The organism is Scytonema sp. UIC 10036, assembly GCF_009725235.1.
In genome coordinates, this window is the sequence record NZ_WJFC01000013.1 from 1 (window position 1) to 114,406 (window position 114,406).

The 114,406-nt window shown below is 41.0% G+C and carries 88 protein-coding genes and 3 pseudogenes; 37 read left to right on the forward strand and 54 right to left on the reverse strand.

The window, feature by feature from the left end; genetic code table 11:
* Positions 1-304: 304 nt before the first annotated feature.
* Together F7734_RS08290 and F7734_RS08295 are read left to right on the forward strand one after the other, a co-directional pair.
* Positions 305-652, forward strand: coding sequence for a hypothetical protein (locus F7734_RS08290; RefSeq protein WP_155744223.1), 348 nt, complete (start codon positions 305-307; stop codon positions 650-652).
* A gap of 308 nt (positions 653-960) precedes the next feature.
* Positions 961-1,599 carry a Uma2 family endonuclease gene (locus F7734_RS08295; RefSeq protein ID WP_155744224.1) on the forward strand — a complete coding sequence of 213 codons (639 nt, stop codon included), beginning with the start codon at positions 961-963 and terminating at the stop codon, positions 1,597-1,599.
* A 301-nt stretch (positions 1,600-1,900) separates the two neighbouring features.
* Here F7734_RS08295 and F7734_RS08300 read toward each other — a convergent pair whose 3' ends face one another.
* The 17 genes from F7734_RS08300 to F7734_RS08380 all read right to left on the reverse strand — a co-directional run bounded on the left by F7734_RS08300 (position 1,901) and on the right by F7734_RS08380 (position 25,756).
* Complete coding sequence (locus tag F7734_RS08300; protein ID WP_155744225.1) at positions 1,901-4,096, reverse strand: polysaccharide biosynthesis tyrosine autokinase; 2,196 nt, start codon at positions 4,094-4,096, stop codon at positions 1,901-1,903.
* Between the two features lie 106 nt (positions 4,097-4,202).
* Complete coding sequence (locus tag F7734_RS08305) at positions 4,203-5,369, reverse strand: DegT/DnrJ/EryC1/StrS family aminotransferase (protein ID WP_155744226.1); 1,167 nt, start codon at positions 5,367-5,369, stop codon at positions 4,203-4,205.
* 79 nt (positions 5,370-5,448) lie between these two features.
* Positions 5,449-6,120 (reverse strand): HAD family hydrolase, encoded by a 672-nt coding sequence (locus F7734_RS08310; RefSeq protein ID WP_155744227.1) that lies wholly within the window; start codon positions 6,118-6,120, stop codon positions 5,449-5,451.
* A gap of 11 nt (positions 6,121-6,131) precedes the next feature.
* Positions 6,132-7,211: a GNAT family N-acetyltransferase gene (locus tag F7734_RS08315; protein WP_155744228.1), complete on the reverse strand. Its 1,080-nt coding sequence runs from the start codon at positions 7,209-7,211 to the stop codon at positions 6,132-6,134.
* 71 nt (positions 7,212-7,282) lie between these two features.
* Positions 7,283-8,320 (reverse strand): ATP-grasp domain-containing protein, encoded by a 1,038-nt coding sequence (locus tag F7734_RS08320; protein ID WP_155744229.1) that lies wholly within the window; start codon positions 8,318-8,320, stop codon positions 7,283-7,285.
* Positions 8,321-8,373: 53 nt separating this feature from the next.
* On the reverse strand, positions 8,374-9,030 hold the full coding sequence (locus tag F7734_RS08325) for a sugar transferase (protein WP_155744230.1): 657 nt from the start codon (positions 9,028-9,030) through the stop codon (positions 8,374-8,376).
* Positions 9,031-9,053: 23 nt separating this feature from the next.
* A complete protein-coding gene (locus F7734_RS08330; protein WP_207714049.1) occupies positions 9,054-10,343 on the reverse strand; it encodes a glycosyl hydrolase family 28-related protein in 1,290 nt (429 codons plus the stop codon).
* A gap of 466 nt (positions 10,344-10,809) precedes the next feature.
* Positions 10,810-12,006, reverse strand: a complete 1,197-nt coding sequence (locus F7734_RS08335) for a glycosyltransferase family 4 protein (RefSeq protein ID WP_155744231.1) — start codon at positions 12,004-12,006, stop codon at positions 10,810-10,812.
* A gap of 33 nt (positions 12,007-12,039) precedes the next feature.
* Positions 12,040-13,050, reverse strand: a complete 1,011-nt coding sequence (locus tag F7734_RS08340; RefSeq protein WP_155744232.1) for an NAD-dependent epimerase — start codon at positions 13,048-13,050, stop codon at positions 12,040-12,042.
* Positions 13,051-13,061: 11 nt separating this feature from the next.
* A complete protein-coding gene (locus F7734_RS08345) occupies positions 13,062-14,339 on the reverse strand; it encodes a nucleotide sugar dehydrogenase (protein WP_207714050.1) in 1,278 nt (425 codons plus the stop codon).
* 35 nt (positions 14,340-14,374) lie between these two features.
* Positions 14,375-16,324 carry an asparagine synthase (glutamine-hydrolyzing) gene (gene asnB, locus F7734_RS08350; RefSeq protein ID WP_155744233.1) on the reverse strand — a complete coding sequence of 650 codons (1,950 nt, stop codon included), beginning with the start codon at positions 16,322-16,324 and terminating at the stop codon, positions 14,375-14,377.
* A 62-nt stretch (positions 16,325-16,386) separates the two neighbouring features.
* Complete coding sequence (locus tag F7734_RS08355) at positions 16,387-17,616, reverse strand: O-antigen ligase family protein (RefSeq protein WP_155744234.1); 1,230 nt, start codon at positions 17,614-17,616, stop codon at positions 16,387-16,389.
* A 358-nt stretch (positions 17,617-17,974) separates the two neighbouring features.
* Positions 17,975-18,832: a glycosyltransferase family 2 protein gene (locus F7734_RS08360; protein WP_155744235.1), complete on the reverse strand. Its 858-nt coding sequence runs from the start codon at positions 18,830-18,832 to the stop codon at positions 17,975-17,977.
* 163 nt (positions 18,833-18,995) lie between these two features.
* Positions 18,996-20,183: a glycosyltransferase family 1 protein gene (locus F7734_RS08365; protein WP_155744236.1), complete on the reverse strand. Its 1,188-nt coding sequence runs from the start codon at positions 20,181-20,183 to the stop codon at positions 18,996-18,998.
* Positions 20,184-20,197: 14 nt separating this feature from the next.
* The gene (locus F7734_RS08370; RefSeq protein WP_155744237.1) at positions 20,198-21,508 is read right to left on the reverse strand and encodes an oligosaccharide flippase family protein; all 1,311 of its coding nucleotides are present in this window, start codon (positions 21,506-21,508) and stop codon (positions 20,198-20,200) included.
* A gap of 79 nt (positions 21,509-21,587) precedes the next feature.
* Positions 21,588-23,600: a nucleoside-diphosphate sugar epimerase/dehydratase gene (locus tag F7734_RS08375; protein WP_243146761.1), complete on the reverse strand. Its 2,013-nt coding sequence runs from the start codon at positions 23,598-23,600 to the stop codon at positions 21,588-21,590.
* Between the two features lie 134 nt (positions 23,601-23,734).
* A complete protein-coding gene (locus F7734_RS08380; RefSeq protein WP_155744239.1) occupies positions 23,735-25,756 on the reverse strand; it encodes a nucleoside-diphosphate sugar epimerase/dehydratase in 2,022 nt (673 codons plus the stop codon).
* 1,046 nt (positions 25,757-26,802) lie between these two features.
* Here F7734_RS08380 and F7734_RS08385 point away from each other — a divergent pair.
* A complete protein-coding gene (locus F7734_RS08385; protein ID WP_166481802.1) occupies positions 26,803-26,979 on the forward strand; it encodes a hypothetical protein in 177 nt (58 codons plus the stop codon).
* Between the two features lie 17 nt (positions 26,980-26,996).
* On the opposite strand, the gene F7734_RS08390 is transcribed toward F7734_RS08385, so the two are convergent.
* The 5 genes from F7734_RS08390 to F7734_RS08410 all read right to left on the reverse strand — a co-directional run bounded on the left by F7734_RS08390 (position 26,997) and on the right by F7734_RS08410 (position 35,367).
* Positions 26,997-27,398, reverse strand: coding sequence for a fasciclin domain-containing protein (locus F7734_RS08390; protein ID WP_155744240.1), 402 nt, complete (start codon positions 27,396-27,398; stop codon positions 26,997-26,999).
* Positions 27,399-27,538: 140 nt separating this feature from the next.
* Complete coding sequence (locus tag F7734_RS08395) at positions 27,539-29,740, reverse strand: alpha-amylase family glycosyl hydrolase (protein ID WP_155744241.1); 2,202 nt, start codon at positions 29,738-29,740, stop codon at positions 27,539-27,541.
* A 111-nt stretch (positions 29,741-29,851) separates the two neighbouring features.
* The gene (gene ppsA, locus F7734_RS08400; protein ID WP_155744242.1) at positions 29,852-32,293 is read right to left on the reverse strand and encodes a phosphoenolpyruvate synthase; all 2,442 of its coding nucleotides are present in this window, start codon (positions 32,291-32,293) and stop codon (positions 29,852-29,854) included.
* Between the two features lie 824 nt (positions 32,294-33,117).
* Complete coding sequence (locus tag F7734_RS08405) at positions 33,118-33,738, reverse strand: hypothetical protein (protein WP_155744243.1); 621 nt, start codon at positions 33,736-33,738, stop codon at positions 33,118-33,120.
* Between the two features lie 123 nt (positions 33,739-33,861).
* Positions 33,862-35,367: a UbiD family decarboxylase gene (locus tag F7734_RS08410; RefSeq protein ID WP_155744244.1), complete on the reverse strand. Its 1,506-nt coding sequence runs from the start codon at positions 35,365-35,367 to the stop codon at positions 33,862-33,864.
* A 208-nt stretch (positions 35,368-35,575) separates the two neighbouring features.
* Here F7734_RS08410 and F7734_RS08415 point away from each other — a divergent pair, with 208 nt between their 5' ends.
* The 6 genes and pseudogenes from F7734_RS08415 to F7734_RS08440 all read left to right on the forward strand — a co-directional run.
* Positions 35,576-36,262 (forward strand): MotA/TolQ/ExbB proton channel family protein, encoded by a 687-nt coding sequence (locus tag F7734_RS08415; RefSeq protein ID WP_166481795.1) that lies wholly within the window; start codon positions 35,576-35,578, stop codon positions 36,260-36,262.
* Between the two features lie 179 nt (positions 36,263-36,441).
* Positions 36,442-37,482, forward strand: a complete 1,041-nt coding sequence (gene pstS / locus F7734_RS08420; RefSeq protein WP_155744245.1) for a phosphate ABC transporter substrate-binding protein PstS — start codon at positions 36,442-36,444, stop codon at positions 37,480-37,482.
* 149 nt (positions 37,483-37,631) lie between these two features.
* Positions 37,632-38,624: a phosphate ABC transporter permease subunit PstC gene (gene pstC / locus F7734_RS08425; protein WP_155744246.1), complete on the forward strand. Its 993-nt coding sequence runs from the start codon at positions 37,632-37,634 to the stop codon at positions 38,622-38,624.
* A 229-nt stretch (positions 38,625-38,853) separates the two neighbouring features.
* Positions 38,854-39,732, forward strand: coding sequence for a phosphate ABC transporter permease PstA (pstA, locus tag F7734_RS08430; RefSeq protein ID WP_155744247.1), 879 nt, complete (start codon positions 38,854-38,856; stop codon positions 39,730-39,732).
* Between the two features lie 50 nt (positions 39,733-39,782).
* Positions 39,783-40,562: a phosphate ABC transporter ATP-binding protein PstB gene (pstB, locus tag F7734_RS08435; RefSeq protein WP_155744248.1), complete on the forward strand. Its 780-nt coding sequence runs from the start codon at positions 39,783-39,785 to the stop codon at positions 40,560-40,562.
* Positions 40,563-40,885: 323 nt separating this feature from the next.
* Positions 40,886-41,290, forward strand: a pseudogene (locus F7734_RS08440) (NUDIX hydrolase); the annotation flags it as partial.
* 171 nt (positions 41,291-41,461) lie between these two features.
* Here F7734_RS08440 and F7734_RS08445 read toward each other — a convergent pair.
* The 5 genes from F7734_RS08445 to F7734_RS08465 form a co-directional block, all read right to left on the reverse strand.
* Positions 41,462-41,710: a hypothetical protein gene (locus F7734_RS08445; protein ID WP_243146754.1), complete on the reverse strand. Its 249-nt coding sequence runs from the start codon at positions 41,708-41,710 to the stop codon at positions 41,462-41,464.
* 37 nt (positions 41,711-41,747) lie between these two features.
* Positions 41,748-42,554, reverse strand: a complete 807-nt coding sequence (gene pstB / locus F7734_RS08450) for a phosphate ABC transporter ATP-binding protein PstB (RefSeq protein WP_155744249.1) — start codon at positions 42,552-42,554, stop codon at positions 41,748-41,750.
* 68 nt (positions 42,555-42,622) lie between these two features.
* The gene (gene pstA, locus F7734_RS08455; protein ID WP_155744250.1) at positions 42,623-43,513 is read right to left on the reverse strand and encodes a phosphate ABC transporter permease PstA; all 891 of its coding nucleotides are present in this window, start codon (positions 43,511-43,513) and stop codon (positions 42,623-42,625) included.
* A gap of 19 nt (positions 43,514-43,532) precedes the next feature.
* On the reverse strand, positions 43,533-44,483 hold the full coding sequence (gene pstC / locus F7734_RS08460; protein WP_155744251.1) for a phosphate ABC transporter permease subunit PstC: 951 nt from the start codon (positions 44,481-44,483) through the stop codon (positions 43,533-43,535).
* Positions 44,484-44,765: 282 nt separating this feature from the next.
* The gene (locus F7734_RS08465) at positions 44,766-45,065 is read right to left on the reverse strand and encodes a hypothetical protein (RefSeq protein ID WP_155744252.1); all 300 of its coding nucleotides are present in this window, start codon (positions 45,063-45,065) and stop codon (positions 44,766-44,768) included.
* A gap of 1,703 nt (positions 45,066-46,768) precedes the next feature.
* On the opposite strand from F7734_RS08465, the gene F7734_RS08470 reads away from it, so the two are divergent.
* The 3 genes from F7734_RS08470 (at position 46,769) to F7734_RS08480 (ending at position 54,775) form a co-directional block, all read left to right on the forward strand.
* Positions 46,769-50,203, forward strand: a complete 3,435-nt coding sequence (locus F7734_RS08470) for a glycerophosphodiester phosphodiesterase family protein (protein ID WP_347566151.1) — start codon at positions 46,769-46,771, stop codon at positions 50,201-50,203.
* A gap of 268 nt (positions 50,204-50,471) precedes the next feature.
* Positions 50,472-51,290, forward strand: a complete 819-nt coding sequence (locus tag F7734_RS08475) for a peptidylprolyl isomerase (RefSeq protein ID WP_155744254.1) — start codon at positions 50,472-50,474, stop codon at positions 51,288-51,290.
* Positions 51,291-51,898: 608 nt separating this feature from the next.
* Complete coding sequence (locus F7734_RS08480; protein WP_155744255.1) at positions 51,899-54,775, forward strand: choice-of-anchor I family protein; 2,877 nt, start codon at positions 51,899-51,901, stop codon at positions 54,773-54,775.
* A gap of 228 nt (positions 54,776-55,003) precedes the next feature.
* Here the strand turns inward: F7734_RS08480 and F7734_RS08485 are convergent, their stop codons facing one another.
* From F7734_RS08485 to F7734_RS08495, 3 genes are read right to left on the reverse strand one after another with little or no spacing between them, the layout of a single operon-like run.
* Positions 55,004-55,456 carry a nucleic acid-binding protein gene (locus F7734_RS08485; RefSeq protein ID WP_155744256.1) on the reverse strand — a complete coding sequence of 151 codons (453 nt, stop codon included), beginning with the start codon at positions 55,454-55,456 and terminating at the stop codon, positions 55,004-55,006.
* A gap of 7 nt (positions 55,457-55,463) precedes the next feature.
* Positions 55,464-55,796 carry a hypothetical protein gene (locus tag F7734_RS08490; RefSeq protein ID WP_155744257.1) on the reverse strand — a complete coding sequence of 111 codons (333 nt, stop codon included), beginning with the start codon at positions 55,794-55,796 and terminating at the stop codon, positions 55,464-55,466.
* 32 nt (positions 55,797-55,828) lie between these two features.
* On the reverse strand, positions 55,829-56,299 hold the full coding sequence (locus tag F7734_RS08495; RefSeq protein ID WP_207714052.1) for an SDR family oxidoreductase: 471 nt from the start codon (positions 56,297-56,299) through the stop codon (positions 55,829-55,831).
* Between the two features lie 357 nt (positions 56,300-56,656).
* Here F7734_RS08495 and F7734_RS08505 point away from each other — a divergent pair, with 357 nt between their 5' ends.
* A complete protein-coding gene (locus F7734_RS08505) occupies positions 56,657-57,220 on the forward strand; it encodes a Uma2 family endonuclease (RefSeq protein ID WP_166481796.1) in 564 nt (187 codons plus the stop codon).
* Between the two features lie 56 nt (positions 57,221-57,276).
* Here F7734_RS08505 and F7734_RS08510 read toward each other — a convergent pair whose 3' ends face one another.
* From F7734_RS08510 to acnB, 6 genes are all read right to left on the reverse strand, one after another.
* Entirely contained in the window at positions 57,277-57,534 is a 258-nt protein-coding gene (locus F7734_RS08510; RefSeq protein ID WP_155744260.1) for a type II toxin-antitoxin system HicB family antitoxin, read from the reverse strand.
* Between the two features lie 29 nt (positions 57,535-57,563).
* Entirely contained in the window at positions 57,564-57,803 is a 240-nt protein-coding gene (locus F7734_RS08515; RefSeq protein WP_155744261.1) for a type II toxin-antitoxin system HicA family toxin, read from the reverse strand.
* Positions 57,796-58,062 carry a type II toxin-antitoxin system HicB family antitoxin gene (locus tag F7734_RS08520; RefSeq protein WP_155744262.1) on the reverse strand — a complete coding sequence of 89 codons (267 nt, stop codon included), beginning with the start codon at positions 58,060-58,062 and terminating at the stop codon, positions 57,796-57,798. The genes F7734_RS08515 and F7734_RS08520 overlap by 8 nt, the downstream gene beginning before the upstream one ends.
* Positions 58,063-58,171: 109 nt before the next feature.
* The gene (locus F7734_RS08525; protein WP_155744263.1) at positions 58,172-59,878 is read right to left on the reverse strand and encodes a DUF262 domain-containing protein; all 1,707 of its coding nucleotides are present in this window, start codon (positions 59,876-59,878) and stop codon (positions 58,172-58,174) included.
* A gap of 256 nt (positions 59,879-60,134) precedes the next feature.
* Positions 60,135-60,338, reverse strand: a complete 204-nt coding sequence (locus F7734_RS08530) for a hypothetical protein (protein WP_155744264.1) — start codon at positions 60,336-60,338, stop codon at positions 60,135-60,137.
* A gap of 233 nt (positions 60,339-60,571) precedes the next feature.
* Positions 60,572-63,235, reverse strand: a complete 2,664-nt coding sequence (gene acnB, locus F7734_RS08535) for a bifunctional aconitate hydratase 2/2-methylisocitrate dehydratase (protein WP_155744265.1) — start codon at positions 63,233-63,235, stop codon at positions 60,572-60,574.
* A 246-nt stretch (positions 63,236-63,481) separates the two neighbouring features.
* On the opposite strand from acnB, the gene F7734_RS08540 reads away from it, so the two are divergent.
* The 4 genes from F7734_RS08540 (at position 63,482) to F7734_RS08550 (ending at position 65,950) form a co-directional block, all read left to right on the forward strand.
* Positions 63,482-63,796 carry a 2Fe-2S iron-sulfur cluster-binding protein gene (locus tag F7734_RS08540; protein ID WP_155744266.1) on the forward strand — a complete coding sequence of 105 codons (315 nt, stop codon included), beginning with the start codon at positions 63,482-63,484 and terminating at the stop codon, positions 63,794-63,796.
* A gap of 79 nt (positions 63,797-63,875) precedes the next feature.
* A complete protein-coding gene (locus tag F7734_RS60575) occupies positions 63,876-64,049 on the forward strand; it encodes a hypothetical protein (protein WP_166481797.1) in 174 nt (57 codons plus the stop codon).
* Between the two features lie 108 nt (positions 64,050-64,157).
* A complete protein-coding gene (locus tag F7734_RS08545) occupies positions 64,158-65,276 on the forward strand; it encodes a DUF3326 domain-containing protein (RefSeq protein WP_166481798.1) in 1,119 nt (372 codons plus the stop codon).
* 80 nt (positions 65,277-65,356) lie between these two features.
* A complete protein-coding gene (locus F7734_RS08550; RefSeq protein WP_166481799.1) occupies positions 65,357-65,950 on the forward strand; it encodes a CPBP family intramembrane glutamic endopeptidase in 594 nt (197 codons plus the stop codon).
* Between the two features lie 89 nt (positions 65,951-66,039).
* Here the strand turns inward: F7734_RS08550 and purN are convergent, their stop codons facing one another.
* Both purN and F7734_RS61770 read right to left on the reverse strand, forming a co-directional pair.
* Complete coding sequence (purN, locus tag F7734_RS08555) at positions 66,040-66,690, reverse strand: phosphoribosylglycinamide formyltransferase (RefSeq protein ID WP_155744267.1); 651 nt, start codon at positions 66,688-66,690, stop codon at positions 66,040-66,042.
* Positions 66,691-67,116: 426 nt separating this feature from the next.
* On the reverse strand, positions 67,117-68,568 hold the full coding sequence (locus F7734_RS61770) for a GUN4 domain-containing protein (protein ID WP_155744268.1): 1,452 nt from the start codon (positions 68,566-68,568) through the stop codon (positions 67,117-67,119).
* Positions 68,569-69,050: 482 nt separating this feature from the next.
* Between F7734_RS61770 and F7734_RS63205 the strand changes: the two are divergent.
* Both F7734_RS63205 and F7734_RS08570 read left to right on the forward strand, forming a co-directional pair.
* A pseudogene (locus F7734_RS63205) lies at positions 69,051-69,194 on the forward strand (DUF981 family protein); the annotation flags it as partial.
* Positions 69,155-69,445 (forward strand): DUF4058 family protein, encoded by a 291-nt coding sequence (locus tag F7734_RS08570; protein ID WP_243146755.1) that lies wholly within the window; start codon positions 69,155-69,157, stop codon positions 69,443-69,445. The pseudogene F7734_RS63205 and the gene F7734_RS08570, both read left to right, overlap by 40 nt.
* Here the strand turns inward: F7734_RS08570 and F7734_RS08575 are convergent.
* Positions 69,419-71,167, reverse strand: coding sequence for a CHASE3 domain-containing protein (locus tag F7734_RS08575; RefSeq protein ID WP_155744271.1), 1,749 nt, complete (start codon positions 71,165-71,167; stop codon positions 69,419-69,421). The two genes, F7734_RS08570 and F7734_RS08575, sit on opposite strands and share 27 nt — an antisense overlap.
* 97 nt (positions 71,168-71,264) lie before the next feature.
* Between F7734_RS08575 and F7734_RS08580 the strand changes: the two genes are divergently transcribed.
* Positions 71,265-71,942, forward strand: a complete 678-nt coding sequence (locus tag F7734_RS08580; protein WP_155744272.1) for a response regulator transcription factor — start codon at positions 71,265-71,267, stop codon at positions 71,940-71,942.
* A 396-nt stretch (positions 71,943-72,338) separates the two neighbouring features.
* A complete protein-coding gene (locus F7734_RS08585) occupies positions 72,339-72,992 on the forward strand; it encodes a pentapeptide repeat-containing protein (protein ID WP_155744273.1) in 654 nt (217 codons plus the stop codon).
* 135 nt (positions 72,993-73,127) lie between these two features.
* Here the strand turns inward: F7734_RS08585 and F7734_RS08590 are convergent, their stop codons facing one another.
* The 3 genes from F7734_RS08590 to fraC all read right to left on the reverse strand — a co-directional run bounded on the left by F7734_RS08590 (position 73,128) and on the right by fraC (position 75,729).
* Positions 73,128-73,907, reverse strand: a complete 780-nt coding sequence (locus F7734_RS08590; protein ID WP_155744274.1) for an ABC transporter permease — start codon at positions 73,905-73,907, stop codon at positions 73,128-73,130.
* Between the two features lie 224 nt (positions 73,908-74,131).
* Entirely contained in the window at positions 74,132-75,160 is a 1,029-nt protein-coding gene (fraD, locus tag F7734_RS08595) for a septal junction protein FraD (protein ID WP_155744275.1), read from the reverse strand.
* 23 nt (positions 75,161-75,183) lie between these two features.
* Positions 75,184-75,729 (reverse strand): filament integrity protein FraC, encoded by a 546-nt coding sequence (fraC, locus tag F7734_RS08600; RefSeq protein ID WP_155744276.1) that lies wholly within the window; start codon positions 75,727-75,729, stop codon positions 75,184-75,186.
* Positions 75,730-75,950: 221 nt separating this feature from the next.
* Between fraC and F7734_RS08605 the strand changes: the two genes are divergently transcribed.
* On the forward strand, positions 75,951-77,087 hold the full coding sequence (locus tag F7734_RS08605) for a cob(I)yrinic acid a,c-diamide adenosyltransferase (protein WP_155744303.1): 1,137 nt from the start codon (positions 75,951-75,953) through the stop codon (positions 77,085-77,087).
* Between the two features lie 408 nt (positions 77,088-77,495).
* Here the strand turns inward: F7734_RS08605 and F7734_RS08610 are convergent, their stop codons facing one another.
* Together F7734_RS08610 and F7734_RS08615 are read right to left on the reverse strand one after the other, a co-directional pair.
* Positions 77,496-77,702 carry a hypothetical protein gene (locus F7734_RS08610; RefSeq protein ID WP_155744277.1) on the reverse strand — a complete coding sequence of 69 codons (207 nt, stop codon included), beginning with the start codon at positions 77,700-77,702 and terminating at the stop codon, positions 77,496-77,498.
* 98 nt (positions 77,703-77,800) lie between these two features.
* Positions 77,801-78,106: a helix-turn-helix domain-containing protein gene (locus F7734_RS08615; RefSeq protein ID WP_155744278.1), complete on the reverse strand. Its 306-nt coding sequence runs from the start codon at positions 78,104-78,106 to the stop codon at positions 77,801-77,803.
* A 294-nt stretch (positions 78,107-78,400) separates the two neighbouring features.
* Between F7734_RS08615 and F7734_RS08620 the strand changes: the two genes are divergently transcribed.
* The 3 genes from F7734_RS08620 (at position 78,401) to F7734_RS08630 (ending at position 82,635) form a co-directional block, all read left to right on the forward strand.
* Positions 78,401-78,919, forward strand: coding sequence for a ribbon-helix-helix protein, CopG family (locus F7734_RS08620; protein ID WP_347566148.1), 519 nt, complete (start codon positions 78,401-78,403; stop codon positions 78,917-78,919).
* 451 nt (positions 78,920-79,370) lie between these two features.
* Complete coding sequence (locus F7734_RS08625) at positions 79,371-81,437, forward strand: serine/threonine-protein kinase (protein WP_347566152.1); 2,067 nt, start codon at positions 79,371-79,373, stop codon at positions 81,435-81,437.
* Between the two features lie 154 nt (positions 81,438-81,591).
* Entirely contained in the window at positions 81,592-82,635 is a 1,044-nt protein-coding gene (locus F7734_RS08630; RefSeq protein WP_155744279.1) for a WD40 repeat domain-containing protein, read from the forward strand.
* 128 nt (positions 82,636-82,763) lie between these two features.
* Here F7734_RS08630 and F7734_RS08635 read toward each other — a convergent pair whose 3' ends face one another.
* Positions 82,764-84,068: a PPC domain-containing protein gene (locus F7734_RS08635; RefSeq protein WP_155744280.1), complete on the reverse strand. Its 1,305-nt coding sequence runs from the start codon at positions 84,066-84,068 to the stop codon at positions 82,764-82,766.
* Positions 84,069-84,452: 384 nt separating this feature from the next.
* Between F7734_RS08635 and F7734_RS08640 the strand changes: the two genes are divergently transcribed.
* From F7734_RS08640 to F7734_RS08655, 4 genes are all read left to right on the forward strand, one after another.
* Positions 84,453-86,543 carry a serine/threonine-protein kinase gene (locus tag F7734_RS08640; RefSeq protein ID WP_155744281.1) on the forward strand — a complete coding sequence of 697 codons (2,091 nt, stop codon included), beginning with the start codon at positions 84,453-84,455 and terminating at the stop codon, positions 86,541-86,543.
* 301 nt (positions 86,544-86,844) lie between these two features.
* The gene (locus tag F7734_RS08645; RefSeq protein ID WP_155744282.1) at positions 86,845-88,587 is read left to right on the forward strand and encodes an IS200/IS605 family accessory protein TnpB-related protein; all 1,743 of its coding nucleotides are present in this window, start codon (positions 86,845-86,847) and stop codon (positions 88,585-88,587) included.
* Positions 88,588-88,821: 234 nt separating this feature from the next.
* Entirely contained in the window at positions 88,822-91,728 is a 2,907-nt protein-coding gene (locus F7734_RS08650; RefSeq protein WP_155744283.1) for a filamentous hemagglutinin N-terminal domain-containing protein, read from the forward strand.
* A gap of 313 nt (positions 91,729-92,041) precedes the next feature.
* The gene (locus tag F7734_RS08655; RefSeq protein ID WP_155744284.1) at positions 92,042-93,058 is read left to right on the forward strand and encodes a tetratricopeptide repeat protein; all 1,017 of its coding nucleotides are present in this window, start codon (positions 92,042-92,044) and stop codon (positions 93,056-93,058) included.
* A 129-nt stretch (positions 93,059-93,187) separates the two neighbouring features.
* Here F7734_RS08655 and F7734_RS08660 read toward each other — a convergent pair whose 3' ends face one another.
* Positions 93,188-94,150 carry a PPC domain-containing protein gene (locus F7734_RS08660; protein WP_155744285.1) on the reverse strand — a complete coding sequence of 321 codons (963 nt, stop codon included), beginning with the start codon at positions 94,148-94,150 and terminating at the stop codon, positions 93,188-93,190.
* A 3-nt stretch (positions 94,151-94,153) separates the two neighbouring features.
* On the opposite strand from F7734_RS08660, the gene F7734_RS08665 reads away from it, so the two are divergent.
* Together F7734_RS08665 and F7734_RS66000 are read left to right on the forward strand one after the other, a co-directional pair.
* On the forward strand, positions 94,154-94,312 hold the full coding sequence (locus F7734_RS08665) for a hypothetical protein (protein ID WP_155744286.1): 159 nt from the start codon (positions 94,154-94,156) through the stop codon (positions 94,310-94,312).
* A gap of 994 nt (positions 94,313-95,306) precedes the next feature.
* Entirely contained in the window at positions 95,307-95,582 is a 276-nt protein-coding gene (locus tag F7734_RS66000; RefSeq protein ID WP_347566149.1) for a 4-Cys prefix domain-containing protein, read from the forward strand.
* On the opposite strand, the gene F7734_RS08670 is transcribed toward F7734_RS66000, so the two are convergent.
* Positions 95,523-97,121, reverse strand: coding sequence for a transposase (locus F7734_RS08670; protein WP_347566150.1), 1,599 nt, complete (start codon positions 97,119-97,121; stop codon positions 95,523-95,525). The genes F7734_RS66000 and F7734_RS08670 overlap by 60 nt on opposite strands.
* A 78-nt stretch (positions 97,122-97,199) precedes the next feature.
* Here F7734_RS08670 and tnpA point away from each other — a divergent pair.
* Positions 97,200-97,596, forward strand: a pseudogene (tnpA, locus tag F7734_RS08675) (IS200/IS605 family transposase).
* Between the two features lie 33 nt (positions 97,597-97,629).
* Complete coding sequence (locus tag F7734_RS08680; RefSeq protein WP_155744288.1) at positions 97,630-98,613, forward strand: WD40 repeat domain-containing protein; 984 nt, start codon at positions 97,630-97,632, stop codon at positions 98,611-98,613.
* Here F7734_RS08680 and F7734_RS08685 read toward each other — a convergent pair.
* Complete coding sequence (locus F7734_RS08685) at positions 98,588-98,908, reverse strand: Uma2 family endonuclease (RefSeq protein ID WP_243146757.1); 321 nt, start codon at positions 98,906-98,908, stop codon at positions 98,588-98,590. The genes F7734_RS08680 and F7734_RS08685 overlap by 26 nt on opposite strands.
* Positions 98,909-99,090: 182 nt before the next feature.
* On the opposite strand from F7734_RS08685, the gene F7734_RS08690 reads away from it, so the two are divergent.
* Positions 99,091-101,088 carry a serine/threonine-protein kinase gene (locus F7734_RS08690; RefSeq protein ID WP_155744290.1) on the forward strand — a complete coding sequence of 666 codons (1,998 nt, stop codon included), beginning with the start codon at positions 99,091-99,093 and terminating at the stop codon, positions 101,086-101,088.
* A 78-nt stretch (positions 101,089-101,166) separates the two neighbouring features.
* Here the strand turns inward: F7734_RS08690 and F7734_RS08695 are convergent, their stop codons facing one another.
* Together F7734_RS08695 and F7734_RS08700 are read right to left on the reverse strand one after the other, a co-directional pair.
* A complete protein-coding gene (locus tag F7734_RS08695) occupies positions 101,167-104,445 on the reverse strand; it encodes a serine protease (protein ID WP_243146758.1) in 3,279 nt (1,092 codons plus the stop codon).
* A gap of 86 nt (positions 104,446-104,531) precedes the next feature.
* Complete coding sequence (locus F7734_RS08700; protein ID WP_155744291.1) at positions 104,532-105,053, reverse strand: COP23 domain-containing protein; 522 nt, start codon at positions 105,051-105,053, stop codon at positions 104,532-104,534.
* 714 nt (positions 105,054-105,767) lie between these two features.
* On the opposite strand from F7734_RS08700, the gene F7734_RS08705 reads away from it, so the two are divergent.
* The gene (locus F7734_RS08705) at positions 105,768-106,034 is read left to right on the forward strand and encodes a hypothetical protein (RefSeq protein WP_155744292.1); all 267 of its coding nucleotides are present in this window, start codon (positions 105,768-105,770) and stop codon (positions 106,032-106,034) included.
* Between the two features lie 32 nt (positions 106,035-106,066).
* On the opposite strand, the gene F7734_RS08710 is transcribed toward F7734_RS08705, so the two are convergent.
* Entirely contained in the window at positions 106,067-108,727 is a 2,661-nt protein-coding gene (locus F7734_RS08710; protein ID WP_155744293.1) for a chloride channel protein, read from the reverse strand.
* Positions 108,728-109,194: 467 nt separating this feature from the next.
* Here F7734_RS08710 and F7734_RS08715 point away from each other — a divergent pair, with 467 nt between their 5' ends.
* A complete protein-coding gene (locus F7734_RS08715) occupies positions 109,195-109,638 on the forward strand; it encodes an MFS transporter (RefSeq protein ID WP_243146759.1) in 444 nt (147 codons plus the stop codon).
* On the opposite strand, the gene iscB is transcribed toward F7734_RS08715, so the two are convergent.
* The gene (iscB, locus tag F7734_RS08720) at positions 109,615-110,988 is read right to left on the reverse strand and encodes an RNA-guided endonuclease IscB (protein WP_155744294.1); all 1,374 of its coding nucleotides are present in this window, start codon (positions 110,986-110,988) and stop codon (positions 109,615-109,617) included. The two genes, F7734_RS08715 and iscB, sit on opposite strands and share 24 nt — an antisense overlap.
* 269 nt (positions 110,989-111,257) lie before the next feature.
* Here iscB and F7734_RS08725 point away from each other — a divergent pair, with 269 nt between their 5' ends.
* A complete protein-coding gene (locus tag F7734_RS08725; RefSeq protein WP_155744295.1) occupies positions 111,258-112,067 on the forward strand; it encodes an MFS transporter in 810 nt (269 codons plus the stop codon).
* 4 nt (positions 112,068-112,071) lie between these two features.
* Here the strand turns inward: F7734_RS08725 and F7734_RS08730 are convergent, their stop codons facing one another.
* Together F7734_RS08730 and F7734_RS08735 are read right to left on the reverse strand one after the other, a co-directional pair.
* Positions 112,072-113,385: a TldD/PmbA family protein gene (locus tag F7734_RS08730; protein ID WP_155744296.1), complete on the reverse strand. Its 1,314-nt coding sequence runs from the start codon at positions 113,383-113,385 to the stop codon at positions 112,072-112,074.
* 123 nt (positions 113,386-113,508) lie between these two features.
* Complete coding sequence (locus tag F7734_RS08735) at positions 113,509-114,372, reverse strand: Tab2/Atab2 family RNA-binding protein (protein WP_155744297.1); 864 nt, start codon at positions 114,370-114,372, stop codon at positions 113,509-113,511.
* Between the last annotated feature and the right edge of the window lie 34 nt (positions 114,373-114,406).

Sequence of the window (114,406 nt, forward strand, 5' to 3'; positions counted from 1 at the left end):
TCATGAGGTACACCCCCCTTTCATCCCCCCTTGGTAAGGGGGGACAGAGGGGGGTAATTTTTGTACCTCACCAGGTTGAAATTTGCTGTAGTAATAATCAACGAAAGTTATATGAATACCATGACTATTCTCATTTTTATCAGAAAAATGGGTTTAAAACCCCGCACTTTAGGTCGGTGAGTGTCAAAAAGCCTTGTTGCGGGAAGCATCCCAATGAGTGCAAGTTGCCCTCAGAATAGAATTCTGGGGCTATACAAACGCTTGTCCGCAAGGCAAGGACTTTATATTCAGTCCACGTAGGTGGATGCCTAAGCCAGGAAGTCACCCTCCTGGCTTAGGCATCCAGTTAGTACTGTCGTTGATTGCCTACCTACTAGAGCATTGGGTTTACTTATCATTTGACGATCCCGATCTTCCCGACTGGGGAGAAGCGGCTCAAGCTGCACTTGAATTTATCTTTCCACAAATACTTGTGTCTCTACTTTTACTTGATATCAAACGTTTAGCTCCCCTTGCACGTAGTCATGGTTTTGACATCCATCTTTCCAGGTGCAATAGGAATGAAGCTAATAACAGTCAAAATTACCATTCCTACCAAAAATTGACCGATGGGAGTGCGAACTCGAAGCAAACTGTTCTTCCCAAGAAGTAAACCCAATACTGCGTAGGTTTTGCATAAAAACACGCAATTACGTAGGTTGGGGAGCCAGCCCTGAAGGAGGGTTTCCCTCCGTAGGGGACTGGCGTTTGAGGAACGAAACCCAACATTTATCGGCATTTGTTGGGTTTCGCTTGTGCTCAACCCAACCTACAATTCTCTCAGCCCTTGCAGTATTGGGGCTTCTCCGACGAGCGGAGGTTTTTAGGTGAATTTTGTGCCTATAATGTGCCTAATACTGTAAAATCCTGGTCAGCTTTTTATTAAGGTAGCAATATTGAATTTTTCAATGGAGATTAAACATGGTAGTAATGTCAGCCCCCCCAGAAACTAGAACTGTACTTGAAAATATTAGCTGGCGGACATTTAAGGCTATGCTAGCTGAAATGAGCAACCAACGCAATACTAAGCTCGCTTACGACAATGGGGTGTTAGAAATCATGTCGCCAATGATGCCACACGAGAATTCCAACCGCTTAATTGATGGGTTCATTCTCGTGCTGTGCGAAGAATTCGGCAAAGAAGTTAAAAGTGCTGGATCTTTGACGTTAACGCGAGATGACCTAGAACGAGGTGGTGAGCCGGATAGTAGCTACTACATTCAGAATGAATCTTTGGTTCGGGACAAAGAGAATATAGACTTGGCGACAGATCCACCGCCAGATTTAGTACTAGAAGTTGAGTATTCTAGACCTCAAGTAGACAAGCTAAGGCTTTATGCTTCGATGGGGATTCCAGAATTCTGGCGATTTAATGGAAAAGTGCTAAAAATATACGTACTCACATCTGGGAAATACTCAGAAGTACAAACGAGTCCAACTTTCGCCCCTGTATCAGTAAAAGAAATCCCTCGGTTCATCCAGGAAAGTCGGAAAAATGGGCAGATAGCAACAACTCGTGCTTTTCGCAATTGGGTTAGGCAGCAAATTGAACACTATTGAATTTTCAAAAGGGAGGATAGAGGACCAACCACAATATTGTTAAATTTTACATTGCGAAATTTTGATTTACCCCCACATCATTTTTGGGCAAGTTTGTAAATCAATAAAGTTAACAAAGCAATGAAAGTTTACAACGTGTCCCAAAATAGAGCATTGACCTATCTCGGCAGATACCTTTTTGGAAACAGGCAAACTCTCACCCGTTAAAGGGGAAATGATGGTGCGATTCGTTGCCGCGTCTCGGTCTGGACGAAAGCCGAGTAAACGTAGTATATCTACTCATACCCAGCTTTTCCTAGATTTAAATTAACGGTGACCGCACACTGGAGGTATGTGGAGTCCTCACTGGAGTATCAGAGGTGTATCCCTCAGTAAAGTAGTAATTATAGCGTTTATTGTTGGAGCTTACTGCATTCACCACATATCCCAGAACCTTCTGACCGGATTTTTCCAAAAGCTCTTGAGCAAAGATGGCACTAGCAGAATCAACTATCCCCGGTCGAACAACAAACAAGACACCATCAGCCATGTGACCTAAAGTAGCCGCATCAGCCGCAACAGTTAATGCCGGAGCATCAATAATGACAAAATCATAGGTAGCAGCAAAACTTTCAATCAACCCAGCCATTCGTTTAGAGTCAAGGAGAGCTCCTGGAGAAGGAGGTACAACTCCAGATGTGAGAACATCTAAATTATTCCAAACTTTTTTGATAGCTGTTCTGGTTTCAGCTTGTCCCACAATTGTATTGCTTAAACCTTCACTATTACACAGTTCCCAAATTTGATGTTGAACTGGGCGGTGTAAATCTGCATCTATCAGTAAGACTTTGCTCTCCATCTGAGCCATTGCAGTCGCTAAATTGGCAGCTATTGTTGATTTCCCCTCTCTAGGCACAGAACTTGTAACAACTATCACTCTTACTTCTTTGTCAGCGCTGATAAACCTCAAATTAGCCCTGAGCATTCGATAAGCTTCACTAAGGGCAGAACGTGGAGTATCTCTAACCACAAGTTGATAGAGAGAGAATTCAGAGTTGCGATCGCTGCAAATGGATTTTTTGGGCTTATCAACGGAGGGAATAATCCCTAATAAAGTCACTCCCAATAATTCTTTAACTTCATCAACAGTCTTAATTGATTTATCTTGTGCTTCCAAAATATATATACTCGCCAAAGCCGCTAAATTAGCAATTAAGCCTGCACTTAGGTACAAAAGCATAGGAGAAGAAGTTGGCTCTTCTGGAACTTGGGCAGCAGATATAATGCGGGCGTTACCTATGTTCTGATTCTCGGCAATGCGAATTTCTTGGAACTTTTGTAATAATAGTGAATAGGTAGATTGGGCGGCTTCTAGTTGACGTTCTAACTCCCGTTGTTGTTGTTCTAATCTTGGCAATACCTCTAACCTCTTTCTATAGTCATATTGTAACCTGGTTAGAGCTGAGATTTGATTAGTTAAACCCAAACGAGTGGAATCTAATTCAACGAGTCTAGCAGTAAGTGTTTGTTGCAGTTCTCCAAGTTGCAGGTTGTTACTCAATTTTAATTGTGAAGTACCTGCAACATTTTGAACACGCCTTTTTAGTATTTCTCTAAACGCTGCTAGATTACTTTTTAAATTAATGATTGTGGGATGAGTATCAAGCAAAGTAGCTCTTTTAGTAGCAAGTTCAGTTTCTAGCCGTTGAATTTCTTTGAGAATATCTTGTACACCAGGAGACTGAGTGAGGGAAGTCTCAGCAACTGCCTGTTGGGAGTTCATCTTCAATTGGTTGCGGAGCGCTTGAGATTGAGCAGTGAGATCGGCAATTCTAGATTGAGAGTCACCAATTTGCTTTTGTAAATCAGCCATCCTTGCCACTGCACTAGTCGCTTCCTCTGGCAAGACAACAATCTGGTTTTTTTCTTTAAACTTGCGTAATTCAGCTTCTGCTTGCCGCACAACTAATTCGGCTTTTGGTAAATGTTTCTCGATAAATTTGCGAGCAGATCCTACTTCCATTCTATGAAAAAAGATGTTTTGGTCTAAATAGACTTGCATCAGGGTATTAACAACATCTGCACATATTTTAGGATTAGTATCTTTATAAGAAATTTGTAGAACATCGCTTCCCTTAACTTCTTTAATCACCAAACGTTTAACAAAATCCTTCGGTTTTAGGGGTTGCTCTTCATTGTCTTTGAGGTTGAGTAGGTTAATAGTCTTTTGTACAACAGGAACAGAACTTATAATTTCTGCTTCTGTATTTAGAAGATGACTTCTATCACCTGCCAATGGTTCTAACTTACCTATTTCAGTTCCTACCCCCGTTAGGGAAGAGATCGTGTTGTTTTGTAACGACAGTTTTCCTTCTGCTTCATAAGAGGGCTTTCTCAGCGAGAATGCCAGCAATGATATTAAGAAAACAAAAACAAAAAATCCCAAAGCAGGCAATCCATGACGCTTAAGCAATTGCCAATATTTATCAAGATTTACAACAGTTACTTGTGTGTCCATAATCAATTTTAAATGTAAATTTTGTCATCATTGATGGAAAGATACAATTGATGTTTTTATTTGTTATTTGTCATTTGTTCGTCAGCGATCTACCAATAAGCAATGACTAACGATCGACGATCGAAAAAGTGCGGTTTTTACTCTTGCTGTCATAAACTGTAGAAATGGCATCGCTCGCTCGTTCTAAGTCTTGGATTGTGAGATTAGAACCAGAAGGCAAGCAAAGACCACGTGTGAATAAATCTTCAGCAACTGCACCCCCAATAGATTCATAACCTGCAAATACTGGCTGCAAGTGTAGCGGTTTCCATACAGGACGAGTTTCAATTTGCTGTTCGGTAAGCGCTACACGGATTTGCTCTCGATCTGTACCAAATAATTCAGGATTAATTGTTAAACAAGTCAACCACCGGGTAGCATATCCAAAACTAGCTTCTGGCATAAACTCTAATCCTGGTAAGTTTTTTAAAGTCTGCTGATAGATCTCAAAATTGCGTCGTCTAGCTGCAACTCGCTCACTCAAAACTCTCAACTGACCGCGACCAATACCAGCTAAAATATTGCTAAGGCGATAGTTATAGCCAATTTCAGAGTGTTGGTAATGAGGAGCAGGATCGCGTGCTTGTGCTGCTAAAAAACGGGCTTTGTTCACCAGTTTTTCATCGTTAGAAACTAACATCCCGCCACCAGAGGTAGTGATGATTTTATTCCCGTTAAAAGAGTAAATACCAATACGCCCGAATGTACCAACCATTCGCCCTTTATAAGTAGCGCCTAAAGCTTCAGCTGCATCTTCAATTAAAGGAATCTCATACTCATTACAAATTTTTAAAATTGCTTCGATATCCGCACTTTGACCGTACAAATGCACCAGTACAACAGCTTTAGGTAATTTGCCTTTTCGTGCGCGGTCAGTTAGGGATTCACAAAGCAAGTCTGGATTCATGTTCCATGAAACGCGATCGCTATCAATAAAAACTGGTTTTGCTCCTAAATAAACAATCGGGTTAGCAGTTGCACTAAATGTTAAAGTAGAACAAAAAACATCATCCCCATACTTAACGCCAACTAATTGCAAAGCTAAGTGAATAGCTGCTGTACCAGAATTGAGAGCTGCTGCGTGATTGGCACCAGTCACTTGACAAAATTCTTGCTCGAAAGCGTCTATATGAGGACCAACAGGGGCGATCCAGTTAGTGTCAAAAGCTTCTTTGACAAATTCTAGTTCGCGATCGCTCATGTGAGGTGTTGAGAGGAGAATCGGTTTATTCATGATTATGTTTGACCTCTCTGAACTAAACCAAGATTAGTACTTCTACTGTTAGCAAATTATCCATTGATTTTCTTTGATTTCAACAAAAGTCTTTCAATTCATATAAAGACCTTATTTTGAAGTGAGCATCATGATTTTCTTCTGCAATTATATTTCCATATTCACCATCTTTACGGCAAATACGCAACGTGAGCCAGCCTAGGTTTTTTGCAGCTACAAAATCTTTGTAAGGATGATCTCCAATATACATATACTCAACTCCTTCACATCCTGTAAATTCCATCATTTTTTTGTAAGGCACTGGGCTGGGCTTCCAATTCTTATAACCATAGACATCACAGTAAACAATTTCATTGAAACTCGATTCAATTCTCAATGCTTTCACTTTATTCTGTTGAGTTTTTAGAAAACCATTGGTAATGAGACCAAGCTGTTTCTCAACTTTGAAGTAATCAATCGCCCACTGTGCATCTTGATATAGACAAATTGTAGGTTTGTGTCCCCGATAAACTTGAACAAGCTCTTGAATCAGAGAAGGTTCATACTTAATCTCTAGAGCATCAAGAGTTAAATCAAAAATCTTATCTCGTCTACCCTCTTCAAACAATTTCCAAGCAACATCAAAGAAATTAAAAATCGCATATTTAGATTGTACCCAATCATTGACAGCTTGAAACCCACTCAAGACAAATTCATGTTCGGGAAAAAGAGTATCATCCAAGTCAAACACTAACACTTTAGTATTATTCATAACCCGAATCTTTATACTGAAAGTGAACGATAGACAGGAAAAAATTCTGTTTTCAGGAGTTGGTTTACCTGTAGATTCAACAGTTTTGCTCGTAAATTGACGAGATACATATATGTCTTCTCATCCGTAATTAAGCGAATGAGAGGAAAGTTATATCGTTGTCGAGAGAATCCAGCCTTGAAATGATGAAGACTGTCTTTTGCTCCTCCAACTCCACCGCCAAGATGAAAAATTTCATTACCTCGTTCTTTTGCCCAGTATCGAACATGGTCAAACATAAGAGTACTAGGAGAGAATTTCAAAAACTCGCTTCTTGTTCCTCCAAGGTGATACTGGACAATCCCACAGCATTCAGTAAACAAACCTGCACAAACCACTTGACTATCGAGTTCAACAGTACACAGATGAAGATGCTGTTTTAATGCTTCTACAAAATCTAAAAAATATTCACGACTAAAATAGTAAGCTGGCGATGCTCCAACACGAGCCATTGTTTCTACATAGATATCTATAAAGTCAAGGAGATATTGATTTAAAGGAGCAATCTTTGCTACAAAACCATAGCGTTTAGATTTGTTAATTTTAGTACGGTGCTCTGGTCTAGTTTGATGCCAAATTTCAGATTCAGTCAATTTCAGATCGATTGCAATGGTTTCAGAGTGAATTTTGTAAGCTGGTAAACGATAAATTTCATCAAAGCGATTGTTTAATATTGGGTGCAATCGTAAGAATGCTGAACAAATCCTCCTATCCTTAAATTTTTGTGTTACCTGAAGCATTGCATAATGGATAAACTCGAAATTTTCGACCCCTGCTTCATTCAATAAAATTCCAGGATAGCCATAGGGCGACAAAACATCAAAAATTTCTGAAGCCTTTAAATCTTCAGGAAAGGCATCATCACATTGACGTAACAAATAAGGGAAAAAGAAAATTTTTTCATCATCTTGAATGAGCATTGCCTCTGCAACAGCCTTCATTCGTTTAGCTTCTAAAGCTAGATATTCGGGTAAATGATAAAAATCGTGGCGTAAATTCTGAAGAATCTTTGACCACAAGGGATCGAATACATCAAGAACTTGTATATTCATACTTTTGTTAATAGTTAGTGGTTAGCGGTTCCAAATTTACTGCTGATGAATTGTTTTGTCTAACTAACTTATTAAAACTGGCTCAAAATTTGACCTCGGCACTGGTATTCTCCTTGCTGAGCAGCATTCTTAACCTCTATAGGAAAATACATTTCCTCCCAAAACCGCAAGCAAATGCCCTCTTTGACCTCGGGCGGGCATATCTCTTCTCCTAAAATAAAGTGACGAATTGTGAGTTCGGGTTCGTTTAATCCAAAATGAGCTCGCACACAAGTTGCACTACTAAATCTTGGATTAATCTCAAAAACCTTAAACCCAGTCGAAGTAAGCCGCATTTGAACATTGACTGCACCAATTAAACCCATAGCTTTAGCAGCCTGTATTGCAATGTCACACGCATCAGTATTCCTATCACTTTCCATGCGATAGCTAAGTCCACCAGAAAGACTACGCTTGAGTGCTAAAGCTCCACCCGGTTTTCCATCACTTTGGATAAATACTCCGACCGTGTATTCTCGATCGTCTGGTAACAAGTGTTCCTGTACAACAAGATCGGATATGTAATGGCTAAAAAAAGCAAGCTCTGCTTCTGTATGAACGAGCACCAAACCCTTTCCACCTGAACTTCGTCTTGGTTTAACGATATAAGGGTAATTGTGATTAGAACAAAAATCTTTTAACTGAGCTCGACTTGTAGGAAGCACAGTATCAGGTACGGGTACACCAAAGACCTTCAGAACCTCAATTGTTAACCATTTATCTAGAGCTTTTAAAGTTGTATTCGGGATGAGGGGTAAAGTCGTGTGTGTACGTTCTTCAAATTCAGCCTTGCGTTCAGCCAGCATGGCTAATTCCCCTTCCCATCCAGAAAATAGAATATCTGCTCCTTCTATTTTGCTGATTTTTACTAAAGCTTCAAAGTAAGCATCTGGATTCTGGCGAGCAGAGGGCATTAAGTGTGCTCGATCGACACGAAATAATCCTTGAGCAAGTGGCTCAGAATCAACTCCAATAATCCTTATTGGCAAATTACAAACTCGCAAAGATTTAATAATGCTAACACCAACAGGTGCTCCTACTCCTGTCACAACTACAGTAATTGGCTTCATCCCAAAATAACTCCTTATCAATCAAAATTTATACTCGTACCATTAGGTGAGGATCATTGCTTTGCTTCCTTAATCGCTGCAATTTGCTGCTTTGACGCTTCAGGACATTCTGATGATCCTATATTTTCTTGCTTAAGAACTTTCAAGAATGTCATCACTAAAATTTTCAAATCTAGCCAAAGGGAATGATGATCGACGTACCAGATATCTAAAGTACATTTATCTAACCAAGAAAGCTGGTTACGACCATTCACCTGAGCCCAACCCGTAATGCCCGGTTTAACTGCATGGCGACGAGCTTGTTGTGGCGTGTAGTAATCTAAATATTCTACAAGGAGTGGGCGGGGACCTACAAAGCTCATATCGCCTTTAAGGACATTTAAAAGTTGAGGAAGTTCATCTAAGCTGGTGCGTCGGAGAAATTTACCCAAAGGCATTAATCGTTGTTCATCAGGTAATAAGTTGCCATCACAATCTCTCTCATTGGTCATTGTGCGAAATTTATAGAAGGTAAAAATACGACCATCTTTACCTGGACGGGGTTGGCAAAAGAAAATAGGACGCCCCATATTTTTATAGATGGCGGTCGCAGCAATCAGCATCACAGGAAAGAAAATTATTAAGACTATTACTGCTGCCACTCTATCTAATGTAGATTTAATCACCGTGTTATATTTTTTGGATTGAACACCCCGGAAATGTTGAGCCATAACAATTTTTCCTCTTTTTCTAATTATTCCTTAACGATTTGAGATTTAAACTCTTTAGCAATAGCTCCTCCCTTAATCACTAGATTATTATTTGTCAATGGAAAATCTCTGCGGACATAAACTGCATAAGTTATATCATTTCTTTTTATATTGCTATCTAATTTGAAAAAACAATCTTTAAAAACCAATGATTGATTTCTTTGAATTCCTTGACTGGGATGTTGCCACCAAACATCAGCAGCGCTAAAAAATTGATATGGTTGTTTAGTTTCTTTTCTAGTTACATAAAATTCGCAATCTTCAAATGTTACATCATGAGGAAACAAAATTCTGTTGATATAACTATCAGATGCTCCTACTTTAAACTTAGAATTTGTAAATTTCATCTTTGACTTTAAACTATAAATTACAAAGGGTGCATCATGAGAAATGATATTATTACCTATCACTCTTGAACCATCTGCAACTCCAATATCAAATCTTCCATTGAGTAAATTAAGGTTTTCAAGTTTAACATCTACTTTCAACGTATTTCCATAACCTCGTCCATCAACTTCTATATCAATTCCAGAAACATCAAATTTTCCTCTTGTAGTAAAATTACTAATTTCAACAAATGAATTCCCACCTGTTAGAACAAAACCTCCACGAAATATATCTGTTGCTTCACATTTATTAACTTTTAGAGATACGTTAGTGTAAACAGAGAGACCATCAGCAACTCCGTTTTTAAAAAAACAGTTTTCAATAAAAGCTCGTAGTTTGCCAGGATACTTTGGGTCAGCCGTTAAAAAAACTAATGCGGCTTGCTCTAACTCATAGTTTTTGTAATTTCCTTGATTTTTACTATTTCCATCAAAAATAAATCCTTTAATAATTAATGGTTTTGAATCTGTTTGACCTGCATATTCAGCTATAAAAGTTCTTGTCCATTTTCCCTGATGCTTGGGTCGCTTAATAGTTGCTCCATATCCCTCATATGCAATATTCTCTTTAAGTTTTACAGAAGTAACAATATATACGCCAGGAGGAAACACAATAGTGCCTCCTCCTCGGGCATATACTGTATCTATCGCTGTTTGTATCGCCTTAGTATCATTAGTAATTCCATTACCTTTAGCACCAAAATTTTTAACAGAAAACCTGTCGCTTCTGTCAACTTTGATGCTCATGCTGACTGGCTTGGTATCAAATTGTAAATCTTGTTGAGATGCAACTTTCTGTTCGTTAGCGATACTACATTGAATTGCTCCCATAGCTAGCAAACACAATGCAATCAAAAGTTTTATTTTTAGAAGATTGGTTTTATCCATTTTTTTTACTCAGGATCGTCATTTGTCATTGGTCATTGGTCATTGGTCATTTATCATTGGTCATTTATCATTGGTCATTTATCATTGGTCATTGGTCATTTGTAAGGGTTTTAGCGTATTTACATATCTTTATATAGTTCGGTTTTTTCCCACCTACTTACCTACCAGATTAAACTCAAGTTTTGTAATACGTATGACATCTCGCACCTTCTCAATAAATGGGCGTGGGCAGTGTCCACTTGGCCCTGTCAAGGTGATGTTTGAAAAACAAGTATTCCCTTGATTCCCTTCGCGTCTATGCCTCCTTCGTCGGCATAGAGCACGAAGATAAAATACCAAGAATTGGGTAGAATCTACCTAATTTTTAAGCCATCTTGACAGGGCTAGCAGTGTCCACTCTAGGTTATTTTTGAGATAAATCTCTTCACTTTTTAAAGGGAGTACATTTAACTTTCCCTGTTTCCTATTAAACATTTAAGACAGGTTCAGAAGCAAATAGCCCTTTAGCTTCTAAAATTTGTAAATACTCTTGATTTAAAGCATTCCAAATGGCTTCTTGACGGAAATCCTGTAAAACACGCCTGCGCCCTGAAACCCCATGTTGATAGCGTAATTCTGAATCAAGCAGATATTTGCGGATTGCTGTTGCCAATGCCCAAGTATCACGGGGTGGCACTAAGGTCCCTGTGACTTCGTTTTGAACTGCATCTATACAACCGGGAATAGACGTTGCTACTACTGGTAGTGTCATTGCTGCTGCTTCTAAAGCAACATTTGGGAATCCTTCGCGGTAAGTCGGCAAGGTTAATATATCCATAGCTGCATAAAGTGGTGGTGTATCATCAATCATTCCAGTCATGTGGATACGTGGGTCGTTGGTGAGTACTTCTTGTATATGTGCAGCTACTGGATCTTGAGGTTCAAAACAGCCAACAATCAGTAGATGGGCGTTGGAAAATTCTTGCTGTAAAATCTGCCATGCTTTTGCCAATTCTTCTATACCTTTATCCCGGACAATCCGACCTACAAATCCAACAACAATAGCATCGTTTGGGATGCCGTACTTTTCACGCGTTTGTTGACGGGTGCAGGGTTCTAAATTGGCAGGGTTAAATTTATTAGATGCATCGACACCATTGCTACTACCTCCTAAAAGGACTTTAATTTTCTCTGGCGGACACAGACCTTCCTTAATAGCAACTTCACGAAGTGAGTGACTGACACAAAAGACTTGGTGGGCAAATAGGCAAGAAAGCTTTTCACTCCATGTTAATAGTAAGCGTTTGTAACCTGTTGCAGTCATCATAGGTAACCCACGGATATGATAAATACGAACAGGAATTCCTGCTAATCTTGCACTAATCATACCTAGAAGTCCTCCTTTAGGAGTGTGAGCATGAACAATTTGGGGACGAATAGCCTGCAAATATTCCCAAATTTGCAATATAGCAGAAATGTCTTGTAACGGCGTAATACGTCGTTGCATATGTACTCCGTAAACAGGAATTTGTTGGCGCTCGCCAAATTGAATTAACAATTTTCCAGGAGAAGATAAGGCATGAACTTCATATCCTTGAGCTTTTATGTAACCAATCTGCCCTTTAAAAAAGTTGAATGTTTCTGGAACAGTTGTAATATGTAATAGTTTGATTTTTGATTGCATTGCTGTTTGCCTTTCCTAGGTACGTAGATTTTTTTAGCATCGGTAATAAGACAGATACCATTTAACAAAATGCTCTATTCCTACCTCAATTGGGGTACTGGGTTTAAAACCTATATCTTGAACTAAATCATCGACATCTGCATAAGTGACTGGCACATCACCAAGTTGTAATGGCAGCAATTTTTTTTCTGCTTTTTTACCCAAACAATTTTCCAGGGCTTCGATAAAAGCCATTAACTCAACTGGATGATTGTTACCAATATTATAAATTTTGTAGGGAGCATAACTTGTACTGGGATCTGGTGCATTGCCTGTCCACAAGGGATTTGGTTCGGGAATTCGATCTACAACTCGAACGACACTCTCTATAATGTCATTAATATAGGTAAAATCCCGCTTCATCTTGCCATAGTTAAAAACATCAATGGCTCGATCTTCTAAAATTGCTTTTGTAAATATAAATAGTGCCATATCTGGGCGGCCCCAAGGACCATAAACTGTAAAAAAACGCAGCCCAGTTGTTGGCAAGCTATACAAACTGCTGTACGTATGTGCTATAAGTTCATTTGCTTTCTTAGTAGCAGCGTATAGACTAATTGGATGGTCTACATTGTCACGAGCAGAAAATGGAATTTTAGTATTTGCACCATAAACAGAGCTTGAAGAAGCAAAAACTAAATGTTGAACATTAGTATGATGGCAACCCTCCAAAATATTAATGAAACCAACAATGTTACTATCCGCATAAATATGGGGATTTGTTAAAGAATAGCGCACTCCAGCTTGTGCCGCTAAATTTACGACTTTATCAAAGTTGTGTTTAGCAAACAGCTTGGTTATACCTTCACGGTCTGCTATATCCATCTGATAAAACTCAAAGTTTGATTTTTCTTGGAGTTGGACTAACCTGTCTTTTTTGAGATTAACATTGTAGTAATCGTTGAGATTATCGAGTCCAATAACTTCATCTCCTCTCTCTAGTAAGCGTTGACTGAGGTGAAAACCTATAAATCCAGCAGCACCTGTAACTAGTATTTTTGTCATAAATTTGCCTCTTATAAACTCCAGTAGTTTAAGTAAGACGGTACAGTAGTGTAATCGAAAACAGATTTTACATCCATCAAAACTCCACCAGGGCGAATACGAGAAAACAACTCTTCAGGAGGTATATCTAGGTAAGCTTTATGGCTAACAGCAAGTACCATTGCGTCTAAGTTGTTGATTTCGTCCCAATCTGTGATGTCAAGATTGTATTCATGCTGTGCTTGCGCTTTATCCGCTAAGGGATCGTGTACAAGAGGTTTTATACCGAATTGTTGTAACTCTGTAATAATATCTGGTACACGACTATTACGCAGGTCTCGTACATTTTCTTTAAATGTCAGTCCCAAAATTCCTATTTTTGCGGTTTTTATATTGATACTGGCTTGCACCAAGAGTTTTACTAGGCGTTCTCCCAAGTATTTACCCATGCTATCGTTGATTCGTCGCCCAGCTAAAATCACTTGAGGGTAATATCCTACCTGTTGTGCTTTTGCAGTCAAATAGTATGGATCGACTCCGATGCAGTGACCACCTACAAGACCAGGTGTGAAAGCTAAAAAATTCCATTTGGTACCAGCAGCTGCTAAAACATCACAGGTGCGGATACTTAAGCGATCGCAAATAAGTGCAAGCTCATTCATTAATGCAACATTAAGATCGCGCTGAGTATTTTCAAGAACTTTAGCTGTTTCAGCAACTTTAATCGAAGGAGCTCGATAAACACCAGCCTCAACAATTGCTGAGTAAACATGAGCAACTTTTTCTAAAGTTTCTGAATCTTCTCCAGAAACAACTTTAACGATTTTTTCTAGGGTATGAGTTTTATCGCCGGGATTAATTCGTTCTGGTGAATAACCTAACTTAAAATCCACTCCTTGTCGCAAATCGGATACCCGTGATAGTACTGATCCACAGATCTCTTCCGTAACTCCTGGATAGACTGTTGATTCATAGACCACTATATCTCCTGGTTTCAAAACTTTACCTACAGTCTCAGAAGCTTTCGTTATGGCGGTTAAATCTGGAAAACAGTTATTATCTATTGGAGTTGGGACAGCAATAATAAAAAAGTTGCTATCTACTAAATCAAAAATTTCTGAAGTTATTTTCAAAGTAGTATTGTTTAATTCTTCAACAGATACCTCACCCGTGGTATCAATTCCTTGCTTTAATGCCGCAACTTTTTTGCTATCAATGTCGAAACCAACTGTATTGGGAAATTTTTTGGCAATTGCTAATGCAACAGGTAACCCAACGTAACCTAAACCGACAACTGTAATATTCATCATTGTATTTTCTCAATCCTTTTTTTAATTAACTTTTTTTATACCGACTTACTGAACCAAGCTTGAAACATCAATATTGTCCACAAATGGTGTTGCCAGTTGCGGCTACCTGCTGTATGCTCCGCCCACTTCTGACGAATTGGAGAGGGATAGAAAAATCCTTGCTGGCGTAAACGACTCTCATCTAATAAATCTTCTGCCCAATCGCGTAATGGACCGCGCAACCATATATCTATGGGCATAGAAAAGCCCATTTTGGGACGCTCAATCAATTCTTGAGGAACGTATTTATACAAAATTTGACGTAATAACCACTTTCCCTGACCGTTACGAATTTTCATTAATAGCGGTAAGCGCCAAGCAAATTCTACAACACGGCGATCTAACAGTGGTATGCGACTTTCTAGACTTACACCCATGCACGCGCGATCGACTTTAACCAAGATATCATCTGGTAAATAAGTTATTGTATCTAAGAACATCATGCGTTGAGTGTAGTCTAATAACTCTGCCCAAGACTGGCGATTACTCAAAGTCGTCACAGGTTCTGAACTATTGATAACCACCGCCAGAGGATCTTGCCATTGAGAAACTAAACCAGTAAACATTGCGTCTGGATTGGGAACTGCCAAAACTCTGGCTAGTTTGTGTATGTATTCGCCAGCATTGGAGTATTTGAGCTTGTTTGGTAAAAGGAAACTGAAGTTTGTAAAAACATCATTCCAGTTATTAGGTGATAAACTTGTCAAACCATTTGCAGCAATCCGGCGCAGGGTTTTGGGCATCCAGCCTATTGTCTGCCAAATGCTACGACCCCAAAAATAGCGGTTGTATCCTCCAAAGATTTCATCTCCACCATCCCCAGAAAGACTAACAGTGACATACTGTCTGCTTAATTGAGCAACTAAAAAGGTAGGAATTTGAGAGGAGTCAGAAAAAGGCTCATCGTATAGAGTTGGTAGTCGAGGAATAACATCAAGAGCATCTTGTGGAGTCAGGTAAAGTTCTGTGTGGTTTGTACCTAAATGCTTTGCTACTACTTTAGCATATTCTGCTTCATTGTATGTCTTTTCATAAAAACCGATAGTGAAGGTTTTAACTGGTTGATTGCTTTGAGCTTGCATCAAGGCTACAACTGTAGAAGAATCAATTCCGCCTGAAAGGAAAGCACCTAAAGGAACATCAGCAATCATCTGAGATCTAACAGCTTCCAGCAAAAGGCTTTCCATTTGTTCGATGGCTTCTTGTTCTGAGCCTGTAAAGGGTTCAGCAACACCTAACTCTGCTACTTCTTTAAGAGACCAATACGGTACTGGTTTGGGATGAGCCTCTAAACCATCCCATGTGAGGGTACATCCAGGAGGTAACTTATAAATATTTTGGTAAATGGAATAGGGTGTAGGAACGTAGCTATAGCGCAGAAATAATGCCAAAGCATCACGATTGATTTCGGGATGAAAATCAGGATATGCTTGAAGGGCTTTTAGCTCGGAAGCAAAGAGAAAAGTATTATTAATCCAACCATAGTATAGTGGTTTTTCACCCACGCGATCGCGACCCAAGTGCAACAGTTGCTCTTTACAATCCCATAAGGCAAATGCAAACATACCAATGAAGCGCCTAATTGCCCCATCTACTCCCCACTGGCTAAAGCTTGCCAACATAATTTCGGTATCAGAATGACCTCGAAAACAGTGACCTAATTTTTCTAGAGTATACCTTAATTCTATAAAGTTATAAATTTCGCCATTAAACACAATGACATAGCGACCATCCGCAGACACCATAGGCTGGTGTCCTTCCGAAGATATGTCAATAATAGCAAGTCGTCGATGTCCAAGAGCTAAACCTTTTGTAGCATTTACCCACGTACCACTGCTATCTGGTCCTCGATGATAGAGAGCATGGGACATATTTTGCACTGTAGCTTCCATCTCTTCTTTGGACATTTGTTGGGTAGTATTAAAAATACCTACAATTCCACACATATGATAATCCTCTCACTTTTTTTGTAATTTTTTCACGAGCCAAAATTGCCTAGTTACTTTTCTTATAAATGAGGATTGAAACTTGTCATCAAAATAGGATGAAAAGTCTTTGATGATTTTTGACTCAAAGTCATTATGACTTGTAAATAAAACCAGAAAACTGGATGTCGCAACACATAGTGAAATGTACTAAATCCAGCTAACGAAATCACAGCGACGAACAAGAATATGTATTTTTGCTGCCATGCATTCCAAGCTATCCAAGTTAATAAGCTTATGTAAGCTATAAGCCCAATGATTCCAGTACTTGCTCCCCAATCTATAAAAGTATTGTGAGCTTCAAAGTTTAAAAATGGACCGACTTCACCTGAATGAGCACCAGGTCCAAGACCAAATAATGGAGAGTGTAGTATTGCAGCTATTCCATGTTTCCATAGTATTACGCGCTCACTTGCTTGAGGATCTTTATCGTACAAATTAGCTGAAGATGAAGCATTTACTAGGTAAATAATGTTTATAATTATAAGAGATGTTGTTACAAAAAAGATTCCGGAAATCTTTTGATAAATATTTTTTTTGAAAGTTTTTAGATTTCTATTAAATAAATAAATAAATAATTTAAGTATTGCTAAATAAATTAAAGTCCCAAAGCCTGCTATCCATGCTACTAAAAGAGCATCAGAACCTGTTGCTATTCCCAAAACAAAACAAATAGTAATTAATAATAAATACCATATTCTTAAAATATTATTTTCTTGACTTAATAAATGTAAAATTAAAAAAGGAACTAGGCTTAATAATAAAGCTAATTGATTTGGATTTTCCGCCCAGCCAGTAAATCTAACACCACCATACCAAAGGGTTATAGGTAGTTTTAAAGGAAATAAAAAGACTATAAATAAAAAAGATAGCGAAAAGGAAAGGAAATAAAGAATTATTTTCTCTGTTTCGGCATAAAAATGTTTTGATAATGAAAGACCAATAGATATAAGAAGCATCAAGAAAAATGCTAAAAAATCGCGCTCTACCCCTGATGCTTTTAATCCCGTAAATTCAGCTATTAACAAACCTAAGCTTAAAGAAGTAAATGCAAACAACCAAAACCAAAAGTTTATTCTCACAATACTTGTCATAAAGTGATACTTAGAAATTAATATTCTCCTTAATAAAAATATTAGCCACATCAATATCATAACTTCACCAACTCCAATTGGCAAACCTGTTAGCCTTGCTTGAGTGGCATTTGTCAATGCGATCGCAATTCCAATCCAGATACTCTCTAGTGTTTTCATTTTCCTGAAATTCTACAATTTAATATCAAATTTCTAAAAATCCAAAATAACTGATAATGAGATCTTCGGTAGTTGTTATGCTCAACCATTAATTAATCAGGGAACAGGGAACAGGAGAAACGCCTAAAAACTCCGTAAACCTTATATAGTAAAGATTTTAAGGCACGATTCATCACGCTTCAATAAGAACTCAAATCTTTGTAAGCGCAAGCATTATAAAAAAATGTGCTTCCAATCAATGCTAAAATCATGTTCTCTTCCCTTCTTCCCAACTCCTGTGCCTACACTGTTAAGAGTTCCCCGTTCCCTGTTCTCTCTTCAGTACTTGTTAGGTTAGTATAACAAGTACTGAAAGAACCTAATAATGTTCCTGAATAGTTAACTTTAATTGTAATAACTTACCTAATGAAGCGTGTAAATTTCGTGCTGTACAAATTAAGACTCGCCTGTAATATTTTGCTAAAGCCCATAAAGAAATAATTCGCCATTCTAAATATGTAATCCTTCTAGATTGAAATAAAATTTGATGAATTTTTTGTTCGGCTGCTTTTCCATTTAAAAGATCTTGTGTCTGTCCTCCCTGACCAAAGAAAGCCTTAAAGTAATAAGTTATAGGAAAACTAAGAACGCAAGCTCGACCTCCTGCTAGTATAATATCCAACCATAATAAATAATCTTGAGAGTATTTAAAAGAAGGATTCAAACGCTGCTCAATATCCCGCTTTATCATCACAGAAGAACCACTAAAACGATTAGAAAATAAAATTTCATTTCTACCTATATTATTAATTTTGATACTAGATGGTATTGGAGCATAGTTTAATTGAGCTTTTGATTGATGAACAATAGCACGATGTCCAGATAAGACAATTTCACGGTTGTTAACCATCCAAGAATATTGAATGGCAATCTTTTCTGGATGCCATGCATCATCAGCATCAAGGAAAGCAATGTAGTCATGGGATGCCAAATCCCAACCTGTATTACGAGCAACAGCAACACCAGAGTTCTCTTTTAATCCAACAATCTTAATCCATTCCTTACCAAAATCATGTTGTAGCTGCTGTAAAGTTTGTAGAGTATCATCGCCACTACCATCATCAACAAGAATGACTTCAGCAGGAAGAAGAGTTTGTTTAGCCACAGAATCCACCGCTCTATAAATGGTCTTGCAACATTGGTAACATGGAATAATTACGCTCACAGAAGCAGTCATAAATTCCTCTTAAATAAATACTAAATTTTTCAAAATTAACAGAGTTTACTTTTTCCAATCTCCTTATAAAAATGTAGTTAACCGATGACTATGCATGAAAAAATCATGGGTTAAGGGGATGGAATACGTGCGGATAAAAAGTAAAGAAAACCGCTATTCACAGTTATTTACATAAATCTTGAGACAAAACATTTTGGAGTTCATAAAACGTCTTATTTTTAGAAAATTCAGTCCGATAAATTTGTTCTAACCGCTTCACTGAAGCTTCAATATTGAAAGGGCTAACTTCTACAATTTTTAAAGCTTCATTTTGTTGGATTTTAGGTATTTGATTCTGCCAAGATAAAACTGCATCTACCCAGTTTGAAATTGGTTGTGATAGAGATAGTCTCTTCAAAAGAGGCTTGACCACATCTGCCTCTTCTGGAATCACATTGGAAAAGATACAAGGTAGTCCTGCGGCTTGGGCTTCGATTAATACCAAGCCCAATCCTTCACAGAGGGAGGGAAAGAGAAATACATCCATAGCACCTCGCATCAATCTGGGGACATCAGATCGGCTCCCAGCAAATATCACTCGGTTAGCAATACCCAAAGCGATCGCTTGCTGTTTAATTTTGGGTTGAAGAACACCTTCACCTAGTAACAACAGGTATGCCTGAGGTACAAGTCTTACAACGTCTGCAAAAATTTTTAGTAGAAACTCATGGTTCTTTTGTATATCAAAGCGCCCGACATGACCGACAACAAAGGCATCTGCTGGTAAGTTGAGTTCAGAACGAACCTGCATTGGATCGACAGGTTTCTCGAAAGGAATCAGATTAATGCCATAGTAAAGATGCTGCCATCGGGGATCGGTTTTCCAGTTAACACCAAATAAATCTGCACCTGCAATTTTGCTGCATGCTATACCAATGGTAGCACAACGGGCAATCAAAAATTTCATTACCGATCGATATAAATATCGAGACCAGTATCTGTTAGCTTCCAGTGCTGAGCTATCTAAATGGCTGTGGGCAATACGTATAGGTACACCTGCCTGCTTTGCTAAATACAGAACGTAGCCGTTGAAGTGATGAACATGACTGTGGATAATATCATAAGGACCATATTCACGCAAAATCCGCTGAAAATTGAGAGCATACAACCAAGGTTGTGATGGTGCAAGGCAGGGAATAATTTGACCGCCCAGAGAGAGAATTTCTTCATCGTAAGCACAAGCTTCGCTGCTGTGTGTCAGGAAATCCATTTGAAATTGCTGGCGGTCAATATGGCATAGAATGTGCATCAACCAGGTTTCGACACCAGCCCGATTCATTCCACCAACAACATGAAGAATACGTATTGTCATGACTTTAACTCACTTTATGATTTGGTATATTGATGTTTTTTGAGTTTGTATAACGCATAAGTAATGACCCCCGCACTCATGACAACTTGGACAATTGCCGCAAGCAAGAGCGCGATCGCTGCTCCTAAAAGTCCCATAGTCGGGATCAACCAGAAACAAGCCATAGCTGAGATAGTTGTCACTAAAGTAAATATCGGAATTTGAATGCGAAAGTATTTAGCTGCCGTCATTCCATAACCGAGGAGCGAGGATACATAACTGATTGCTGTAGCAAGCATTAACCAAACAAACAAATCTGTATATTTGGCATATTCAGGTTGATAGAGAAGGGCAAGAATTTGTCTACCAACGACCAGAGATATTAGAACGCCCGTTCCACCTAATAATGCACCTATTAAGAGTAGCTTGAAAATCAGAGACCGAAAAGCGGCGCTATCTCCGGCTGCATAATATTTAGCCAATCTTGGATTAGCTGACTCTCCCAGAGCATTAACCACTATACTCCCTGCTACCATTAAGTAGGCTATGGCAGCAAAAAAGCCTAGTTCCCTCTCTCCCAAGTAGCGCTCAACAAAATAACGAGGAATGTTGCTGTTTAGTGAAATCACCATCATTACAACACCTAGAGGCAAGGAGAGCCATATAAGTTCCTCCTGGGTTTTTAAATTCCAACGAGGTCTTAGTACCACTGGCAAATAACGAGATCCAGATATCTCACCTTGCAGTATTGTTGGTGACCCGTTAAGCATCAATGCGCCACTGCGGATATCGTAGGTAATTAGGACTATCGCCCAAGCAACAACCAAACCAAATATTCCCCATAAAAGATTACCAGTTGTGTAAATTCCAAGACTCAGGAGTAACAATGATAAAGTTCCTTTAATTATCATTGACATAGCAATGCGATCCATGCGTTCGTGCTGCTGGATTAAACCATAAAATATGTCACTAATAGACTCAAAGGCTTTTGCCAAACCTATTAACAGGATAATGAATAATGTCTTCCAACGATATCCTACTGCAAAAGTTATTAACACAATTAATAAAAGCGCGAATCCTGTAGATATGAGCCTCAAAGCCAAGTAATCCCCAAAGAGATATTGACGTTTAGCATCTGTTGCCTGTAGGGATCGCAGTTGGAGATTTGTTAACGCGATCGTAGGTGCAGTAATTGCCAATCCTAAAGTAAACTGTCCTACCATCTCTGCGCTACCAAGTTTAGCCATCACTACCAACAACCCCCACTGGCAAGCTGCATAGACAACATTACCAATGAAAGTCCAAGAAAAGTTGCGACGTAGTGTGAGTGGCTTAGTCTGTTCCATTACCTTGTCACCTCCTAATTTTAACAAGCTCCTTGTTCGCGTTTCATCGACTCTTTACAATTTATTATATTCATGTTTCTTACACATTTTTTGATTGTATTTTTTTCAGCTTATTAACAGTATCTAGTGGATTAAAACTTTCATGTTTTAACAGATACTCTGCTCCTTTTTTTAGTAAATATTCGTCTTTGTATCCGGGTACTATCTGCTCTAACAAAAATAAAATAGTATTTACCTCATTTTTAGCTGCTGCTTTAAATAACGCTTCTACAACGAGTTCTAAATGTTCTGGAATCATGCAACTTGCATTTTTTACCAATAAAAGTTTTTCGTGTTCGGTTAATTCATACTCCTCTCCAGGAATCAACAACTCCTCAAATAGCTTTTCTCCTGGTCGCAACCCTGTAAATACAATGTCAATGTCTTTATTGACTTCATATACCGAAAGGCGAATCAGTTCTTTTGCTAAATCAACAATTTTTACAGGTTCACCCATATTCAACATTAACACTTCCCCACTGTGGGCAATAATTGTAGCTTGTAAAACCAGTTGAACCGCCTCAGGAATGGTCATAAAATAACGACAGATATCGGGATGGGTAACAGTAACAGGACCTCCTGCAGCAATTTGTTTTTTGAAAGTAGGAACTACACTACCCCGACTGCCTAAAACATTACCAAAACGTACAGCAACATAAGGTTTTCCACTCTCTCTTGCAGCTTTTAGCACTAACATTTCTGCAACTCTTTTACTCGCCCCCATGACATTGGTTGGATTAACTGCTTTGTCTGTGGAAATCATCACAAAATTTTTCACATCATATTGCTGTGCTAAGTCCAATAAATTTTTCGTACCAATCACATTGTTAGTAATTGCTTCTGTTGGATTTAATTCCATCAAAGGAACGTGTTTATGAGCTGCAGCATGAAAAATGACGTCTGGACGGTATTTTTCAAAAGCATATTTGAGCCTTTTATAAGAGCGGATATCACTAATGAACTCAAAAATACAAGGTATAGAATTCTGTACTTTACCATCATTTTTCTTGACTTGCACAAGTTGTTGCAATTCTTGTTGAATGTTAAATACAGAATTTTCTCCGTGTCCTAAAAGTATCATTTTTGCTGGGCAGCAATGAAAAATTTGACGGCATAATTCGCTACCAATCGATCCACCTGCGCCTGCAATCAGTACTTTCTTTCCTTTCAGAAAATTAGAAACTTTTTCAATCTCTATTTGTATGGGTTCGCGTCTGAGTAAATCCTCAATCCTGATATCTCGAATACTGTCTAGCCTGACGCGACCATTAAGAATTTCATGTATGCCTGGTAAAGTGCTTGTTTGAATTCCAGTTACTTTGCAAATATCAACTATTTCCCGAATCACTCGTCCTGCAACTGTCGGCATTGCAATAATAACTTTCTGGATTTGCAGAGATTTCACAACATCAGGGATTTGGTTGCGATCGGCAACTACAGGTATCCCACGAATACGGGTATGTAATTTTTGAGGATCGTCGTCAATGAAAGCCACTGGATAAAAACCTAGTTGGGGATTTCTTTGCATTTCTTGTACTAGGGAAAGCCCTGCATTACCAGCACCAACCACTAACACCCGTTCTTGGGAGTTAAATAATGCATATTCCTGTTGCATTCTTTCCACAACCCTCACACTAAAACGTAGTGCTCCGATGAAAATACATGAAAGCAAACCATCAATATACGGAAGTGAAGGTGGTAATTTGTCTACAGGAATATAAGGCACATATTGAATAAGGTTAAATAACAAGGTTTCAATAACCACAGTAGCTGTCATTAGCGTAACTATATATATCACTTCCTCAACACTGGCATACCGCCAGTAATGTTTATAAAAACCAAAGCTCCAAAGTACACCTAATTTAATTATCAAAAACAGTATCGTGTCTTTTACTAAATCGGGTATATATTGTGCCAAGACAAGATGACCATCTAAACGCAAGAACAGAGCTAACAATGGTGTTATCAAAAACATTATCACATCAAAAATCAAAAAATGGCAGTTTCTTAGCTTCAGTAATTGACACAAAAAAATGTTAATCATTTTTTGCATTAACTGGCGAGAAAGTTTTAAAAAAATATTCTTTTGTTTCAGAAGTTTATACATTACTTTTTTCAACCAATCTGTAAAATTTAAGTTTTGACTAAGAACGAAACTGCTACAATAATCTACTAGTTTTATGAAAACTATGCTCTTTTTAACTTGAAAACTAAATCATTTACACTTTGCGTTGCTGTTGAACTAGAGTTTAAATCGCTTGTTTTTCCAGAACCTGACATGGTTTCTGGTGTGTATCCTGCAACTATTTGTTGTAGTAACAATTTGATAGCAGAGGCATCATTTTCATCTGCGGCTTTACACAAAGCTTCCACAGTAGCAGTCAAATTTTTAGGAATAATGCGACTGGCATTTTTGACAACAAATAATTTCTCATGTTGAGTTGGTTCATACTCTTCTCCAGGAATAAACAGCTCCTCAATTAACTTTTCTCCTGGTCTCAATCCCGTAAATAGAATTTCAATATCCCTGTTGACCTCATATCCTGACAAGCGAATTAATTCCTTTGCCAGATCCACAATTTTCATAGGTTCACCCATATTCATCATTAACACTTCTCCACCACGACCAAGTACACTAGCTTGCAAAACCAGTTGAACAGCCTCTGGAATAGTCATAAAGTAACGACGCATTTCAGGATGAGTAACAGTGACCGGACCACCTGCTGCAATTTGTTTCTTAAATGTAGGAATAACACTACCACGACTGCCCAAGACATTACCAAAACGCACGGCGACATAGGGTTTGCCACTTTCTTTTGCCGTTTGCAGCACAAGCATCTCAGCAACCCTTTTACTCGCCCCCATAATATTGGTGGGATTCACTACTTTATCTGTAGAAACCATGACAAAATGTTTAACGTTGTATTCCAAAGCTAGGTCTAGTAAATTTTTGGTTCCCAGTACATTGTTAGTGATTGCTTCTGGTGAATTTAATTCCATAAGTGGTACATGCTTGTGAGCAGCAGCATGAAAAATCACATCAGGTGGTAATTGCTCAAAAACCTGTTTTAACCTCTCCCAACAGCGAATATCAATGATATAAGTAGTAAGATAAGGAATTTCTCTTTGTTCTACACCATTTTTCTTTAGAAGTTGGACAAATTGTTCGAGTTCTTGTTGGATATTGAACACAGAATTTTCACCATGTCCTATCAGTATCATTTGAGCAGGTCTAGATCTAAAAATTTGACGGCATAATTCACTACCAATTGACCCACCTGCACCCGTAATCACTACTTTCTTGCCTTTCAGAAATTCCGAGACTTGCAAAATATCTGTCTCAATAGGTTCGCGTCTGAGCAAATCCTCAATTCTCACATCCCGAATACTGTCTACGCGCACGCGACCATTGAGAATTTCATGTATCCCAGGCAAAGTGCTAAATTGGATTCCTGCAGTTTTGCAGATATGAACCAGCTCGCGAATTGTTTGTCCTGCAGCAGTTGGCATAGCAACGATCGCTTTCTGGATGTTCAGAGATTTCACAATATTGGGAATTTTGTGGCGATCGCCTACAACAGGAATACCGCGAATACGCGCATACAATTTCTGCGGATTATCGTCAATAAAGGCTATAGGATAAAAACCTAATTGAGGATTTCTTTGCATTTCTTGTACCAAAGAAACTCCTGCACTACCAGCACCAATAATTAAGACCCTCTGTTGTGGGCTAAATGTATTCTCTGGTTGAACCCTTTTCAAAACTCTGACACTAAAACGCAATGCTCCTATAAATATGTATGAAAGCAATCCATCTATAAATGGTAGTGAACGTGGCAAATTGTTAACACCAAAATTAGATATATGGTGAATACTATAAAAGAGTATCGATTGAACAATAATAACCACTACCATCATCACGGAGAGAAAACAGAGTTCTTCAATGCTTGCGTAGCGCCAATAGCGTTTGTAAACACCAAAAAGCCAAAAGAGACTCAGTTTAACTGTTAAAAACAGTATCGTTATCCTGACTAAATCTAAAACATACGGTGCAATAACAAGATGACCATCAAAACGCAGGAGCAGTGCTAGTAAAGGAGTGATGGAGAAAATAACAAGATCGCAAATGAATAAATGATGGTTTCTCAGATTGAGCAAGCTGCTTAGTAAAGATTTTAATGATTGCCAAACACGCCATTGAGAAGACATAAAAAGTATTAGTGAGTTTTTTTGAGGATGTGATAAGTAAATGAAAAATTACAGACAAGGTAGAATTTTTAAATCACTTTTTTCTGCAAAATTCAATTTAAGGGGGAGCAGCCCAATTTGGAAAAATACGCCAGCGATGGAAATCGCGTCTATACAAGCGCTCGTCCCCAAGACAAGGACTTCTTAATTAAGTCCGCATGGACTTTGTTTGCATAGCCCCAGAATTCTATTCTGAGGGCAATCGGCAAATTCGAGATGCTCCTATTTAAGGAAACAAGAACAGAGATTTTTATTTGAGGAATAAACTTGTATTTTATTGGTTAAGAGTAGTTTTTCATGTCTATAAATCACTAGTTCTTGTGATAAAATTATCCGCATCCATATTCTAACCGCAACCGTGCTCTCTGGAGTTTACGGTCGATGGCTTTCATCCCACAAATGTGGTCTATGAAACTCAAAATTCAGGAACTCAAAAAAGAGTCTTTTGGTCTTAGTTTTAAATACTGACTCAGTATTTTATTCCTAGACTTTTAGCTTCAAGCTCTGGGTGCAAAATGTAAAAATGTCATGGCATAAAGCACCTCTAATTCGACTACTGCTCGTTAATAGGAGTATGAAAACATACTCGCACGGCTGTGAACTGTTAGTTACAGCTATATCTTCAAAATGTTATTTAGACTGAACGACTAGAATGACTTTAATTTCTACAGTACGGGCAAAAGTTGAGATCCTTGTGAGGAAAAGATAAAAAAATATTAAGGCGATTTGCAAGGAGGGACAAACAATCCTATAAAAATTACTATGAGCTTTAAATTGAATGGCGCTAAGAAAACGCCATAACCCTGTCCCATGGTTGTGGTGTTTTCTTATCACTATTCAGGGATCAAAATCACGACAAACCACTTTTGCAAACTTAATTAGCGCTCTTTTATAACTCTCAAGAGAGCATAAAAGAGCGCTAACCAATCGTGGGTTCAATAGACTACCCCTATCAAGGTGAGCGTTTGTACTAACAGTCCTAGCAAAGCGTACAGGTGTAGAGTGCGATCGCTTTTAGCCCTGATGGAAAGTATCTAGTTTCTGCGAGCAGTGATAATACAGTTCGCCTTTGGACTGTGAAAACTGAAGAATTGGCTAAAAGACTGAGGGAGAAACTTTTTTGTGATTTGACCGATTTAACAGAGAAAGAACGGCAACAGTTTCTACCGTTCTTCCATCACTGATTTAACTGAATTCGCACTTATTGAGGAATCAGCACTGTATCAATCACATGGATAATGCCGTTATCAGCAGTAATATCTGGTGTTATAACTGTTGAATCATTGACTTTCACACCATTTGATGCATCAATTTTTAAAGTCGAACCTTCAACTGTGGGGGCCGAGTCCAGGTTGACCACGTCAGCAGCTGTGACCGTTCCAGCAACAACATGATACGTCAGGATCTTCGTTAGTTGGGGAATGTCCTGAAGTAATGATTCAACTGTACCCGAAGGCAGCTTAGCAAATGCATCATCTGTTGGCGCAAAGACGGTGAAAGGGCCAGGTCCTTTAAGGGTGTCTACTAAACCTGCAGCTTGAACAGCAGCCACCAAGGTGTTGAAAGAACCCGCACTTATTGCAGTATCCACTATGTCTGCCATATCTGAACCAAACTCCATAGGTAACGTCATTAAGTAGTGTAAACGAAATTGGTTGTTATTTGAGCCGGAAATTTTGGGAGAAAAAACAGCCCATGAATCCACTGCGACAGGGAGACGTATTGCTCATCCGGTAAAGGAGTTCAGTTCTTTTGAAATACCAGCCCTTGCAACACCATCAGCGATCGCTCCGTCACCATCACAGACTGACTGCCTTGGTAAACAAGACTTTCCTCAACAAAGTAAGGTTCTGTCGTATCAATAACAACCTTCCATTCTCTATCCTTTAGCCCTATGGGTAGGGAAAACTCTATATTTTCCTTTTCTGCATTGAAGAACATAAGAAAGCTGTCATGACAAACATCAGATGTGATTCCTTCACCGTTCAAGAACATACTTATGGCACAAACACCGTCTTGCCACTGTTCTTCACTAATTTCACTCCCATCTGGATTCAACCAATCAATGTTACCCTCCTCGGAACCTTGTTTTAACCAATTGTGCTGCCGAAACACCACATGTTGCCAGCGAAACTGAAGTAACTGGCGCGTAAATTGCAACCATTCTTTTTGTTTTTCAGTTAACTTCCAATCGTACCACGAAAATTTTACATTATCTTGATTGTATGCATTGTTATTTCCCAGTTGGGTTCGCCCCATTTCGTCTCCTCCTAACAGCATAGGAACGCCTTGAGACAGCATTAAAGTCGTCAGAAAATTGCGTTTTTGCCTCTCTCGTAGTTGTAGGACTTCTGGATCGTCCGTTTCTCCTTCAACCCCACAATTCCAAGAATGATTGTTATTGCTTCCATCTTTATCGCCTTCCCCGTTCGCTTCGTTGTGTTTCTCGTTGTAACTAACTAAATCATTGAGTGTAAACCCATCGTGGCAGGTGATATAGTTAATACTGGCATCAGAAAGTTTTCCTTGATGTTTGTATAAGTCAGGGCTCCCCATAAAGCGATCGCTCAACTCTTGTTTATTTTTCTGTTCGCCACGCCAGAAGTCCCGCATTGTATCGCGATACTTACTATTCCACTCTGACCATAAAATAGGAAAGTTTCCGATTTGGTCGCCACCCTCTCCTGCATCGCAAGCTTCAGCAGTCAATTTCACTTGCGAAAGGACGGGATCTTGATGGATGATGTCAAAAAAAGCAGCCCCCCTATCGTATTGGATTTTAGTGATTTTCTCACAAAAGCTTTCAGATTGGCTTTGGTTGTTATCTTGAGACATGGTTAACTGGATTTGATACTCTGAGAGGAAGCACTCTCGCGCAAGCGTTGGAGCCTCATCAAAGCGAAAACCATCTACGTGCATCTCTGTAACCCAATAACGCAAGCTATCTAAAATCATCTTAAGGACTTGAGGATGGCTGACATTCAGAGAATTTCCACAGCCCGTAAAATCTAAATATTCACTCTTGTTATTTTCGTTCAAGCGGTAGTAAACTGCATTATCAATACCGCGCCAAGATAAAGTCGGTTCTGACGGGTTTCCTTCTCCCGTGTGATTATAAACCACATCTAAAATGACTTCGATGCCAGCAGCATGAAGGCTTTTCACCATTTCTTTAAACTCAATGACTTGTTGCCCTAAGATTCCACTAGCACTGTAACCGGAATAGGGAGCAAAATAACCAAGCGTTCTGTAGCCCCAGTAGTCGCGGAGTCCTTGTTCGGCTAAAAACTGGGGATAAGGAAAAATGTGATGAACGGGTAGAAGTTCCACAGCTGTAATGCCGAGGGATTTGAGATGAGCGATCGCAACGGGATGAGCCAGCCCTGCATAAGTTCCTCGTAAGTGTTCGGGAATATCTGGATGAAGCTTGGTGAAACCCTTGACATGAGTTTCATAAATAATGGTTTCAGACCAAGGAATTTGCAGGAGCCTGTCTCCTTCCCAATCAAATGTATCATCAATAACAATTGCCTTGGGAATTAAATGAGCATCATCTAAGCCCAGATAGTACAATGACGGAGATGGATCTTTTGTTGAATCTTTTAGGGAATAGTTAAAAATTTCTTGTCCGTAGATAACATCACCAGCGATCGCCTTTGCATAAGGATCGAGCAACAGTTTAGCCGGATTAAAGCGGTGTCCTTTTTCAGGTTCATAAGGTCCCCAGACTCGGAATCCATATTTCTGTCCTGGTTCGACTCCTGGTACGTAGCCTTGCCAGATATGGTTTTGCACCTTAATTAAAGGCAAACGAGTTTCCTGCTCCTGTTCATTAAACAAACAAAGCTCAACATCTGTGGCATTTTCCGAAAACAAAGCAAAATTTGTCCCTTGACCATCCCAGCTAGCACCGAGAGGGTAGGGTTTTCCAGTCCAGATTGTCATACTACTAATAGTATTGATATATGGCAAAGTTAAACTGAAGGATATCATACCCTCAGTTATGAGTTATTCATCTCGAATGATGAATAACCTATAATTCGGATCGCACAACAACTAACCTTGTTGTTCAGCAGCAGCAATTTCTAAGAGAGTCTTAAGTACCGAATCAGGGTTGAGACTGATAGAATCTATACCCTGTTCGACTAGGAAGCGGGCAAATTCTGGATAGTCACTTGGTGCTTGACCGCAAATCCCAATCTTGCGTCCGTGTTGTTTGACTGTGTAAATTGCCTTTGCGATCGTTCGCTTGACTGCTTCGTCACGTTCATCAAATAAATGCGCCACTAACTCCGAATCCCGATCCAAGCCCAGCGTCAACTGAGTCAGGTCGTTTGAGCCAATAGAAAATCCATCAAAGACTTCACTAAACTCATCTGCTAGTTGTACGTTACTAGGCAATTCACACATCACGTAGACTTGTAATCCGTTTTCTCCTTGCACCAAACCATTTTTTGCCATTTCTGCAATGACACGGCGACCTTCTTGAGGAGTACGGCAGAAAGGAACCATCAAAATGACGTTGGTTAAGCCCATTTCATCGCGGACTCGCTTCATCGCCAGACATTCCAGGGCAAAGCCTTCGCGGTAACGCTCATCATAGTAGCGAGAAGCACCACGCCAACCAATCATCGGGTTTTCTTCTTTTGGTTCAAATTGTTTGCCACCTAACAGATTAGCGTACTCGTTACTCTTGAAATCACTGAGACGGACAATCGCGGGTTTGGGATAAAAAGCTGCTGCAATAGTTGCTATTCCCTGTGCCAGTTTATCAATGAAGAATTGGGTTTTGTCTTCATATTGAGTTGTTAGCTCAGCGATTTTGTATTTGGCAAGTTCATCTTCTAATTCATGAAAATGGATCAATGCTAACGGATGTGCTTTAATATGGTTGGCAATAATAAACTCCATGCGCGCTAACCCGACTCCATCATTAGGTATAGCAGTTAAGCCAAATGCCTCTTCAGGATTGCCCACATTCATCATGATTTTAGTGCGGGTATGGGGTAAAGTTTTCAAGGGGATTTTTTGCACTTCATAGCGCAACAAACCTTGGTAAACTCTTCCAGTTTCACCTTCAGCACAAGAAACGGTAATTTCTTGCCCAGTTTTGAGGACAGTCGTGGCATTTCCACAACCCACAATTGCTGGAATTCCCATTTCTCTGGCAATAATTGCAGCGTGACACGTGCGTCCACCAGAGTTGGTGACAATTGCACTTGCTTTCTTCATAATTGGTTCCCAATCTGGATCTGTACGGTTGGTCACCAAGACTTCTCCAAGCTGAAACTCGTTGATGTGATGCACATCTAGAATGACTCTGGCTTTACCTTGCCCAATCATCTCACCTACACTCCGCCCCGCAATCAGCACTTCACCTTTTTCTTGAAGGCGATAGCTGTGCAAAATATTTTTTTCTTTCTGGGATTGCACTGTTTCTGGACGTGCTTGCACGATAAACAATTCACTGGTGATGCCATCTTTTGCCCATTCAATATCCATTGGTGTGTAAACACCACGCACTTGTGAGTAGTGTTCTTCAATGAGGCAAGCCCAGTATGCTAGTTGTAAAATTTCGTTATCTTGGAGGGCAAATGAAGAGCGATCGCTGGCTGCTACCGGAATATTTTTAGTTAATTTTGAGCCACCCAAGTCATAAACCATTTTGATTTCTTTTGTGCCCAAGCGCTTGTCCAGAATCGGTCGATACCCTTGTATGAGAGTGGGTTTAAAGACTAAGTATTCGTCGGGATTGACAGCCCCTTGGACAACGTTTTCACCTAATCCGTAAGCCGCAGTCATCAGTACAGCATCTTTAAAACCTGTTTCCGTATCGATAGAGAACATCACCCCAGATGCTGCCAAGTCAGAACGCACCATTTTTTGCACACCGACCGAAAGAGCAATGTTGAAGTGGTCGAAGCCCTTGATTTGACGATAAGAAATAGCACGGTCTGTAAAAATTGATGCAAAGCATTTGTGACAGGCGTCAAGAACAGCTTGCAGTCCATGGACATTAAGATAAGTTTCTTGCTGTCCGGCAAAGCTAGCATCTGGTAAATCTTCAGCAGTAGCACTGGAGCGAACTGCGACATCAGTGTCAGTCCCGTACTGTTGACAGAGATTCTCGTAAGCTTGGGCGATCGCCTGTTCTAATTCTTGAGGAAACGGGGTTCTTAGCATTAAGGATCTTGCCTGTTTACCTCGTTCGTGCAGATTATTCACATCCTCAACATCTAAAGAAGCAAAAATCTGTCTGAGTTGCGCTTCTAGACCCGCAGCTTCAATAAAGTAGCGATATGCGTAAGCGGTTGTAGCAAATCCTGTCGGAACTTTCACGCCTTTAGGTCTTAGTTGTTGTATCATTTCTCCCAAAGAAGCGTTTTTACCTCCTACCAGAGAAATATCTGCAATTCCTACTTTTTCCAAAGGCAGTACGAGAGCTTGGTCTAGTTTACCAAAGCGTTCGGTGTTTCGATTGACCACTGTGTCTTGCATAGTAAGCTACCTTAATGAAGTGGGACAATTTACAACCTGTTTGCACTCAATGAGCTTGTGTTTATTTGACACCTTATTATTCAGGCTTTAGCTCTACCTTAAACTTATGGAAAGACTTTGAGGAAATTGTGAAGATGACAGTTGTTAAGGATAGTTAACACTCATCAGCCTCTCTTCCTAGAAACTAGTACATGAAGGCAGAAGTACGCTCGCTACTAGGGTAGAAGGCGCAAAAGTCTTGAACGTAAGCTTTTTGTTTGTTATTAATGGTTGCCTTATTTATGCTGTGCTGTACTAGCGCATTTTCAAGAATTTACAATAAAGTAACATACAGAAATAAGAAAAGGACGTAATAGCATTTACTACGCCCTAGGAAATCACACAACTGTAAAAACATGAAAAACCCGTAGGATGGTAATTACAGGCATTATTATTTATGAGAAATATTGCTTGAGATACAGCGCTTTGCATCTGAATGAGGTACACCCCCCTTTCATCCCCCCTTTCATCCCCCCTTGCTAAGGGGGGACAGAGGGGGGTAATTTTTGTACCTCACCAAGTTGAAATCTGCTGTATGAAACAAAATTGGTTACAAGAAGTTTATATAATAAACCTATAAATTTGCAGCACTTGCACATTTAGGTCAAAAAGTACCGAGTACGGAAATCTCTTACATTCAACACTTAAGTTTTGTCAGCATAGTAGGTTGAGCAAACTCTTGGAGAAACTCAACAAATATCGTAAATGTTGGGTTTCGTTCCTCAACCCAACCTACCAACCTATGTGTTTTCGTATTTTTAAGCTTAACCGACAAGCTTTTGAATCTAATTATTTAGTTTATCGATCTGTTGCTGTAGCTTTTGCACAAAGTCAGATGATGAGTTGGGCAGTAATTGTACAATACTTTGACCAAGGAATTGCACTGAATCTCTTTCAACTAAACAGAGTAAGTCTCGTTGTTGCCAATATCCAATTTCATCAAAAACATTATCTAAAATTCCTAGACATTGAGATCGCTCTAACATTTCAACAACTAAAGTATGAGCCAGAACAAAATTAGCGATCCCTCCATATTCTGGTAGAGATGCAAATTGTGTTTTGCAATGTCCTGTTGCCATCCAGTTTTTATAATGAGAATAGTATCCTAGAAAAATAACTAAACCTTCGCATCCTGGTCTAGGAAGTGTCTCAAATCCAATTATATGAGTAGGGGATATAGATTCACCTGTAGCAAAATTATGGTGAATGGCTTGAAGAGTAAGGAGTGAAGATTTTCCATTTTCAGAACTGAAAACACAGTCTTTTCCTTCTAGCTCAATGACATTATCATCTACCCATGTAAAGGGAAGCAGTTGTGCATGGTGATGTAATGAATCTAAAATAGAGCGGATTTCATTAATAGGTCGATTACCTGCGTTAAATTGGTAGTGAATACTGTATCCCATAACTTCAATCCAACCACAATACAGCAAACTGCGCCTAGCAAATACTTACTACACGAGGCTCTGCCTCGTAGACTGCATTCCCAGCCTCAGGCTGGGAAGGAGAGAATTACCAGTCACTGATTACTAAATATCATAGCCGAATAAATTTGGATCGACTTCGCCTAACTGTAGATCGGCTAAACCATACTCAGCCCATCGCCTATCGACCATTGCTGCGGTTTCTGGATCTGATTCGAGGGAATCACCCCACTCATGTTCCGTTTCTGGAGGAATTTTTGTGGTTGCATCAATTCCCATCCTTCCACCCAAACCAATTTTCTCACTGGCAAAATCCAATGTATCAAAAGGCGTGTTAGGCAAAATAAAGACATCTCGCCCGGGATCGACTTTGGAACTAATTGCCCATACTACTTGACGCGGATCTCTAATATTGATTGTCTTATCTACTACAATCACAAACTTGGTATATGTAAACTGTGGTAAAGCACTCCAAAATGCCAAAGCTGCACGTCTTGCTTGTCCCGGATATGCTTTATCAATGGATATAATTGCTGCTTTGTAACTCAATGCTTCCATGGGTAGGAAGAAGTCCACAATTTCTGAGACTTGCTGCCGCAAAATGGGTGTATAAATGCGATTGAGAGCGATCGCCATCATAGCTTCTTCTTTTGGTGGACGTCCGCTAAATGTGGTTAAGTAAACTGGTTCAATGCGGTGAGTTATGCAGTGGAAGCGAATCAGTGGTGAATCTTCCACGCCCCCGTAATAACCCATGTGATCCCCAAAGGGACCGTCTGGCAAAACTTCCCCTGGTGTAATTGTCCCTTCCAAAACAAATTCTGAATCGGCGGGGACTTCCAAATCTACTGTCTTACACTTTGCCAACTGCACGCCGGAACCACCATAAAGCCCCGCAAACAACCATTCTGATAAATCCACGGGTATTGGTGTCGCAGCTGCCATAATAATTAGGGGGTCTACACCTAATGCGATCGCAATTTCTAATTTTTTCCCACGTTCTGCTGCCTTGCGTAAATGCCTTGCTCCGCCTCGCACTGACAACCAGTGAACGGTCATCGTATTTTTAGATTGTAGCTGCAAGCGATACACACCGACATTCGGTGTTCCGGTTTCACAATCTCTTGTTATCACAAGTCCCAGAGTAATAATTTTACCTGCATCTCCGGGATAAGGGCGTATCAAAGGTAACTTATTTAAATCTAACTCATCCCCTTGAATAACTACTTGCTGACAGGCAGGGAAAAAGTCGCGTCCTGGTTTTGCTTTCAACACATCAAACAGAACCTTGCCAAACTCCACAGCTTGAGCAATCTTTTTAGGTGGTTTGGGTTGCTGTAGCATTGCCAATTTCTTCCCCAGTGCCTCCAACTCCAGAGGATGCTGCATATTCATTGCCCAGCATATCCGTTCCACTGTTCCCAACAAGTTGACTGCTACAGGGAACGAAGCTCCTTTAACGTTTTCAAACAGAAGCCCCGGTCCCCCTTTTTGCAGCATTCGGTTAGCAATTTCGGCTATTTCCAAGTCTGGATCGACTGGGGCTGAAATTCGCTTTAATTGCCCTTTTTCTTCCAAAAGTTTGATGAATCCCCGTAAGTCTCGTGCCATTGTTTAAGAAGTATGAAGCGTTTCTTATATTATCAGCCCTCCTTCCCTTGTTCGTCGTAGGTTGCCCCCATGAGAGCAAAAGCTCCTGATATCTTAACTAAAAATTAATTTTTTCTTTAACATTTCTTTACTAGAAACCTAAAAAATTTCATGTATCTTAGGTAAGAATATGCATATTTTTTACCAGTAGGCACTTCCAGAATTGAGTATGACCGGAATATACGATACTTTCCTGGCAGGAGGTATGGTCATGTGGCCTCTTCTGTTTTTATCTATCGTGACTTTAGCTTGTGCGCTGGAAAGGACGTGGTTTTGGTGTAAGTTGACGCTTCGGGAGCGTCGATTGGTAATGGAAGTGCTGGCAGCAGCCGAGATAAGCTTAGAAGAAGCAGAAGCGATCGCACGAAAAGCAAAGGATTTACCAATTGCTCGCTTTTTAGTGGAGCCATTAAAACTGAGGAATCCGACACCCGAAACTTTTCACTTAGCGATAAAAGCCGCTTGCGATAAAGAATGCTCGGAAATGCGTAGAGGTAATCGGCTGCTAGAAAGTACCATCGCGATCGCGCCTCTACTAGGTATTTTAGGTACGGCAAGTGGTCTGATGGCTGCTTTTGGATACATCAAGACAGGAAAAAATACAAATGATTTCTCTGCTGTAACAGCTGGTATAGCAGAGGCACTTATAACCTCTACAACTGGAATTGCCCTAGCAATCGTTGCTTTTGTAATTTTCCGAATTTTTGTAATTTTGCAATTGCAGCAAATAGACTTTTTTTCTAAAGTGGGTCATGAATTAGAACTCATTTACTTACAACGTTGGAACAATGTCCAGTTAACAATTCACAACGAACAGTTAACAGTGAATAGCGATCGCTCAGTAGATGATAACTGAATGGTCATTCGTCAATTGTCATTGGTTATTGGTCATTGGTCAAGGGCTGCTGATTTTAAACAGAAATTTAAAAATATTTAATTTATAGTTAAAAATTTCTTATACTTTTCTTAACCATTATCATTGTAGCTTATTTGCTGTGTTGTCCAAAAACAAATAATCATTAATAACCTGGCAATATGAAATTATCGGCTACCGTTATGAATCGTGTAGTTGCTGCTTCAGCTGTCACGGCTGTTGTTGCTGTCGGCTCTTCTTTTACAGCAACTGCCCAAGCACAAACTATCAATGGTGCAGGCGCAACTTTTCCGGCTCCTTTATACGAACGTTATGCTCGTGAAATTAAGAAAAAGTATCCAAAGCTAAGTGTTAACTATCAAGGTGTTGGTAGTGGTGCGGGTATTCGTCAATTCATTGCTGGAACTGTTGACTTTGGTGCTAGTGATGCGGCAATGACAGACGCAGAGATAGGTAAGGTCAGCAGAGGAGCTATCCTAGTACCTACTGCAGGTGGTGCTGTTGCAGTTGTTTACAATCTTCCTGGTGTCAACAATCTAAAATTGTCCCGCAAGACTTTACCAAGTATTTTCTCCGGTCAAATCACTAACTGGAATGACCCTCAAATTAAAGCGGATAATCCTGGTGTAACTCTTCCAAATCAGCCAATCAGACCTGTTGTTCGTGCTGATAGTAGCGGTACTACCTTTATCTTCACCAATCATTTAAGTACAATCAGTCCTTATTTTAAGGGCAGAGTGAGTGCTGGAACTGCTCCAAAATGGACAATCAGCAATGTTCTTAAAGGCAAAGGAAACCCAGGTGTTGCTAACCTCGTTTCACGCACTCCAGGAGCCATTGGTTATGTTGAGTACGCTTTTGCTACAGCAAACAAACTGAACTCAGCACAAGTACAGAATAAAGCAGGACAATATGTAGCTCCTTCTTTAGAGTCAGCAAACCAAGCTTTGTCAACTGTCAGTTTCCCTGACAACTACCGAGTTTTTGTTGGAGATCCTGCACAAGGTTACCCCATTGTCGGTCTCACCTGGCTGTTGGTTTATAGAAACTACCCGGACGCCACCAAAGGATCTGCTGTAAAAAACTTTGTGAATTGGGCATTAACTGACGGTCAACAAATCAATGACGACCTCAACTATACCCGAATTCCAGCGTCTACAGCACAAAAGGTAATACAAACAGTAAACAGTGCTATTAAATAGTGTTAGTTGTTAGTTGTTAGTTGTTAGTTGTTAGTTGCTTGAACTACTAACTACTAACTACTAACCACTAACAACCAACAATTTTTTTACTTGGGTGGGCTGCTTGCTCACCTATATGTCATGACGAGAATTTAATCTTCTAATTAGTAATGGCTAAATCCTCAGAACCAGCTAATAACAATCATCGAAACTTAATAGATGACAGTACAGACATTACAGCGACTAGCGGTCAAAACTTCTTAATTGATAAGGGGTTTACTTGGCTGGTTTATGTATTTGCTGCCCTGACAGTTGCTGTATTGTTTTGGATGAGTTGGATAGTTTTTCAACAAGCTTTCCCAGCTATTCAAAAGTTTGGCTTGGGGTTCTTGTGGAGTCAGGAATGGGATACGGGCAATTTGCTTTTTGGTGCATTGCCTTATATTTACGGTACTGTCGTCAGCAGTGCGATCGCTATGTTAATAGCCGTACCTATTGGACTAGCGGTAGCCTTAGTCACGAGTGAAAACTTTATTCCTCCTTCAGCAAGAACAACCATAGCTTTTATTGTGGAGCTAATCGCTGCTATTCCCAGTGTCATCATTGGTTTGTGGGCTGTATATATATTTATTCCGGTGCTTATACCCCTACAAACCTGGTTTTCCACTACTTTTGCATGGCTACCACTGTTTAATACACCAGGACCGGCTGGATTCAACCTACTCACAGCAGGGATCATCCTGGCAATTATGATTTTGCCTACAATGGCAGCTATTAGTCGTGATGTGTTGCTTGTGGTTCCAAAAGAATTACGAAGTGGATCGATGGCTTTGGGTTCTACTCGTTGGGAAACCATTTTTCGAGTGATACTACCGGCTGGATTTTCTGGAATTGTGGGTGCAGCAATGCTTGCTTTAGGGAGAGCATTGGGGGAAACAATGGCTGTGACTATGGTGATTGGGAACTCGGCTCAAATTAGTGCATCACTACTCGATCCGAGCTACACGATCCCCTCGGTACTAGCCAACGAGTTTGCTGAAGCGCAAGACCCACTACACCTTGGAGCTTTAACATATTTGGGCTTGATTTTGTTCGCCGTAACCTTAGCTGTCAATATTTGTGCTTTAGCAGTTGTACAGTTTGTTGGTGGCAAAAATAAGTAATACCATTTTGGAGTTTAGATTTTAGATTTTAGATTGAGTGTGCGTTGCTGAGTTGTAATCTTACTCAACTATCTGTCAGATTCTTTTTTTCAAACTGGTGTAAGAAACTTAGAACAAAATACTACGAATGCTACAAAAATCCTCCTATCAGTACTAGGCTCAGCAAAATATGTCTAAAGAGAGACATATAATGAGCCAAGGAGTTTGAAGATAAAAGGCGTAATGAGATATGACCGGTCATCAAGAGTCTGAAATAAATAAATCCGTGGCAGCAGAAATATATAGCCCTCTACCACCAATAAGGCTAGTATTTAACTATGGAATGACTGTAATAGCATTCTTACTCTCAGCTTTAGCTTTGATTCCTTTGGTGTCACTGTTATGGGAAATTGTTGGGCGGGGTTTGAAAAGTCTAAAACCATCCATGTTTGTGACACCAGTCATTTACGATGGTTTTGGCAATGCAATTGTTGGGACTCTAACTATGGTGTCAATAGCTGCCCTATTTAGTGTGCCTACCGGGATCATGACGGGTATATATCTGTCAGAAATAGGCAAAGGAACTCAAATTGGACGCGTTGTTCGCTTTGTGGCTTCCGTTCTCACAGGAGTTCCCTCTATTGTGGTGGGGATCTTTGCCTTTGGTGTCATTGTATTAGTGACGAAGCAATTTAGTGCGATCGCAGGTGGTTTTGCATTGGCAGTACTGATGCTGCCAGTGGTTGTACTAACCACAGAAGAGGCTTTAAAGCTTGTTCCCACCTCTATGCGTCTCGGCTCGGCTGCCTTGGGAGGAACTCGCTTCCAAACCATATTTCGTGTCGTTATAACTGCTGCACTCCCGGCTATTACTACAGGGGTTTTACTAGCTGTCGCCCGTGCTGCTGGTGAAACAGCTCCTTTAATTTTTACATCCTTGTTTAGTTTAGATTGGTCAACCGATCTAAATAGTCCAACAGCGTCACTATCAGTGTTAATTTTTAATTTGTACAACGACCCTACACCAGAAAAAACAGCTCTAGTCTGGACAACTTCTCTGGTTTTAGTTGGGATGATTCTGATAATTAGCATTCTTTCTCGATTCTTTACGAGGAAGAGAAACGCTTAAGCGAACTCCAAATGTGGTGTGTGTGATTTTTTGTGTAGTACCTAAACCGTATGAATAAGTTAACCCCAGCCATTAAAGTTAGGAATCTCAGCTTCTACTACGGCACCTCCAAGGCATTGGAAGGGGTCTCAATGGATATCTATGAGAACCAAGTCACTGCAATCATTGGTCCAAGTGGTTGTGGTAAATCAACGTTTATTAAATGTCTTAACCGTATCAGCGAGTTAGAAGGACCTGTAAAAGTGGATGGTTCTGTAGAATTTTACAATCAAAATATTTATGCTTCCCGTGTCAACTTAAACCGTCTGCGCCGCCAAATAGGTATGGTGTTTCAAAAACCAAACCTTTTCCCCATGAGCATTTACGATAACGTGGTCTACGGTATCAAAATTGCAGGTTGGCGTCCAAGAGCAGAATTAGATGAAATTGTCGAATCAGCCCTTAGAGGAGCAGCCATTTGGGATGAGGTAAAAGATAAATTGCATAAATCCGCGTTGGGGCTTTCAGGGGGTCAGCAACAACGATTGTGTATTGCTCGTGCTTTAGCTGTAAAACCAAAAGTTTTGTTGATGGATGAGCCTTGTTCGGCACTCGATCCCATTGCCACAATGAAAATTGAGGAACTCATTCACAGTTTGCGCGACGAACTCACAATTGCGATCGTGACTCACAATATGCAACAAGCAGCGCGTGTTTCTGATTACACTGCTTTCTTCAGTACTGATGAAAGTCGAATTGGTCAAATGGTGGAATTTGGAGAAACGACTCAAATATTTAGTAATGCCCTTGATGCTCGAACCCGTGACTATACCTCCGGTCGTTTTGGTTAAGGTGCTTCTCTTTAAATAAAGATTGGTACAAATACCGTACACGTAACAGGTCACTTTATACTTTGGCAAAGTGGCATGTTAACTCTACTTTAAAGTTTTTGGTCACAAACCTTAGCCTCAGTACAAATAATTTTTCTTCAGACCAAGTACATTTGTATTATACGGTCTTTTTTAGTGCCCACTTACTTAATTGACAATAACAAGTACTGAAAACCCATGATTTTTTTATAAGTTTATCTTAACCTAGAGCCATTTGACATTAGCTCTCACTTTTTTGAATTAAAATTTTTACAAAAGTATAAATTACTGAGGTGCTAAGTCGGATGAGTCGCAAAGTCAGCAAAGTATTTCAGCAATCTGGGGTGATTCCCTATAGAGTAAAAAATGGAAACATTGAAGTTTTGTTGATTACGAGCCGCAACAGTCAAAATTGGGGAATTCCTAAAGGTGGTGTTGCAAATGGAATGAGTCCAGCCGCTTCAGCCGCAAAAGAGGCATGGGAAGAAGCTGGGGTTGTAGGGCAAGTAGATACTCATAAACTTAACACTTACAAATATCGTAAAAAAGGCAAGACATACAAGGTTCAGGTGTTTTTGTTACCAGTCGAGACAGTATTAGAAGATTATCCAGAAGTAGGTCAAAGACAGAGGCAGTGGATAGATGTAACCCAAGCTGTTAAGCGGGTTAAGAAAGGTTCAGTCAAACGGATTCTTAAAGGTTTTCTCCAAACACAATCAACTTCTTTTGTGCATCTTAAAGCTAGCTCGATTCTAAAAACCTCAATTAGGTATTTTGATAAAAATGAAGTTAAACTCAGCAAATCAATCATTCACTTGACTGAGTTTAAATCTACTTAATCGTTGACTTCAATCTTCAGAAAACCATAGCAATGGCTAACACTAAAGTTGATTGCACTCATCTAGCAGAGTATTGAGTTCGGCAGCAACTTTCCAGGGATTTCGACCTTTGAAAGGGGCAGCGATGACTGCTTCATCAAGATTTTTTCCAGTTTTTTTGCTGGCGGCGATCGCTGAAGAGTTCGAGAATCCTCGTCCAGCCACAAGCCAAGCCGCTAAAACGTGCCCGGTGTGCCCAACTCCACCGGAGCAACAGGTTCTTGCGTACACAACGTGCGATGAAAGAAACACGGGCGTGAAACCGTGTTTCTTCAGAAGAGAGCCAATTTCAACCAAACTTACCACTAACGTACTCTTTAGTATCTTTCTGTTTGGGATCTTGGAAAATGGCTTCTGTGCTGTCATACTCTACAAGGTAACCAGTACGATTGCCGTTGTCTGTTGTTTGAACGTTAAAAAAGGCAGTCATATCGGACACTCGTAAAGCTTGTTGCATATTGTGAGTCACAATAATGATTGTGTAATGCTGTTTGAGTTCGTGCAGCAAGTTTTCAACCCGTATGGTGGAGATGGGGTCAAGTGCGGAGCAAGGTTCATCCATGAGAATGACTTCTGGCTGCACTGCGAGGGCACGCGCAATACACAAGCGCTGTTGTTGTCCTCCAGACAAGGATAAGCCACTTTGGCGTAGTTTATCTTTGACTTCATCCCACAAAGCCGCTTGTCGGAGCGATCGCTCTACCAATTCATCCATATTCCCTTTGAAGCCATTGAGCCTCGGACCAAAGGCAATATTGTCATAAATTGACTTTGGAAATGGGTTTGGTCTTTGAAACACCATTCCAATTCTACGACGTACTAGAACAGGGTCGATGTGAGGTGCATACAAATTTTCCTTCTGGTAATAAACTTTTCCTTCAGTACGGAACCCCGCAATTGAGTCGTTGAGGCGGTTATAACATCGCAGCAAGGTACTTTTTCCACAACCAGAAGGACCAATGAAGGCAGTGACTCGATTTTGAGGAATCTCAAGCCAAATCTTACTTAACGCTAAAAATTTGCCGTAATAGACGTTGAGATCCTCTGTACGTAAAACAATTTTCGTTTGATTTTCAGTCTTTGTCTTAGTTGCCATAAATTTTAGAGATTTACATTATGTGTCGTTAAACTTTCCGTTGGTTCTACTGATTCTTTGTGTGTGATTTATCTAAGTGCGCGACTCGTTGCCACGCGAGCGATGATGCTAGTCAGTAGAACCAAAAGCACCAAAATCAGAGACGCTGCCCAAGCAAGTGATTGCCAATTTTTAAAGGGAGAAATAGCGAAGTTATAAACCAACACAGCCAGAGAAGCTGTCGGTCCGAATACATCACGGGGCCAGTACTGAGAGAAGAGAGCCGTAAACAACAAAGGTGCAGTTTCTCCAGCCGCACGGGCGATCGCCAAAGTTGCACCCGTGACAATTGCTGGTAGTGCAGCTGGCACAACAACGAGTGCAACTGTCTGAAAGTTCGTGGCACCTAATCCCACAGCCGCAGTTCGTAAATCTTGTGACACCAATTGCAAAGCTTCATCAGCTGTTCGCACAATAATTGGCAACATCAAAATAGACAAAGCAAATCCCCCTGCCACCGCAGAGAATCCACCCATCCTAGCTACGACAATACCGTAAGCAAAAACACCTGCAATGATTGAGGGGACTCCACTCAGAACGTTAGTCGCAAAGCGAATCCAACGCGATAGCTGACCAGAACTAAATTCAGTTAAATAGATGGCTGCCAAAACTCCAAAGGGAATGCTAATCAGACCACCGATTCCTACCATAAATAATGTTCCCACGATCGCATTCCCAATACCCCCTTTTTGGAGCAATGGTGGCGGTGGCAATTCGGTAAACAAGCTGGGTTTGAGACTGCTAGCGCCTTGAATGATGACGTAAGAAAGCACTGCTATCAAAGGTAAAAGCGCGAGAAAACTGCAGAGAAATGCGACAACTGTCATCACCGTGCTAAATAGAGTCCTCGAAGACATGGGAGAACGAGCTAGGCTGCCGATATAGCTGGCAGACGGCTTGTTTGGAACAGGAGAATTCATGAGTTATTCAAGTCAAATCCTATATTCGCTTTACTTGCACAACGATTAACTCTGCCAGAATGTTTACCAGCAGAGTCAAAACAAACAGAACTAATGCGGCATACATCAGAGCACTGACTTGCAAACCACTGGCTTCCGCAAATTGATTTGCCAACAGAGAAGAAATCGTATTGGCTGGTGCAAACACAGAAACATTAATGACGTTTGCGTTGCCAATGAGCATCGTGACAGCCATTGTTTCTCCCATCGCCCGACCCAGCCCCAGCATCACAGCACTCACAATGCCTGAAAAAGCCGCCGGAAGCAGAACTTTGAAAATCGTTTCCCACCGGGTGGCACCTAGTCCCATAGCAGCTTGGCGCAAACTAGAGGGCACAGAGATCAGTGCATCGCGGGAGATAGCTGTAATGATTGGCAAAGTCATAATTGCCAAGATGACACCTGCACTTAACATCCCAGGGCCTGTGGGAGGAGTGCTAAAAATAGGTACAAAACCCAAGTTAGCGTTCGCCCATTTTCCAAATCCTGATAACAGAGGAACTAAAACGAAAACTCCCCAGATTCCATAGACAACACTAGGAATCGCTGCCAGTAGTTCTACTAGGAAAACTAGTATCAGTCTAACTGAGGATGGCAGCAAATTTTCGCTCAGTAACACCGCCGTGCCAACGCCGATGGGTACGGCTATGAGCAAACCAATCAAAGCGCTGACCAAAGTGCCGTAAATTTGCGGTAGCACTCCATACTCACTCCTAACTGGGTTCCAAGCGCTTGTAACCAAAAAGCTAGCTCCAAACTTTTGGAGTGCGGGTATCGCCTCAATGGCAACCTGTATGGCGATCCACAGCAAAATAACTGCAACTGCTAGTGCAAACATCCGAGTCAGCCAAATAAAACCTCCATCCAAAGACTTTTCCACGTGAAAGCGAGGTTTAATTTGAGATTGAAGATTGTCGATTTGTGTATTCATGAATGACTTCACCCTTGAGCTGGGAAAAAACTTGGGAGTAAACTACATATGTCAATTTTCTTCAGAAGGACTGCCTGAACTTCAGCAAGTCCCGAGCTCGATCCCTCCCTTCAAAGCGCTTGATTTATCTGGACGCTGTTTTAGTTTGGGCTACACTTGTGCTCAAAATTCCGATTCTTTCTCTATAAATGAATTCAGGGACTTATAGCAATTAATTCTCTTGCACTGCTGAACTTTTGAACTACTTTTCGGTCAATCTTAACTTTTTACTTTTACTGAGTGCTATTTGCTAGCACTGGCAACAGAATGATTGACATCTATAGCAATTTTATAATCAGGGCTGATGGCATCGGCAGCAGCAGCAACTTTTTTAAGTACGCTTTCAGGTAGAGAAACATAAGCTTGGAACCAAGACTGATATAATGGTGAGGGGAAAGAGGCACCAGCACCAGTTAATGATATATTGCGTATGTTTTTTCCAGAGGCAGTAGCAGTGGTTTCTTTAGTAGAACCAGAAGGGGAATCGCTAGGAGTCAGACCGTTTTGTGCTTCCTCTCTACCGCTGCATGCAGCTAAGCTCATTGTTAGTGCTACAACTGAAAATGCTTTTGTAAATCTAAAATTATTTATTACAGGATAACGAAAAAGCATGGACGTGTAATATTAGGGATTTTCACACTGCGCTTGTTACTTACACACGCATAGTAAGGAACAGGTGACAGCGATTTTCTGGTAGATGCACTACGCAGCAGGAAGTTAGACACTACAGTTGTACAGCAGCATATGTCTAAACAAATGAAAACTACTGTAAGTAGTGGGACTTATTTAAAAATTTGGCGGAAAATAGAGTCCTTTTTCAATAGGTTTAGGCGGCGCAATAAATCAGCCAGACCAAAAGCTATCTCAGTCACTGTTTCAATATAGAATGAAAACGCAGTTTTTCAGCAGTTTTTGCTGGATTCTAAAGATATAATGCCTACAATTTTGTCATCTTTGCTAGAAGCATTGGCTCCAAGACGCAAAAAAAGCTCGGCGTCTTGGCGTGAGGCTAAAAAATCATTCATACGCACGCTTCAGTAACGCTAAAGAAAAACTGAGTAAGGATAGCCAAGCTGTTTCAGACATTGCATATTTTCAGTTGGACACTGTCAAGTTAGTACAAGAAATGACCGAATTTTTAGTAGTCTAAGATTAAGTTTAGATTAAGAAGAGATTAAAATCAACGATTTAGTTCTCAATGAAAATCTGCCGAAAAACAAATGCTGTTAACAAATAAGTTACATTTATACTATATAAAAGTTACAAAGGCTCGGACTTATTCGGAACAAAAAACAAGATTTGAAGAATTTTCTCGCATTTCACCAAACGATCTCCATACGCGATTGAAACTAGAGCGCTGATACAGTAGTCAAAAAGAGGGCAAAAAACCCGTAGCTACGCTCACGGGAGTTCAGTAGGGGTCTTATCGCCTTAAAATCCACAAAAGTGCATTGGCAATTGAAGTGAGTTTTAAGCTGGCTCTAGTCGTATTCTTCAGTCAACTTTTCTAACAAAGCGATCGCCAAACTAGTACAATATAGAGTCGTGAGAGGTTATTTTCTGGGTGTGAACCGTTCTTTTAGTGAAAAATCGTTCTAGTCATTTTCAGACTAATAGCTTCAATCGCCTCCTCCAAACCCTCAATATTTCTCAAGGTGCTCATTCCTCTTTCATTAGCACAATGTGTAATCATTTTTTCTACAGTAACCTCTTCTTTAAAGGTTGACATAGGTAATTTCAACAGACTGTAGGAAGATTGAGGATTTTGTTTAAGTGCTTGTTATTTGACAATTGGGTTAAATTTTCCTAAATTTTTAAGTATTTTTCCATAGAAAATGATTCTCTCACTGCATACTCATTTAGAAAAAATACTGAATCTTAATCAAAACATTTATTGTTCTTAACCTACAGGCGTTTGGATGGAAATGTATAGAAAGCTTAACTCAGACTTCCGTGCATTTTATTAGGTTAAATGCACGAAATGTATCCTTAGAGACTTTCTACGGAAACCGCTGGCTCGACCTTCACGATCTAATTTTAATTCTTATAAAGAAATTAGAGGGTTCAAAAGAGCCTAAAGCATGAAGGAATAAAGATGAAGCAAGAAGCAGTATCAAGTCTAAAAAATGAAATACTTTATCCTTCAAACTTCATCCTTTATCGTTCAAAAAAGCCATTGTCCTTTGCTATGGATAAGCGGAACATCCATAGCTCAGGACATTGTGTGTCTATCAAAATAGGAAAAAATTATGGCAGACGTAACACTCAAGGGATTTGCAGTTCTAAGCGCAGATACATTTGCCGAAGGTCCTCAATCTGGCAGATTTCTTACAAGCACCAATGGAAGAACAATTCCATTCCCAGGTCAACCAGTTCAGGGCTTTAGTGGTGTACAGTTTGCCGACCAAAACACCTTTTGGTTTTTAACAGACAATGGTTTTGGTGCAAAAAATAATAGCGCTGATTACCTATTACGAATTTATCGCCTTGACCCCAGCTTTCAAGGTATAGAAGGGGGTGATGGTAGTGTTAAGGTATTGAACTACATCCAACTATCTGACCCAGATAACCAAGTCCCCTTTAACATTGTTAATGAAGGTACGAGCGATCGCTTGTTAACAGGTGCAGATTTTGATGTAGAATCTTTTGTCCTAGCAAAAGACGGCACACTTTGGGTCGGTGACGAGTTCGGTCCTTACTTGCTGCATTTTGACAGCACGGGTAAATTGCTTGAGGCTCCTATCCCCACACCTAACAGTAGCGTTATTAAACTCAACACCCTCAACGGTCAAGCCCCTCTGGTTGTGGGACACCGAGGTGCAAGCGGTGAATTGCCAGAACACACTCTCGAAGCTTACAAGCTAGCGATCGAGCGAGGCGCAGATTTCATTGAACCAGACTTGGTTTCTACCAAAGATGGAGTGCTAATCGCCCGTCACGAACCCAATTTGATTGCGACAACTGATGTCCTAACTCGTTCTGAGTTTGCCGATCGTAGAAAAACTAAAGTTATTGATGGAGTGACTGAGGACGGTTTTTGGGCGGAAGATTTTACCCTCGCAGAAATCAAAACTCTACGGGCAATTATGCCTCAAAGCTACCGCCCGCAAGTCTTTAACGGAGTGTTTGAAATTCCTACCCTAGAAGAAGTCATCAATTTGGTTAAAGAGGTAGAAGCACAAACAGGGAAGAAAATTGGTATTTATCCTGAAACCAAACATCCCACCTACCATGACTCTATTGGGCTGTCTTTAGAAGAACCCCTGTTGGCAACTTTAGAAAAAACAGGGTTTACTGACCCCAGTCGGATTTTTATCCAATCCTTTGAAACCAGCAACCTCAAAGAACTGAATCAGAAAACAAATATTCCTTTGGTTCAGTTGTTAGATGCTACTGATGTTAGAGATGATGGTTCGTTGATTGAAACCAAACCTTATGATTTCGTTGTCAACGGCGATTCCCGTACTTATGCAGACCTGCGGACTCCAGAAGGCTTGAAAGAAATTGCTACTTATGCTGATGGCATTGGTCCGTGGAAGCGGATGATTGTCTCAGTGAAGACAGTGGATCGCAATGGAGATGGCAATCCAGATGACCTCAACAATGATGGTGTCATCAATGATGCTGATAAAGTGACCACTCCACCAACAACCTTGGTACAAGATGCCCATGCAGCAGGGTTACAAGTACATCCTTATACCTTCCGTGATGAAGGACGTTTTCTAGCATCAGATTACAACGGCAACCCACAACTGGAGTACAGACAGTTTTACCAGCTTGGCGTTGATGCTCTCTTCAGTGATTTTCCCGGTACTGCTGACTTGGTTCGCGACCAAATCACTGCAACTTTTGTACGTTCTCCTGACAACCCTGATGTTCTACAAAGGGCTGAATTTGATACATTAACAGGTAGCGCTCCTATTGTTATCGGTCATAGAGGAGCTAGCGGATCTCGTCCAGAGCATACTTTGGAAGCTTATAAATTAGCGATCGCATTAGGTGCTGATTTTATCGAACCCGATCTAGTTGCTACCAAAGATGGAGTGTTAATTGCCCGTCACGAAAACGCTCTTGCCATTCTGAACGCAGATGGTACGATCAACACTTCCGACACCAGTACCGACATTTACCTACGTCCTGATTTTGCCGATCGCTTAACCACTAAAGTCATTGATGGTCGTACTATCCGGGGCTGGTTCTCAGAAGACCTAACTCTGGCAGAAATTAAAACTCTCAATGCCATTGAACGCTTACCCGATTTACGAGGAACCAAGTATAACAATGATGGTTTAAAGGTTCCTACCCTAGCAGAAGTCATTGATTTGGTGCAGCAGGTTGAAAGAGAAACCGGACGTAAGATTGGCATTTATCCTGAAACCAAGCATCCCACCTATTTTGCCACTGAAGGCAAGCGCATCGACGGTAGCCCCATCAATACCAACTTGGGTAAAGAATTAGTTGATACCTTAGTTGCCAAAGGCTTTACCGATCCAACACGGATCTTCATCCAATCTTTTGAAGTGGGCAATCTACAGGAACTAAATAATGTACTGTTGCCCAATGCAGGAATTGACGTACCACTCGTTCAATTATATGGTGGTGCAACAGAGAAGCCTTATGACTTTGTAGTCAGTGGCGACTCTCGTACCTACGGGGACTTAGCAACCCCAACAGGGCTAGATTTTGTTAATGACTACGCAGCTGGTATCGGTCCCAACAAACGTTTAATTGTTCCGGCGCAAACAGTTGACCGCAATGGCGATGGTCAACCAGATGACCTGAACGGCGATCGTACAATTACAGATGCGGATAGAGTTTTGGGCAATCCAACAACTTTAGTTCGAGATGCTCACACTGCCGGATTGTTGGTGCATCCTTACACCTTCCGCAATGAAAGCGTTTTCCTAGCATCTGATTATAACGGCGATCCACTACAGGAGTACAAGCAGTTCATCGAGTTGGGAGTTGATGGTTTCTTCACGGACTTCCCCGGAACAGGAGATACGGTACGAGATCTCTATGTAGGCGAACCTATAGTTTCTAACCTTGGTGGTTCTAGAGGATTTGAGGGTTTAGCAATTAACCCCAGTAAAACGACTCTTTACCCATTACTTGAAGGAACTGTGGTGGGCGATCCGGTAGGTTCGTTGAGAATCTATAAATACGATCTGCTATCGAACAAGTATGATGGTATTGCTGGTTACTATCGTTTGGAGAACCCAAACAACGCTATTGGTGATTTCGCCGTTGTTAACGAAAATGAATATCTTGTCATCGAACGTGATAACGGTCAAGGTGCAACCGCACAGTTCAAGAAGATTTTCAAAGTTGACCTTTCTCAGAAAGATGCCAATGGCTTTGTTGCCAAAGAGGAAATTGCCAACCTGCTGAACGTTCAAGATCCACAAGACTTGAATAAAGATGGTAGCAACTTATTTACTTTCCCCTTCGTGACTATCGAAGATGTGTTGGTGCTGGATAGTAAGACTATCTTAGTTGCCAATGATAACAACTACCCTGGTGGTGGTGGGCGCTCCTCTGCTCCTGACAACAACGAAATTATTGTGCTTGAGTTAGGAACAACACTCAATCTCGATCCGCGTGTGGGACTTGCTGGCCTGCAGTATGGTTTAGGTAACGATAATCTAGCCATCGCTAATACCGATAGCTTGCTTGCTTAGATGTAGTACTCTCTCGTTCCCAGCCTTTGGCTGGGAACGAGGTGAGGGGTCAGACCCTTCATTTGCCAGTCATATTCTTAAGGAAGTCGGGAATCTAACCTGCTTTGTGTCTAAACTACGAGAAATACAATTAAAATACTTTAGAAGAGCTAAGTTTCTTGTTATACCGTTAGTGGGTATAAATTTATACTTTTAACTTACATAAAATTCCTAAACAGGGTGCTTGCTGCTCTATAGTTTTCTTGATATATTTGAAATTTAACTGTTTATGACTCCAATTTTACAAGTAGGTTCGCAAATTATTACAAAAACTAATATAATTCCTCTACTAAAGCAGTACGGGATATTACCGCAGTTAGTACAAGAAATCGTCGTAGAATCAGCAGTCTCTAATATTACCCTATCACAAGAAGAAGTAGCTCAGATTTACAAGCAGTTTTACCAACAGCAACAGCTGAATTCCGATGCGGATCTCGAAGCTTGGTTGCAAGCCCGTGGAATAGACCGCAAACAACTTGATTATCAAGTCACCCGTAACGTCAAACTCGAAAGCTTCAAGAAAGCGACTTGGGGAGATAAATTGCAATCTTACTTTGTCCAACGCAAAGCAAAGTTAGATAGAGTTGTTTATTCCCTGATACGGGTTAAAGACATTTGCATTGCCCAAGAATTGTACTTCCGAATTCAAGAAGGAGAACAATCGTTTAGCGAACTAGCTCGCGAATATTCAGATGGTCCGGAAGCCCAAACAGGGGGTATACTGGGTCCTGTGGAGTTAGGAGTTCCCCATCCAGTCTTAGCTAAAATGCTGTCATCCGTTCAACCCGGTCAACTTTTGCCACCGACGCCTTTAGGTGATTGGATCGTAATACTGCGGCTTGAAAAGTTTTTACCAGCACAATTAGATGAAGCAACAAAGCAGCGTCTCCTGAATGAATTATATGAGAATTGGTTGCAAACTCAGTTAAAAGAGTGTATGCAGAATATTAAAGATGATTTCCCAGATATTCAAGATGAACACAAGGGAATTAAGAGTCTTGACAGTGCTTCCCGTGTGGTTAATGCGGATGCAAATAATTTAAGCTAGGGCAAAGGCATCTGTCTCCTTAGTAGTCGAAGTCGTTAGTACTAATTGGCGACAGATTTTTGATGCGGCTTTGTAGGGGAAAAATTTTTTAATGATAGAACCGCAGAGGCGCAGAGAACGCAGAGGAAAAGAGCGAGCTTTTTAACCTTTTTTTTACCTATTCTTAATAAAAGTTGCGTGAAAACCTAGTATATTTACTATTAAAATAGTTTAAAAATTAACATTTATTGAGAGCCGAAACGGTGTTTGATGTACTCAGTAGAACGACTAGCGATCGCACAGCTTATTAGAAATTTTACTGGGCGGTCAGATCCCTGACTTCTTTAATATCAAATCCGTTTGTATCGGAATTATTTCTCTTTTCTCCTTCTCTGCGCTCTGGTGCGCCCTCTGCGGTTTTTTAATCATTCAGATGCTACCGGATTTGATATAAGAAGTCGGGGATCTAACCCCCTAACCTTATATTTAAAAATATATAAACTTTTATTTAATTTTGTTAAAGCTATTTTCTATACATTATTTTTACTAGAAGAGCAGTTCCTCAGCCAGTCGATCTGGTTTGTGCTTGGTAACAAAAAGTTCAAGAGTCCATAAAATAAGGGAATTCAATGACTACTCCAATTAAACTCACACCAATTGGTACTTATGCTACGGGTATTTTTGACGAAGGAGCTGCTGAGATTCCAGCTTACGATCGCGATTCACAACGTCTTTTTGTGGTGAATGCTGATAGTGTAACAGTGGATGTCTTGGATTTGAGCAATCCGAGCAATCCTACTAAACTGTTTTCAATTGATGCGGAGGCTTTTGGTGGTTCTGCTAATAGCGTTGCTGTAAAGAATGGTATTGTCGCGATAGCTGTTGAAAGCGACAATACCCAAGAACCCGGAAAAGCTGTTTTTGTAGACGTTAACGGTAACTTTTTGAATGCCGTCAGTGTCGGGGCATTACCTGATATGTTGACTTTTACCCCTGACGGTAAAAAGGTGTTGGTTGCTAATGAAGGGGAACCCAATGATGACTATACTGTCGATCCAGAAGGTTCTGTCAGTATTATCGACATTTCTTGTGGAGTCGAAAATCTCACTCAAGATAATGTGACGACGGCTGATTTTCAAGCATTCAACAGCAAACTCCAAGAGTTGAGAAGTGCGGGTGTTCGCATCTTCGGACCTAATGCTTCAGTGGCTCAAGATTTAGAGCCTGAATATATAGCGGTTTCTCCAGATTCCAAAACGGCTTGGGTGACGCTGCAAGAAAATAATGCTCTAGCAGTTGTAGATATAGAAACGGGTGCTGTTACTGACATTCTACCTCTTGGCTTTAAAGACCATAACGCTTCTCCCTCACTTCAAACCTTCTTTTTTGATGAAGCAAGCTTACCCGTTATTGGTACAACTGAAAGCAAAGGCGACATTAAATTAAGTGGGTTTTCCGGGCTTTATTTTGAGGGCATAAATCCGGAGACTGGTAATCTTCAGTTTTTGACTCATCTCGATCGCGGTCCCGATGATGGGGAAGATAGGAATGGTAACCGTATTTTCCTATTGCCAAATCTGCAACCTCAACTTGTACGTTTTGAATTAGATAAAAATGCGGGTACCCTAGAAGTTACAGAGCGTATCTTTTTGAAAACACAAGACGGAACTCCTCTGACTGGGCTTCCTAACTTAAGAGGTTTAGATCCCGATACACCTGCAGATCCAAATGGCAATTTGTTGGGGTTCGATCCGCTAGGTGCAGATTTAGAAGGAGTTGTTCGCGCACCAGATGGGACTTATTGGGCTGCAGATGAGTACCGTCCTGCTATTTACCACTTCCAAGCTGATGGAACACTGATTGAACGATATGTACCGCAGGGATTGCCATCTGAAGTAGGAACACCCGCCTTACCAGAAGTTTACAATTTGCGACAACCAAATCGGGGGTTTGAAGCGATCGCATTCCAAGATGGCAAAGTTTATGCCTTCCTTCAGTCCCCGTTAAACAATCCCAGCGCCAGACAAACTGCGACAACTCGCATACTAGAGTTCGATCCGGTTACGAAAACAACCGTAGGTGAGTATCTTTACATTCAAGATGATATAGGTAGAGGCAGTGATAAGATTGGGGATGCTGTTGCTCTCGATAAAACTGGGGAATTTTTAGTTATTGAGAGGGATTCTGGCTTTGGTGATGACTCTATTAAAAACGTTTATCGCATTAATTTAGCTAACGCAACCAACTTACAAAAACTATCTGATTCCGTTCTGGCAAGTGGTGAAACTATTGACAGCTTAACTCCAGCGCAACTTGCACAAAAAGGCATTACTCCCGCTAGCAAGGAACTCTATGCAGATTTGGCAGAGTTAGGATATGGCTTCACTGATAAACCAGAAGGTTTGGCACTTGTCAATCCTACAACCATCGCCGTACTCAATGACAACGACTTTGGTTTAACAGATGTTCCCATTGGCTTGGGACTCGTCAGTTTGAACAATGCTCTTGATGCAAGCGATCGCGATGGAGCAATTAACATCCGCAATTGGCCCATCAACGGCATATATCAACCTGATGCTATAGCCCCATTTGAAATTCACGGTCAGACCTATCTCATCACTGCCAATGAAGGAGACGCCCGTGATTATGATGCTTTTAGCGAACAAAAACGGGTAAAAGACCTCAAACTCGATCCAACAGCCTTCCCGAACGCAAAAGCTTTACAAGCAGATGATGCCTTGGGACGTTTGTACGTTACCAGTACTTTGGGGGATACAGATGGCGATGGAGATTATGACGAACTCTACAGCTTTGGGGGTCGGTCTTTCTCCATTTGGGACAGTCAGGGAAAACTTGTTTACGACAGTGGAGATGAATTTGAGCAGATCGCAGCGCAACTTTTCCCCCAAGAGTTTAATTCCAACAATACCAGCAACGGCACCTTTGATAACCGCAGCGATGACAAAGGACCGGAACCAGAAGGAGTTGTTACAGGAGTTGTAGGGGATAATACTTACGCTTTCATCGGTCTAGAGCGGATTGGTGGTGTTATGGTTTATGACATCTCCAAACCAACCAGTCCCAACTTTATTCAATACATCAACCCCCGTGACTTCAGCGTTCAATTTGACGTTGATGAAGATGGAGATCCCGATCCCACAACAGAACAAGTCATAGCAGCTGGCGATCTCGGACCCGAAGGATTAGTTTTTGTCTCTGCTAACAACAGCCCCAATGGGAAGCCTTTGTTAGTGGTAGCAAATGAGGTGAGTGGTTCTACAACTATCTTTGAGATTGACACTCTCCAGCCACACGCAGTTTCCTCAAACTCTGTTTTCCCTTCTCAGCCAGGGTATGTTGTGAACCAAGGCGGTATTTCACCTTCAGTGGATAGTTTTTCTTTAGGGCAGTTATATACTAATCCATTACAGTTAAATACAGGAATTGGTTCTGAGAGTGAGTTGGCGATCGCGAGTGTAATTGATAACGAAATTCCACTTGCTTAGGTAACTGTGGTGCGATCGCATTTTCTTCTAGGTGCGATCGTGCCACATAAATCCATTTTCTAGGCATAAAGCCACCCAATAACCTACATTTTGTCTAAGTACTGTTGTATAAGATTCCATAGTTTTCTATCAAGCACACATTCTTGATTAATTAAACTTGAGCCTCCACACCATATTATCCATATATTTTTAGGCAGTAAAAATCAAACATGAAAGCTTAATCTCTCACTAAATTAATCGCCATTCACGGGCATCAACAAATTGAGACAAATGGCTAACATTAGTTGTAGCAATTATCACTTCATTTCCTTCAGATGCCACCAATCTTGCCTGAGCCGCTAAAATTACATCTCCATCAAGTGCCTTGGGATCTGCTGTTGGTTTTCCAGAACGTCGCGCCTCTGCCCATAACTCAGCTGCTAAAAGCATCACTTGTGTTGTTATGGGAAGATATGCAAGAGTAACTTTGAGTTCGTCAAGTCGTTGGATACCAGCTAGTTTGTTAACCCGGAGCAATTCGCGTCTAACTTCATAATCAGCAATTTCAGGCAACATTACTGTGTATTCTCTCAAGCCAAGAGAATTAAACCACAGTTTACACTCCTGATATACAGGAGATATAGCTTTAGGAGTTGTCACCATTCCTAAAGGACCAGAATCTAGCAATACTATTCTGCTCATGGAATGTTTATATTGATACAGGGTGTTCTTCTAGTGCTTTACGCAGAACTTCCGCCGTTTCAGTTTGTTCCTGTTCGTCTCCTTCTTCTTGCCATTTTCTCAGCAGTTCGCTTAAAGCTTGCTGTCGTGCCGCTTTCAGTACTGGGTCAGGGTTTTTTATCTCATCCATAGCTTTAGCCCAAGCGTCTGATGATGCTGGCTTTTTAGTCAAACTTTCACCATATAAACGAATTATCTGAAGTAAGTTTGTCCAGTATTCCCTAGGAATTTTTTCAATCTCAAGTACTAGCGAGTCCATTGATTGTTGGCTATGGTTACTACCTAAATTATCCTCAGACATAATTACCTCTTTTATCTAAATTTTACTCTAATCTAACAATTTACAGATTCCACAGAATTTGTCACCTGAGTGCTTCCAACAAACACAGTCGCACCACTGCCGAGACTGGAATTTACACAAGTATTAACAATCGCCCTTGCAAATTCTTCAATGGTTGGTAATGAACCAACTTGTTTGCAACGTTCATTAATAAGTCCACGGTTGGAGCGTTCCATTAGCTTGGGAGTGATAGTGCCTTCGATTAAATCACCACTGACAACTACAAGACTAATTCCTCTGTCCGCAAGCTGTGCAATGCGGTTACGGAGAGCCTGCTCACCAGCATATTTACTTGCTGCAACAGGTTCATACAACTTATACACTGGCTGTTGTCCATAGAAGTGAGCTAGGTGACTGGTTACAAAAAGAATTCGCCCACCGGGCTGCATTAATGGCGCTACCAAATCAACCAACCGCTCCTGTGCCGTTAGATTAAGAAGCATTGCGTAGTCACTATGAGCCAACTATTCCCCCACAAGTTACCTATGGTCTTACCGAACGTGGAAAAGAACTAACCAAAGCGCTGGCTCCTTTATATAAATTCGCACTTCGTTGGAATGCACCAGGTTTACCGCAACAGCATCCATACCACAAGCATTGATACCATTATTGGTCGCTCTGAGATACTACTAAATAAAGTATCTAACAGATTTTTAGACAATTTCAACTGAAAATAAACTCTTTGCCCATTAATTTCTCTTTCTCCGTCTATCATATTGCCTGAAAATTTTAAGCGATCGCACTGTATACTAGCGAGATAGTTTATTTATCATAGGGACATCGCCTCTCAGAGGCATCCATAACTATATTAGGAGGCTTCCGTGTCCCAAACACCTGTAAAAATGACTGTTGAGGAGTATCTAACCTATAATGACGGTACAGACAAGCGTTACGAACTGGAAAACGGGGTGTTAATAGAAATGCCTCCTGGTACTGGTAAACATGAAGCAATTATCACTTTTCTCGTCGTTCGCTTCTTTTTAGAAAAGGAACGTTTGGGACTAACATTAGAACCACGTTCCAATGGTGTCGAGGTCATGACTAACACACAAATTAGGCGACCTGATGTATTGGTAATGACTCAACAACAAGCTACTTCCATTGAAAATAAATCGGCTGTTCTGAAAACGGCACCACCACTTATTGTTGAAGTTGTCTCTCCTGAATCTATTGAGCGGGACTACGATACTAAAAAATTAGAGTACGCAGCCTTTGGTGTTAATGAATATTGGATTGTTGACCCGTTAGAAGACAAAGTAACAGTCTGTTCGCTAGCTGGTTCAGTTTACAATCAAGCAGTATTTACTGGAAATCAAGCAGTTGTATCACTTACGTTCCCGCAACTCAATGCAACCGCTCAAAAAATACTGGCACCGTCACTTTAAATATACAGCGCTTTGCAATCCTTCCCAACAGAGCACATGTCTCACCTTTTCAAACCCTAGTTTCCGAGCAACTCGTTGTAATTCGCTGGCTGTCTTCTGGCATTGGCAATTACCAGCTCGACATCATTAGGGAGAGAACGCCCTTGTTCTTCGTATTCTTCCTTAATCATTTCAAAAACACAAACCAGTTCAGCACGAGCTTCATCTGGGGTCTGTCCCCAAGCATGACAGCCAGGAATTGCTGGGAGATAGGTGACAACAGTACCATTATCATCAGGACAGATAACAATAGTATAGTTTTGTAGAGACTTCATAATACCTAATAGCTGTTAAAAGACAACTTTTACTTTAAAAGATTTTCAATTTCTTCATCTGTAAAACCAAACTGCCTAAAAATTCTTAAAACATAGGCAGGAGACATCTCTCTTGCCCCCATATCTATTGGAACAACTCTCCTTTGACCTTCAATCTCACGCGTAAATAGACAATGATCACCTTTCCCTTGTCTTAAAAAGAAACAACCTCCTTCTTCTAAAATTTTGATTAATTCTCGTGGTTTGAGGGCTGGAACATTTCTAGGCATAAACTTTTCTTAATTCATAAAAATCTGAATTTTGCTCTTTGCCCTCTATCATTAAAAACTCATGAAGTTCTTCTATAGATATAGAAGCTTTGTAAATATTTTTATCACTCTCATAAACAGATTCAAAAGAATCAATAGCATCTTTTAACTTAGCGATCGCATCTTGTTGAGTATTGCCTTGTCCCACCAGTCCATTTTCTAGGCATAAAGCCACCCAGTAACCCGCATTTTGTCTAAGTACCGCTGTGTAAAATTCCATAATTTTCCATTACTCAAACATTCTTGATTAATTGAATCTTAGTCTCCATACAATATTATCCATATGTTTTTAGGCTGTTGGTCACGCAACCTACAACTCTTAACTTTTCTTACCTAGGCCAGACTTTAATAGCGATGTCTGCTAAATATTTAGCACGAGTTTTGATTGCCTCTTCATTCCATGTATCAACTTTTGTTTTTTGAAAATAATGATTCAAGGTTACATTACTGTTGCTCAAGAGAACTAACTTTTCTTCAAAAGGTTTGTTAGACAGTTCAGGGTTATATCCTGTTAATGTGAGATTACCCAGAGTGTGCAGCCACTTTTTATGAATAGAAGCATGGTTTGTCCCTAACATTGTTTTCCACTCTTTCGGTAATGTTTGGGGCATAATGTGTTCGACTGTTAACCCACTTGGATCGACCCTTTCCTTGGTAAGAAATGCCTCTAAACTTTCTAGAATAAGTTTAGCTCGATCGCTCAAGCTTTTAGTGTATAAATTACTCTCAATAATTCCTTTACGAAAGGCATCATCGTCAGGCCAAACTTTACTCTTGTCATATTTCTTCAAAACTTTACATAAACCATCAACTAGACGATTGGGATTTTCTTGTTCTACTTCTTTATACAAGTTGTTAAAAACTGTTCCTAAGCTTTTTGTAGAAACTCCCGCAAACAAGCGCCGGACAAAATAGGATTCCAAATATCTTAATATTGCTTCAAACTCGTCAATTGATAAGTGTTCTTCTTCATAATCATGGTAAATATTGAGAAGAAATATATGACAAGTTGTAAAATTTAACCTTTTCAATCTCTGGAACCAATGCCTTAGCTTAGGGTTGGTCTCTTCTTCTTCAAAATTTAGCCGCTTATAGTAATCAGCAAACTTTACAATATTTCGTAATTCTGCTTTGACGCTCTCTTCATTTTTTAACTTATCAAATCGTTTTTTTACTCCTCTGTAAACTTCTTTTTGATTAACGGCTTCACCATCTTTTCTGAGATAAAACCAAAAAGCATTTGTCAGTTCTTCTGCATAAGGCTTATCGCCAGACTTTACCTTAAATCTGTCTTGAAGAGTAGCCCATTCACTGTTATAAACTTCATCTCGCTCTGCTGGTGGCAACTTCATAAAAATATAGTTACGCACTAAGTCTGCCTGAGTGAGTTCTTCACCCTTATTATTTAAGCTTTCAAAAATAAGATAGGGGTTGTCGTCAGCACCAGAAGTAATATTAACTAAGACTAAACACTCTAGTATAATCGTTTTCAACTTGCTTAAGTCAAGAAGAACATCATCAAGGATAGGTTGCTTGAGATGCTTATCAAAAAATTTATAGGCTTCATAGATTTGTCCTGGCGATGATTCTTTAGTTTTCCCTTTTGTTGCTTTACCATCAATTATGCTCTTATAAGCATCGCGATCGCCTTGAGTAGGCAATACTTTATAGAAATCATCACTCTTCTGATACTTGTTAATCAAGTAAAATTCATGTATCTGTTCTGACATTTGTTTATCAGATTTTTTAAGATGATTCCGTAGTACTGCTAAGAGAATGCTCAAGGTGGTGAGACGTTGCTGCCCATCTATGACTACGAAGGGAGTAATCCCCTCAGCTGTTCCTAATTCTGCTTGTGTAACTATAGGACCCAAAAAATAAGAGCCTTTGACTTCATCAGTATAAATACTTATTAAGTCATTCCATAAAATCTCCCAATTATCCTCTTTCCATGAATATGGTCTCTGGAAAAGAGGAATTTGAAATTGTTTGCCTCCTTCTAGCAAGTTGCGAAGAGTTGTTTCTGATGCTTTCATTACTTAATTTATATATGTATGTGTTTCCCTATACAATTATAGACAACATTGCAATATTTAAAAAAACTCATATTTAGGCTGTGCTCAACATCAGTATCCTAGGAATCCTAACTCTTTTATAAAGAATTGTAAGTATTGTTGCGTGGGCATTACCAGCATTTTCACTGCGAACAAATGAACTATTCAAATGGATTCAAAATAGGTCTACTTTTGACAGCTTTGAAGTCTTTCAAAAAACTAGGAAGGTATTGGGTATTCACTCTTTTTCAAGTTCTGCGAGTGATTCACTGAGGCTAAGAGGTGTTTCGGCTTGGACTGCCTTCATCGCAAAAATTAGTCCTTCATCTTCAATGGCTTCCAACAAACGTTGGTTGTCATTAAAATCAATGACCACTTTCTGAATGTTTCCTTCAGTGTCGGTGATTAATTCTTTAGCGAAAAGATATTTATCTGCTTTCATTGTTTGACTTTAGTAAGTTTATAGCGTTTCCTAGTGTGCTGAAACCCCAATTTATCTGCGTCCATCCGCGTTCGTCTGCGGTTAGTTATTTCTTCTGCATACCTTACGAAACTAGGAATTGCTATAGTACAACTGTAACCTTTTTTTCCAACTTCTTTCCTACCATAAATTACTGAACCTTCTTTTCTTCTTTCTTTGTGTTTTTATGGTGGGCATTGCCCACCCTACAAAAACTACTTCTTCCCTGCAGTAGGCATACCCAAAATATCCTCAATTCTAGGCATATCTTCCAACGGAATCACCCGTCCTTCATCCTCAAAACCAGCAATTTGATCGAAATTCAAATACCGATACAAATCATCAGCAAAAGGATGAATCTTACTTGCCACAATATCCAAATATTCCTGCACCGTCGGAATCCTTCCCAACAGCGCACAAACTGCAGCTAATTCCGCAGAACCGAGATAAACTCGTGCATCTTTACCCATGCGGTTATTGAAGTTACGGGTAGAAGTAGAAAACACCGTTACACCATCCGCAACTCGCGCCTGATTACCCATGCACAAACTGCAACCGGGCATTTCTGTCCGCGCACCTGCAGCACCAAAAATACCGTAAACACCTTCTTCTTTCAGTTGGTGTTCGTCCATGCGAGTCGGTGGAGAAACCCACAGGCGAGTTTTCACTGCACCTGCACCATCCAACACCTTAGCCATGGCACGATAATGACCGATATTCGTCATACAAGAACCAAGAAACACTTCTTGTACTGGGTCATTAGCCACTTCCGATAATAATTTTACATTATCGGGGTCGTTGGGCGCAGCTACAATGGGTTCTTTGATTTCGTTCAAATCAATTTCGATAATTTCCGCGTATTCTGCATCCACATCCGCTTGTAACAGTACCGGGTTTGCCAACCACTCTTCCATCTTGGCAACTCGCCGCATGAGAGTACGGGCATCTTGATAACCCCGTGCTACCATGTTCTTTAACAGAGCTACGTTGGAACGCAGATATTCTGAAATTGTCTCCACACTCAATTTGATTGTACAACCCGCACAAGAACGCTCGGCACTAGCATCAGTCAGTTCAAATGCTTGCTCAACCTTCAAATCTGGCAAGCGTTCCATCTCAAGAATTCGCCCAGCAAAGACATTTTTCTTGTTCTTCTTCTCTACTGTGAGCAAACCTTTCTGAATGGCTACGTAGGGAATGGCATTCACTATATCCCTGAGAGTAATACCAGGTTGTAACTCTCCTTTAAACCGTACCAATACGGATTCTGGCATATCTAAAGGCATCACACCCAATGCTGCAGCAAAGGCTACCAATCCAGAACCAGCAGGGAAGGAAATACCCAAGGGGAAGCGAGTGTGGGAGTCCCCACCAGTTCCTACAGTATCTGGTAACAGCATCCGGTTTAACCAAGAGTGAATGATACCATCGCCGGGATGTAAAGCGACACCCCCACGCGAGGCGAAGAAGTCGGGCAGTTCCTTTTGAGTTTTGATATCAACTGGTTTGGGATAAGCTGCTGTATGACAGAAACTCTGGAGCGTCAAGTCAGCAGAGAAACCGAGACAAGCAAGTTCTTTTAATTCATCGCGAGTCATCGGTCCTGTAGTATCCTGAGAACCAACAGTTGTAACAAGGGGTTCGCAAGATGTACCGGGACGAACTCCAGGTAAACCGCAAGCTTTACCTACCATTTTTTGTGCTAAGGTATAGCCTTTACCCGTGTCAGCAGGGTGCTTGGGACGGGTAAAGATGGTGCTGGGTTCTAAACCAAGAGCAAGTCTGGTTTTGTCGGTGAGGGTACGTCCGATCAGTAGGGGTATGCGTCCACCAGCACGGACTTCATCAAGAATTGTGTCGGGTTTGAGGGTGAAGGTGGAAATAACTTCGCCGTCTTCGTTGGTGATTTCTCCTCTATGGGGGTAGATAGTCATCACCATCCCGGTTTCCATCTTTGTGACATCACACTGGATGGGTAAAGCACCAGCATCTTCTGCAGTGTTAAAGAATATGGGCGCGATGGTACCACCTAAAATATACCCGCCCGATCGCTTGTTAGGTACGTAAGGAATATCATGCCCGATGTGCCACAGTACGGAGTTAATTGCGGACTTCCGCGAGGAACCAGTCCCTACCACGTCCCCGACATAAGCAATAGGAAAACCTTTTTTCTTTAATTCAGCAATGGTTTGCAGCGCTCCAGGAATTCTACTTTCCAACATTGCCAAGGCGTGTAGGGGAATATCGGGACGTGTGGTAGCCTGAGTTGCAGGAGATAAGTCATCAGTATTTGTCTCACCCGGTACTTTGAAGACAGTCACATTGATGAATTCAGGTAATGTCGGACGAGATGTAAACCATTCGGCTTCTGCCCAAGAGTCAATCACCTGTTTGGCAAAAGGATTGGTTTTGGATAATTCTAGAATATCGTGGAAGGCATCATACACCAAAAGGGTTTTGCTCAATGCCTCTGCTGCATAAGCGGCTATCGGTTCCTTCCCTTGCCCTTTCATCATTAGGGGTGTTTCAGAAGAATCCGATAGGGATGTGCTTGGAGTTTGCAACAGTTCAATTAACGCTTGGACGTTGTAACCACCTACCATCGTACCCAACCATTGCACTGCAGCAATAGGTGAAATTAAGGGGCTACTGACTTCCTTTTTCGCAATAGCTGTGAGAAAACCTGCCTTGACATACGCTGCAGGATCGACTCCAGGAGAAACGCGATCGCGCAGCAAATGCAGTAATGTATCTTCTTCACCCGCAGGAGGATTTTTCAGTAATTCACACAGTTCAGATGTTTGTTTTGCATCTAATGGTAAGGGGGGGATTCCGAGGGCTGCTCTTTCTGTAACGTGTCTGCGGTATGATTCTAACATTCTGCTCTCCAGATATTCAACTACACGGGTTAGGGGTCAGGAGTCTGGGGTCAGGCGGAATTCTCTAGTCCCTAACCCCATTACCCTAACCCCTCTTAAAAGGACTTATAATTATCACTGGATAGTGCGTTTCTTAGTCAAGCTCTTTTAAGATAACTCTTTTGTTTGCTTTTCTTAATTGGGTTTTTGCCTATTCATAGGATAAAATATTTGACTTGTCTATTGCCACAGCACCGATAATTATTTATGCCCACAACACACACAGTTGAAATTCTCCACCAAGGCAAAACTCATACTTTGCAAGTTGCCGACAATGAAACCATCCTATCAGTCGCTGATGCTGCTGGTTTAGACTTACCGAGTTCCTGTCATGCTGGAGTTTGCACGACTTGTGCTGCCCAAATTATTTCCGGAACTGTGGATCAAACTGATGGCATGGGCGTTAGTCCAGATCTTCAAAAACAGGGCTATGTATTGCTTTGTGTCGCCTATCCTCGCTCTGATTTGAAAATTGAAACTGAGAAAGAGGACACAGTATATCAGTTGCAATTTGGTAAATAATTAAAAAATGTGGTATTACGCGTCTGCATCTTCGGACAGACGTGAATATCCCCTCCGTACATCAGTTAGGAATAATACGATGACAGCTCATTTTATCACTGCAGAAATTGACTTACAAGAAACTCCCACCGAACTGCAAAAAGCTATTGAAGCAGAACTCAAAAAACAGGGAGAACCTCTCCGTTGGGCTATCACCTCGGTAGATGTAAAAAAGCAAACTTGCTCTGTTGAAGCTGTTGTAACTAGTGGTTAGTAGTTAGTGGTTATTGGTTAGTGGTTGGTGGTTAACTGCTAACAACTAACTACTCTACGGGCGCAAGGCAATGCACTCCCTACTAACAACTAACAACTAACAACTATCGTGAATTCATATACATCGATTTTAATTGTACCGACTGGCATTGGAGCATCCATTGGGGGCTATGCAGGAGATGCATTGCCAGTTGCAAAAGCTGTAGCTAGGGTTTGCGATCGCTTAATTACTCACCCAAATGTTCTCAATGGAGCGAACCTGTACTGGAATTTACCTAATGCTCTTTACGTAGAAGGTTACGGGCTTGACAAATTTGCGGCTGGAGAGTGGGGACTGCGCCCGGTGTATCAGAATCGAATAGGTTTGATTTTAGACCAGGGAATTGAACCAGAGTTACAGTTGCGGCACTTGCAAGCAGCAGATGCAGCAAGAGCTACACTGGGGTTATCTTTGACAGATTATGTCATAACTGATGCCCCCTTAGAAGTACAATTACAGACATCAGCATCGGGTGCAAGTTGGGGAACAATCGGTAACCCAGATAGCTTGTTACGAGCAGCATCCGTCTTAATTGAAAAAGCAGGGGCAGAAGCGATCGCAGTGGTTGCGCGTTTTCCAGATAACATAGATCGGGAAATCGAGCAAAAGTACCGCCAAGGGCAAGGCGTCGATCCCATAGCAGGTGCAGAAGCAGTCATCAGTCATTTAATCGTCAGAACTTTTCAGATCCCTTGCGCCCATGCCCCCGCTTTTTTACCTCCTCCCCTCGATGCCAATTTATCTCCCCGTTCTGCTGCTGAAGAATTGGGTTATACTTTCTTAACCTGCGTGCTTGTTGGTTTGAGCCGCGCACCCCAATTTCTAGTTGCGGAAAGTCACCAATTGACCGAATCTGATACCACAATAAATTTCAAGAGTGGAGCCAAAACAGGAGCCAAAACAGAAGATATATGGGTTAATCAAGTCGATGCGGCAATTGTACCCGCAACAGCCTGTGGTAGTAGCGCTTTACTCAGTTTAAGCAGCAGTCGGCGATGCCAAATCGTCACAGTGGAAGAAAATCAAACTCAGATACAAGTACGACCCCAACCCCTGGGGATCAAATCAATACAGGTAAATTCATATTTAGAGGCAATAGGTGTATTGGTCGCGCACCAAGCGGGGATCGATCCATCCACCCTCAATTCTGAAATATCCCGATTGCGATTATTACAATATGAAATATAAATGATGAATTGTTAAGCGTTCAAGACTAACATAAATAAGCATTCATAGTTTTTTTCATTTCCCTCCTTGAGGAGACTCCCGTGGCACAACAGCACAAGCACGAGCCAGAAATTCCATACCTGACACGCACCCAAGTGTTGGTGGCGATGGGAGTAACTGCAGTTATTTTGTGGATAGTCGCTAAACTGTGGTTGCGCTTTGGCAATATTACTTTAATGTCCTGGCGTTGGCAACAAACGGAATTAATGCTAGGACTTTTTTTGGGTCTATCTATCACCACTTTAAGTGGCGTAGTCTATCGCCTTTGGACTCCCTACCGCAGAAGTGCAAACTATTACTTAGAAATGGTATTGAAGCCCCTAGCTTTGCCAGACATCATTTGGCTGGGGCTACTACCTGGTTTGAGTGAAGAATTGTTATTTCGCGGTGTTATGGTACCAGCCTTAGGATTCAATCATTTAGCTGTCATCATATCTAGCCTATGCTTTGGTGTCTTACACCTCAGTGGTCCTCAACAATGGCCTTACGTAGTTTGGGCAACTGTTGTCGGATTGTTACTAGGATACAGCGCCCTTTTGACTGGTAATTTACTGGTGCCAATTATTGCTCATGTGATTACCAACATGATTTCTAGCTTGTTATGGAAGGTTGGACAATCGGCACTCAAGGTATAGCAGAACACAACATCTGCGGCCCTCTAGGATAGGAACATAGATTTGTCAGCACCCCGCACTAAAGTGACGGGGCTTCATGCCTCAGAATTTTAGTGAGAGAGTGCAGCAAGAGCGATCGCATCTGGTAAAATGCGATGCTCTTGTACTTGAATCCTAGCGTGAAGAGTTTCTGGTGTATCACCGGGCAACACGGGTACAGCAGCTTGCATTATAATGGGACCGCTATCCATTTCTAAACAAATGAGATGCACTGTACAACCAGCAATCTTCACTCCAGCCGCAAGTGCGGCTTCAACAGCACGCGCTCCCTTAAAACTAGGCAACAAGCTGGGATGAATATTAAGAATTCTATTGGGGAAAGCATCTATTAAAACAGAAGTTGCCAGTCGCATCCAACCTGCCATAACCACCCATTCCACACCATATTGCTGCAAAGTTTGCACGATTTGCCCATCTAAATCTTGACGGCGTTTGTAGTCGCGGTGATTGAGAAGTACTGCAGGTACGCCCCTCTTTACTGCTCGTACTGCAGCATAAGCATCGGGATTGTTATAAATTAAGACTTGAATTTTAGCAGATAAGCGCCCATCGTCAATTGCTTGAGCAATGGCTTCAAAATTACTGCCATTTCCCGAAGCCATAATTCCCAGTTTTAAAGTACTATCTATTGATTTGTAACTGGAAATGTTTGGAGAAATCAAGCTAACATCTAGTGTGTCGGTTATAGAATTTTGACTCATAAAACCTGCAGAGCGGCTAATTTGCTCTACATTATCTTACATGAAGTTAGTTGTTAGTTGTTAGTTGTTAGTTGTTAGTTGTTATTAGACTACTAACCACTAACTACTAACCACTATCTACTAACCATTTCTCTTACCGATTCTCTTGTCTGTTCCAGAGTACTTAAGGTATTTAAAGATAGAAACCCAAAACCAACTTTAGAAGCAATATCTAGCAGAGTATAAGAAATATATCTCCAAGTGCAGATTTCAACAAATCTCAACTATATATTTAAATACAAGTCAAACACACCTAATGATAAATTATATAGCAGTCCTAAATGATTTACAAACACCTCTTCCTTGTCTTCCTTGTCCTCCTTGTCCTCCTTGTCCTCATTGTCTTCCTTGTCTCCCTTGTTTGGATCTCAAATAGGATTGCTATATTTACAATCTACACTTCTCGACGCGAGAGAAGAAAGACTTCCATGCACGCTCCGTAATACTCCTGGTACGTGCGAGACTCCATACAGCACTGCACGGGAGATGTCCAGAGGGTGCTTTAAGGTCAAAAGTTAAGAGTGAAATATCTTCTAGCCACTTTTCCTTATTTCTCCATCCTATGCGATCGCCAAACTTCTCGTAATCTTGACCAACGCTTTCCCAGATGAGCTTTTGCACGCTAAAGCCAAAGCGGCGATCGCTATATTTTACCCAAAGTTGGTCAACAATGCGTAAGTCTGTGCAGGGAAAGTTTTCGATAAACTCAACATTTAGCCAGCCTTCTTCTCCACCAGATGCTTTAAGCATGACAGCAAGAGTTTCTTCATCTGCTTGTTTCCACTGTCCTTCTTTCAAGAAATCTCGGAGTTTATTGTAGTCTATACCTTTTTCAGAGCTAAGGTCATCATCTAAACCTTCCGTTACAATGGTACTTCGAGTTTCAGTAACTTCATTTGTCTGTGGGTTAAAATCCTGTTCATTAGCACTAGGGGAATCTACAATCTGTTTTTTATCCAACAGCTTAGGAGTCAGTTCCTCTGCAAACCCTTGTATCTGAATTAGCGTACAACCAAGTTCATGAGCAAATTCAATGGATTCTCCAGCACCCAAAGCATCATAAAAACCAACCGCAAACTCAATAGCTACTTTATCCCCAACTGCTGGGCTCATTCCAATAACATAATCAATATGTTGCGCTATTGCCTTAGCCTGAATCTCGGAATAACAAGCATTAAGGACTACACATTTAACGCGGTTGGCAAATAGCTTAAACAGTCTAGCGAGAGCCAAAGCATCTACCAGTTTTGCCTGTCCTGACTCATCCTCAAAAATCAGACCATCTTGTCCTGCTCCATGACCGGAGAAATGAACGATATTTGGTTTAAAATCCAAAATAGAGCGATGGATATCTCTAGGACGTACTGCTAACTCTGACTTGATTTCAAATCGCTCGCGTTGCCTTGCCCTTTGTAAACCTTGTTCGATTTCACGTACTTCCTCGTCCAGACGTAACTGACTAGTACCTTTCGGATTTGCTGCCAAAATCAAAATTTTCTGCTGCTCAGTACTTGGTTCTGGCAAAGAAACAGGAGCCTTTGGCTTTTCTTCGGGAACAGTGTGAGGTTCTGGTGACAGTAATTCTCGGGCAATAGCTTGCAATTCTGAATTCCCAGGGTTTTCTTTGCGTGCAGCCCGAATTAAGTCAACAACCCATCCCTCAGCTTCCGCTCTTTGTATCAATTGGAAGACAACGGTTTGTAAATTAGTATCTTGAGTAATTTGATTGAGTTTTTTGTTTAGCTCGAAATCTAACAATTGTTCTAGTGACGAGCGATCGGGAAAAGCACTGATTAAAGCATCTCTTAATCTTTTACGTTGCTGACCAGTTAAGTTCATATTTTTAATCAAATTAGTTAAATCTAAGAGCTAGAGTCAATTGAGAATGTTGTTGCTAACTTCTTGTTCATTGCTGAAAATGTACAAACTATTATTCCAGATAAGCGTTATCTATTCCAGCAATTAAACTTAACAATTGCTGTGCTGCTTAGTTTTGGATACATCCGCTCCCTCTTGTCCACCATTACCAGTATTGCTAAGTGTACCTCAAACCGTTGTATCTCTCAAACCTATTGAGTATCAAATACATCTTGTCAGTTCAGTAAATTCAATCCCCTCAGATTTCTTACCCCCTTTCCGCCATAAGATTACCGATCTTCTTCTCCTCTTTCCTCTGTGTCCTCTGCGCCTGGTGCGGTTCATTAAATTAAGTATTCTTCTAGCACCGAAGGGAGTAACATAAAATATATTCCCAAGTGAAGATTTTCATAAAGCCCAATTACACATTTTAATACAAATTAAACACTCTCAAAAGATAGATTATGTTTATTAATTACATCTCTTTAATGTTAATAAATCTTGTAGCAGGGCTGTTTCTACTAGCTAGTTACCTTTACTATGGTTTAGACCATGCCAATCAGAAACGTTGGATTCCCGGCTTTGGGATAACAGGAGCGATACCCGTCCAAAAGCTGAACTCTATGCGTTTAATCTACGAGATAGGATTCCTCCGTTTTCTTTGCCTTTGCGTTCCGAAAATGCAGAACCCTTGGTTGATTTACAAAAACTAGTGCATGAAATTTACGAGCAAGGCGGGTACGATCTCAGACTAGATTACAATCGCGAACCAACACCTGCTTTATCGCAAACTGATGCTGCTTGGGTTAATGAAGTATTGCGGAAGCAAGGATTAAGGTCTAAATTCCCAGGGGAGTGAAACAGTAAAAGTTGTACCAACTTCTAGTTGACTTTCCACATTGATACTACCACTATGTAATTCCACACATTTTTTCACAACTGCTAACCCCAATCCCGTTCCCGGTACATCACCCACATTTTGACCTCTTTGAAAAGCTTGGTATAATTGTTTTCTATCTTCTTGACCAATTCCAATTCCTTGGTCTTTAATTTGAAAAATTGCTCTTTCGGTATCCTTTGTCAAAGTGAAGTATATTTTACTATTTTGAGGTGAGTATTTAATAGCATTATCAAGTAGATTGGTGATAATTGAACGGAGAATTTTTTCATCCATACAAGCTATTTTTTCCAAACATTGATGAATAAAAATGATATCTTGTTGGGTTCCCGTACTAAACTGAATGTCTTCAACTATTGAGTAACAAAAATCCTCTAAATTTAGAGAATGAGGTTTAAACTCTAATTTTCCTGCTTCGGCTCTTGTTAGAGTAAGAATATCTGTTAAAAGTTGTTTCATAGTTTTTGCAGAAGATTGAATGCGTTGCAAATTTTTCCGCTTTTTCTCTTCCGACCATTCTTGAGAATTTTCTAAAACTTGAGTTGAAATCAAAATAGTGCTTAAGGGAGTGCGAAATTCATGAGACACCATTGAAAAAAAGCGAGTCTTTAATTCCTGTAATTCTAGTTCTTTTTCTAAATTCCGCCGTATTTCTTCTGCTTCCCTTGCTTGTTTTTCTATAGTGATATCCCGTGCTAGTACTAACCTTGCACGTCTTCCTCTAAAAATCAGTTCGTGAGAGATGACTTCAACATCAATCAACGTATTATCTTGCTTTTTATGCCTCTCGATCGCCGTTTGCTTTATTGTTGAAGAGAGTTGCTCGATTCTCTTCATAACACTAGATACATCTTCTGGTGGCAAAATATTCTTAACCGTCATGGATAAGAAGTCAGCTTGAGAATAACCATACTGCTTAACAGCAACTTCATTGACCGCTAAAAACTTTAAAGTTTCTAGATCGTATACCCATAAAGGATGGGGATTGACTTCAAATAATTTCCGGTATCGTTTTTTGCTTTCTCTTAAAACATGTTCTAACTGCTGTCGTTTGGTAATTTGCTCCTGAAGGAGTGAATAGACGGCATACAATAGACTAAAGCTAAAGCAGGAACCTGCGATCGTTATTAAAGTTGTAAATTGAAAACGTTGTTCTGATTCTGCTCTCCGTTGCTGTAATAGTAGTTGCTCTTCGTTTTCTATCTGAGTAATAATCAGCCAAATTTCATCATGGAGCATCAGCCCTTTATCTGTCAAAGCTATTTGAGTCTTTGTATCGGATTTATTTTGTTTGTATAATTTAATTGAAGTCTTAATTAAATTAACTCTTTCAGTTATTAAGGGTTCAATCAGATTAAGTTTTTGACGTTGATTTTGATTATTGTTGGTTGCATTTTGAGCTTCGATTAATTCAGTATTAATACTTTGAATAGCAGTATCGTAAGTTTCTAAATAAGATTCTTTGCCTGTAATAATATAACCACGTCTTGCTCTTTCCGCATCTCGCAGTGTAGTTAATATATCTCTAACTTTTTGTAAAACCTCGTAGGAAGCCTCGACTTGTTTTTGACTAGTAAAAATTTTTGTATTGTTTTGATACGAAATAGTATTTACAACAGCGAGAATCACCACTGCGAGGGCAAACCCACCAGTCAAAATTTTTCTTTCTAAAAACCACTTCATGTGCAACACTGCAATCTCTCTCTAAAATTTATATGATGATTGATAGCACTTTCTGATTTTTGAATTAGGATTTTTTCAAGATTTCTTTGTAGTGGATATGCGAATTTTGCTTGTTGAAGATAATGGGCGTTTAGCAGAAGCCTTATGTGAAGCGTTAACAGATCAGCTTTATGTCGTGGATTTAGTGAAAGATGGGGAGTCTGCTTGGAAACAGGTAAAGATTATAGCTTACGACCTCATTTTGCTGGATATTATGCTTCCCGTACTAGACGGTATTAGTCTCTGTCAGCGCTTGCGGCATCATGGTTATAATTTGCCAATACTCATGCTCACAGCCTGTGATACCAGAACCGATAAAATCAACGGTTTAGATGCTGGTGCGGATGACTACGTTGTCAAACCCTTCGATTTGCAAGAATTATTAGCCCGCATTCGTGCTTTATTACGACGCGGAAGTTTTGCCCCTACACCCACTCTAGTTTGGGGTAGTTTGCATCTCAATCCCAGTACCTACGAAGTGACATATTTGAATGCCCCTTTACAGTTAACACCCAAAGAATTTAGTCTTCTAGAACTGTTACTCAGGAACGGACGTAGAGTTCTCAGCCGTGCGGTCATTTTGGAAAATCTATGGAACAGTGAAAATCCTCCAGAAGAAGATACAGTCAAAGCGCACATCAAAGCTTTACGTCAGAAACTAAGATCTGTTGCAGCCCCGGACGATTTTATTGAGACAATTCACGGATTGGGATATCGGATGAAGCAGGTTTCGTAACTGTTATTTGTCATTGGTTATTTGTCATTGGTCATTTGTCATTGGTCATTTGTCATTGGTCATTTGTCATTGGTCATTTGTCATTGGTCATTTGTCATTGGTCAAGTGTCATTAATCTAATGACACTTGACACTTGACCAATGACAGCCCCGACTAGTTAACTTTAATTTGCGACGACTTACTTATCAAGTTTTTGTAACCTTTATCAGGATATTTTGACATAAAAAAGAGATAACTTACCTATTTTAAGGTCTTCCCGAAATTTTCCCGAAATTTTCTCCAATTTTTTTAGATTCTATACCCAGCTTGTCTCCGTTTGCGGTGTAATCTCAGAGATGCAGTAATTAATAATTAAGTGTCTCCTGTGGAGATATTTACACACCCAGAGGTCATACCATGAGAAACTTTGCTGAAAAACAGGAATTTATTCTCAGACAAATTACGGATACGTGTTTTCATCGAAGGGACTTGAGTGGATGTAACTTAAGTGGAATTGACTTAAGAGCAGTTGATTTGAGTGGAATTCACTTGATAGGAACTGATTTACGTGGTGCAAACCTCAGTGGGGCAATCCTCACTGGTGCAAATTTAAGTGGTGCAAATTTGCAGGAAGCAAACTTGCAAGATGCTTATCTATACGAAGCTTCTTTATGCGAAGCTAATTTAAGCGATGCAAATTTGCAGCAAGCAAATTTGTGTGGGGCTTTCTTATGGAGAGTAAAATTATGTCGCAGTAACCTGTGGTCAGCGTCTTTGTGTGATGCAGATTTAAGTGAAGCCGACTTAAGTGAAGCTCGATTAATTGAAGCATCACTGATCGAAGCCAATATGGTTAGGGCAAATCTTTCAGGGGCAAATCTTTCAGGGGCAATTTTGCTAGAAGCAAATTTAAATCAAGCCAATTTAACGGGTGCAGACCTTACGTGGGCAAATTTAATAGAGGCAAATTTAAGTGAGGCTAATCTTTGGGAAACAAATCTCACAAGTGCAAAGCTACACGGTACTATTATGCCTGATGGTACAATTCATTACCCACATTTATTCTTTTAGTTTATTTTAATATCGGGGTGCAAAGTTTCAGGGGCAAGAGGAGTACGTGACAAGGTAGACAAGGGGGACAAGGTAGAATTCGTTCCCCCTCCTTCTCTATTTACTGGTTACAGGTCACTGCTCACTGCTCACCGATCAAAACTCCCTTTGTGAAAAGCTAAAAATAGCTATTAGTAACAGCATAATGCTGTAAAGCAACCCGTATCCAGCATTTAGTAATAGCGTTATTGGATCGGGTAGCGCTCCAAATCCATAAACAGCATCATTTTTCAAATCTAATCGAGATAAATCTGGTAACACCAAATATAAAGCTTGTGTTATGCGTTCTATACCAGGGTTCTGACTCAAGCGACCAAGTTGCAGCAAATCTTGAGTAATATTACCTGCTAAGTATACTGCAAATGTTAATGCTGTCGCCAGAATAGAACTAGTAAACACACCTAGGGTAACTGCGATCGCTGCCATTAAGGATAACTGAAAAAATAGAAAAATGGTACTTACAAGAACGCTGACCATTGGATAGGAAATATTACCCATTTGTAAAAATATAAAGTAAATCACTGTCATGGCAGCAATCAATACGGCTAGCACCATAAGCAAGCCTAAATATTTCCCCGTAATAAATTCACTTCGGCTGACAGGCTTGGCAATTAGTACTAAAACAGTGCGTTTTTCAATTTCTTTGTTAATCAATCCCGTACCAACAAATATGGCAACAATCAGACCAAGGACGCTCATCGCCGCCAAACCAAAGTCCAAAAACATTTTGTCCTCTGTGGCTGCGGCAAAATCAGGCAGTAGACGGATGGCAATTCCCAGTACTATAGTATAGAAGCACACAATATAAAGAATGCGATCGCGCACTACTTCTCGAAATACATTAGTTGCTAGTACGGAAACTCTATTAAAATTCATAAAAATTTAGTTAGTGGTTAGTGGTTAGTGGTTGGTGGTTAGTGGTTAGTAGTTGGTGGTTGGTGGTTAGTGGTTAGTGGTTAGTAGTTGGTGGTTAGTGGTTAGTAGTTGGTGGTTGGTGGTTAGTAGCAACTAACAACTAACAACTAACAACTAACCACTAACAACTAACCACCAACTAACAACTAACAACTAACAACTAACCACTAACCACTAACCCTTCGTTACTCTTGAGGTGGAGGTGAATCTGCAAAGAATGATGTTTTGCCTTCACAATTCACTTCTGCCAACGTATTTTTTTCATCAGGGTTATTAGCAACTCTGCTTCTAGTGTTCCCGATTTTTGCTACGGGTTCTATTTGACAGGTCTTTGTTAGATAATACCCACGAGAGGTGGAACTAGGTCCCATCCAAATACTAAGTAAGTCGAGTTTGTAGCCTGACTTGAGATTTGTTACACGCGGTTCCACAACCCATAAAGCTTTCTCGTCATATTGTGCCAAGTTGGTTTCAATGACTTGTCTACCGAGTCTACTCACGTTCTGTCTGGAATTTAGAAGCCATTGTTCTACCTGAGACCAAGGTTGTTCGTTTAATTGCTGTTCTATTTGAGGTGCAAGCTTATCTAAAATAACAACGCCATTTCTCGGAATTCTATCTGGGGGTTCGATTCTACTTACAAAAGCACTGCCTTGATAAGTATCTACCTCTAAACTGGGGTACTCATTCAACCAGTTTTCTGCCACAAAGTAAAATTGCAACCAGCAACTGATGACCGCACAGCTACCAAGTAAAATTATCATCTTTTGGCGGTCTTCTATTTTGGGAATCAGAGTTTTGGCTTCTGTACCAGTTCCTTCGAAAAATTCTGGGATTGCAGTAATGATGGCTGAAATTGTCGGCCAAAGCACTATTGTTCTAGTTGTCAATATAGTTTCGTCATGACCGAAAGCAAAAACGCTGACTAAAAACCCGGTTATCACAGCCCCCACGGGCATATTAGTTCCAGGAATAAGTATTGGGCTATCCGTTGTATACCAAGCAGTCCCCAGAATTAAAAATATCCAGCCACAAAAGGCAATAGCATCTTTTACAAAGCCTGTACACATGGATGACATGAACCAAGAAAAAATACTCAGATAGATTAATGTCTGCCAGGAATATGCTTTTGGCGGAATGACTATTTTCTTTATTCGTTCATAAATATCTCCAACAACATTGAATACACCAAATAAATCTCTAACTATCTGCATACTTTTTTTCCTCCCCTATTTCCTTAGAGATCGAATGAACGAATAAATAAAACAGCAACTATAAAACTGTAGCTGAGTGCGTTTGCTATGAGTATACTAGTGACTACACTTGTATTCTGCAATTTATGTTTATAGACACGACGCAAATTTTTGTCTGGAGTAGGTTCTGCTGGTGGAGCTTTTCCAAATTCTGCTAGTGACAAAAGTAAAACTCTTAACAAAATATATTTGACTAAGAAAGTCCCAAAGAAAATAATAAACGCTGTTAAGACAATCAAAGATTGGACATTAGCTGATTGCAAGCGATCGAAGAAAATGTAGTTAATAAGTTCTGATTTTACCCGTATCGGTAGTACTGGCTCAGAAAAGAAGAATACGACCCAACCAATGACATTAGAAAAAAGATTGATTGCAATGGCATAGAAAACACTGCTTTTTCTATCAAATTTTAATCTTGAATTTAAAATGAAGGATTCTATAGGGATAGCAACCAGTAAAAATAAGAAATTGAACAGAATTGCGCCAAAAGGGAAAATCCTGGGAAGTGGAAATTCGGGAAGTTCAAACATACAAGAGTGATAGGTAAGGTGTAATCTCAGAAAGTATAGCGTCTATACTGAATTACGATCGAGGTAATTATTTTACTCTTCTTTTACCATCTTTTTGTCCCAATTCGTCTTTGTTGCTTTTCTTTATATATCTCGATATTCTGCAACACTTGAGCTTCCATATAAAATTAGGCGAAACCTTGTGTAATATAGAAGACTGCTACGTTACAGCTTTTTACGAGATGACAAGAAACGGCATCGGTATCCGGACAGCACAATTGCGTTCCTCACGACTAACTGGTCAGATTCATGTTTATGACGGCGCGGGAAAGGGCAAGTCACAAGCTGCACTGGGAGTCGTTTTACGCTCTATTGGCTTGGGAATTCATGCACGAAACAATTCTAACCGTGTTTTATTACTACAGTTTCTTAAGGGTCCAGAACGAGATTATGATGAAGATGGGGCTATTGCAGCATTGCAAAGCGGATTTCCCCACCTAATCGATCAAGTCCGTACTGGCAGAGCAGAATTTTTTGGTCCAGATGAAATTACGGCTTACGATCGCGCTGAAGCAGCACGGGGTTGGGATGTGGCTAAGGGTGCCATTGCCTCGGGTTTGTATTCAGTTGTTGTTTTAGACGAAATTAATCCAGTCCTGGATTTAGGTTTGCTTCCTGTTGATGAAGTTGTTCGGACGTTAAAATCTAAGCCCCAAGAATTAGAAATCATTGCGACTGGACGTGCTGCACCACAACAGTTACTCGATATTGCGGATTTGCACTCGGAGATGAAACCTCAAGTTCATCCTACAGCCAAATTGCAGGGAATACAAGGTATTGAAATTTACACTGGTGCTGGGAAAGGAAAGTCTACTAGTGCCTTGGGGAAAGCTTTAAAAGCCATTGGTAGAGGAATCAACCATCCAGGTTCTACCCGTGTATTAATTATGCAGTGGCTCAAAGGCGGTACTGGCTACACGGAGGATGCTGCCATCGCAGCTTTACAAAAGTCATATCCAGAAGTTGTGGATCATCAACGCTGTGGTCGAGATGCCATTGTTTGGCGTAACTCACGCCAACAATTAGATTACATAGAAGCGGAACGTGGTTGGGAAATTGCCAAGACTGCTATTGCGTCTGGTTTGTACAAAACCATTATTCTTGACGAGCTCAATCCTACCGTAGATTTAGAACTATTACCCATTGAACCAATTGTTCAAGCTTTACTCCGCAAGCCACGCGATACTGAGGTCATTATCACCGGCCGCTGTCAACATCAGCCAGCATACTTTGATTTGGCAAGTACACACTCAGAGGTTTATTGCCACAAGCATTATGCCAACCAAGGTGTCGAACTCAAGCGAGGGGTAGATTTTTAATTAATGGCTAATGGCTAATAGCTAATGGCTAATAGAAGACTGGCTGTTTTTTAATTCGTAATTAACCATTAGCTATTAGCACGTAGGTAGGGCTAAAGCCCACCAAATAAGGCTTTTGTGCGACAGAGCAACTATAGCAATCCTAAATCATTAGTGAGCATTATTGAAACGGGTTTTCAATCAATCCGCGATCGCTATGTTGCATCATGACGATTACTTACAATAAATGAGAGTTTCTATACATCGGCTAATATGGACAACAACACACTTGATTGGATAACAGGAGGAATTGCGATCGCAATTCTCGTAGGTGGTTTCCTGATGATGTTTACTACCATTTTCACTACAAAAAAAAGGAAAGATGACTGAAGGATGAAGAATTAACTTTCATCCTTCATCCTTCATCCTTTATCCTTTACAACCAGGGATTTGTTCTTGCAATTCTGATACCGGGTTGAAAATGATGGTGTAATTCCCGCCTGCAGTTAGCCTCCGCATAATTTGCAAATGCGCTTCCGCATCGTTGCGACGACGAAATCGAGCAACTATTTCATGCTGCATATTGGCTTGAAGTCGAACCAGACACCAAGGGCTTAATTTTTCTGCGTATGTCATAAAATTGTCGTGACTAGATTTTTAGACTGAAGCAAGTTTACGTGAGGATGTCTGAAAAAGACATTTCAAAATGGACTTGCTTTTTTTTACACTTTGCTTTATGTGGTGCTTAACTTAGGAAAACAAAGTTCGAGCAATAGTTCGGGTGGAAGTTCGTCAAAGTGCTCTAGTAAAAAATCCATCAGTGCAAGATGGCGTAGGTCAGAAGGTTTGGGACGGCGGTAGTTGGCACCATGAGAAAACCAGCGCTTCACAGTTGACGGCGATCGCGAGCAAATTTGAGCTAGCATTTCATAGCTAACTTGCCACTTAGCGTAAAAGCGAGAGGGAGTCATTCCGAGTTGGCAACAACTATAGAATTGGATTAAATCTAGCTCTTGCTGAGTCAGAGGGCGAGGATTCATAATTAAATTTCTTTGCAATTAAATGACTGTTGATACGGCTCAAGTTAGTCCAGATCCTCGACTGCTCAAAGAAGTCGGGGATCTTGCAGTTACTTGTGTGATACCAAAGCCATCTAAAGCTTGGAGATAGCCCCTGTACCCATTAGTTTGGCAACCAACAGGTTTTATCATTAAAAATTCTCCTGAAATAGGCAGGTCAGAAGCCAGTGCCAGCCGTAAAAGCTCAGCATTGGCTTTTGACTTTTCTAGGAAGGATTGATAGACATCAGCATAGCACAAATATTGTGTGTTTTTGTGTGTTTTTATGTATTTACCCTCAAAGCACGCAACAGCGCCTATGATGGGGACATGGCTAAAGTAACTGTGACTCTTTATATAGAAGAAGATGATAAGGAAGCTCTGCAAAAATTGGCGGAAGCAGAAGAGCGTTCTTTGTCTCAAATGGCGGTGTTAATTCTCAAACAAAGGCTCAAACCACCTCAAGACGAAGGCAAAATTCGTCAACTTAAAGTCCAGGGAAGGAATGAGGCGACATTAAAACAACCCGGAGTTTCAGATTCATCTGCTCAATACCGAACCAATGGCTCGGAACTTAAACCGAAGGGAAATGTGCGCTTAACAGCAGCTTACTTGCAACCCCACGAACTTCAAGAGTTAGCTCAAAGAATTGTAGAACTTGAAAATGCAGCAGATGGTAGCGAGCTAAAATTCAAAGTGCAAATAGAACTAGATGGTGGATTGCAGCTATCAGATGAAGCGATCGCTCAACTTAAAGAAATACTTCAAGAGATTAGCGAGGATTTTAAACTTTAATGGTTAGTTGTTAGTTGTTGGTTGTTAGTTGTTGGTTGTTAGTTGTTGGTTGTTAGTTGTTGGTTGTTAGTTGTTGGTTGTTAGTTGTTGGTTGTGAATTTTGTATCGTTAAATACTGAAGAACTTGCACGTAAAAATTCAATCTACTTCTTGTGAAATGGGCTAGGTGCTTGTCCAATAAAATGAGCGTTTCCTGATACACCAAATTCCGGGATAATTTATCTATTTCTTTGGAAACCACCAACTACCAACCACTATCCACTATCCACTATCCACTATCCACTATTCACCAACCACTATCCACCAACCACTAACATTTATCGGATCTTTCGTATAAGATAGAGGATAATTAATCCTTATAAAAAATTCAGGGATAATTTAGCATAAATTATTACGCAATCGCGTCCTTTTGGTGATGATCTGCTGTCTCAATCCTGATTGCCCAAGTCCCCTGAACAAGAGTGGAAGGACGTTTTGCCAAACGTGCAACACCCCACTGGTTCATTTGTTACGAAATCGCTTCCGCGTTACAGGTGTACTGTCTGATGAAGGAGGATTTGGTAGAACATATTTAGCAGAAGATATCGATAAGTTAGATGAACTGTGTGTTATCAAGCAACTTGCTCCCAAAGTCCAAGGAAATTGGGCGTTAAAGAAGGCGATGGAGTTGTTTCAAAAAGAGGCTGAAAGATTGCAAGAACTGGGAGAACATCCTCAAATTCCAACTCTGTTAGCTTACTTTGAACAAGATAACTACTTATATTTGGTTCAGCAATTTATAGACGGGCAAAACCTGTTAAAAGAGTTACAACAACGGAGAGCGTATAACTCTCAAGAAATTAAAGAAATTTTGTTAGATTTACTGCCCGTTCTGAAATTTATACATGAACGAGGAGTTATTCACCGAGATATAAAACCTCAAAATATTATCCGTCGTCGAACTTCTCAAGCAACAACAGGAAAAGTTTTTCATCATACTTCCACGAAGGTAAAGAAGGTTGAAAGTCTAGTTTTGATTGACTTTGGTTCTGCAAAGCAGTTCACGGCAAAAGTACAAATGAAAATGGGGACTTCCATTGGTTCGCAAGGCTATTCTCCTATTGAACAAATTAGAGATGGTGTTGCTTATCCGGCTAGCGATTTGTTTAGTTTGGGTGCAACTTGCTTTCATTTGCTGACTGGAATTTCTCCTTTTAAGTTATGGACTGAAGATGGATATGCTTGGGTAAAGAATTGGCGAGAATATGTCAAATGTCCAATGAGTCAGGATTTAGAGCGGGTTTTGGATAGACTGTTGCAAAAAGATATTCAACAGCGCTACCAATCTGCTGATGAAGCTATAGTAGATTTAACATTAAAGCAGCAAATACCACCACCTCTCCATCCCGCAGGTGTTCCTACTCCTTCTGTTGTTGTACCTCCCACTCAAGCACCATCAATACCCAAACCGTACATTTTTCTCAGAAATTCTCTCCTTGCAGGAACTGCTGTATTAGTGTTAAGTTCGGGAGAGTTTTGGTACAAGCAATTTCGCCGTCTTGAAATTAAAATATCTTCTAGTATCAGTCAGCCCGATCGCAGCATAGCGAATCGAGATACTACTGTCAAAACTCGTACTTCATCCCCTGATGGTCGTTTTTCTTTAGTCTCAACTGTAAGAGGATATTCCAACCCCATTTTATCTGTTGCTATTAGCCCAGATGGCAAAACGATTGCCAGTAACAGCGATAGTGGAATTAAACTATTAAGTTTAATAACAGGACAGGAAATTTCTACCTTACATGGTCACGCTGGGATAGTAAACTCCCTAAGTATTAGCTCAGATGGACAAACTCTTGCTAGTGGAAGTGAGGACAAAACTGTTAAGATTTGGAACCTAGCAACCGGTCAAGAAGTCCGTACACTTATAGAGCATTCCAACTCAGTTCATACCCTAGCCTTCAGTCATGATGGCAAAATTATTGCTGATGGCAGTGATGACAACACTATTAAACTGTGGAGTTTAGTAACAGGAGAAGAAATAAGTACGCTAGCGGGACATTCTAACTCGGTTCGGTCTGTCATTTTTAGTCCCGATGGTAGAACTCTAATTAGTGGTAGCTATGACAAAACAATAAAGTTATGGAATTTAGCAACAGGAGAGCAAATTCGTACTTTAGAAGGACATTTGGGTAAAGTGACTTCTCTTGCGATCGGACCAAATGGCAAAATCCTTGCAAGTGGAAGTTCTGACAAAACTATCAAGTTATGGAATCCGGACACGGGAGAGCAAATTCGTACTTTATTTGGTCATTCCGATACAGTAACCTCTATTGCGATTAGCCCGAATGGCAAACTCCTTGCTTCTAGCAGTTTGGATAGAACTATCAAACTATGGAATTTAGAGACGGGACAGCAAATTCGCGTTCTGCTAGGTCACTCTGATAGTGTCCGTGCTACCGCCTTTAGTTCAGATGGAAAAACTCTTGTCAGTGGGAGTGACGATCGCACTATTAAGATTTGGCGAGTTTCTCGTTAACTTTTTGACTCCGTAACTCATACTGATATAGACCTGTGTTAAGAAATCCGGAATTCTACTGGCTTAATCGGTAACTACATTTATTCCCAAGCAGGTAAGATGCCTCTGATTTTACATCGGAGCAATATAAAAGCAGCGTAACGTGGAATTTGCAATGTCTGTAACCATGACTGACACAAAAATTAAAGTTATTACGGGTGCGGCGATCGCGCTTTTGGGATTTGCAGGAATGTGGTACTGGCCATCACCTCCTGCAGCAACCAGGGCATCATCCCAACGAAGTCAAGCTCAAACAAAACCCATACCAAAATTTGCTGAAGCTTTTACCCTTAAAGGTCACACCAATTCGATTTTGGCTGTTGCTGTTAGTCCTGACGGACGCACTCTTGCTAGCGTCAGTGCGGACAAAACTATCAAATTATGGAACTTAAAGACTGGAGCAGCGATTGGCATCCTCAAAGGTCATTCCGATTGGGTTAACTCTGTCACCTTTAGCCCTGATGGCAAAATGCTTGTCAGTGGAAGCGCTGACAAGACCGTTAAACTTTGGAGCGTAAGCAATCTGAAGGAGGTACGTACTCTCAAAGGACATTTAGCTGCAGTACAGTCTATTGCTATTAGCCCGGATGGCTTAACTATCGCCAGTGGAAGCTGGGATCAGAGTATTAACTTGTGGAACTCAACCACTGGAGACAAAGTCCGCACTCTTAAAGGCAATTGCGATGTTGTCAACTCTGTTGCTTTTAGCCCAGACGGTAAAGTTCTGGCTAGTGGTAATTATTTTGACAATACCATAAATTTGTGGGACACGTCAACAGGAAAAGAACTCTATACTCTTTCGGGACATTCTGATGCTGTTTCTTCCCTTGCATTCAGTCCCGATCGTCAAAAACTTGTCAGTGGAAGTTGGGATCAAACTATCAAGATTTGGGATCTCAACATAAGAAGAGAAATACATACTCTCATTGGACACACTAATAAAGTTTGGTCTGTAGCTGTCAGCCCTGATGGCAGTACTCTTGCTAGCAGTAGCTGGGACAAAACAATCAAAGTTTGGAATTTAGCTACAGGACAAGGCATAAATACCCTCACAGGGCATACTGACAGAGTTTGGTCTGTTGCTTTTAGTCCCGATGGCAAGACTCTTGCTAGTGGAAGTTTCGATCGAACCGTTAAAATATGGCAGGTGGTGCAGTGAAAAGGAATTGGCGATGCGTGGATTTTGGATTTTGGATTTTGGATTTTAGATTGGGGACTAGGGATTATTTCGTCCCCCTTGTCCCCCTGGTCACTGGTCACTGGTCACTGGTCACTGGTCACTGATTCCTAAAACACCGTCAACCGATAAGTCCCACGTTCTTGTGGATTTGCTGAAATAACAACTACGTAGTACGTACCATCTTCAGGTAACTTGGCTCGATCGATGAATGCACTGTACCTTCCATCCTTGTTATCGTCTGTGGCGACAATTTGCCCTTGGGAATTTAACAAGACTATGTAAGGAGAAAACTGTTCAAAGACACTGTCAGCACGGATGCTCACAAGTTGGTCTTTTTTACCCTGAAACTTAGATACATTATAAGGACTGCCACTTTTTCTTTGAATTGAGCTATTCTGAGTTAATTCATCGGAGCGATCGAGACTGTAACTTGCTCTGTCATTCCTAAGAGCTAAACTGTAACGCCCCGTATCTTCGGGCTTGCGGCTGGTAACGGCGATCGTGTAGGTACCTGTTCTTGGTAATCGGACAAAAATAAATGCGTCTTTGACTCCTTGAGGATTCACCGCTTCACTACCTCTAGTCAAAAGCACATTATTATTTGGATCGAGTAAAAACATGAAGGGGTCTAGATTCAAGTTGTTTGTACGACGCCGATCTGCACTACCGCTTAGCCTAATTTGAACAAGTTGGTTTTCTCTACCTTGAAACTGGTAGAAGCGATAATATCTACCCTGCGATTGATAATCTCCTGGAGCCAAAACACCAAATGCGATATCGACAAAGTTAATTTCTTGAAAATTAGGTGTTTTGGACAAGGAAGTAGGTGAAGAAGCTGTTGTCGTTGGCGTGGGGTTTCCTTGACGCGAAGGTTTAGGACTTCCTTGACGCGTTGGTGTGGAACTTTCTTGGCGCGAGGGCGTCGAGTTTCCTTGGGGCGTCGCCGTGGAACTTCCTTGGGGCGTTGGTGTTGAGCGATCGCCTTCAGGGCTGGGTACTGGAATAGCAACACCTGTGCCAGATGTAGTAGACGTTGTGTTAGTGTTAGAGGGTTGCGTTGATGTGGTTGAGACAGCTGGTTTTGAAGCCCTGCTAGTTTCAGAAGGATTAGATTTTGGGGTGGAATTTACAGAGCCGGAAGATACATCTGGGGGTAGAGGCGATTCAATAGTTTCTTTTGGCTGTCGGGGCACCGGTTGTTGAGCTACAGGAATTTGCTCAATACCTTTTTCTACGGCTACTGGTTGTCTCTCATCGGCGGGTTTAGCAATTAAAAAGGGTTTTGAGTGTAGGGCATTTGCTAAAACCTTGATAGGAAAGGCATAATTTGTTATCAACAAACTACCACTCATGCAACCAATTAAAACCAACTTTAATTGATTTGCACATTGTTTGTTGCTTTTTTCTACCATTTTTAGGCTACTCCTGTTGATTGAAACATTGTACTCAGGGTAGATTGACACCGTACTATATTTCACCAACAAAATACTCTAGTTAATCTGCTGATTTACTGATATAGATTACTGTTGCTTGATACCTAAAAAAAACTTACAAACATAACTTCTATAAATCTTTACACTAGCAATGCTTTTGTTTATCTATATTAAAGAAGCTGTAGTATCTTTCTTAACACGTAAAGATGTTAACATCAAAATGTGGAAAAATAATGTAGAGACGTGCCACGGCAGGTCTTTACAAAAATTGTAGACAACGCACAATGAATTTCTAGAGATGTCTAATATCAATCTTCGATATTTTTTCCTCAAAGCTAAACCGTCCACTTATGGATTCCCAGTATGCTTTGCTGCCTGAATCCCGACTGTCTGAGTCCCCTAAATCCTGATGATAGCGTGCTGTGCTCTAGCTGCAGTACACCATTGATACCGCTGTTGAGAAATCGTTATCGTGTCATTAAAGTATTGTCTGATGAAGGTGGATTTGGCAGAACTTATCTGGCTGAAGACGTAGATAAGTTGAAAGAATTGTGCGTAGTCAAGCAGTTTGCGCCCAAAATTCAAGGAACAAGTGCTCTAAAAAAAGCAGTTCAGCTATTTCAAGAAGAAGCGCAGCGATTGCAGCAACTTGGAGAACACAATCAAATTCCCCATCTTTTGGCTTATTTCGAGGAAAATAATTATCTATTTTTAGTACAGCAATATATCGATGGTCAGAATTTATTCAAAGAATTGCAACAAGTGGGAACTTATAGTGAAAGTAACATTCGTGAACTTTTACTAGATTTATTACCCGTGCTCCAGTTTATCCACAAACAAGGAGTTATCCATCGAGATATTAAGCCGCAAAATATTATTCGCCGCTATGGCGATGGGCGATTGGTGCTGATTGATTTTGGAGCCTCAAAGCAGTTATCGGTCACAGTACAAACAAAAATCGGGACAACCATTGGTTCCCACGGTTACACCCCAATCGAACAGATGGAAGATGGAAAAGCTTACCCATCAAGCGATTTGTTTAGCTTGGGTGCAACTTGCTTCCATTTACTGACAGGGATTTCTCCGTCTAAACTTTGGCTGCAACACGGCTTTAGTTGGGTTAATGATTGGCAGCGATATTTAAAAAAACCAGGTGGCAAAGAAGCAACTCTGAGTCCCAAGTTAAGGAAGATTCTCGACAAACTTTTGAAAGTAGAATTTCAACAGCGATATCAAGAAGCAGAGGAAGTCCTCAAAGATTTATCACAGCTTTCACCCCCACCACCTTCAACCCTACTGACTGCCAACTCATCACAATCTCAGTTGCTTTCTTTACCGCAATCGGCTCTCAAGCTAAGATACTCATTGTTTACAGGTGCCAGTATCGTTTTATTGGGCTTGTTAGGAGTTACTTTATATCTCTTTTACCCATCCCCAGTCACTCATTCTTCTGGAGTCACTCAGTCTTCTGGAGTCACTCAGTCTTCTGATGTCACTCAGTCTTCTGATGTCACTCAGCCAAGCGACACAACCATTCAAAGTTCTAACTCCCCAGAGACGCTTAGGGGTCACTCCAGTGATGTTAACTCTGTAACCTTTTCTCCAGATGGGCAATCGCTTGCTAGTGCTAGTGACGATCGCACAATTAAAATCTGGAACTTAGCTACCCGACAGACAATCTATACTCTCAAAGGTCATTCCCAATGGATTTGGGCTGTTGCCTTTAGCCCAGATGGTAAAACTCTTGCCAGTGGCAGTGCAGACAGTACTATCAAACTGTGGAATTTAGAAACAGGACAAGAAATGGGCATTCTTAAAGGGCATCCTGGGGGAGTTTCTTCAGTTGCCTTTAGCCCAGATGGCAGAACTCTTGCCAGTGGAGGTTTAGATAAAACTGTAAAATTGTGGGATTTGACAACGGGAAAAGAAATTTACACGCTCAAAGGGCATTCAAGGGCAACTGCTTCTGTGAGCTTCAGTCCCGATGGCATGACTCTTGCCAGTGGGAGCTGGGATAAGACAATTAAACTGTGGAATACATTAACAGGTAAAGAAGTTAGTACTTTCAAGGGACATACTGACTACGTTCTCTCCGTTGCCTTTAGTCCAGATGGTGTCACTCTTGCCAGTGGTAGTAAGGATAAAACAATTAAACTTTGGAACGTAGCAACAGGCACAGTCACCCATACATTGAGAAAACATTCTGACAAAGTAAATTCTGTTGCTTTTCTGCCAAATGCAGGTTACGACAAAAACTTGAACGACGCAATCCTTGTAAGTGGTAGCAATGACAATACAATTAAACTGTGGAATTCTGTAAGTGGAGAAAAAATTGAGGCTTTAAAGAAGGATTCTGGTTATATTTACTCTGTTACTATCAGCCCAGATGGACAAACTATTGCTAGTGGTGGTAGTGCTGACAACATTATCAAAGTTTGGCGATCGCCATTGTGAAGACATTGGTAGGGGGGTTGAATCAGTTAACCGCCAATCTTGAGAAAACTATATAATTCTATGGAAGCAACAATAAATTCTGTAGAAAATGAAAAAATATTGAAGTATTGGAAAAGTCGTAAAGCTCAAAGGTTCCTTTAAAGTTCCCATAGTAGGAAAAATCTTAAACTGATGAGAGAATTGCACGAGATATCTTTACAAGATATTTCAACTAAATCTGGCAAATCAATTGCTAAATATAGCGATAAATGGGATACAATCTAGTTACGAATTAGGCAAGAAAAACCAGGAGGTGATAAGCGTGGCAGGGGTGGCAAAGTTAGCTAAAACAGAGCCAACTAAAACCTATACAGACCAAATAGATTTTTGGCACTGGGGAGAGTTATTTGCTATCTCCAATCTGATTGACTCTGCCCGCCATCACTGTCTGGAAATGATTCTGGCTGAAAAAAGCCAACTTGATTGCAATAAGGAATTACAACTCTTATTTAAGATCAACAAGCGATACAGTAACTCTATCTACACTGAAGTTCAGGGAATTGTCACCAATGTCAACAAAAACAGGCTCGATCGCATTAAAACATTAGAAGGTCAAATTAAGTCGCTCAAGTCCGATATCAAAAAGCGTTCTAAACAAATAAAAGATTTCGCCAAACAAGAAAACAAGCGGTCTAGTAAAACCTCTAAAGCCAACAAAGGATTTAAAACTAGCAAAACCAAAATCAAAAAAGCTTGTAGTGTTTACGCCAAGCAGCGTCAAACAACGCAACTCCAAGACGCTAAATTTGGTTTGCATCAAAAGAAACGGCGATTGCATCTACTCCAGTCACAGCTATCGCATTTGAAGTCAACTCAACCAAAGTACGAGTTACCAGATGTTGCTAACAGCTTTGTGTTGGTTGGCAGCAAGGACGAGTCATCAGGCAACCAGTTAGCGCAATTTGACTACATTGAAAAGACGGATAGCTTTGTGCTTTCTATTCGCACTCCCTACGCGCTAGAAGAAAGACTGGGTGGTGATTACATTCGCATTGATGGGTTAAACTTCAAGCATGGCTTCCACGAAATCGTTGAATCCATCTCAGAGCGTTGTTACAAAGTAAAAACCAAAGACGGAACCGAAAAATGGGCAATTGGTTACAACGCCATTACGCTCCGATTTTACTGGAAAGATGATTGCTGGTACATTGCAGCCACTACAGATATCACCTTGCCAGAGATTACGTCTGAATACTTATCTGGCTATGTTGGAGTTGACTTAAACGCCGATTCTGTTGGCTGGGCGGTATGCGATGCCCAAGGCAACTTGCTTGAATATGGCGACTACAAGTTGGATTTGCATTCCAAAACTTCCAATCAAAGAGAAGCTATCCTCTGCGATGCAGCCACTTTTGTCGTATCCAAGGCAAAACAATACAACTTCCCCATCGCGTCAGAACAGTTAGACTTCTGGGCGAAAAAGAAGCAACTTAAGGAGAAAGGCAAGAACTATGCTCGGATGCTATCATCATTCGCCTATTCACAATGGCATGAAGCTCTAGATAATGCGTGTCAAAAGCATGGTATCTACCACAAAAAAGTCAATCCCGCTTATAGCAGCTTGGTTGGTTTGACAAAATTCATGTCCATGTATGGCATGAATTCGGCATCATCTGCTGCCTTCGTTATTGCCCGTCGTGGCAGAAGATTTTCTGAACGTCTTCCCAAAAACCATTCCCTACTCCCTTCCAAGTCCGCCTATACCGATAAGGTAAAGCACGTTTGGTCGCATTGGAGTAAGGTAGCTAGGAGCGTCAAAGACACTCCCAGACACAAATATTTTACATCCCGCTTTAACAGAGCGCGAAAGGTTACGCTCAATTGTCAACCTACTTATTCTATAGGTGGGTCTGGACTTCTGAGCAATCCAATACAGTTGGAGCTTTTCGAGGTTGGTGCAATTCCAACGGGAAATGATACAGTCACCGTTGCTGTATCTAGATCTAGAAAGTCGCGTAAGCGTAGTCAATCTACGTGTACTCAGATTTCTCTAGATTTTAATTAGCGGTTCAGATGCTACATTTTACAAATCTATTTTAAAAAAGAAAGCGCGATCGCGGAATTGGACAGATAAACTCGCTTATTGCTTGTAAAGTTATGTAAATAATTAGTGAGTTTTGCGTAAAATCGCACTGTTAAAGCTGATTCATACTAGGCGTTAACTTAATTTTCGTTGATTTCCACTAATCGTAGTTTATTCAAAAAAGAGTGCAACTGCTGCAACACACTTGGAGGTGCAATGTCTGGGATAACTAGTCGTTGGAGCTGGTTATTAGGTATTGCCATCGGCGGTTCAACAGTCATAGGTGCAAATTGTGCTCCTGCCCAAATTATCCCCGATAGCACCTTACCAAATAATTCCATAGTCACACCAGATGGTAGTACCATCAATATTACTGGAGGAACTCAAGTAGGAGGCAATCTGTTCCACAGCTTTCAGGAGTTTTCTGTCCCAAATAGTGGTACGGCAATATTTAAAAATACTACGGACATTCAAAACATCATTAGTCGGGTAACGGGTGCGTCAGTTTCTAACATTGAGGGTTTAATTAAAGCCAACGGTACTGCCAACCTGTTTCTAATTAATCCGAATGGGATTATTTTTGGTCAGAATGCTAGCTTAGATGTTGGTGGTTCGTTTGTGGCAAGTACAGCGACTGCACTCCAATTTGATTTTCTCGGATTTTTTAGCGCTACCGTTCGAAATATCCCTTCACCTTTGTTAACCATTAATCCTTCTGCGTTGTTTTTTAATCAGATTAATCAAAACGCATCTATTCAAAATTACTCAGTAGCACCCGCCCGAAGAGATCCAGCAGGCTTAAACGCATTTGGTTTACGAGTACCAGATGGTAAGAGCTTACTGCTGGTGGGCGGTAACGTTAGTATGGATGGGGGACGATTAAATGCTTATGGTGGACGAGTTGAGTTGGGCGGAGTCGGGGGAACAGGTACAGTTGGACTGAATTTTAATGGCAATAACCTAAGTTTAAGTTTTCCTCAAGGAGTACAACGAGCAGATGTATCACTCATCAATCGCGCTCAAGTAAATGTTCGTACAGACAATGGTGGCAGTATTGCAATCAACGCTCGGAATTTGGAGCTTTTAGGAGGAAGCAGCCTGCGGGCAGGAATAGGATTTGGGTTGGGTTCGACTGATAGTAAGGCGGGAAACATTGAGGTGAATGCAACAGGAGCAGTCAATCTCAAGGATGGCAGCCTGATTTCTAACGCCATGCTAGGGGCATCTGGAACGGGAGGAGATATTAATATCACTGCTAACTCATTTACGCTTTCAAATGTAGCGACTGTGCTAACTAGCACCTTTGGAAAGGGAAATGCTGGACATGTAACGCTTCAAGCTCAAGATAGGGTTGCATTCATCAATGGTTCTTACATAGGTACCAGTAGTTTGGGACGGGGAAATGCAGGTAACGTGACAATTTCAACTGAAGGTGCGATCGTTTTCGATGCTCTGGATAGTGTTAAGCCTAATATTACGGGTATATTTAGCAATGCATCGGGTGATGTCGGTGATGCAGGTAATATTTACATCAAGGCTGGGTCAGTTTCTTTAGTCAACGGAGCGGGTATAAGAACTCAAAACACAGGAAAGCTCGGTAATGCAGGCAATGTGATTATTCAGGCCCGTAGTAGCGTTTCTTTTGATGGAGTAAGTATAGATAAAAGCAGTAGCAGTGGCATTGACAGTTTTCTGGGAGCTAATACTGTAGGTAGGGGAGGAAACATTAGTATTACCTCAGGGTCGCTTTCACTGGTGAATGGTGCTGAAATAGCCAGTAGCACTTTTGGGCAGGGTGATGCAGGAAATATCACAATTGATGCGAGCAATACGGTTTCTCTTACTGGTAATGTTACTATCTTCAGCACGGTGGAACGAGGAGGTGTTGGTAAGGGAGGTAATATAGACATCAATGCTGCAACATTATTACTCATTGATGGCGCTCAACTGCAAACTCTGACTCGTGGAGCATCTAATACCCAGCCAGCAGGAAGGGGAGACGCAGGCAATGTCAATATTAAAGTCAGGGACGCTATTGATATTGCTGGCGAGAAAAACGGTTTGGTCAGTGGGATTGGCAGCTTGGTGCAAAGGGGGTCAGAAGGCAATGGGGGTAACATAACTATTGATTCTGGCTCCTTCTCGTTACGAGATGGCGCTCAACTTACTGCCGCAACATTAGGACAAGGGAGTGCAGGCACAATTAAAGTTAATGCTACTGATTTTGTCAACATTTTTGGCAAAAGTTCTAACTTTAACAGTAGCTTGTTCGTTAACTCCCAAAGTACGACGGGTATTGCTGGAGATATTATTGTTACCTCACCCAGAGTTATCCTAAACAACGGTGGCAGACTCAACGCTGAATCTACACTGGGTAATGGTGGCAACATCCACTTACAAACCGATTTACTCTTTCTAGCTCGTGGTGCTCAAATCTCTACCACCGCAGGCAGAGACCAAGCGGGTGGTAATGGTGGCAATATCAGCATCAATGCTCCTAATGGTTTTATCGTTAGCAGAGCAAGGGAAAATAACGACATCACTGCGAATGCGTTTAGTGGCAGTGGAGGGAGAGTCACGATTAACGCTGCTGGCATTTTTGGTATGACAGTGCGTACTCGTGAAGACTTGCTGAGGCTGCTAGGAACGAACTTAGACCCTCAACAGCTACCAACAAATGATATCACAGCAATTTCCCAGACAAGTCCTACTGCAAATGGTCAGATAAGTGTCAATACACCCGATGTTGACCCCAGCAGGGGATTAGTGGAACTGCCTACAAATTTGATTGAGGCAACACAACAAATTTCCACTGCCTGCAATCCTGGTAGTAGACAGAGAAGGAGTTCATTTACCGAAATAGGACGTGGTGGATTACCTCCCAGTCCTCTTGAAACTTTGACATCTGACGCCATGCAGGTTGGTTGGATCTCTCTCGATTCAAACATTGACAACGGGAAGAATTCATTTCCTGTCACAAATACAACAACACGCGCATCAGAACGCATAGTTGAAGCTACTGGTTGGGTGAAAAATGCCAAAGGTGAAATAGTCCTCACAACTGATACATCCACCACACCCCATAGTTCCTGGCAGGAATTTGTATCTTGCCGTGCTTCTTAAACGTCAGTCAAAGGACATAGAATTTGCAATGAGTGTTATGGGAGATTTCCACTCCAAAAATACCAATTTTGTAGGTGAGTCATCTTTACTCTCTGCGCCACGTCAGTCGCCTCAACTTTGGAAACCAAAGCACGGCGCTGGCTCCTCTGCGTACTCTGCACCTCATAATTCTTTACAATCATCTTCACAGGTTTTTCATTTTTTCCACATATTCTAAAAAACAACGCAGTAAGAATTGAAACAAATAAAAACTAACTGCAAGTGATTTTACTGATTTTTGTAGAAATCTCAAGGACAGATAGCAAATAAAATTATGATAAACTCCTTAATACACAACCCAAACCAAGAACTCTACCAAAGCTATCTCAAGCTGATTAATGCATTGCTAAGCTGTTCTAACCATAAAAAAACAGAGATTTTAAAACTCAACCAACATTTGATAGATACTGACCTGGTAGAAATAGTACTTGAGTTGATACAGACAACACAACAAAGCGCGTCTATCCTGTCTGTGGATCTTGCTCCAGAAATCTCTGCTCCCCTCATGAAACTGGTTCGTCAGTTAATAGGTATATATGCTGAGACTCCCTTACAAGGTGTATCAGCAGAATTTGCCATTGGAAATATTTACTTAGAAACCAAGCAGTTTTGTAAGGCAAAAGAGTCTTACGAGCAAGCTTTGGAAATTTTTAGAAAGCAAGGCGATCGCATAGGAGAAGCGAATGCACTTGCACTGATAGGAGACACTTTATATCACCAAGATAATTTTGCTGAAGCACTAAAGTTTTACACACCTGCTCGCACCATACTGTTAGAAACAGACGCAAAACGTAGCGAAGCAATGCTACTTCAACAAATGATATCCTCGTGTTATTTCATGAGCCAATATGCTCAAGCTGTAGAATTAAGTGAGAGACGTTTGGCGATCGCACGAGAGCTTCGCTTGCGTTCTATGGAAGCTCATACTCTCTATGACCTAGCAATTTATTATGAAGCTATAGGCTGCATAACAGAAGCAGGAGATTGCCACTGGAAGTGTTGGGAAATTGCTCAAGAAATAGGTGCTACCAAGTTAGAAGTCCAAAGCCTAAAAGGTTTGGGAGACTTTTATCTGAACGAAAATTTGATTGAAGAAGCAATGGACATTTACGCAGAATGCATCGACATGGCAGTTCAAATGGGTTACCTCCAAGTAGAAGCAAGTTGTTTGCAATCCTTATCAAAAGCGTACCTTTGCTTGGGAGATGAAGAAACAGCAAGAGAGTACAATCAACAGAGTTTAGAAACCAAACAAGCTCTTGGTATCTCCTTAGTCGAACAAATGCTTTAAAACTTTCAAAATGATGGCACAATCGCAAACAGAAAAAGTTTACTCAAAATTTCAAGCCCCCCCTTGCAAAGAGCTAAGACACAAAACATTTCTTCGCGTCTTAGCGCCTTTGCGTGAGGCATAACAATATTACCACATTGTTAATCTGTATCTACCGTTTTCTTGTGGTACAGCTGAAATCACCACCACATAGTAAGTACCATCCTCAGGTAACTTTGCTCTATCAATAAGAGCACTGTACTTGCGATCTTTGTCTAGATCCGACGCAACAACTTGCCCTTTAGAATTCATCAAGACCACGTAAGGAACAAACTCTTCATAAACACTCTCTACACGTATACTGACGCGTTGATCTCTCTTTCCTTGAAACTTAGAAACATCATAAGAGTTTCTATTTTTTTTCAAAGTTAAACTTTCATCTAATTTGGCTGCTTCATCTAAAAGATAACCGGACGTGTCGTTTCTCAGAGCCAAACTATAGCGCCCTATATCCTTAGCATCTCGACTTGTGACAGCGATCGTATACTTACCCGCTACAGGCAAACGTGCGAATATATACGCATCCTTGTTTTTTTGTGTAGTTCCCCTACTAACAAGCACGTTATTATCGGGATCGAGTAAAAGGACAAATGGCTCTAAAGCCAAGTTATTGGTGCGACGGTTATCTGCACTACCTGTTAACCTAATTTGAATATGTTGGTTTTCTTGCCCATCAAACTGATAAAAATGATAACGCCTGCCTTTGTATTGATAATCGCCAGGAGCTAAAATACCGAGTGCAAAGTCTACAAAATTAATCTCTTTAAAAGTTATTCCATCTAATGAATTAATTAGCGAATTATTAGTTCTTTGTCCATTGGGCCGTCTTGAACTGACAGCAGCAGTACGCTCAACTCTTGGCTGAGGATTTGGAGTCGAAATAGTCGTCGTATTATCACTGGGAGTACGTCCTCCTTGTTGTTGAGTCGTATTTTGTACAGGAGCAGTCGCCGTGCTGGTACTTGGAGTCGTTTCTGCTTGTGGCTTGGGTTTGGGTGCAGGCGCTGTAGCTGTATGATACCTGCGGCTTGGGTTTGGTGGGCGGCGCTGCATGTATTGGTTACTCTCTGCGTTGGGTTGGGTGCAGGCGCTGTAGCTGTATTGGTACTTGGAGTCGTTTCTGCTTGTGGCTTGGGTTTTGGGTGCAGGCGCTGTAGCTGTATTGGTACTTGGATCGTTTTGCTTGTGGCTTTGGGTTTGGGTGCAGGGCTGTAGGTTTGGGGACTTGCGGCTTGGGTTTGGGTTGCAGGAGCAGTCGCCGTGCTGGTACCTGGAGTCGTTTCTGCTTGTGGCTTGGTTGGGAGCGCGGGTTGGCTACGTTATGCACTTGGATTTCTAATTTGCGAAGGTTTTGGTGCTAGATGGAGATTCATAGTTGGTTTGGAGTGGTTGGACTCGCAGGTATTTGGGAGTCTCTACTTGCTCAATAAGTTTGCCTAACCGCTTCTTGTTCTCTTTCGTCTGGTAGTTTAGCAATTGTGTGAGATTAGTTTGCCGAGGCAGTTCTGAAAGCTTCTACAGCCATAATGTAGCCTACATCAGAAGCCACTATTAGCAGTTTCTACTTTTGCGATCTGCAAGTCAACTTAGAATGAACTTGCGTCTGTTTATTATACTTGTTTTCGCTTTGTCCTGACATAATCGAACTCCTAGAGAATAGAGGTTTGTAATTCCCTTACAATAAGAAATATTTATGAATAATTTTTTATGAATAAACAAATTTAATTTTATTATGAAATTCTGATTTCAAAAATCTCCAACATCATAATTGATATGTATAAATTTTATCAAAAAATCTTTTGGATTGTCAAAAGTAGATAATTAGATAAAAAACTAGAAATTAGCTAGAAATTGAGAAAAGCTAGAGATTTCCTCTTGAAACCAATTATAATTGCTTAAATATAGTTAAAAATTTTACTTCTGAGTCCCTTATGATAACACTAGAAGTGTTTTACAACTGTATTATTCGCGATCGCAATTTCTGTAAATGTTTTAGACATTTCAACGAGTTGGCTAATTTCCGCTGACCTGTACTGATAGAAATAAATTTTTGATACTTCTTTTAACATTGATTGTATAAATTTAGATGAATCTGCCGCCTAAAAAATATTCTTAGATATTGCTTATGAGTCAATAGTGTATAAATTGAAGATAGCAAAATTACAAGACATGACATAATATATACTAACTCCCATGTCTTCTTTTCAGTATGCTTTACTGCCTCAATCCCAATTGTCCACATCCTGAAAATAACGATGGCAATCGATATTGCCAAAGTTGTCAGACACCATTGATACCGCAGTTGAGAAATCGTTATCGAATTATTAAAGTCTTATCTACTGAAGGTGGATTTAGTCAAACTTTTTTAGCAGAAGATGTAGACAAACTAGTTGACCTCTCCCCACAGCTAAAGCTGGGGGATTCACTAAGATTTTCTGCCGTATTTCTTAGTTTTCCGACTGTCACCAGAATGGTATTGTTCTAAATTAAACAAAGTTAACTGAACGCCAATCTGGTCATAGGCATGGTTCCTAGTCTCAACCCTTACGGATTGATAACTACTAGGCGTAACTTTCCCACCGTCCGCAGGTAGGGTCTTCTTACGAAGTTTGGCGGGACGGAAACCGACACCGCCAACTTCGCGCTTTTGATTTTTTGGGAAGACCAATCCAGTACGCGATGCGATCGTTCTACTCGCTTTGGTGTCAGCGTGGGCTGTATATCCGCATGCAGTACAAATAAATTTTTCACCATCGCGATTACTTTTATCAGTGTGTCCGCAAGCGGGGCATTCTTGGCTTGAATGTTTTGGATTTACGATAATGACTGGTTTACCAGCTTTTAGTGCAAGCCAAGCAATTTTATTGAACAAATCACCCCAACCGCAGTCAAGAATTATCTTGTTTAATCCAGTTTTACGACTGGCACCATTTTTTTTATAACCACCCTTACCATCATGTTTGGGTTTAGCACGTTTAACCATATTTTTAATTTTTAGGTCTTCACGTGCAACAGCATCAGCTTTTTTGACAGTAATACTAGCTACTTGCCAGTTATATCCGTCACGTTTCTGTTCTAATTTATGTTGAATACGAGATAATCTCTCAACAGCTTTTCTTCTATTTTTTGAGCCTTTTACTTTTCGGCTTATAGCACGCTGGCGCATTCTCAAACGTCGCGCAGTTCTTTTATTAGTTGTAGGTCTAATATTTTCTGCAAAGCTACCATCAGTAAATGCTAATAGCTTATTAACACCGATATCAATACCTACTACTGATTTAACATCTTCAAGTGGTTTAACTTCGGGCAATTCTCCCGGCATCTCAACCAATATGGAAATAAACCAATAACCACCTTTGCGTTTTACCGTACAGGTTCTAGTATCAATAACTTGGCTAAAATCACGGCTATTATGAAACTTTACATTACCAATACCAGGAAGATAAATAATTCCATAATTATCTTTGATTTCCACCAGTTTAATGCGTCCTGGCTTATATTCAAACGAATTTAAAATTCTTAGATAATTAGGAAAACCTCTGCCGTGTTTGAAAAAGTTATTGTAGGCAGTATCAAGTTTAGCTAAATTTCTTTGTAAAACGTCTGAGTCAATTTCTGCAAAGTTATTTCGCTCATGACGTAGTTGTGTCGTTACCTTGGATTGAATACCTGAGGCGCTATCCCAACTAACGATGCTTGGCTTAACTATTTCGCCTGTTTTGGGATTGACTTTTTCTTTTGATGTTTTTAATCCCATTGTTAATTCAACGGGAACTACCCCATGCTTAATTACTGGGCACGTTAGAGGACAACACGAACCATATTCAATCTTTGAAGAGATATCGCACCAACTACCCCAAGCATAAACAACAGGAGCATCAATATCTTGGTTATTTGTGCTATATCCAGTTTCTCTTTCACGAAGTGCGTAGTTACGGTGCTTGCGTAGCGTCACCAGCCACCTTGACATTTGTTGGGATTGGGTTTTTGTTGGCTTGAGCTTAAAGTTCCACCGAACTTGCACTTTATTATCACTTCCTTGATTAGTTTATCTATATTTATCTATTCTATAGATGTATTCCATCTAGTCAAGTAGTTGATTATGAATAAATATAAATCAAACAATAATATTGTTTATTCGTGCAAATATCACGTAGTTTGGACTCCAAAATATCGGCGTAGTGTATTAAAAGATGGCGTAGATTTACGGCTAAAAGAATTATTGGAACAAATAGCTAACGACATAAAAGTGGACATTATAGAGATGGAAATCATGCCTGACCATGTACATTTATTGATTGAAGTAGACCCACAATTTGGGGTACATAAAGCAATCAAACGATTTAAAGGGGCAACATCACGTTATCTGCGTGCAGAATTTCCTCATCTAAAATCAAGGTTACCAACGCCAGTGGACTAACTCATATTTCGTGTCAACCGTTGGAGGCGCACCGCTAGAAATTGTTAAGCTTTATATTCAGAACCAAAAAGAAACTTGACTCTGAATAAATTCAGCTACGGGCTTCCTCCCCATGCGTAAACGCAGGGGCTTCCGCCCTTTGATTTTTGGTGAAAGCACAAACGAAAATGACAACAATGAATCAACAAACCAATTGTCAGATAGCGATCACTCCCCTGAAAACCTTCGAGGTCATAGCAGTGATGTCAATGCTGTCACCTTCAGTCCCAGTGGATTAACCCTTGCTAGTGGTAGTGACGATAAAACTATATTACTATGGAATTTATTCAATAAACAGACCATAGCTGCCTTTTCAGGACATACGGGATATATTTATTCCATAGCCTTTGCTCCTGATGGTAAGACGCTTGCTAGTGGCAGTTCTGACAAAACCATCATAGTTTGGGATGTAGAAAGCAAACGACAACTAGCCATCCTTAAAGGGCATGAAGGCACTGTAACTTCCGTGGCTTTTGCTCCTGATGGCAACACTCTTGCCAGTGGAAGTTTGGATGGAACTGTTAGACTGTGGAATATAGCGACTCAGCAAGAAATTCATTCTCCTCTCAAAGGACACAGTCGCCCGGTGAGTTCTATCGCCTTTACTCCCGATGGCAAAACACTAATTAGTGGTAGCTACGATAACACCATTATCTTGTGGGATTTGGAAAGCCAACTGAAAACTGCGACCCTTAGCGGACACACAGATTCGGTGCTTTCTATCGCTGTCAGCCCTGATGGTACGACGCTTGCGAGTAGTGGTGGGGACATGACAATTCGATTGTGGAATTTAGCAACACAACTGGAAACCCACATTTTACTGGGGCATACCAAGAGGGTAAATTCCATTGCTTTCAGTTCCGATGGGCAAAAACTAGTCAGTGGCAGTCACGATAATACAGTCATAATATGGAATGTATTTACTGCTAGAGAAGAACATATCCTAAGGAAGGATCTTGGTAATATTTATTCTGTGGCTTTCAGTCCAGATGGACAAACTTTGGTCAGTGGTGGTAACGCTGAGAATATTCTCAAGATTTGGCGGGTTCCTCAATGATTTTCTGTCTTGAGCAACAAAGTATTGCTGTTCCTACAGATTCAGTACATTCAGTATATTTACCATTTTCTTGTAACCGAAATGCAAACACTCGCTTTCCCCCAACATCAATAACCCAATATTCGGAAATACCCAAATCTGCATAAATTTTTTTCTTCTCATCAAGATCTATTGCCAAGGTTGTATCAGAAATTTCACCAACTAAATTAGGTGTTTGCCATTGATGCAGATCGATACGACGTGGCTGCTCGCTTAAGAGAAATTGTAGTAGGGGTTGAGCGACAGCAAAACCCAACAAATGCCGATAAATGTTGGGTTTCGTTCCTCAACCCAACCTACACAATTGCGTGTTTTTAAGCAAAACCTACGCAGTATTGGGAGACAAGGGAGAAGATTCTAGTCCCCAATGCCCTCTTGCCCAATGCCCAATCACTTAATGTAATATCATAGATTGCAGCACAGTCACCTTGTTAGACGATGCTCTGCTGCCTAAACCCTGATTGCCCGAATCCTCTCAATCCTGATGGGATAAATTATTGCCAGAGTTGCGGCACGCTACTGGTACCACTTCTTCGAGGTCATTATCGCGTTACCAATGTCCTTTCGGATGAGGGCGGATTTGGTAAGACTTATTTAGCGGAAGATGTAGACAAACTTAACGAACGCTGTGTTGTTAAGCAATTGGCACCAAAAGTCCAGGGAACGTGGGCTATTAAGAAGGCGATTGAATCGTTTCAACAGGAAGCACAGCGCCTTCAAGAACTAGGTAAACACCAACAAATTCCTACGTTGCTAGCTTACTTTGAGGAGGAGCACTATCTCTATTTGGTACAAGAATTTATTGATGGACAAAATTTGAGTCGGGAGTTGCAACAAAGGGGAACCTATGGCGAAATAGCCATTCGCAAACTATTGCTCAATTTGCTGCCCGTTCTTCAGTTTATCCACGAATATGGGGTGATTCATCGGGATATTAAACCACAAAATATTATGCGGCGATCGCCCTTCTCTCAACCAAAATTTCAGAAGAAAAAGAATTTGTCATCCGTCTTAGGAACGATAGAAGGAGAACTTGTACTGATTGATTTTGGTGCTTCAAAACAACTCACCGAAACTGTAAAGACAAAACCGGGAACAACCATTGGTACTCGTGGTTACAGCCCTCTAGAACAAATGCAAGATGGAGAAGCCCATCCTGCAAGCGATTTATTTAGTTTAGGTGCTACTTGTTTTCACTTAATGACTGGGGTGTCACCTGCTATTTTATGGACAGAAAATGGTTACAGTTGGACGATCGCTTGGCGACAATATTTGAGAAGCCCAATTAGTAACGGTCTGGGTAAGGTGATCGATAAACTTTTGAAGAAAGAAATTAGAGAACGCTATCAATCAGCAAATGAAGTTTTACAAGATTTATCGTCTCATTTATCGGTGCCGCCACCATCCTCACGAGCATCCCTACTGCGAAGAAGTCTTTTAATCGGTACAAGCATTCTCTTTTTAGGGTTGGGAGGAATTTGGTATATGAAAGATTCACCACTTCTCAACCCTTTAGCAGAAAGTCCGTCTTCCCCACTCAAAACCCTTAACGGGCATTCTAACCTAGTCACGGCTGTCGCTGTCAGTGGCACTTCCAAGAGTGTAATCTTAGCCAGTAGCAGTTTTGACACAACAGTAAAACTATGGAATTTAGTCACTAAAACGGAAATCGCCACATTAGAGAGTTATGCTGGCTCAGTTCATTCCGTTGCCATCAGTCCTGATGGTCAAATTGTAGCAAGTGGCAATGGTGACAATACCATCAAACTGTGGAACCCATTCACTAAAAAAGAAATTCGTACCCTTTACGGTCATTCCAGTTCTGTCGAAGTTGTAACTATCAGTCCAGACAGCCAAATCCTAGCCAGTGGGAGTTTTGATGGTACTATAAAACTATGGGAACTAGCAACAGGAAAGGAAATTGCAACACTCAAAGAACATACCAGCTCGGTAAAATCCCTTGCTTTCACTTTCGACGGGGAAACTCTTGCTAGTGGAAGTGAAGATTATACCATAAAACTATGGAATCTTAAAAGCCAACAAGTCATCAGATCTCTCACAGGGCATTCCGAACCCGTTCGGTCTGTTGCAATAAGTCCCATCTCTCCCAATCTCGAATTCGGTGGAATTCTTGCTAGTAGCAGCGCTGATGACACCATCAAGCTATGGAACTTAAGTACTGGTGAAGAAATTTATACCTTTAAAGGTCATAGATATTCAGTAAATTCTCTAGCTTTTACTTCAGATGGCAAAATCCTAGCTAGCGGTAGCAGCGACAACACCATCAAACTATGGGATATAAAAACTAAAAGAGAAATTCGCACATATAAAAGTCTTTCTAAAGAAGTCACCTCTGTCGTCTTTAGCCCCGATAACAAAACTCTAATTGGCGGTAGTGCGGATGGAAGTGTTAATATTTGGCAGGTAAAATTGTAACCGCAGACGCACGCAGATGGACGCAGATAAAATACAAGAACATCTGCGTTTGTCTGCGTGCGTCTGCGGTTAATAATATTACTCTTTTTCCAAAGGACGAGCAAAACCTTGGTCTTTGTAAGCTTCAACTAATTCTGGCTTCAAACGAACTGCTTGGTTGAAATCCTCAATTGCTCCCTTATCATCTTTCCGGGCGTAACGCACAAAAGCACGGCTGATATAAAGTAAAGCATTTTTAGGATGGAGGCGGATTGCTTGGTTGTAATCAGCAAGCGCTCCTTCATAATCCTTCTGAGCATAACGGGCAAAACCTCGGTTATTATAAGCTAGGGCAAAATCTGGCTTATAGCGAATTGCTGCTGTGAAATCATCGATCGCACGCTCGTAATCTTTCTGAGTTCCCACTGACTCTTTTGGATTAATATATAACCCTGAGGGAACCGATGAGACTGCACCATTTTCTTCCCAAGCAACCCTCGCCAGCCCTCGGTTGTTGTAAGCTAAAGCAAAGTTTGGCTTGAGATGAAGCGCTTCATTATAGTCTGCGATCGCGCCTTTGTAGTCTTTTTGTTCTTGTCGGGCGTTACCCCGTAACGTGTAATACAGATACCCAAGTTGGGGAAACAGAGCGATCGCCTTATTGTAATCCCCCATTCCTCCTTGGTAATCTTTTAAAATAAACCGAGCATCTCCGCGATAGCTGTATAACCAAGCATTATCAGGCTGTAGGCTCAAAGCTTGATTCAAATCCTCAAACATTAAGCGCTGGTTTCCGACTCTAGCACGGACAATTCCCCGTCCTACATAAGCAGGAGCATAGTTGGGTTGCAAGCGTATGGCTTCGGTATAATTTGCACTAGCTGCCTCAAAATCTTTCTGTGCTGTTCTGACATCACCCAGCTTTTTGTAATAGATATAAGCTGATTCTGGAGCGAAGCCAATGGCTGTAGTGTAATCTTCAATAGCTCCCTGAAAATCTTGAAGATGATAGCGTGCAAGACCTCGTTTACTGTAGATAGAGGCAGAGTCAGGTTCAAGGCGCATAGCTTTGTTAAAATCTTCCATAAACGCCAACCGATTGCCCATTTGAGCGTAGACAACTCCTCGATCCACATAAGCATAGGCATTGTCAGGTTGAAGACTTATCGCTTTGTTTAAATCTGCAAGTGCTCCTTGATAATTTCCTTCTTGAGATCTAGCGACACCTTGTTGTCTGTATGCAAAGGGGTTATCGGGCTGAAGGTTCAAAGCGGTGTCGAAATCCTTAATTGCTTCTTGAGTATCTCCCATGTTTCTATGGATTTCACCGCGAAGAATATACTGCAAAGGTTGGGGATTAATTTTGATAGCTCGATCGCACGCTTTAATGGCTGGTACATAATTTCCCATTTCCGCCAAAACGCTACACAGCCCTCGATAAGCCATAAACTCATCCGGCTTGAGTTCAACTACTTTTTCTAGAGCTTTACTTGCTTCTTCGTATCGATTCAAAGCAAATAAGGAATCTCCCATCTCTCGCCATGCTGGATCGTATGTGGGATTGTATGAGGTAGCTTGATTGAAAGATACCAATGCTTCTTTGTATCTATTGAGCAAACGTTGCGCCCTTCCCTTCGCATACCAAGCTTGATAAAAGTTTGGCTTGATATGTATTGCTTTATCAAAAGCGTTTACTGCTTTTTCGTATTTTTGCGATCGCAGGAGTTTGTTACCATAACTGAGCCAATCAAATTCATCCGCTACCCTTCCTGGTGGTTCTAGATTAAAAGAAGATGTAATAATTTCATCTAATTGTGGAGCGCTCAATCGCGGTGGTAGAGAAGTCTGTATTTTAAAGCTAATGTGTTTTTTGTCCTGTTGTACTAATGCTAGAAACGTGCGGATGCGTACACCCAAACTGTATCCCAATTGGATTTCTCGTTCCTCACCTGTTTTCTGTTTAATTACAGTTGGTTCTCCTTCTGCTGCTGTGTGAATACCAATGACTCGACCCAAGCTGTCCAACACGGGGCTACCACTCATGCCTTTGGTAGTTGAATTAGTATAAACTAGATCGTAGCCAAAAGCAAAAGAACGAGAATCCTTGACGCGATCGATTCCCCCTCCGTACAACAATCCCACGTTAAACTGGCGCTTTGGTTGTTCCACAGGCTGTGTTGATACAGGTGTCCCAGAGACAAAAACCAATCTGTCTTCATTCCCCAACTCGTAGTCTCCTAAAACACCTACTTGATAAGTGTTATTGCTAATAAACTGTACGAGAGCTAGATCTGTCCCTTCCCAAGTTTTCACTGTAGTCGTGTCCACAGAGTGTTGCTTTCCGTCGTGAGTAACAACTTTTAATTCGTTCTTACCACGCACCACATGACCTGCGGTAATAACGTAGTATATATTACCTTCTTTTGCCGCAATAACTCCCGATCCGTGACTATTTTCCCAAGCAATCTGCACCGTAATTTCTTTGGCAATATTGTCCACTAGACTTGTAGCAGGAGGTATGGGTTTAGTTGCTGCTCTGGTACCTGTTGGTTGATTTTGCAAAACCTCTGGTGGAATTACGGGTGGCTCTAGCCGAGCTATTGTATCAATAGGCACTGCCCAACTCGATTTTCTCATGCGATCGCGTAAAGCATCATTGGGCTGCGAACCATCTTCATAGATGTAAGGATCGCCCCATAGAGGTTGAGCGTGGATGCCATTGATACCAACAACTCTACCCGCACTATTGAGCATCGGTCCGCCACTCATACCCTTGTCAACTTCATTGGTATACCCAACTCGGTAACCGCCTTTCAAAGGACGCCCTAAAAGCAGAGAGACTCGTCCCGTTCTGAACACCAACTGTTTTACCGCCGACGAATGACTCTCAAAAGGAAAACCAGCAGAAAATACTTCATCTCCTTCCTTCAAAGTCAATGAATTGCCTATAGGAGCTACTATATAGTGTTTATTTGCACGAAACTGTAATAAAACCAAATCCTGATAATTGTAATCTATCCCTTTCACCAACTCAGCAGGATATTTTTCACCATCCGCTGTATAAATAAGATGAGCTTTTCCTTGGTCTACAACGTGCTGACTGGTTAAAACTGTATACAGATCCCCTTCTTTCTGAAGAATAATTCCAGAACCGCCTCTTTCTCCGGAGACAATGCCAACGGTGATGGATTGAGCAAGCTTTTGCAATTGACTTGAAGACAATTTAGAAGATTGTTGCAAGGCAAAAACTGCGGGGGCAGAAATACTTAGGTAGCAACCCTGTACTGACAGCATCAACAATGTACTTATCGAGATGCTGAAAGCCAGAAAACGATGATTGATTTGCTCGTATCCCATAAATCTAGCCTCATCTCTCATAAAAATTTGGGGAAATAGGGTTTTATTTACGACTTCCCTATTTCCTACTTGGGAACTACGCAAAAATATTAAGAAACAAAAATACTTTATTCAACATCAGTGGGTTTTTCCCGTAACATCTGATTGACATCAACATAGACATGGGGAGACGACACACCCCCCGATTGCACGATTGGACCACTAGCTGTATATCCCATTTGTCTGAGGTTTTCAATGACTCGACTGGCATTGTCCTCTGGTCTTAGGGTAAGAAGTAAGTGGCTACAGGTATCGCCATATCGGCTAGCAGCACACAAAACTTGTTGACCATTCATCGATCCAATGGTGAGATAATTAAGCACACCATCTTGAGAAGCATTTTGAAACCGAGCGGAAACTAACTCACAACGAGCTTTAGCAGAATAAGCATGACTCCAAGTTCTCTTCCAACTAATGAGTGCAACTTTCTTCCCTGTGACAGTTCTGGCATACGTGGTTGGGACGCCATCTTTACTGGGCGCACAAAAATATGTTGTCGTTTGAGCTTGGATAGGTCGAGCCATTGTTGCAATGCTACTGAGTGCTATGGCACTAGCAGCTAGCATATTGGCAAACATTTTCGCTTTCATAGTGATACTATGCTTCCTGTGTGTTTAGAAGTGTTGTTAACTACGTTATGTACACAGATAAATCCTGAGTTCAAATGGGAATAAAAATCTTGTTAGATCGTATTATACTGCATCCCCATTTTAATACTTTATTCAAGAAAAAAGACACTTGTGCTTTTAAATACCTGGAATTCAAGGGAAAACAGTAATATCTACAGCAGATTACAGTTTTACTCTACGTACAGTAACAACAGTTTGTCAACCAGTTTTTTAAATGCTCGGGATTAATCAAATGGAGCGCAGTTGCAATTAAAACATCAACTATTTTGGCGGTGGTTGGAAAAAATGGACGTAAAAAAGCTTTGAATATTTGCACGCTTGGGGAGCGATGGCAGTATCTCTATGAATGATTTAGAGTTCAAGCAGGGCGATACGGCTGAAGTCCGTAGCGTGCCTTATCGCAATTCTTGTTTGGCTATAAAAAAAGTGGGCTTATCCCACCTGAAAAGCTTATTAATTCACAAGAGCAACAAGAGAACGGTCATCATGAATCCTTTTTTTTAGGGTTTGTACAACTTGAGGTCGTTGCCCGGTCTTGCGAGGACAGGGGGCAACTCCCTCTCTTGTTGACATATCGTAAACGTTTTGTTTACGCAAGAATAATGATACTTTACTAGTTGACGGTTTGTAAACACTTTGTCAACATAGAAAAGATGAATCCTAAAACTTACAGCTATGGCAACAAAAATTGTTAGTTTTCGTATGGATGACTCCGAACTGGCAGCTTTAGAAGCACTGAAGCTACCTGAAGACGGTTCTATCCATGCAACCGCTGCAAGATTGTTAAAGGAACTCTTAGTACATTCTGGCGCAATGCCCAATCCAGCAGTTGAGGAAGTGTCAACGCTAATTGACCAAAAAGTGAATCAGAAACTAGCAGAGTTCCGGACAGAAATCCAAGCCCAATTTGAAGCGATAGAAAGAAAGTTAAAAGCGTCATAGCAGCACAAGGAGTGAGAGGGCTAAATGCTTGCTTAATTTCTCAGTGCTCCTCTAACCAAAATAACTGTAATATCCACACCCGAAGCAATTGCTTCTGGAATATTACCCTGAATAGCGTGCTGTAGCAACCCTTCACGAGAAGCACCTAAAACAACAACATCATAATGTTCCTTTTTGACTAACCTAATAACTCCTTCAGAGACGGATTCGGCTTTTACTGGAGTAGCAATTACGGTACTTGCTAATTTGCGCCGCCTGATAAGTTGGCGAGTTGCTTCTTCTAAAACTGTCATATCAGGTGCTTCTTCTGTTGGCTTAAACACCCGTGTCAGGCGAATTTTGGGATCGTTCCCCAATGTGACTAAAGCAGGTAGCAATTTAATTGCCATCCATGCATTAGGACCACCTGCCATTGGTACTAACCAACGATTAAAGGAAGTGGGGAGTTGTACAGACGCGCCATGGGGCGTCTGTACGGATAATTGATGGTCATTAACAGTTGGCTGTTGAGATGTTCCTAACTTGACCACCATAACTTCGCAGGTTGCTTGGCGAACTATAGTATCTACAACATTGCCAAAAATACGACCTGGGGTGGAAGTGTTACCCTTCCACCCCATTAGTATTAGGTCGATGTGTCTTTCTTTAATTGTCTCTAGAATTGCGTGAGCTATATCGTGAGCAACCCGAATTTGGGTATGTATGGGAATTTTACGTTTTTTCCCCATAGCTTCTGCTAAGCGTAGAAGGCGTCGGCTTTTTGTTGTCTTTACGGATGTTTCGGCGGTAGAAGTGTGACGGGAAACCAGCATGACTTGTACGCATTCTATTTCGTAATGGCGATCGCTGGCGATAGCTGCTGCCATTTCCAAAAGCGTCCCGGCGGTTTCTGGATTGGCCATTGGGACGAGTAACCTACCTCTACCAGTACTGGGCGAGCGCGTTTGATACACAACATAAGAAGGTTCCAATCGCGGTCCTGAGTGCTTGTTGTCGGCATTGAGATGGTTTGCTTCTGCCCGAATAATGTCGGCACGGGTAATGATACCAATCAGTCTGTGCCCTTCAACGACTGGCAAACGACTAATTTGGTAGCGATCGAGTAAGTACAGGACATTACTGAGGTTATGAAGGGGAGTCACCGTCAACGGCTCGGCTGTCATAATATCCCTTAAAGGAGAATCCTTCGGCTTATCGCGCATTTTCAGCAAATCACTTTGAGTAATAATGCCTACTAGCTTGCTGTCTTCCACCACTGGAAAACCTCGATGGTGAGAACGGGAGAAAATCTCTGCCACTTCCTCTAGAGTCATTTCTGCCTCAAGAGTTTCTACCCGTTGTTGCATTACATCTTTTGCTGTCAGCTTTGTTAAAACTTCCTCAACAGGGGCTGGTTTTTGAATGTTGATACCATTAAGCTGTAAAAGTCTGTCATACAACGATCCAGGCAATATTTTTTCAGCCACTAGGTAGGAAGTTACCGAACCAATCATCAACGGCAGAACTAAATTAAAATCTGTTGTCATCTCAAACACAATCACAATTGCTGTGATTGGTACTTTAGAGACAGCACTAAAAAATGCTCCCATTCCCGCTAGTGCGTAAGTTGTAGCGTCACCTCTTGCCAAAAGATATGACTGACAAACACCAATGATGTAGCCCAAACAAGAACCTAAGATTAGACTCGGAGCAAACAATCCTCCCGGCGCGCCCGAACCAAATGCCACTAAAGTCAGGATGAATTGAGCCACAAAAGCCAGCACCGCTATGAGAGGATCGGCTCCTCCTGTAATCACAAACTCCCGCAATCCAGTATTATTCCGGAAAGGAACGGGTAGCATCGCCACTACCAAACCTGATATCAAACCAGCTAAAGCGACTTTCAGAGATAAACTGATACGCAGTTTACGGTATACTCCGATACTGGCAATTAGCCCCCGATTAAACAAACCAGCAAACAATCCTGCTAAAATGCCTAAAAGCAAGTAAAAAGGTATCTCTGGCAAAGAAAAACTGCTAGAAGATTTAGCCAACTCCAGGCTAAGTTCCAAACTTCGACCACCCAATAACCGCGAGACAACCCCACCAATAAACGAGGCAATAATAGCTGTTCCTAAAGTCAGTCCCGATAAATCTTGAAGTAATTCCTCTACGATAAACAACACCCCGGCAATTGGAGCATTAAAAGCTGCTGCCAATCCCGCACCAGCACCAGCTGCTATCATTTGTCGTCGATGATCCGGAGAAGTTGGAACCCAGCGACTCATCCCAGCAGCTAAAGCCGCCCCAACATGAACGGTAGGACCTTGTCTTCCGAGAGTTAAACCCGACCCTAAAGCAATGGTTGCACCGATCAGTTTCACAGCAGCAACACGCCACGATAATCTTACTGGTACGTTAGCAAGAGACGCTTTCACTTGAGGAATACCGCCTCCAGATGCTTCAGGTGCCAATCTTTCGACTAGTAACCCAGCAAGATATCCAAAGGTCAGACCAATCGTAGGTAAAACGAACCATGCTGGAAGAATGTGGGAACTCTGAACTCGCCAAGTACCCAACCATCCCGATCCCACTTTGAAAAAGACTGCCGATAACGCTGCAACCAAACCAATAACTGACGCTTCTGCAATTGCTAAACCTCTTCTTGGTTGCCAAAATGCACGGAAGGATTTAGTAAGTAAAGGAGGCGACATAAAAATTTACATACAGGCAGGATTAGGAATATACCCATTTTCTACTAGCAAAGTCATTTCATCAAATGGGGGATTGGACAAAAGGGCATTGGGCAAAAGGGCATTGGGAGCTGACGCTGATTAAATCATAAATATAAAGTCCACTTAATAATGCGAACTAAATCATAAATTATAAGGTATACCTATACTGTAGAAAAAGTTGGAAAAGTAGGACGTTTTGATAGAACTACTCTTCTCTAATGAAAACCCTGCTATCTTAAATCTCAACGAATTCTATGTATCAAAACTAACAGGATATTCTTTAATAAAAGCACTATTGGCTGAAGCCACCTGGGCACCCAAACAACAGAGTTTTCGCGTTCAAGAAAAAATGCAAAAACACTCATTAATATGCACTCTGTATAAGAGTTACTATTGCAGTTGAATCATTTTTGCAATGAGATGATTTCCACCACTTGAGTAACTCAATGCGAATTCGACCCGAATCTTTAGGTTTTACGATACTCTTGGGCGCACTGACTGCACTGCCACCTCTGTCAATCGACATGGGACTACCAGCATTCCCGACAATTAGTGCGTCACTGGGGGCATCACCTGGTGCTGTTGGGCTAACACTGAGCCTGTTCATGGTTGGTTTTGCGATCGCGCAGCTCGCTTTCGGACCCCTGTCAGATCGTTATGGACGCAAACCAATCTTGCTTATAGGCTGTGGAATCTTCGCTCTAGCAGGTGCAGCGTGTGCTACTACACCATCAATCGGCACACTGATTGCTTGGCGCTTAGTTCAGGGTGCTGGTGCTGGCGCTGGTATGGTCATGACACTAGCGATTGTCCGGGATTTATTTGAAGGAGCAGCAGCACGAGCCCAACTCTCTTATGTCATGTTATTAAATCGCGCTAAAACGGAGTAAATCTTGGTCAATCGTAGTAAAACTGTATTCATAACCATCAGATTGATGAATTAGTTTAACGTGTCGTCGATCTAGAGAAATCCGATGACCGTTAATTAGCACTTCCACTCCTTTAGGAGTTGGAGTTTTAACTCTGGCACGATAAATTCCCCATCGAACGTGTTTGCGGTCTTTCAGTAAAGTGCAAACAACATAATCGCCTGCCGTAGCATGAGTATATTTTTGATTTTTGGCTACTAGCTTAACTTCTTTTTTACCAGTCATAGGATTTTTCTTGATACTAGCGATCGCTGGAAAACCTTTAGCATTCATTCTTTGTACAAGTCTAGTCCCATGTCCAGTACAGGTAGCCCGCAATGGTTGACAGATACGCAATTTAACTATTTCTGATGTTCCGACACAAGCACTATCAATCCAATGAAGTTTTGGCAATCCACTTTTAATCCGAATCATCTTGGTAGATGCACCATCACCACTCATTACAGGTAATCCGAATTGCTGTGCCATTTCAAATATTGCTTTACGAGTTGAATTTACAGTTGCTGCATCTGATAATGACTTTTTTTGGTGTGCTTTAATTTTTTGAAGAATTTCGCCTTTGTTTTTCAAAAATTGCTCTACTGGCTTATTTCCTTTTTTCTGGTTACATTTTTCGCAAGATAATGTGAGATTTGAGAATCGGTCACTACCTCCAAGTGAGCGGGGATTGATGTGTTCTATTTGTAGTGGCACATTTGTCTTTCCACAATACACACACTCTCTACCCCAATGTTCTAAGAGTACTTCACGTAGAGTGTAGCCGAATAACGTACCTTGCTGATATTCAATACCTTCTATGTTTGGTGTCTCCATTTTTTGCAGATCGAATTTAACGGACTCAATTGCAATGGATTTAATCGGTGTCACTTTAAGTAATCGTTTAATCCAAGTTTCGGTGGTTAACAACCGATGTCTTAAAGATGGTGGTAACCAACCTTGTGGCTTTTTGCGCTCGAATCTCTTTTTCCGATAGCGAAGTCTTCTAGATCTTCTTGAACGACGAACACCTGCTCTAGTCAGCATTTCCATTTTAATGGCTAGTCCACGATGTTCTAATTCCATCGCCCAAATCACTTCGTTCTTATTTAAGTCTACTAAGGAAAATCCAGTTATTTTAGAGCCTGGATCGATCCTCAGTTCTAAATATGGTTCTACGTTTTCATCTACCATACTCTCTAAAATTAAGGTAAATGGGAATAAATTCAGTTTTTTAGCTTTGCCTTGAGATTGTAAAATCCTCGCTCTAACTGGCGTTGTTGGTTTTAGTATTTTTCCATTTTTACTCAGAACGAATACAGAGTTGGTAATCATTTGATTAGCTCCCTATTGGGGTGTAGTTTGCCTCGACACTGCTTTTAAACTTCTCAAAAAGTTCGGTGTTACACTATGGCAAAGTAGCTATGTTCCTCCCTCGACGCTTGAGACTGGCAAATCTCATTAAGTCATCATTTAAAAGCGGACTAAAATCCTTGCGGATAACATAGAATAAACAGTTCTATGCTGAGTCTGGTGAAGTCAGTTAACCGAATTACTTCAATTAACTACGAATTCCTTCGTTTTGCCTACTTCTCAACCTCATAATGAGTGTAGCGCCAATGATAGCACCAACAATTGGTGGGTTGGTAATGGCGATCGCGAATTGGCGGGCGATTTATGGAACGCTGGCTGTGGGAGGGTTTTTACTCTTGCTGTCTGTTGCTCTTAGACTTGACGAGTCGCTGACTCACCGCGATCTAAATGCTATCGAGCCATCTCGGTTAATTAAAAATTACGGGCGTATTCTCAGCAATCCCATTTGTCTCGGCTATGCCCTTGTCAATGCCCTGTATTTTGGGTGTATGTTTGCCTACGTGGCAGGATCGCCACTGGTGATGCTCAATGTTTTTGGTGTCTCAACCACAACTTACGGTTGGCTATTTGCATCAACTGCTTTTGGCATTATGATAGGCTCATTCCTCAACGGACGCTTAAGTATCCGTGGTGTGTCGCATACAAAGTTGCTAACTATTGGGTTGTTGATTGCCACTGCCTCGGCTGTAACACTGGTGATTATTTCGGCGAGTAGTGTCGCGCAAGTGACTACACTCATGCCCCTACTCATACTCAATACCTTCTGTCGCGGGATCGTCTCACCGAACGCGATACACAGTGCCATCCAGCCAGTGCCAGAAAGTGCTGGAGTCGCCGCTGCTGTAGTGGGATTTCTGCAAATGCTGAGTGGCGCACTCGCAAGTGGACTGGTTGCTTTCCTTTATGATGGGCACACTGCGATCGCCATGTCCAGTGTCATGGCATTGTTTGCGATCGCGTCTTACGCCGCCTATGCCGGACTTGCACGCCCTGCTGAGCGTCGTCTCATCAGACAACAACAAATGACTCATGACTCATGACTCTTCAATTTTGTTTTCCCGTGCTCGAAAGTTCTTCTACTATTAAAGATGGTGTGTAACAAGAACCATTCCAGTCGGCGTCGCCGCCCAGCTTTACCAATTGTTTGAGAACTGTATAAACATTTCCTGCCACCATCGTATCCTTAATGCGTCCAATGACTTCACCATTTTGGACAAGGTAGCCCAAATCAACATTAATAGAAAAGTCTCCTGACATCTCAGCATTTCCACCTAGCATTTGATCCACAATCAATCCACGATCTAAATGTTGAATTAACTCTTGTAAGGTTCCAGAACCGGGTTGGATGAGAAAATTGAATAAACCAGGAGTGGGGTAGCTGTTTAACCCAGGACGAAAACTATTACCAGTAGACGCAATGCCTAATTGGCGACATGTTGTGCGATCGGTGTAAAAATGCTGTAAAATACCGTTTTCAATAAAGACTAAAGGCTGAGTTGGAGTTCCTTCATCATCAAACGGGCAGCTGTAGGGTCCGGCTTCGGGATCTTGGTAGAGGGTTAAACTTGGAGAAACCACTAATGTTCCAATACGTCCTCCCCAAGGGGAAGATTTATCCAAGACTCTTTTGCCGTTTAAAGCTGCTTGCACCGTACTCCAAAGCATATCTGCTGCTTTGGATGTGAATAGAACTGGAACGCGAGCATTTGGGGATGGAACATTTTCTTGTGCCCAAGCCAACCGTTGTAAAATTTGCTGGGCAACTTTTTCAGGCTGTAGGTAATTGCGTTCTGTTTCACCATCAGCAACGCTTAAGAAATCGTCACCGCGTACCCATTCTGCTTCTACGTAGCAACTGAGAGTTGTATCTGTGTAGTGACAATCTAAACCTCTAGTGTTGATGAGTCTGGTCGTTTCCACATCGCATTCCCAGTCACCAGTACAAATGACATCTGGGTACTCCTGGCGAATGAGCGCGATCGCTTCTTTACCCCATTCTACCAACTGGTCTACAGGCACATTTTTCCCCAAATCTGGGTAGAAAGGGCGATCGTTACCATTTAATTCTACTATTTCTTGTTGATTCAATTGACTGAGAGCTAAAGCACGTTCTACCAAGGCTTGTGGTTCCACCGGACCGTAAGCAACTGCTAAACCCGGACGTCCGTTTTGCCATAACCGCAGTGCTGTACCTTCTGATTGACTGGTTTGTAATTGCTTGAGGCGATTGGCTTCAAAAAACACGGGTTGAGACAGCGAGAATGACTGATATACCTCGGCTGCTTCTGCTCCTGATTTTACCGAAAGTTCAAGCAATTGCTCTGCTAGTGAATATTGAGGTAATTTTTGAGGCTCCATGTTTTTTGCTTTTGAAATGTTAAAAAGTTAGTTGTTAGTTGTTAGTTGTTAGTTGTTGGTTGTTAATAACCACTAACCACTATCTACTAACCACTAACCACTAACCATTAACCATTAATCAATTTACGGCAGATTGACCTCTTGTAAAAGCCAAAATCCAGCAAAAGATTCTTCTTGCGGATTGGACTGCACTGCTATAAAATGCACGCCGTTAGCTTTCTGTTTTGCTTCTTCAAAACTTTTGGCTTTTGCTAAAGTTTGGTCATTTTTGATATTCGCCAAAATCCAGCTTTCAGTGGCACCAGTTTCTAAGACTAATCTTGCTCCTTGGCTGTTATCGAATTTCAACCACGCCAACTCCAAACCAGACATCCAAGCTGCTAGGGGTAATGCTCTGGGTGAGAAAATCAAAATACCGGGAATGCTAGTTTCAGGGGAAACTTGCGCGAATTCTAGAGGAAATGCTTCTCTAAAACCAATTTCCCACTCGTGCATATCGGCAAAATCCGCCGCTTGTAAGTTGACAAAATCCCACTGCTGTCCTTCTAAAGCGTCTGGTAACCGTTGGGGTAAGGGATTATCCAAACGCACTGAAGGATTCGTTCCTGCTTGATACCCTGGTTCTTGGGGATAGACTTCTTCCATTCTCTGTTGCAGCCATTGGTTCAGCAGCAAAGTCCGGCGGCTTGGTTGTGCGAGAATCCCAAGGTCTTTGCAGGCTTTTGTAATCATATTGTTCATTTGGCGACGGAAAAAGCGGATTCTCCTTGGAGAAGCACCTGCTTTCTCAATGGCTTCTTCTATAGTCGTCCGCAACCATACTGAATTGACTTCAGTACTGGGGCAATACTTGGTAAAGCGAAAAACAGAATCTACTTTGGTCCGCGTATCTAACGGGCTTTCGCATACCAAGACTTCCCAAAGTTTTTTTTGATTTTCGTCCACTATTGGACGTGAGTAAAAATCTAGTTCCCAAATACTGCCCATGTTATGCCGTTGAGATTTGGCTACTTTTTTATAT

What these genes read in the sequence shown, in the direction of transcription:
- F7734_RS08605 (WP_155744303.1), top strand. Translation starts at nt 75,951, where the DNA reads ATGACAAGAAACGGCATCGGTATCCGGACAGCACAATTGCGTTCCTCA.
- fraD (WP_155744275.1), bottom strand. Translation starts at nt 75,160, where the DNA reads ATGCAGATAGTTAGAGATTTATTTGGTGTATTCAATGTTGTTGGAGAT.
- F7734_RS08575 (WP_155744271.1), bottom strand. Translation starts at nt 71,167, where the DNA reads ATGAAGTGGTTTTTAGAAAGAAAAATTTTGACTGGTGGGTTTGCCCTC.
- F7734_RS08630 (WP_155744279.1), top strand. Translation starts at nt 81,592, where the DNA reads ATGTCTGTAACCATGACTGACACAAAAATTAAAGTTATTACGGGTGCG.
- fraC (WP_155744276.1), bottom strand. Translation starts at nt 75,729, where the DNA reads ATGTTTGAACTTCCCGAATTTCCACTTCCCAGGATTTTCCCTTTTGGC.
- F7734_RS08660 (WP_155744285.1), bottom strand. Translation starts at nt 94,150, where the DNA reads ATGCAGCGCCGCCCACCAAACCCAAGCCGCAGGTATCATACAGCTACA.
- F7734_RS08635 (WP_155744280.1), bottom strand. Translation starts at nt 84,068, where the DNA reads ATGGTAGAAAAAAGCAACAAACAATGTGCAAATCAATTAAAGTTGGTT.
- F7734_RS08525 (WP_155744263.1), bottom strand. Translation starts at nt 59,878, where the DNA reads ATGAAAGCATCAGAAACAACTCTTCGCAACTTGCTAGAAGGAGGCAAA.
- F7734_RS08305 (WP_155744226.1), bottom strand. Translation starts at nt 5,369, where the DNA reads ATGAATAAACCGATTCTCCTCTCAACACCTCACATGAGCGATCGCGAA.
- F7734_RS61770 (WP_155744268.1), bottom strand. Translation starts at nt 68,568, where the DNA reads ATGAACTTAACTGGTCAGCAACGTAAAAGATTAAGAGATGCTTTAATC.
- F7734_RS08490 (WP_155744257.1), bottom strand. Translation starts at nt 55,796, where the DNA reads ATGTCTGAGGATAATTTAGGTAGTAACCATAGCCAACAATCAATGGAC.
- F7734_RS08375 (WP_243146761.1), bottom strand. Translation starts at nt 23,600, where the DNA reads ATGCAAAAAATGATTAACATTTTTTTGTGTCAATTACTGAAGCTAAGA.
- F7734_RS08640 (WP_155744281.1), top strand. Translation starts at nt 84,453, where the DNA reads ATGCTTTGCTGCCTGAATCCCGACTGTCTGAGTCCCCTAAATCCTGAT.
- F7734_RS08485 (WP_155744256.1), bottom strand. Translation starts at nt 55,456, where the DNA reads ATGAGCAGAATAGTATTGCTAGATTCTGGTCCTTTAGGAATGGTGACA.
- F7734_RS08515 (WP_155744261.1), bottom strand. Translation starts at nt 57,803, where the DNA reads ATGCCTAGAAATGTTCCAGCCCTCAAACCACGAGAATTAATCAAAATT.
- pstC (WP_155744251.1), bottom strand. Translation starts at nt 44,483, where the DNA reads ATGAATACACAAATCGACAATCTTCAATCTCAAATTAAACCTCGCTTT.
- F7734_RS08480 (WP_155744255.1), top strand. Translation starts at nt 51,899, where the DNA reads ATGACTACTCCAATTAAACTCACACCAATTGGTACTTATGCTACGGGT.
- F7734_RS08700 (WP_155744291.1), bottom strand. Translation starts at nt 105,053, where the DNA reads ATGAAAGCGAAAATGTTTGCCAATATGCTAGCTGCTAGTGCCATAGCA.
- F7734_RS08290 (WP_155744223.1), top strand. Translation starts at nt 305, where the DNA reads ATGCCTAAGCCAGGAAGTCACCCTCCTGGCTTAGGCATCCAGTTAGTA.
- F7734_RS08345 (WP_207714050.1), bottom strand. Translation starts at nt 14,339, where the DNA reads ATGATGAATATTACAGTTGTCGGTTTAGGTTACGTTGGGTTACCTGTT.
- F7734_RS08655 (WP_155744284.1), top strand. Translation starts at nt 92,042, where the DNA reads ATGATAAACTCCTTAATACACAACCCAAACCAAGAACTCTACCAAAGC.
- F7734_RS08590 (WP_155744274.1), bottom strand. Translation starts at nt 73,907, where the DNA reads ATGAATTTTAATAGAGTTTCCGTACTAGCAACTAATGTATTTCGAGAA.
- F7734_RS08540 (WP_155744266.1), top strand. Translation starts at nt 63,482, where the DNA reads ATGCCCACAACACACACAGTTGAAATTCTCCACCAAGGCAAAACTCAT.
- F7734_RS08520 (WP_155744262.1), bottom strand. Translation starts at nt 58,062, where the DNA reads ATGGAATTTTACACAGCGGTACTTAGACAAAATGCGGGTTACTGGGTG.
- F7734_RS08695 (WP_243146758.1), bottom strand. Translation starts at nt 104,445, where the DNA reads ATGAGAGATGAGGCTAGATTTATGGGATACGAGCAAATCAATCATCGT.
- F7734_RS08715 (WP_243146759.1), top strand. Translation starts at nt 109,195, where the DNA reads ATGCGAATTCGACCCGAATCTTTAGGTTTTACGATACTCTTGGGCGCA.
- F7734_RS08615 (WP_155744278.1), bottom strand. Translation starts at nt 78,106, where the DNA reads ATGAATCCTCGCCCTCTGACTCAGCAAGAGCTAGATTTAATCCAATTC.
- ppsA (WP_155744242.1), bottom strand. Translation starts at nt 32,293, where the DNA reads ATGCAAGACACAGTGGTCAATCGAAACACCGAACGCTTTGGTAAACTA.
- F7734_RS08530 (WP_155744264.1), bottom strand. Translation starts at nt 60,338, where the DNA reads ATGAAAGCAGATAAATATCTTTTCGCTAAAGAATTAATCACCGACACT.
- iscB (WP_155744294.1), bottom strand. Translation starts at nt 110,988, where the DNA reads ATGATTACCAACTCTGTATTCGTTCTGAGTAAAAATGGAAAAATACTA.
- F7734_RS08325 (WP_155744230.1), bottom strand. Translation starts at nt 9,030, where the DNA reads ATGGCTCAACATTTCCGGGGTGTTCAATCCAAAAAATATAACACGGTG.
- F7734_RS08580 (WP_155744272.1), top strand. Translation starts at nt 71,265, where the DNA reads ATGCGAATTTTGCTTGTTGAAGATAATGGGCGTTTAGCAGAAGCCTTA.
- F7734_RS08650 (WP_155744283.1), top strand. Translation starts at nt 88,822, where the DNA reads ATGTCTGGGATAACTAGTCGTTGGAGCTGGTTATTAGGTATTGCCATC.
- F7734_RS08365 (WP_155744236.1), bottom strand. Translation starts at nt 20,183, where the DNA reads ATGACAATACGTATTCTTCATGTTGTTGGTGGAATGAATCGGGCTGGT.
- purN (WP_155744267.1), bottom strand. Translation starts at nt 66,690, where the DNA reads ATGAGTCAAAATTCTATAACCGACACACTAGATGTTAGCTTGATTTCT.
- F7734_RS08710 (WP_155744293.1), bottom strand. Translation starts at nt 108,727, where the DNA reads ATGTCGCCTCCTTTACTTACTAAATCCTTCCGTGCATTTTGGCAACCA.
- F7734_RS08415 (WP_166481795.1), top strand. Translation starts at nt 35,576, where the DNA reads ATGACCGGAATATACGATACTTTCCTGGCAGGAGGTATGGTCATGTGG.
- F7734_RS08405 (WP_155744243.1), bottom strand. Translation starts at nt 33,738, where the DNA reads ATGGGATACAGTATTCACTACCAATTTAACGCAGGTAATCGACCTATT.
- F7734_RS66000 (WP_347566149.1), top strand. Translation starts at nt 95,307, where the DNA reads ATGCTTTACTGCCTCAATCCCAATTGTCCACATCCTGAAAATAACGAT.
- F7734_RS08475 (WP_155744254.1), top strand. Translation starts at nt 50,472, where the DNA reads ATGACTCCAATTTTACAAGTAGGTTCGCAAATTATTACAAAAACTAAT.
- F7734_RS08690 (WP_155744290.1), top strand. Translation starts at nt 99,091, where the DNA reads ATGCTCTGCTGCCTAAACCCTGATTGCCCGAATCCTCTCAATCCTGAT.
- F7734_RS08330 (WP_207714049.1), bottom strand. Translation starts at nt 10,343, where the DNA reads ATGGATAAAACCAATCTTCTAAAAATAAAACTTTTGATTGCATTGTGT.
- F7734_RS08705 (WP_155744292.1), top strand. Translation starts at nt 105,768, where the DNA reads ATGGCAACAAAAATTGTTAGTTTTCGTATGGATGACTCCGAACTGGCA.
- pstS (WP_155744245.1), top strand. Translation starts at nt 36,442, where the DNA reads ATGAAATTATCGGCTACCGTTATGAATCGTGTAGTTGCTGCTTCAGCT.
- F7734_RS08680 (WP_155744288.1), top strand. Translation starts at nt 97,630, where the DNA reads ATGCGTAAACGCAGGGGCTTCCGCCCTTTGATTTTTGGTGAAAGCACA.
- pstA (WP_155744250.1), bottom strand. Translation starts at nt 43,513, where the DNA reads ATGAATTCTCCTGTTCCAAACAAGCCGTCTGCCAGCTATATCGGCAGC.
- F7734_RS08315 (WP_155744228.1), bottom strand. Translation starts at nt 7,211, where the DNA reads ATGAATATACAAGTTCTTGATGTATTCGATCCCTTGTGGTCAAAGATT.
- F7734_RS08390 (WP_155744240.1), bottom strand. Translation starts at nt 27,398, where the DNA reads ATGGCAGACATAGTGGATACTGCAATAAGTGCGGGTTCTTTCAACACC.
- F7734_RS08355 (WP_155744234.1), bottom strand. Translation starts at nt 17,616, where the DNA reads ATGAAAACACTAGAGAGTATCTGGATTGGAATTGCGATCGCATTGACA.
- F7734_RS08340 (WP_155744232.1), bottom strand. Translation starts at nt 13,050, where the DNA reads ATGACAAAAATACTAGTTACAGGTGCTGCTGGATTTATAGGTTTTCAC.
- acnB (WP_155744265.1), bottom strand. Translation starts at nt 63,235, where the DNA reads ATGTTAGAATCATACCGCAGACACGTTACAGAAAGAGCAGCCCTCGGA.
- F7734_RS08610 (WP_155744277.1), bottom strand. Translation starts at nt 77,702, where the DNA reads ATGACATACGCAGAAAAATTAAGCCCTTGGTGTCTGGTTCGACTTCAA.
- F7734_RS08310 (WP_155744227.1), bottom strand. Translation starts at nt 6,120, where the DNA reads ATGAATAATACTAAAGTGTTAGTGTTTGACTTGGATGATACTCTTTTT.
- F7734_RS08510 (WP_155744260.1), bottom strand. Translation starts at nt 57,534, where the DNA reads ATGAAGTCTCTACAAAACTATACTATTGTTATCTGTCCTGATGATAAT.
- F7734_RS08465 (WP_155744252.1), bottom strand. Translation starts at nt 45,065, where the DNA reads ATGAGCTTAGCTGCATGCAGCGGTAGAGAGGAAGCACAAAACGGTCTG.
- F7734_RS60575 (WP_166481797.1), top strand. Translation starts at nt 63,876, where the DNA reads ATGACAGCTCATTTTATCACTGCAGAAATTGACTTACAAGAAACTCCC.
- F7734_RS08725 (WP_155744295.1), top strand. Translation starts at nt 111,258, where the DNA reads ATGAGTGTAGCGCCAATGATAGCACCAACAATTGGTGGGTTGGTAATG.
- F7734_RS08335 (WP_155744231.1), bottom strand. Translation starts at nt 12,006, where the DNA reads ATGCAATCAAAAATCAAACTATTACATATTACAACTGTTCCAGAAACA.
- F7734_RS08300 (WP_155744225.1), bottom strand. Translation starts at nt 4,096, where the DNA reads ATGGACACACAAGTAACTGTTGTAAATCTTGATAAATATTGGCAATTG.
- F7734_RS08320 (WP_155744229.1), bottom strand. Translation starts at nt 8,320, where the DNA reads ATGAAGCCAATTACTGTAGTTGTGACAGGAGTAGGAGCACCTGTTGGT.
- F7734_RS08735 (WP_155744297.1), bottom strand. Translation starts at nt 114,372, where the DNA reads ATGGGCAGTATTTGGGAACTAGATTTTTACTCACGTCCAATAGTGGAC.
- F7734_RS08370 (WP_155744237.1), bottom strand. Translation starts at nt 21,508, where the DNA reads ATGGAACAGACTAAGCCACTCACACTACGTCGCAACTTTTCTTGGACT.
- F7734_RS08585 (WP_155744273.1), top strand. Translation starts at nt 72,339, where the DNA reads ATGAGAAACTTTGCTGAAAAACAGGAATTTATTCTCAGACAAATTACG.
- F7734_RS08730 (WP_155744296.1), bottom strand. Translation starts at nt 113,385, where the DNA reads ATGGAGCCTCAAAAATTACCTCAATATTCACTAGCAGAGCAATTGCTT.
- F7734_RS08360 (WP_155744235.1), bottom strand. Translation starts at nt 18,832, where the DNA reads ATGACTGCTTCTGTGAGCGTAATTATTCCATGTTACCAATGTTGCAAG.
- F7734_RS08410 (WP_155744244.1), bottom strand. Translation starts at nt 35,367, where the DNA reads ATGGCACGAGACTTACGGGGATTCATCAAACTTTTGGAAGAAAAAGGG.
- F7734_RS08295 (WP_155744224.1), top strand. Translation starts at nt 961, where the DNA reads ATGGTAGTAATGTCAGCCCCCCCAGAAACTAGAACTGTACTTGAAAAT.
- pstB (WP_155744249.1), bottom strand. Translation starts at nt 42,554, where the DNA reads ATGGCAACTAAGACAAAGACTGAAAATCAAACGAAAATTGTTTTACGT.
- pstC (WP_155744246.1), top strand. Translation starts at nt 37,632, where the DNA reads ATGGCTAAATCCTCAGAACCAGCTAATAACAATCATCGAAACTTAATA.
- pstA (WP_155744247.1), top strand. Translation starts at nt 38,854, where the DNA reads ATGACCGGTCATCAAGAGTCTGAAATAAATAAATCCGTGGCAGCAGAA.
- asnB (WP_155744233.1), bottom strand. Translation starts at nt 16,324, where the DNA reads ATGTGTGGAATTGTAGGTATTTTTAATACTACCCAACAAATGTCCAAA.
- F7734_RS08380 (WP_155744239.1), bottom strand. Translation starts at nt 25,756, where the DNA reads ATGTCTTCTCAATGGCGTGTTTGGCAATCATTAAAATCTTTACTAAGC.
- pstB (WP_155744248.1), top strand. Translation starts at nt 39,783, where the DNA reads ATGAATAAGTTAACCCCAGCCATTAAAGTTAGGAATCTCAGCTTCTAC.
- F7734_RS08395 (WP_155744241.1), bottom strand. Translation starts at nt 29,740, where the DNA reads ATGACAATCTGGACTGGAAAACCCTACCCTCTCGGTGCTAGCTGGGAT.